Annotated in this window: 91 protein-coding genes, 3 tRNA genes and 1 pseudogene (2 of these 95 only partly in view); 46 read left to right on the plus strand and 49 right to left on the minus strand. The window is 42.1% G+C overall.

Annotation, left to right across the window (positions count from 1 at the left end):
* On the minus strand, positions 1-607 hold the start of the coding sequence (gene metG, locus KZA12_RS00970) for a methionine--tRNA ligase (RefSeq protein ID WP_218688907.1). Its footprint begins 1,496 nt before the window's first position; only the first 607 of its 2,103 coding nucleotides appear in the window; it begins with the start codon at positions 605-607; its stop codon lies off the left edge, out of view.
* A gap of 797 nt (positions 608-1,404) precedes the next feature.
* Between metG and KZA12_RS00975 the strand changes: the two genes are divergently transcribed.
* The 4 genes from KZA12_RS00975 to dcd all read left to right on the plus strand — a co-directional run bounded on the left by KZA12_RS00975 (position 1,405) and on the right by dcd (position 6,062).
* Positions 1,405-2,205, plus strand: coding sequence for a 3-hydroxybutyrate dehydrogenase (locus KZA12_RS00975; RefSeq protein WP_218688908.1), 801 nt, complete (start codon positions 1,405-1,407; stop codon positions 2,203-2,205).
* A 208-nt stretch (positions 2,206-2,413) separates the two neighbouring features.
* Positions 2,414-3,751, plus strand: a complete 1,338-nt coding sequence (gene mgtE / locus KZA12_RS00980) for a magnesium transporter (RefSeq protein WP_218688909.1) — start codon at positions 2,414-2,416, stop codon at positions 3,749-3,751.
* Between the two features lie 230 nt (positions 3,752-3,981).
* Positions 3,982-5,220 (plus strand): iron-sulfur cluster carrier protein ApbC, encoded by a 1,239-nt coding sequence (apbC, locus tag KZA12_RS00985; protein WP_218688910.1) that lies wholly within the window; start codon positions 3,982-3,984, stop codon positions 5,218-5,220.
* Between the two features lie 266 nt (positions 5,221-5,486).
* Positions 5,487-6,062 carry a dCTP deaminase gene (gene dcd, locus KZA12_RS00990; protein ID WP_216582847.1) on the plus strand — a complete coding sequence of 192 codons (576 nt, stop codon included), beginning with the start codon at positions 5,487-5,489 and terminating at the stop codon, positions 6,060-6,062.
* Positions 6,063-6,166: 104 nt separating this feature from the next.
* Here the strand turns inward: dcd and KZA12_RS00995 are convergent, their stop codons facing one another.
* From KZA12_RS00995 to KZA12_RS01020, 6 genes are all read right to left on the minus strand, one after another.
* Entirely contained in the window at positions 6,167-6,601 is a 435-nt protein-coding gene (locus KZA12_RS00995; protein ID WP_218688911.1) for a ClpXP protease specificity-enhancing factor, read from the minus strand.
* 59 nt (positions 6,602-6,660) lie between these two features.
* Entirely contained in the window at positions 6,661-7,275 is a 615-nt protein-coding gene (locus KZA12_RS01000; RefSeq protein ID WP_201622479.1) for a glutathione S-transferase N-terminal domain-containing protein, read from the minus strand.
* Between the two features lie 308 nt (positions 7,276-7,583).
* The gene (locus KZA12_RS01005) at positions 7,584-8,300 is read right to left on the minus strand and encodes a cytochrome c1 (RefSeq protein WP_201622480.1); all 717 of its coding nucleotides are present in this window, start codon (positions 8,298-8,300) and stop codon (positions 7,584-7,586) included.
* The gene (locus KZA12_RS01010) at positions 8,300-9,505 is read right to left on the minus strand and encodes a cytochrome bc complex cytochrome b subunit (RefSeq protein ID WP_201622526.1); all 1,206 of its coding nucleotides are present in this window, start codon (positions 9,503-9,505) and stop codon (positions 8,300-8,302) included. The genes KZA12_RS01005 and KZA12_RS01010 overlap by 1 nt, the downstream gene beginning before the upstream one ends.
* Before the next feature lie 22 nt (positions 9,506-9,527).
* Positions 9,528-10,112, minus strand: coding sequence for a ubiquinol-cytochrome c reductase iron-sulfur subunit (petA, locus tag KZA12_RS01015; protein ID WP_201622481.1), 585 nt, complete (start codon positions 10,110-10,112; stop codon positions 9,528-9,530).
* 606 nt (positions 10,113-10,718) lie between these two features.
* Positions 10,719-12,656, minus strand: a complete 1,938-nt coding sequence (locus tag KZA12_RS01020; RefSeq protein WP_201622482.1) for an ATP-binding cassette domain-containing protein — start codon at positions 12,654-12,656, stop codon at positions 10,719-10,721.
* A gap of 209 nt (positions 12,657-12,865) precedes the next feature.
* On the opposite strand from KZA12_RS01020, the gene KZA12_RS01025 reads away from it, so the two are divergent.
* The 3 genes from KZA12_RS01025 (at position 12,866) to KZA12_RS01035 (ending at position 16,326) form a co-directional block, all read left to right on the plus strand.
* Entirely contained in the window at positions 12,866-13,126 is a 261-nt protein-coding gene (locus KZA12_RS01025; protein ID WP_201622483.1) for a SlyX family protein, read from the plus strand.
* A 190-nt stretch (positions 13,127-13,316) separates the two neighbouring features.
* On the plus strand, positions 13,317-14,558 hold the full coding sequence (locus tag KZA12_RS01030; RefSeq protein ID WP_201622484.1) for an OmpP1/FadL family transporter: 1,242 nt from the start codon (positions 13,317-13,319) through the stop codon (positions 14,556-14,558).
* Positions 14,559-14,883: 325 nt separating this feature from the next.
* Complete coding sequence (locus KZA12_RS01035) at positions 14,884-16,326, plus strand: OmpP1/FadL family transporter (RefSeq protein ID WP_201622485.1); 1,443 nt, start codon at positions 14,884-14,886, stop codon at positions 16,324-16,326.
* 352 nt (positions 16,327-16,678) lie between these two features.
* On the opposite strand, the gene putP is transcribed toward KZA12_RS01035, so the two are convergent.
* Both putP and KZA12_RS01045 read right to left on the minus strand, forming a co-directional pair.
* Positions 16,679-18,190, minus strand: coding sequence for a sodium/proline symporter PutP (putP, locus tag KZA12_RS01040; protein WP_201622486.1), 1,512 nt, complete (start codon positions 18,188-18,190; stop codon positions 16,679-16,681).
* Positions 18,191-19,413: 1,223 nt separating this feature from the next.
* Positions 19,414-20,286: a LysR family transcriptional regulator gene (locus tag KZA12_RS01045; RefSeq protein ID WP_201622487.1), complete on the minus strand. Its 873-nt coding sequence runs from the start codon at positions 20,284-20,286 to the stop codon at positions 19,414-19,416.
* 364 nt (positions 20,287-20,650) lie between these two features.
* Here KZA12_RS01045 and leuC point away from each other — a divergent pair, with 364 nt between their 5' ends.
* From leuC to KZA12_RS01075, 6 genes are all read left to right on the plus strand, one after another.
* Complete coding sequence (leuC, locus tag KZA12_RS01050; protein WP_218688912.1) at positions 20,651-22,069, plus strand: 3-isopropylmalate dehydratase large subunit; 1,419 nt, start codon at positions 20,651-20,653, stop codon at positions 22,067-22,069.
* Positions 22,070-22,119: 50 nt separating this feature from the next.
* Positions 22,120-22,431, plus strand: a complete 312-nt coding sequence (locus tag KZA12_RS01055; protein WP_218688913.1) for a hypothetical protein — start codon at positions 22,120-22,122, stop codon at positions 22,429-22,431.
* A gap of 8 nt (positions 22,432-22,439) precedes the next feature.
* Positions 22,440-23,090: a 3-isopropylmalate dehydratase small subunit gene (gene leuD, locus KZA12_RS01060; protein WP_218688914.1), complete on the plus strand. Its 651-nt coding sequence runs from the start codon at positions 22,440-22,442 to the stop codon at positions 23,088-23,090.
* Between the two features lie 121 nt (positions 23,091-23,211).
* Complete coding sequence (locus KZA12_RS01065) at positions 23,212-23,967, plus strand: hypothetical protein (protein ID WP_218688915.1); 756 nt, start codon at positions 23,212-23,214, stop codon at positions 23,965-23,967.
* Positions 23,968-24,047: 80 nt separating this feature from the next.
* Complete coding sequence (gene leuB, locus KZA12_RS01070; RefSeq protein ID WP_201622492.1) at positions 24,048-25,151, plus strand: 3-isopropylmalate dehydrogenase; 1,104 nt, start codon at positions 24,048-24,050, stop codon at positions 25,149-25,151.
* Between the two features lie 300 nt (positions 25,152-25,451).
* Complete coding sequence (locus KZA12_RS01075; RefSeq protein ID WP_218688916.1) at positions 25,452-26,540, plus strand: L,D-transpeptidase family protein; 1,089 nt, start codon at positions 25,452-25,454, stop codon at positions 26,538-26,540.
* 343 nt (positions 26,541-26,883) lie between these two features.
* On the opposite strand, the gene infA is transcribed toward KZA12_RS01075, so the two are convergent.
* The 7 genes from infA to dinB form a co-directional block, all read right to left on the minus strand.
* On the minus strand, positions 26,884-27,108 hold the full coding sequence (gene infA, locus KZA12_RS01080; protein WP_007395612.1) for a translation initiation factor IF-1: 225 nt from the start codon (positions 27,106-27,108) through the stop codon (positions 26,884-26,886).
* A 131-nt stretch (positions 27,109-27,239) separates the two neighbouring features.
* Positions 27,240-28,094: a tRNA pseudouridine(38-40) synthase TruA gene (gene truA, locus KZA12_RS01085; RefSeq protein WP_201622494.1), complete on the minus strand. Its 855-nt coding sequence runs from the start codon at positions 28,092-28,094 to the stop codon at positions 27,240-27,242.
* A gap of 127 nt (positions 28,095-28,221) precedes the next feature.
* Positions 28,222-29,334, minus strand: coding sequence for an asparaginase (locus KZA12_RS01090; protein ID WP_218688917.1), 1,113 nt, complete (start codon positions 29,332-29,334; stop codon positions 28,222-28,224).
* Between the two features lie 183 nt (positions 29,335-29,517).
* Entirely contained in the window at positions 29,518-31,386 is a 1,869-nt protein-coding gene (locus KZA12_RS01095; protein ID WP_218688918.1) for a lipopolysaccharide assembly protein LapB, read from the minus strand.
* Positions 31,387-31,497: 111 nt separating this feature from the next.
* The gene (locus tag KZA12_RS01100) at positions 31,498-32,736 is read right to left on the minus strand and encodes a FimV family protein (protein ID WP_218688919.1); all 1,239 of its coding nucleotides are present in this window, start codon (positions 32,734-32,736) and stop codon (positions 31,498-31,500) included.
* Positions 32,737-33,036: 300 nt separating this feature from the next.
* The gene (gene queA, locus KZA12_RS01105; protein WP_218688920.1) at positions 33,037-34,233 is read right to left on the minus strand and encodes a tRNA preQ1(34) S-adenosylmethionine ribosyltransferase-isomerase QueA; all 1,197 of its coding nucleotides are present in this window, start codon (positions 34,231-34,233) and stop codon (positions 33,037-33,039) included.
* Between the two features lie 291 nt (positions 34,234-34,524).
* Positions 34,525-35,595, minus strand: a complete 1,071-nt coding sequence (gene dinB / locus KZA12_RS01110) for a DNA polymerase IV (RefSeq protein WP_256932790.1) — start codon at positions 35,593-35,595, stop codon at positions 34,525-34,527.
* A 133-nt stretch (positions 35,596-35,728) separates the two neighbouring features.
* Between dinB and KZA12_RS01115 the strand changes: the two genes are divergently transcribed.
* A complete protein-coding gene (locus KZA12_RS01115) occupies positions 35,729-35,941 on the plus strand; it encodes a hypothetical protein (protein ID WP_218688922.1) in 213 nt (70 codons plus the stop codon).
* A gap of 87 nt (positions 35,942-36,028) precedes the next feature.
* Here KZA12_RS01115 and KZA12_RS01120 read toward each other — a convergent pair whose 3' ends face one another.
* Positions 36,029-37,324: a M20 family metallopeptidase gene (locus KZA12_RS01120; RefSeq protein WP_201622501.1), complete on the minus strand. Its 1,296-nt coding sequence runs from the start codon at positions 37,322-37,324 to the stop codon at positions 36,029-36,031.
* Positions 37,325-37,542: 218 nt separating this feature from the next.
* Between KZA12_RS01120 and KZA12_RS01125 the strand changes: the two genes are divergently transcribed.
* Positions 37,543-37,965 carry a DUF1810 domain-containing protein gene (locus KZA12_RS01125; RefSeq protein WP_218688923.1) on the plus strand — a complete coding sequence of 141 codons (423 nt, stop codon included), beginning with the start codon at positions 37,543-37,545 and terminating at the stop codon, positions 37,963-37,965.
* Between the two features lie 351 nt (positions 37,966-38,316).
* On the opposite strand, the gene KZA12_RS01130 is transcribed toward KZA12_RS01125, so the two are convergent.
* The 9 genes from KZA12_RS01130 to KZA12_RS01170 form a co-directional block, all read right to left on the minus strand.
* On the minus strand, positions 38,317-38,970 hold the full coding sequence (locus KZA12_RS01130) for a cytochrome c (RefSeq protein ID WP_218689156.1): 654 nt from the start codon (positions 38,968-38,970) through the stop codon (positions 38,317-38,319).
* 157 nt (positions 38,971-39,127) lie between these two features.
* Entirely contained in the window at positions 39,128-40,729 is a 1,602-nt protein-coding gene (locus tag KZA12_RS01135; RefSeq protein ID WP_218688924.1) for a flavin monoamine oxidase family protein, read from the minus strand.
* 47 nt (positions 40,730-40,776) lie between these two features.
* Positions 40,777-42,174, minus strand: coding sequence for a cytochrome c (locus KZA12_RS01140; protein WP_218688925.1), 1,398 nt, complete (start codon positions 42,172-42,174; stop codon positions 40,777-40,779).
* Positions 42,175-42,230: 56 nt separating this feature from the next.
* The gene (locus KZA12_RS01145) at positions 42,231-42,821 is read right to left on the minus strand and encodes a YceI family protein (protein ID WP_218688926.1); all 591 of its coding nucleotides are present in this window, start codon (positions 42,819-42,821) and stop codon (positions 42,231-42,233) included.
* Positions 42,822-42,966: 145 nt separating this feature from the next.
* Positions 42,967-43,749 (minus strand): PAP2 family lipid A phosphatase, encoded by a 783-nt coding sequence (locus KZA12_RS01150; protein ID WP_218688927.1) that lies wholly within the window; start codon positions 43,747-43,749, stop codon positions 42,967-42,969.
* Positions 43,750-43,827: 78 nt separating this feature from the next.
* Positions 43,828-44,307 (minus strand): diacylglycerol kinase, encoded by a 480-nt coding sequence (locus KZA12_RS01155; protein WP_218688928.1) that lies wholly within the window; start codon positions 44,305-44,307, stop codon positions 43,828-43,830.
* A gap of 299 nt (positions 44,308-44,606) precedes the next feature.
* Positions 44,607-45,947: a HAMP domain-containing sensor histidine kinase gene (locus KZA12_RS01160; RefSeq protein WP_218688929.1), complete on the minus strand. Its 1,341-nt coding sequence runs from the start codon at positions 45,945-45,947 to the stop codon at positions 44,607-44,609.
* A gap of 121 nt (positions 45,948-46,068) precedes the next feature.
* Positions 46,069-46,755: a response regulator transcription factor gene (locus KZA12_RS01165; protein ID WP_218689157.1), complete on the minus strand. Its 687-nt coding sequence runs from the start codon at positions 46,753-46,755 to the stop codon at positions 46,069-46,071.
* Positions 46,756-46,937: 182 nt separating this feature from the next.
* A complete protein-coding gene (locus KZA12_RS01170) occupies positions 46,938-48,638 on the minus strand; it encodes a phosphoethanolamine transferase (protein ID WP_218688930.1) in 1,701 nt (566 codons plus the stop codon).
* 283 nt (positions 48,639-48,921) lie between these two features.
* Between KZA12_RS01170 and KZA12_RS01175 the strand changes: the two genes are divergently transcribed.
* Positions 48,922-49,407 (plus strand): hypothetical protein, encoded by a 486-nt coding sequence (locus KZA12_RS01175; protein ID WP_218688931.1) that lies wholly within the window; start codon positions 48,922-48,924, stop codon positions 49,405-49,407.
* Positions 49,408-49,847: 440 nt separating this feature from the next.
* Here the strand turns inward: KZA12_RS01175 and KZA12_RS14770 are convergent, their stop codons facing one another.
* Positions 49,848-49,934, minus strand: coding sequence for a hypothetical protein (locus KZA12_RS14770; RefSeq protein ID WP_256932792.1), 87 nt, complete (start codon positions 49,932-49,934; stop codon positions 49,848-49,850).
* Positions 49,935-49,966: 32 nt separating this feature from the next.
* Positions 49,967-50,083: pseudogene (locus KZA12_RS15040) on the minus strand (hypothetical protein); the annotation flags it as partial.
* Between the two features lie 127 nt (positions 50,084-50,210).
* On the opposite strand from KZA12_RS15040, the gene KZA12_RS01185 reads away from it, so the two are divergent.
* Positions 50,211-51,017, plus strand: coding sequence for a hypothetical protein (locus tag KZA12_RS01185; protein ID WP_373416558.1), 807 nt, complete (start codon positions 50,211-50,213; stop codon positions 51,015-51,017).
* Positions 51,018-51,375: 358 nt separating this feature from the next.
* Here KZA12_RS01185 and KZA12_RS01190 read toward each other — a convergent pair whose 3' ends face one another.
* The 3 genes from KZA12_RS01190 to KZA12_RS01200 all read right to left on the minus strand — a co-directional run bounded on the left by KZA12_RS01190 (position 51,376) and on the right by KZA12_RS01200 (position 52,107).
* On the minus strand, positions 51,376-51,654 hold the full coding sequence (locus KZA12_RS01190) for a peptidylprolyl isomerase (protein ID WP_201622512.1): 279 nt from the start codon (positions 51,652-51,654) through the stop codon (positions 51,376-51,378).
* A gap of 236 nt (positions 51,655-51,890) precedes the next feature.
* A tRNA-Asp gene (locus tag KZA12_RS01195) sits at positions 51,891-51,967 on the minus strand.
* Positions 51,968-52,031: 64 nt separating this feature from the next.
* Positions 52,032-52,107: transfer RNA gene (locus KZA12_RS01200), tRNA-Val, on the minus strand.
* Positions 52,108-52,760: 653 nt separating this feature from the next.
* Between KZA12_RS01200 and KZA12_RS01205 the strand changes: the two genes are divergently transcribed.
* From KZA12_RS01205 to KZA12_RS01230, 6 genes are all read left to right on the plus strand, one after another.
* Positions 52,761-54,323: a cardiolipin synthase gene (locus tag KZA12_RS01205; protein WP_218689159.1), complete on the plus strand. Its 1,563-nt coding sequence runs from the start codon at positions 52,761-52,763 to the stop codon at positions 54,321-54,323.
* Positions 54,324-54,556: 233 nt separating this feature from the next.
* Complete coding sequence (locus tag KZA12_RS01210) at positions 54,557-56,173, plus strand: 3-deoxy-D-manno-octulosonic acid transferase (protein WP_218688932.1); 1,617 nt, start codon at positions 54,557-54,559, stop codon at positions 56,171-56,173.
* A 111-nt stretch (positions 56,174-56,284) separates the two neighbouring features.
* Positions 56,285-57,061 carry a 16S rRNA (uracil(1498)-N(3))-methyltransferase gene (locus KZA12_RS01215; protein ID WP_218688933.1) on the plus strand — a complete coding sequence of 259 codons (777 nt, stop codon included), beginning with the start codon at positions 56,285-56,287 and terminating at the stop codon, positions 57,059-57,061.
* A gap of 273 nt (positions 57,062-57,334) precedes the next feature.
* Entirely contained in the window at positions 57,335-58,468 is a 1,134-nt protein-coding gene (locus KZA12_RS01220) for an extracellular solute-binding protein (RefSeq protein WP_201622358.1), read from the plus strand.
* Positions 58,469-58,556: 88 nt separating this feature from the next.
* Entirely contained in the window at positions 58,557-60,179 is a 1,623-nt protein-coding gene (locus KZA12_RS01225; protein WP_373416559.1) for an ABC transporter permease, read from the plus strand.
* Positions 60,180-60,471: 292 nt separating this feature from the next.
* Positions 60,472-61,629: an ABC transporter ATP-binding protein gene (locus KZA12_RS01230; protein ID WP_373416566.1), complete on the plus strand. Its 1,158-nt coding sequence runs from the start codon at positions 60,472-60,474 to the stop codon at positions 61,627-61,629.
* A gap of 103 nt (positions 61,630-61,732) precedes the next feature.
* On the opposite strand, the gene KZA12_RS01235 is transcribed toward KZA12_RS01230, so the two are convergent.
* On the minus strand, positions 61,733-62,608 hold the full coding sequence (locus KZA12_RS01235; RefSeq protein WP_218688935.1) for a methyltransferase domain-containing protein: 876 nt from the start codon (positions 62,606-62,608) through the stop codon (positions 61,733-61,735).
* Positions 62,609-62,678: 70 nt separating this feature from the next.
* On the minus strand, positions 62,679-62,954 hold the full coding sequence (locus KZA12_RS01240; RefSeq protein WP_218688936.1) for a hypothetical protein: 276 nt from the start codon (positions 62,952-62,954) through the stop codon (positions 62,679-62,681).
* A gap of 851 nt (positions 62,955-63,805) precedes the next feature.
* Here KZA12_RS01240 and gyrA point away from each other — a divergent pair.
* The 5 genes from gyrA to KZA12_RS01265 all read left to right on the plus strand — a co-directional run bounded on the left by gyrA (position 63,806) and on the right by KZA12_RS01265 (position 70,646).
* On the plus strand, positions 63,806-66,655 hold the full coding sequence (gene gyrA, locus KZA12_RS01245; RefSeq protein ID WP_218688937.1) for a DNA gyrase subunit A: 2,850 nt from the start codon (positions 63,806-63,808) through the stop codon (positions 66,653-66,655).
* Positions 66,656-66,872: 217 nt separating this feature from the next.
* Positions 66,873-67,943: an EamA family transporter RarD gene (gene rarD / locus KZA12_RS01250; protein WP_218688938.1), complete on the plus strand. Its 1,071-nt coding sequence runs from the start codon at positions 66,873-66,875 to the stop codon at positions 67,941-67,943.
* A 277-nt stretch (positions 67,944-68,220) separates the two neighbouring features.
* Positions 68,221-68,889: a glutathione S-transferase gene (locus KZA12_RS01255; RefSeq protein WP_218688939.1), complete on the plus strand. Its 669-nt coding sequence runs from the start codon at positions 68,221-68,223 to the stop codon at positions 68,887-68,889.
* Between the two features lie 190 nt (positions 68,890-69,079).
* Entirely contained in the window at positions 69,080-69,307 is a 228-nt protein-coding gene (locus KZA12_RS01260; RefSeq protein ID WP_201622387.1) for a hypothetical protein, read from the plus strand.
* 133 nt (positions 69,308-69,440) lie between these two features.
* Positions 69,441-70,646 carry a ribonuclease Z gene (locus tag KZA12_RS01265; RefSeq protein WP_218688940.1) on the plus strand — a complete coding sequence of 402 codons (1,206 nt, stop codon included), beginning with the start codon at positions 69,441-69,443 and terminating at the stop codon, positions 70,644-70,646.
* A 159-nt stretch (positions 70,647-70,805) separates the two neighbouring features.
* Here the strand turns inward: KZA12_RS01265 and KZA12_RS01270 are convergent, their stop codons facing one another.
* Positions 70,806-71,780 (minus strand): ATP-binding protein, encoded by a 975-nt coding sequence (locus KZA12_RS01270; protein WP_218688941.1) that lies wholly within the window; start codon positions 71,778-71,780, stop codon positions 70,806-70,808.
* Positions 71,781-71,983: 203 nt separating this feature from the next.
* On the opposite strand from KZA12_RS01270, the gene KZA12_RS01275 reads away from it, so the two are divergent.
* On the plus strand, positions 71,984-73,093 hold the full coding sequence (locus KZA12_RS01275) for a protein kinase (RefSeq protein ID WP_218688942.1): 1,110 nt from the start codon (positions 71,984-71,986) through the stop codon (positions 73,091-73,093).
* A gap of 7 nt (positions 73,094-73,100) precedes the next feature.
* Here KZA12_RS01275 and KZA12_RS01280 read toward each other — a convergent pair whose 3' ends face one another.
* From KZA12_RS01280 to KZA12_RS01295, 4 genes are all read right to left on the minus strand, one after another.
* Positions 73,101-73,628, minus strand: a complete 528-nt coding sequence (locus KZA12_RS01280; RefSeq protein ID WP_218688943.1) for a hypothetical protein — start codon at positions 73,626-73,628, stop codon at positions 73,101-73,103.
* 189 nt (positions 73,629-73,817) lie between these two features.
* A tRNA-Leu gene (locus tag KZA12_RS01285) sits at positions 73,818-73,902 on the minus strand.
* Between the two features lie 223 nt (positions 73,903-74,125).
* The gene (locus tag KZA12_RS01290; protein ID WP_218689161.1) at positions 74,126-75,973 is read right to left on the minus strand and encodes a sigma 54-interacting transcriptional regulator; all 1,848 of its coding nucleotides are present in this window, start codon (positions 75,971-75,973) and stop codon (positions 74,126-74,128) included.
* 183 nt (positions 75,974-76,156) lie between these two features.
* Entirely contained in the window at positions 76,157-77,554 is a 1,398-nt protein-coding gene (locus tag KZA12_RS01295; protein ID WP_218688944.1) for a nitrogen regulation protein NR(II), read from the minus strand.
* Between the two features lie 143 nt (positions 77,555-77,697).
* Here KZA12_RS01295 and rimO point away from each other — a divergent pair, with 143 nt between their 5' ends.
* The 13 genes from rimO to KZA12_RS01360 all read left to right on the plus strand — a co-directional run bounded on the left by rimO (position 77,698) and on the right by KZA12_RS01360 (position 93,033).
* A complete protein-coding gene (gene rimO / locus KZA12_RS01300) occupies positions 77,698-79,299 on the plus strand; it encodes a 30S ribosomal protein S12 methylthiotransferase RimO (protein ID WP_256932768.1) in 1,602 nt (533 codons plus the stop codon).
* A gap of 163 nt (positions 79,300-79,462) precedes the next feature.
* Positions 79,463-80,188, plus strand: coding sequence for a UMP kinase (gene pyrH / locus KZA12_RS01305; RefSeq protein WP_201622346.1), 726 nt, complete (start codon positions 79,463-79,465; stop codon positions 80,186-80,188).
* A 119-nt stretch (positions 80,189-80,307) separates the two neighbouring features.
* Positions 80,308-80,862, plus strand: a complete 555-nt coding sequence (gene frr / locus KZA12_RS01310; protein WP_201622345.1) for a ribosome recycling factor — start codon at positions 80,308-80,310, stop codon at positions 80,860-80,862.
* A 338-nt stretch (positions 80,863-81,200) separates the two neighbouring features.
* Positions 81,201-81,944 (plus strand): polyprenyl diphosphate synthase, encoded by a 744-nt coding sequence (gene uppS / locus KZA12_RS01315; RefSeq protein WP_218688945.1) that lies wholly within the window; start codon positions 81,201-81,203, stop codon positions 81,942-81,944.
* A 154-nt stretch (positions 81,945-82,098) separates the two neighbouring features.
* Positions 82,099-82,908 (plus strand): phosphatidate cytidylyltransferase, encoded by an 810-nt coding sequence (locus KZA12_RS01320; RefSeq protein WP_201622343.1) that lies wholly within the window; start codon positions 82,099-82,101, stop codon positions 82,906-82,908.
* Positions 82,909-82,971: 63 nt separating this feature from the next.
* Positions 82,972-84,174: a 1-deoxy-D-xylulose-5-phosphate reductoisomerase gene (gene ispC, locus KZA12_RS01325; protein WP_218688946.1), complete on the plus strand. Its 1,203-nt coding sequence runs from the start codon at positions 82,972-82,974 to the stop codon at positions 84,172-84,174.
* 45 nt (positions 84,175-84,219) lie between these two features.
* Positions 84,220-85,596 (plus strand): RIP metalloprotease RseP, encoded by a 1,377-nt coding sequence (gene rseP, locus KZA12_RS01330; protein ID WP_218688947.1) that lies wholly within the window; start codon positions 84,220-84,222, stop codon positions 85,594-85,596.
* A gap of 264 nt (positions 85,597-85,860) precedes the next feature.
* Positions 85,861-88,287 carry an outer membrane protein assembly factor BamA gene (gene bamA / locus KZA12_RS01335; protein ID WP_201622340.1) on the plus strand — a complete coding sequence of 809 codons (2,427 nt, stop codon included), beginning with the start codon at positions 85,861-85,863 and terminating at the stop codon, positions 88,285-88,287.
* A 167-nt stretch (positions 88,288-88,454) separates the two neighbouring features.
* The gene (lpxD, locus tag KZA12_RS01340) at positions 88,455-89,471 is read left to right on the plus strand and encodes a UDP-3-O-(3-hydroxymyristoyl)glucosamine N-acyltransferase (protein WP_218688948.1); all 1,017 of its coding nucleotides are present in this window, start codon (positions 88,455-88,457) and stop codon (positions 89,469-89,471) included.
* Between the two features lie 120 nt (positions 89,472-89,591).
* Positions 89,592-90,113, plus strand: coding sequence for a 3-hydroxyacyl-ACP dehydratase FabZ (gene fabZ / locus KZA12_RS01345; protein ID WP_218688949.1), 522 nt, complete (start codon positions 89,592-89,594; stop codon positions 90,111-90,113).
* A 201-nt stretch (positions 90,114-90,314) separates the two neighbouring features.
* On the plus strand, positions 90,315-91,091 hold the full coding sequence (gene lpxA, locus KZA12_RS01350) for an acyl-ACP--UDP-N-acetylglucosamine O-acyltransferase (RefSeq protein WP_218688950.1): 777 nt from the start codon (positions 90,315-90,317) through the stop codon (positions 91,089-91,091).
* 264 nt (positions 91,092-91,355) lie between these two features.
* Positions 91,356-92,873 (plus strand): sodium-dependent transporter, encoded by a 1,518-nt coding sequence (locus KZA12_RS01355; RefSeq protein WP_201622336.1) that lies wholly within the window; start codon positions 91,356-91,358, stop codon positions 92,871-92,873.
* A 28-nt stretch (positions 92,874-92,901) separates the two neighbouring features.
* The gene (locus KZA12_RS01360; protein ID WP_218688951.1) at positions 92,902-93,033 is read left to right on the plus strand and encodes a methionine/alanine import family NSS transporter small subunit; all 132 of its coding nucleotides are present in this window, start codon (positions 92,902-92,904) and stop codon (positions 93,031-93,033) included.
* 136 nt (positions 93,034-93,169) lie between these two features.
* Here KZA12_RS01360 and tgt read toward each other — a convergent pair whose 3' ends face one another.
* The gene (gene tgt, locus KZA12_RS01365) at positions 93,170-94,321 is read right to left on the minus strand and encodes a tRNA guanosine(34) transglycosylase Tgt (protein WP_201622334.1); all 1,152 of its coding nucleotides are present in this window, start codon (positions 94,319-94,321) and stop codon (positions 93,170-93,172) included.
* A gap of 280 nt (positions 94,322-94,601) precedes the next feature.
* On the opposite strand from tgt, the gene KZA12_RS01370 reads away from it, so the two are divergent.
* Positions 94,602-95,234 (plus strand): heme-binding protein, encoded by a 633-nt coding sequence (locus KZA12_RS01370; RefSeq protein WP_218688952.1) that lies wholly within the window; start codon positions 94,602-94,604, stop codon positions 95,232-95,234.
* A 200-nt stretch (positions 95,235-95,434) separates the two neighbouring features.
* On the opposite strand, the gene asd is transcribed toward KZA12_RS01370, so the two are convergent.
* Entirely contained in the window at positions 95,435-96,568 is a 1,134-nt protein-coding gene (asd, locus tag KZA12_RS01375; RefSeq protein ID WP_218688953.1) for an aspartate-semialdehyde dehydrogenase, read from the minus strand.
* Positions 96,569-96,875: 307 nt separating this feature from the next.
* On the opposite strand from asd, the gene KZA12_RS01380 reads away from it, so the two are divergent.
* On the plus strand, positions 96,876-97,997 hold the full coding sequence (locus KZA12_RS01380; RefSeq protein ID WP_218688954.1) for an endonuclease/exonuclease/phosphatase family protein: 1,122 nt from the start codon (positions 96,876-96,878) through the stop codon (positions 97,995-97,997).
* Positions 97,998-98,509: 512 nt separating this feature from the next.
* Here KZA12_RS01380 and KZA12_RS01385 read toward each other — a convergent pair.
* Complete coding sequence (locus tag KZA12_RS01385; protein ID WP_218688955.1) at positions 98,510-99,910, minus strand: peptidylprolyl isomerase; 1,401 nt, start codon at positions 99,908-99,910, stop codon at positions 98,510-98,512.
* Positions 99,911-100,158: 248 nt separating this feature from the next.
* On the minus strand, positions 100,159-103,215 hold the full coding sequence (locus KZA12_RS01390; RefSeq protein WP_218688956.1) for an LPS-assembly protein LptD: 3,057 nt from the start codon (positions 103,213-103,215) through the stop codon (positions 100,159-100,161).
* Positions 103,216-103,712: 497 nt separating this feature from the next.
* Here KZA12_RS01390 and KZA12_RS01395 point away from each other — a divergent pair, with 497 nt between their 5' ends.
* Both KZA12_RS01395 and murU read left to right on the plus strand, forming a co-directional pair.
* On the plus strand, positions 103,713-104,858 hold the full coding sequence (locus KZA12_RS01395) for an aminoglycoside phosphotransferase family protein (protein WP_218688957.1): 1,146 nt from the start codon (positions 103,713-103,715) through the stop codon (positions 104,856-104,858).
* Positions 104,859-104,881: 23 nt separating this feature from the next.
* Complete coding sequence (gene murU / locus KZA12_RS01400) at positions 104,882-105,610, plus strand: N-acetylmuramate alpha-1-phosphate uridylyltransferase MurU (RefSeq protein WP_218688958.1); 729 nt, start codon at positions 104,882-104,884, stop codon at positions 105,608-105,610.
* 126 nt (positions 105,611-105,736) lie between these two features.
* On the opposite strand, the gene KZA12_RS01405 is transcribed toward murU, so the two are convergent.
* The 7 genes from KZA12_RS01405 to KZA12_RS01435 all read right to left on the minus strand — a co-directional run.
* A complete protein-coding gene (locus KZA12_RS01405) occupies positions 105,737-105,853 on the minus strand; it encodes a DUF2474 domain-containing protein (protein ID WP_201622326.1) in 117 nt (38 codons plus the stop codon).
* A gap of 101 nt (positions 105,854-105,954) precedes the next feature.
* The gene (cydB, locus tag KZA12_RS01410; protein WP_201622325.1) at positions 105,955-106,971 is read right to left on the minus strand and encodes a cytochrome d ubiquinol oxidase subunit II; all 1,017 of its coding nucleotides are present in this window, start codon (positions 106,969-106,971) and stop codon (positions 105,955-105,957) included.
* Positions 106,971-108,479, minus strand: coding sequence for a cytochrome ubiquinol oxidase subunit I (locus KZA12_RS01415; RefSeq protein WP_201622324.1), 1,509 nt, complete (start codon positions 108,477-108,479; stop codon positions 106,971-106,973). Before KZA12_RS01415 ends, cydB begins: the two co-directional genes overlap by 1 nt.
* Before the next feature lie 446 nt (positions 108,480-108,925).
* Positions 108,926-111,418, minus strand: coding sequence for a triacylglycerol lipase (locus KZA12_RS01420; RefSeq protein ID WP_256932769.1), 2,493 nt, complete (start codon positions 111,416-111,418; stop codon positions 108,926-108,928).
* Positions 111,419-111,766: 348 nt separating this feature from the next.
* Entirely contained in the window at positions 111,767-112,735 is a 969-nt protein-coding gene (locus tag KZA12_RS01425) for a hypothetical protein (protein ID WP_227677152.1), read from the minus strand.
* A 433-nt stretch (positions 112,736-113,168) separates the two neighbouring features.
* On the minus strand, positions 113,169-113,813 hold the full coding sequence (coq7, locus tag KZA12_RS01430; RefSeq protein ID WP_218688959.1) for a 2-polyprenyl-3-methyl-6-methoxy-1,4-benzoquinone monooxygenase: 645 nt from the start codon (positions 113,811-113,813) through the stop codon (positions 113,169-113,171).
* A 203-nt stretch (positions 113,814-114,016) separates the two neighbouring features.
* A protein-coding gene (locus tag KZA12_RS01435) for an MFS transporter (protein WP_201622322.1) crosses the window boundary here: on the minus strand, positions 114,017-115,343 show its 3' portion. Its footprint extends 26 nt past the window's final position; the window shows 1,327 of its 1,353 coding nt (coding positions 27-1,353); its start codon lies off the right edge, out of view; its stop codon occupies positions 114,017-114,019.

The following is a 115,343-nucleotide window of genomic DNA, read 5'->3' on the forward strand; positions in this document are numbered from 1 at the left end:
GTGTCCAATCTCGTAAAAACTGATCAAATTCCGGCAAGTCAAAGAAATAATGCTTAGATATTTTTAATACTGGCGTAGCATTTGACAAGGTTGAGCGTGGGTCTTTTAGCTCCATAGCATCATAAGTGGTACCACAGACTTCGCAGTTATCGCCATACTGATCGGCAGCTGCGCATTCAGGGCAAGTCCCTTTGACAAAGCGATCGGCTAGAAATAGCTGCTTTTCAGGATCAAATAGTTGCTCAACATCACGAGTACTGATGTGACCGGCACTCTTTAGGCGACGATAAATCAGTTCTGAAAAATGTTGGTTCTCTTCTGAATGAGTGGAATAATAATTATCAAAGTCGATCAAAAATTTAGCAAAGTCAGCTTCATGCGAAGCTTTAACAGTAGCGATTTGCTCTTCTGGAGTAACATTATTATCTTGAGCTTTGAGCATGATAGCGGTGCCATGGGCATCATCGGCACAGACGTAAGTCACCTGATGGCCTTGCGCTTTCATGGCACGTGCCCAAATATCAGTTTGAATATATTCTACAAGATGGCCCAAATGAATATAGCCATTAGCATAGGGCAGGGCACTAGTTACTAAAATCTCACGCACAAAATCACCTTTATATTAATATAAGTACAGTAGTTATTGGCAGCGGTATAGCTTTAGACATAGTCACTAACCGCCGCTAAGTTATAAAATTTAAAAATGCTGTCTATGATACCGTAATTCAGTCAAATTTGTGCTAATGCTTAGTAATTATCTACTGTTAGAAGCCCTAAACAGCATTTAAATGATTACTGATAACTTTTTTTTATCATAGAGGTAACTTTTCCAAGGGATAATTATCGAAAATTAATCTGCATTAGGACGATAAATGGTATATATTAAATCACCGCTTAAATCCAGTCTATGGATGTTCACTGTTAATTTAGTTATTAAGACTGCTCTTATAGCGCTCTACTACAGAATATTTATAATACCAATCAACAGCCAATCATTTATTTTGATGCAAAAAATTGCTTCTTCGAATCATCCGCTGTTCCACAGTTACCGATTATTCTCAATCATCAAAGATATCCAACACTGTTGGCTATGGCATGCTACAACTAGTTACTTCTATAAATACTCAAGTATAAACATCGAAGGTAATTAGCAGTAGGCATAAGAATAACCCCCTATAGAACCCTGAGCAAAATCATAATTAAAAACTATCTGCACTATTCATAAGTAATAACAAGTACTGGTAAACACTATAAGACTCAAGCACACCTCGTAATTGATTTTCATTTCCTCAAATAATAGCAAATGGATTGCTACTATTTACTCTGCAGCACGTCATAAGAAACCTTTTTAAAGCGTTTCAACTACTACGTGTCAACGACAATCAACCATAATAAGGACAATATATGGCGACCCAAGTACAACAAGATTTGACTGGAAAAATAGCTTTAATCACTGGTGCAGCAGCTGGTATCGGACGTGATATCGCTGAGACATACGCCAGAGCTGGTGCTATCGTCGGCGTTGCTGATATTAATTTTGAAGGTGCCCAAGAAACCGTCGATATCATCACCAAAGCTGGTGGCAAAGCGTTAGCGATCGATATGGATGTTCGATCTGAAGATGCCGTTAACAGCGGTGTTAAGCAGCTGATTGATACCTTTGGCGGCATTGATATTCTAGTTTCTAACGCTGGTATTCAGCTTATCAACCCTATTAATAAGATGACCTTTGATAACTGGAAAAATCTGCTAGCTACCCATTTAGACGGTGGGTTCTTGACTACTAAAGCCGCTGTAGAACATATGTATAAAGATAATAAAGGCGGCACGATCATCTATATTGGTTCTATTCATGCTCATGATGCATCGCTATTTAAAGCCCCTTATATTACAGCCAAGCACGGACTGTTGGGCTTGTGCCGTGCAGTCGCCAAAGAAGGCGCACCACATAACGTCCGCTCGCATATGATCTCTCCAGGCTTTGTCAGAACCGCAATGGTTAATGAGCAAATCCCACTGCAAGCTGCCGAAAAAGGTATTAGCGAAGAGTCCGTAGTGAACGATATTCTATTAGCTAATACCCTTAATAAAGAATTTACTACTATTGAAGATGTCTCACAAACGGCACTTTTCTTAGCTGCCTTCCCAAGCAATGTCTTCACTGGTCAGTCTATCAACGCTAGTCATGGCTGGTGCATGAGATAGTTTTTTGCATTAAATTAGAAATCTAGAAGAGTATTTATATCACCACAAGGTCATTCAATGGCGTTGTGGTTTTTTATTAGCCCCCTGCAGCTTGCTAATAAAAAGTTAATGCATTAGCATCCTCTTTTCGATCAACTCAAGCCAATACTATTGGTTCTTTTTAGTGATTGCTTGCTGCGCAGATATAAAAGCGCACGGAGTAAAAATAATGAAAAATCAAAATCTGGCTTTAGCCTTAAGCAATGCTATCGAACAACAACAATTCGACAAAGCGATTAATCAAATTAAAGCGCTGCGCCCCATTGATATCGCTGACCTATTGGCGCTAATCAAACCCGTATTTGCCTGCCAGCTCTTAGAGCGCCTGCCTAATCGATCAAAAATATTCTCCTATCTAGAAACTGATATTCAAGTAGTACTTGCACAAACCTTTCCTCGAGACAGTTTAGCCAGAATAGTAGGTGAGATGCCTGCTGATGAACGTACTGACTTATATAAAAGTCTACAGCAAGATCAGCGTGATGCCCTATTGCCAGCATTAGCTCATGCAAAACGTGAAGATATTCGCCTACTATCCGCTTATGAGGAAGGAACTGCAGGCGCTTTGATGACCTCGGACTATGCAGCTTTAGGTATTGAGATGAACGTCGCTGAGGCACTCGATGATTTGCGACGAGAAGCTCCCGATGCAGAGACTATCTATCATGCTTATGTGATCGATGATCAGCGTAAGCTGCTAGGTGTAGTGTCATTAAGAGCCTTGATACTGGCTACTCCAGAGCGGTTAATCAGTGACATCATGATGAACTCTCCGGTGTTTTGTCACGTCAAAGACGATCAAGAAGATGTGGCAAAAATGGTAGCACGTTATGATCTAATTGCTTTGCCAGTTATTGATGATAGTGGGGCGTTAGTTGGGATAGTTACCCATGATGATGCTATGGATGTCGCCAGTGCAGAGGCTACCGACGATTTTCATAAGTCAGGTGGGGTATCGACTATGGTGGGGAGGTTAAAAGATGTCAGTATTACCCTGCTATATCGCAAGCGCGTCTTTTGGCTAGTGTTTTTAGTCTTCGGTAACTTATTATCTGGGTTTGGTATCTCGCACTTTGAAGAGGTGATTGCTGCCAACTTAGTACTGGTATTTTTCTTACCGCTACTAGTCGATAGTGGCGGTAATGCAGGCTCACAGTCCGCCACTTTGATGGTACGAGCGTTGGCGACTGGTGATGTGGTAATGCGTGATTGGTTCTCGCTACTAGGCCGAGAATCTGTGGTTGCCTTGTTGCTGGGCGCTAGTATGGCCGTTGCCATCTCTATCATCGGTTATTTTCGTGGTGACGCTATATTGTCTCTAGTACTGGCGCTAAGTATGATGTCAGTTGTGATGATTGGTTGCATGATTGGTATGAGCTTACCTTTTGTACTAAGTAAATTTGGCTTCGACCCGGCTACTGCTAGTGCCCCTTTAATTACTTCGGTATGTGATGTCTCAGGAGTTCTGATTTATCTATTTATCGCTTCAAAGTTCTTAGTGGTTTGATAGTGAGTCTCATGATTTAAGCTTTAGTACGCTGTAGATATGCATTAATTTTCCGCTGGTGATCAAGGGCTAGATGTAGCGCCTGTTTAACGCTGCTGTTAAGATATAAGCGTTCTGTAACCACAATGTCATATCTAATGGCGTTGTGGTTTTTTTATAGCTGTAATTCGGCTACACTGATAGCATCAAACACTCTATAACTCCATCGATCATAATCTGTAAAGGCCGCTATGTTTAACTTTATAAAAAAAATAACCCCAGAAAAACCTGAAACCGCTACGCAAAAAGCCGAGCGTGATAGTGCTGTTGACAAAGTGCTACTTGGTTATCACGTCAATAACGTCAGTATTGCGCAAATGGTGACTGGCATAGACCGTGTTGGTGATGAGCTCACTTTAGATTTGCGTCTGCCACAAGATAGCGATCCTGAGATTGTGCAGCAAGAGCTCGGCTCGCTACTACACCTACATGGCATTAAGACTATTCATATGAACGTGCGTCTGCCACCCCCTGTTAAAGGGGGCGGTTCTACTTTGCCAAAACCTAAGCCTATGCCGCAAACTACCGACGCTATGAGCAAGAGCGCTAGCACTTCTGATGCTCATAGTGCGGCGGCGACTCAAGCCAATGCAGAGCCGCCTATTACTAAGGCTGCACCTACCCAAGCATCGCTGGCGGCCCACCCCCGTATTCGTCATATTATTGTAGTAGCCTCCGGTAAAGGCGGTGTTGGTAAATCAACTACTACTGTGAATATTGCCTTAGCTCTACAACAGCTAGGTAATCGTGTTGGGGTACTTGATGCTGATATTTATGGTCCTAGCATGCCGACGATGCTCGGGGTCAAAGATGTCAAGCCAGAGCTGGAGAATGAGCAGTTTGTCCCTGTTAATGCACGTGGTTTGGCGATGTTGTCTATCGGTAGCTTACTCGATGGCGATAATACTCCAGTAGCTTGGCGTGGGCCAAAAGCAACGGGTGCCTTGATGCAGCTGTATAATCAAACCAATTGGCCACAGCTCGATTATTTAGTAATAGATATGCCACCAGGTACCGGCGATATACAATTGACTCTAGCTCAGCGTATCCCAGTGACTGGTGCGGTTATCGTCACTACACCGCAGCATATTGCCTTGCTCGATGCGCAAAAAGGTATCGAGATGTTTAACAAGACCAATATTCCAGTACTTGGGGTAGTAGAAAATATGGCGCTGCATACTTGTAGTAACTGTGGCAATACTGAAGCTATCTTTGGGGCTGGTGGTGGCGACTATCTTGCTGAGCATTACCAAGTACCGTTACTAGGACAGCTGCCTTTAGCTAGCGGTATTCGTGCGCAAGTAGATACCGGAAACCCTAGCGTCTCTGCTAATGATGAGTATGCACCGTACTATATAAGCATTGCCAAGAATATCGAGGCCAATATTAATAAATTTGCTAAGCCTGTCGATGACAAGCGCATTTTTTAAGGTTAATCAGCTCAAAGTCTAAGCGACTTTAAAGATAATGTAGCTAATGGCAGTAATGCTAATAGCAATTGCAATGCCAATATTAAACGCATAGAGTTTAGCGCTATGGTTTGTGTTAACAGTAGCGCTAATTTACAAAAGACTCTAGGCTGTATTTATATCCATTAACTGCCTAATTTATATCCACTAACTGCCTATAAATTTAGTCTGTAATTCCGTATAATCATCGCTATTAAATGTTCTAGTAAATAAGCTAAGGGTTAACAATGTCTATTAAGTCTGACCGCTGGATTCGTGAGCAAGCTGAAGCTCATAATATGATTGAGCCGTTTGAAGCCGGTCAAGTACGTTTTAATGATGCTGGTGAGCGCTTGATCAGCTACGGTACTTCAAGTTATGGCTATGATGTGCGCTGTGCTCCTGAGTTTAAGGTATTCACTAACGTACATTCCGTAGTCGTTGATCCAAAGAATTTCGATGAAAAAAGCTTTATCGATATCGTTGGTGACGAATGTATTATTCCGCCTAACTCATTTGCGCTGGCACGCACAGTTGAATATTTCCGTATTCCACGTGACGTATTGACCATTTGCTTAGGTAAGTCGACTTATGCACGTTGCGGCATTATCGTTAACGTCACACCTCTAGAGCCGGAGTGGGAAGGGCATGTGACTTTAGAGTTTAGTAATACCACCAACTTACCAGCGCGTATTTATGCTGGTGAAGGGGTAGCCCAAATGCTGTTCTTCCAAAGTGATGCTGATGATGTTTGCGAGACTAGCTATAAAGATCGTGGCGGTAAGTATCAAGGTCAACGTGGAGTGACTTTGCCTAGAACTTAATCGGTGATCGTAAGCGATCGGATAGGTTTTTCTTGATCTTAAAATATAAAAAAGCTAGGCATAATTAATATGCCTAGCTTTTTTTGTACCCCGCCGATCAGTCCTTATTTTAGAACTTTTAAACCGGCCTTGTTAGGGCGTTTAGGGGCGGCAAGTTTTGCATGGGTAGTAGCGGCAGGAACTTCTTCTGCTGGTTGATAGTTATCATACTCATTAGGGTCGAAGAACATACCTTGCGAGTTCTCTTTAGCATAGATGCCTAAGATAGCCTTCACTGGCACCCAGATTTCTTGTGATACACCACCGAAGCGCGCACTAAAATGCACATAGTCATTTTCCATACTCATGTTGCCAGTAGCACGGCTAGCTATATTTAATACAATACGACCATCTTGTACATGCCCAACAGGAATTTGCACGTTTTCAGCAGTAGCATCAACCATCAGATAAGGGGTGAGATCGTTGTCTTCTATCCACTGATAAATTGCACGTACCATATAAGGGCGAGTAGGAGTAATTGAAGTAGTAGCATCGCTCATTTTATAATTCCTCTACAAATAATACTTAAAAGTTGTGGTTAATGGTTTATTCAACTAATTCAACGTACGCTCTTTTTAAAGCTATCACGCTCAAACAAACGACTTTGATAGTCTAGCAATGGACGACTGATCGCCCTTGGCAGCTCGATATCCATCTCCCCTAAACGCCATAACAAAGGTGCTAATAATACATCACACCAGCCAAAATCATCAGCCATAAAATACGATTTATGGGCGAACAGTGGTGATAAAGTAATCAGAGAGTCTGTAAGCTGCTTTTTGGCTTGCTGCGCCTGAGCCTTATTAAAACTATCTGGATGCATTAACAGGCGCTTGCCCAATACCAACCAATCATGCTGGATACGCCAAGCCAATTGACGAAATTGCGCACGCTCTTGCGGCGTATCTGGCAACAGCTTATTTGCATGATAACGCTCTTCTAAATACTCAAAAATTACATTGATCTCATACAAAGCAATTTCACGCTGCTGCAATACTGGCAAAGTATGATAAGGGTTCAGTTCCGTTAAGTCTTCAGGACGCTCAGAATGCAGACGTGATAAGTAGTAAGCAAGTTTTTTTTCTTCAAGCAATAGGCGCACCACATGACTATCGTAGCCGTCATCAGCATATAAAATTAGCTGACTACTTGGAATGTCATTTGCATCGATCATAGCAGCCTAAAGGTAGTGGTTAAGGCTGCCATCGTAAACAAAGTTAGTGCTTTTATCAAGGTGGTAAGCGTAATCTATGCTTTTATCGTACCGCTATACATATAAGATTTAGCTACTATTTGACTAGTATTTATCCCTTTTACCCTGCTAGCTTTTATCATTATCACTAGTTATCAATCGTTTATTAAAAATAACATAAGAAATGCCATTAGAAAAGGTCATTAAAAAAAGGCACTACCGAAGTAGTGCCTTTTTTAAAACCAATGCTAAAAGCTAGCAGTATCTAATGCGGGTTTATACAGAAAATATTATTTGACGTCTTTCCAGAATTCTTTATTCAATAACCAAACTGGAATCAGTAATACTAACAAGAATAAAATTACGAAGAAACCGATTACTTGACGATCATGACGGACAGGTTCAGCCATCCAAGCCATATAGTTAACCAAATCACCAACTTCAGATTTAAATTCTTCATCACTTAGATCTTGTTGAAGATTATTCAACACGTGAGGCATGGCCACGTTTTTAAGAACTAAGTTGTTAGCACCCCAAGGACGGCTTGGATCTTCATAAAACGATAGTAAGTAGGTATAAACCCAATCATCACCGCGCAGTCTAGTCTCTAAAGACAAGTCTGGAGGAGGAGCACCAAACCAAGATGCTTGAACTTCAGGATCAATCTCAGCATTGATATGATCACCGATCTGATCCGTAGTCACCATCAAGTACTTTTCCACCAATTCAGGCGGAATCTCTAAATCTTTAGCGATACGAGAATGACGAACATACTTGGCTGAGTGACAGCCAGCACAGTAGTTCATAAACATCTTAGCACCGTTTTGTAGCGAGCCTTTATTGGTAAAATCAATAGGGGCTTTACTACAAGCTAGATGCTCAGTGTAACCTTCTGCATTGATAAAGTCGCCACATTCACCACCCTCTGCTGCTAGCGCAGTGCCAGCAGTAAAGCTCAATGCCACGCCTAAGCCTAAACCAGTTAGGTATTTGATTAAGGTGCTCATTAGTGACCTCCGGTGACACGTTCTGGTGGCTGTTTACACTTCTCTATGGCAGTGTAAAACGGCATCAATAAGAAGAACAGGAAATATAACACAGTGAATATTCGAGCCATTACTGTCGCTGTTGGCGTCGTTGGCGTCGCTCCTAAATATCCTAAAGCTACAAAACTGATAGCGAAGATAGTTAACGCAGCCTTCGATAAGATACCTTTGTAACGCATAGAGCGTACAGGTGATCTATCTAACCAAGGTATCAAGAACAGTACCGCAATCGCACCACCCATCGCTACAACACCACCAAGCTTATTAGGAACAGCTCGTAAAATGGCATAGAACGGGGTGTAATACCACACTGGTGCAATATGAGCTGGGGTCTTCAGTGAGTTTGCCGCTTCAAAGTTTGGTGGCTCAAGGAAGAAACCGCCGCCTTCTGGGAAGAAGAATATCACAGCAAAGAAGCAGATAAAGAACACTACAATACCAACCATGTCATGCACAGTGTAATACGGATGGAATTCAATACCATCTAAAGGTACACCGTTTTTGTCTTTTAGCTTTTTGATGTCGATACCATCTGGGTTATTTGAACCCACATGATGCAGAGCTACCAAATGCATAAACACTAAGCCGACTAACACTAATGGAATAGCCACTACGTGTAGGGCAAAGAAACGGTTAAGGGTGATACCTGAGATAATATAATCACCACGTACCCATTCGGCAAGACCATCACCAATCACTGGTAGTGCTGCAGGTAAGTTCAAGATAACCTGTGCGCCCCAGAATGACATGTTGCCCCAAGGGAGTAGATACCCGAAGAAACCTTCTGCCATCAATGCTAAGTAGATACCCATACCGATAAGCCAAATAAGCTCACGCGGTTTTTGGTATGAACCATAAAGTAGCGCTCTAAACATGTGCAAATATACTACTACGAAGAACGCTGAAGCGCCTGTCGAGTGCATATAACGAATTAGCCAGCCACCTTTTACGTCACGCATGATGTACTCAACCGAAGCGAATGCCCCTTCGGCACTTGGGTTATACATCATCGTAAGCCAGATACCAGTAACCAATTGGTTAACCAATACCACCATAGATAGCACACCAAAGAAATACCAAAAGTTAAAGTTCTTTGGTGCATAATACTTTGACATATGATATTCATAGGTTTCGGTCGCTGGAAAACGCGCGTCCACCCAGTGCATAAGTTTTTTGCCTATACTCATGTTAAGCCTCCCCAACCGTCAAGATGGTACCGTCCATACTATATTCTGGAATAGGTAAATTTAGCGGTGCTGGAACGCCACTATAAACACGACCCGCTAAGTCATATTTAGAGCCATGACAAGGACAGAAAAACCCACCATACCAATCATTACCACCTAAGTCAGTTGCACCAACATCAGGGCGGTAGTTTGGAGCACAGCCTAAATGTGTACACACGCCTTCAACCACCAATACTGATGGATCTAATGAACGTGTAGGATTGGCACAGTATTCAGGTTGCACTGATGCAAGAGAGTCAGGGTCAGAGAGTAATGGAATTACTGGCTTTAAGTTACCTAACATTTCTTCTGTGCGTTTGACTACAAAGATAGGTTTGCCACGATATTTCACGACGATCATTTGACCTTCTTCGACAGAACCAATATCTTGGGTAACTGCTGCTCCAGCAGCTTCTGCTTTGGCACTTGGATACCAAGAGCGCACAAAAGGGGTGGCAACAGCAGCTACCCCAGCGGCGCCAATTGCGGCAGTTGAGGCAATAAGAACTCTACGACGTTGTACATTAACGCCTTCGGCTTGGCTCATTAATACTTCCTCCAGGTGAATGAAATGGGATTATCCCACACTGGGTTTGTGTCTTAGAAATTTACAATGTCAGTTACCAGCCACTTTAGCGGTGCCTAATTTTGCTAATTGTTGCTATTCTAAGCTATTTTGGTCATAAAACAAATTATTGTGTTAAAAATAAAGCAGACCCGATAGGCTATACTTGACTGGTAAACATTATAAAAATGCCTGTAGCCATCTTGTCATCACTGTTTGAGACAAGATATATATTACCGAAGTTGGGGTATCGATTACCTTATAAATTATAAGGGTATTTAACAATAGGGAATGATACTGCAAATGAAGACAATGTTCACTAACTTTCAGTATATTTCGGTAAGGTAAATAGACAAAATAGAGCAAAAATCATCTCTTACCATCCACCTGTCATTGTGGTGATAAACTTATTTTTAAATGACAGCAATGGAAGATGTTTTCCAATCAACATATTTTCAAACTAAAAGTTTTCAATCAACAACCTTGTATTTACTTAAGGCTATTGATTGTCCACTCAGAGATGCAGTAGGCTACGCCGTATAGTGTAGCCTTAAAGCTACTATAGTTTAACCTTCAAGCTAATACAGCTTAGCCTTCAAGGGTATCCCAACGCTCAAGCTTGCCCATTATTTCTTCTTCAATAGCTAATAGGCGTTCGCTAGCCACAGTAGCCGCATCAAATTCTTTGATGAACCAAGAACCATCGGCTAGTTTCTGTTGCAGCTCAGCTTGTTCAGTTTCTAAAGCGGCAATTTGTTTTGGCAGAGCGTCAAGCTCACGCTGATCATTGAAGTTAAGCTTTTTTGTGCTTTTATTGGACTTAACAGCGGCTGGTGTAAGCTTAGCCGTGCTCTTAGTAGCAGCAGTGTTAGATTTAGCAGCTTGTGCCGCTTGGGCACGATTTTTTTGTACTAAGTATTCTTGATAGCCACCAACGTACTCTTGCACAACGCCTTTACCCTCTGCGTCTTCATCAAAGACCCAAGTGGAAGTGACTACGTTATCCATAAATGAGCGATCATGACTAATTAGCAATATAGTGCCGTTAAAGCTAGCTACAGACTCCTCTAAGAGTTCAAGCGTTGCCATATCCAAGTCGTTAGTTGGCTCATCGAGTACTAGAATATTAGCAGGCTTAAGAAGTTGCTTAGCTAGTAGTACACGGTTACGCTCACCACCTGACAGGGCTTTAACAGGAGTACGTGCGCGCTCTGGAGCAAATAGGAAGTCTTGTAGATAGCTCATAATATGAGTTTTGCGACCGCCAACTTCAACGAAGTCTGAGCCTTCTGAGACATTTTGCGCGACACTAGCTTCTAGGTCTAACTGATCACGCAGCTGATCAAAAAAGGCGATTTTGAGGTTAGTACCCAATTCAACATTACCAGTTTTGATAACTTCATCGTCAGACATATCGAGCAAGGCTTTGATCAAAGTAGTCTTACCGGCACCGTTTGGCCCAATAATACCTATTTTGTCGCCACGCATGATAGTAGTAGTGAAATTATCGACTAGCACATTACCATCATATTCAAGATGCAAGTTTTTGACTTTACAGACTAGCTTGCCACTTTTCTCGCCAGCATCCATAGTAATATTGACGTTACCGACTTGCTCGCGACGACCACCACGCTCTTCACGCAAGGCCTTTAGCTCACGAACACGGCCTTCATTACGGGTACGACGTGCCTTGATACCTTGACGAATCCAGACTTCTTCTTGGGCCAGTTTTTTATCAAAATTGGCATTATTCTTTTCTTCAGCTAGTAGTTGTAGCTCTTTGAGCTCTTGATAGCGAGCATAGCCACCTTCGCCTTGCGTTACATCATAGCTAGTCAATAATCCACGATCCAGCTCAACGATACGAGTGGCCAGTTTATTCACAAAAGCTCTATCATGGGTGACGAATAATAAGGTCAAACCCTGCCAGTCTAACAAGAAGCGTTCCAGCCACTCGATACTATCAACGTCTAAATGGTTGGTTGGCTCATCAAGTAATAGCACATCAGGCTTAGTGACCAAAGATCGGGCTAATAGTACTCGGCGCTTACGACCACCGGATAATGAGGACAAGTCATCATTAGGATCAAGCCCCATAGTAGTGATTAATCGGGTAGCTTCACGCTCTAAATCCCAGCCATGTACCGCATCGATATCATGCTGTAAAGTGGCCATGCGCTCACAGGCATCCATGTCGCCATCCGCACAAAGATTAGTCTGCTGGTTATAGCTGATCAGTAGATCGGCAGTGCGGCGACTGCCACCCATGACGATATCTAAGATGCGACCGCTAGTTTCAGGGACATCTTGCTCAAGCATAGCAACACGTACACTACTGCTAGTAATGACTTCGCCACTATCAGGCTGCAAAGTACCACTAATCAGTTTGAACAAAGTGGATTTACCTTCGCCATTGCGACCGATTAAACACACACGCTCACCGGCGTCAATGCTAAAATCTACGCCATCAAGAACGGGAGCTACGCCAAAGGCGAGATGAATATCTTTTAAATGTATCAGTGCCATAAAGTATCTTAAGCTTATATATAGTAAGTGGAATAGGTTTTAGTCTAATAAAACCCTTATTATTGTTACAATAAGGGCTGTGACTAAATTGCCAATATTATAACATGCCCCCATAGCAGTTTAGTGGCTATAAAAAACTTTATCCTAGTTACTGTAACAGCCTCTATTAACCTCCCTGTATTACTAACAAAACCATTATTGAGAAAATTATGACTACAGCATCATCGCGGCCAGCCAACCATGCTGACGTGCAAGCTGAACTTACAGAGCAAGTGATTGAGCTACAAATGACTATGGCTCATTTAGAGATGACGGTAGAGCGTCTAGATCAAGTCATTACTCACCAAGACAAAAATATTCGTGATCTGCAACGCCAGCTGCAACTGGTTTATAAACAAGTGGAAGGTCAAAGCGGCGAGGAGGGCATTGCGCCATTCGATATCATGGCTGACCGCCCGCCCCACTACTAATCGGTGTCCTAGTGGCAGGGTAAAGTTAGTATCATGATAACCGCCTTATGACTGCCTAGTCATAATAGGCAAATAGCGCACCTTGATGGTTGTCTTACTAAGCAAAAGACATTAATATCCTTCGCTTAAACTGCTGCCCTGCTATTAGCTAGCCTGAGTAGTGCAACAATAAGGATATTTGGAGATCATTATGCAAGCCACTTTTCAATTAAAAAAGCTTACTGTGGCTATCACAGCTTTTACTATCGCTAGCGTTGCTAGTGCTGCTGGCTTGGATCGTTCGGGTCAAGATATTACTGCATTTCTACAAGATGGCTTATACGCTGAGGCTAGCTATACTTATCTAGATGCTGACGTAACAGGTACTGATGCATCAGGCCACAGCATCGACGATATCGCTGAGTCTTATGACTTCTTCCGCTATGGAGTAAAGGCTGATATTAACGATACATTCAGTGTGGGTGTGTTGTATGACGAGCCTTTTGGGGCATCAGCTGACTATAGAGGCAATAATAATTTCGTCGATCAAAATCCTAACTCACCTAGAAATGGTGAAGGGACTAATGTCGAAGTGCGTACTGAAAGTATCACTGGTATCGTTGGCGCAAAACTTGGTGCTAATAAGAATTTTCAACTCTATGGTGGTCCAGTTGCTCAGCGCGTACAAGCTGACGTAAAATTACGCGGTTTAAGCTATGGCCCAGCTAATGGTTATACTACTCATGTCAGTGCTGACCAAGATTACGGCTGGCTAGCAGGGATTGCTTATAGTAAGCCTGAGATAGCGCTAAAAGCGGCGTTGACTTATCGCTCTGAGATTGAGCATAACTCGCAAGCATCTGAAAGCTATCCTTTGGCAACGATAATTGGTGGTTCTATACCGCCAGTAGCTGGTGGACCGTTTGCATTTCCAACAAACAGAAGCAGTGGTATTGAGATTACTACCCCTAAGTCAGTAAACTTTGATTTTCAAACGGGTATTAATCCGACTACTTTAGCCACTGCAAAGGTGCGCTGGGTACCTTGGAGCGACTTTGCCATTGTGCCGTCACTATACAATGAGGTGAGCACTGCTAATCCTGCCTATCGTCCTGATGGCTTGCCATTAGTGAGCTATGATAAAGATCAGTGGGTAGTAGAGCTTGGACTAGCTAAACGCCTTACACCAGCCCTAGCCGTAACTGGTAATATTGGCTGGGATAGTGGTGCTGGCGATCCAGTAACTTCATTAGGCCCTATCGAAGGTTACTATAGCGCAGGTCTTGGTGCTAAGTATAATGTCACTGAAAACTGGGCGATATCAGCCGGCGGTAAATACTTGTGGTTCGGAGATGCACAAGGACAAATACCTTCCAAAAATATCGTTGGTGACTTTGAAGACAATGAAGGTTATGCACTGGGTCTAAAACTTTCTTATCAGGCCGCACAGTAACCAATAGAAAGAACTAATGATTTAAGGTATAAATTTTTTATAAATAATTTTTTTATAATAAATTCAAAGAATTAAGTATAAATATAGCGATCCTAAAGGGGTCGCTTTTTTTATACTCTTTACAAATGTTTAGCTTCATTGTTAGTTTTCTAAAACATATGTCAATACTATTTGTACTATCCAGTCGTATTTGAGAAATAAAGTACTTTACTTGTTGTCTTAGCGTGAAAAAGGAACTACTATTCAATTTAGGACGCCGATCATATATTCAGTAATAACTTAATCGTGATAACGGCAAAACAATGCGGATGTTTGGAGAGATATAATGCGCCCTACTTTTCAGTTAAAAACCCTTGCGGTAGCAGTTGCTGCTTTTTCTATTGCTAGTGCCGCTAGCGCTGCCGGCTTAGATCGTTCAGGTCAAGACATCACTGCTTTTTTCCAAGATGGACTCTATGCTGAAACCGTCTATACTTATATTGATGCTGATGTCAGTGGTAAAGACAGTGCCAACGTTGTTCCTACTAGCAATACTTATGTCGAAGGTCGGGACACTGGTGATATTGCTGAATCATACGATTTCTTTCGCTATGGGGTAAAAGCGGATATTAATAATACTTTTAGTGTAGGTATTATTTATGATGAGCCGTTTGGTGCTGCTGCTGAATATAAGGAAAGCAACTTTGTAGCTCAAAGTGGCGATACCCGTGAAGCTACTATTACGCGTATTTCTGGAGGTCTTATTGGTCCAAGTTCACCACTTGGTGTCACTAGTTTTGCTCAAGCACAAGCTACAGTGAACGCTCTTCAACGTAAAATAGGACTAGGCGGCACTTTGACGCCGCAAGAGCAAGGTGCTTTAACAGCATTAGCTCCAGCAGTTGGCATTGTTAATGGAGAGTTCGGTACGGCAGGTCAAAATACCAATGTTGAAGTACGTAGCGAAAACTTAACCGCTATCCTTGGTGCTAAGTTTGGTGCTAATAAAGAATTCCAAATTTACGGTGGCCCAGTCGCTCAGCGTATTCAAGCGGAAGTAAAACTGCGTGGATTGGCTTATGGCCCGGCTACTGGCTATACTTCAAACAGTAATCCTAATATGGACTATGGTTATATCGCTGGGATGTCTTATAGCAAACCTGAAATTGCCTTAAAAGCAGCGTTAACTTATCGTTCTGAAATTGATCATGATTTAGATGTCTCTGAAACCTATCCTCTAGCAGGAACCTTAGCAGGTAATCCAGCTGCGGCTACTCAGAATAGTAATTATCGTATTACTACTCCTAAATCCGTTAACTTTGATTTTCAGACTGGCTTGAATCCAACCACTTTGGCTACGGCTAAAGTACGCTGGGTACCTTGGAGCGATTTTGCCATTACACCGCCATTATATAATGAGGTTAGTAAGCGCAACTACGGTCCTAATGGTTTAAACTTAGTTGATTATGATGATGATCAGTGGCAAGTAGAACTAGGGGTGGCCAAGCGTATAGCGCCAGCACTTGCCGTTAGTGGTACAGTAGGCTGGGATAGTGGTACTGGTGATGAGACTACTTCACTTGGTCCTATCGATGGCTATTACAGCCTTGGTCTTGGAGCTAAGTACAACCTTACCGAAAACTGGGCAGTATCAGCTGGTGGTAAATACTTATGGTTCGGTGATGCTAAAGGTAGATTACCATCAGGTAAAATCGTTGGTGACTTCCAAGATAATGATGGTTACATCTTAGGTGCTAAGCTGTCTTACCAAGCCAAGCAAGGTTTCTAAGCGCTAAACGCATAGTGAGACTATTGTAAGAGTTACTATAAGAAAGCGATCCTAAAGGGTCGCTTTTTTGTGGCTGTGATTTACGGCAGATAAAGTAACTAGCGGGTGAGATAGGTTGGAAGGCAGGAGATAACAGGACGCCTTATTTGGCATTCAAATAGCTGTTGGTTCAATAGTAAATGACTGACTTTATCGCTGAGGATAGTAGCAAAAGTGCTGGGCTAAAATGACTAACTTAGCAAGATTTGGTTAGCTAGAAAAACCAAATACTAGTATAAATAGCCAATAAAAAACCTCGCTACCGTAACGGCAACGAGGTTTGTAATTATGATTTATAGTCAATAAGCTAAGCTTATTTGTGTAGATTAAGTTCCATCTCTTTAAAGGTAGCAGCAACGGTAGGTTTTGGACCGCCTGTTGCAATACTCACCACAAAGATAGCTATAGTACTTAACACAAAGCCTGGAACGATAGCATATAACCAGCTATTGAGCGCCATACCATTCATCTGGAATGGACCATATATCCATAAAATAACCGTTAACGCCCCAACAACCATACCGGCAACTGCGCCATTACGGTTCATGCCACGCCATATAAGGCTAAAGATAACTAGAGGTCCAAAGGCAGCACCGAATCCTGCCCAAGCGTTAGATACTAAGGTTAGTACTGAGCTATCTGGGTTAGAAGCTAGCATAATTGACACGATAGCAACCACTATAACTGAGATACGTCCTACCATTACTTGGCGAGACTCTGAAGCCTCTCTATCCAAGAATAACTTATAGACATCTTTAGTTAGTGAGCTTGATACTACTAACAGCTGTGATGAGATGGTACTCATGATTGCCGCTAAAATAGCCGCTAACAAGAAGCCTGAGACTAATGGCGTGAACAAGAACTGAGTGAATACTAAGAAAATCGTCTCAGGATCATCCAACGTCATAGCCGTTTTTTGTACATAAGCACGACCAGCAAAACCAGTCATTAATGAACCAACTAAGCTAACAACCATCCAGCTCATACCAATGTTACGGGCAGTAGGAACGTCTTTGACCGAGCGAATCGCCATAAAACGGACGATAATGTGCGGTTGACCGAAATAACCTAGGCCCCATGCCATCAAGGAGATGATACCCAAGATCGCCATACCGTCAGGTAAGCCGTTGGTGAAGTTCAATAGGTTTGGATCGATGTTTTTAACAGCAGTAGTAGCCGCTGAGATACCACCAAGATCGGTAAAGGCCACAACAGGTACAATTATCATTGCAAATAGCATGATAACACCCTGCACAAAGTCAGTCATAGACACTGCTAAGAAACCACCGAACAAGGTATAAGCGACAACGACACCTGCGGTAACCCATAAGCCAGTAGCATAAGAAAGATTTAGCGAGCTTTCAAACAACTTACCACCACCAACTAAACTAGCGGCAGTGTAAACCGTAAAGAATAAAATAATAACTATCGCTGAGATAACGCGCAACATATGCGACTTATCTTCAAAGCGGTTGGCGAAGTAATCAGGTAAGGTAATAGCATTATTGGCAACCTCAGTATAAACCCGCAGACGAGGCGCCACAATAATATAGTTCAATAGAGCACCAAGAGTTAATCCTAGTGCAATCCAGATACTGACGACCCCGTCAGCATACATATAGCCAGGTAGGCCAAGTAATAACCAACCGGACATGTCTGATGCGCCGGCAGATAATGCTGTGACTGCTGGGCCTAAACTACGGCCACCAAGCATATAACCTTCTGTGTCATTGGATTGCTTAAAGTAAGCATAAACACCAATCCCAAGCATTACCAAAAAGTAGACGCCAAGCGATATCAGTACGCCACTTGAAACTCCGTTCATATAACTGTCCTTAGCCAACTGCTTGGCTGTAATGAGATATAACTATAAGACAGACAACTATAAATACACTATAAAAAGATAGTATTAAAAAGCAGAAAAAACCAGTAGTAAAAAATAGTTAATACCAGTAATACTTAATAATTGGTAAGCACTCCGATATTAAGTAAATATTTACTGAAATTTTTACATGATTGATAGTAGTTCAGAGGCTTGTTCAGACTTGCTATATGTTGCTAACAATCAGCTCATCTGCATAAAACCAATCATCTAAAACTGTTAGTTGGTCTATTATTCGGTCTTTTTAGCTCTATCTTAATAGTATTATTGTCGATCTTATAAGTGACTTATTATGAAGTGCAGCCCCTAATGGACTACTAACCTCATTAACCATTGTCATCTAATAATCTATAAATTCAATAGCTTGCGTTGATTTACTGGTTAAAAATAAAGTTGCTAAATATAGGGCTGTTAATTAATTAATCTAACAAACTGTTTATACAGGTTTTAAAACCAACCTGCAATAAAAGATTGCTAAAGATGTACAATCAGTACTAATCAATATTATAAATGTAATTTTTTGTGAAAATATATGAGGTAGCTAGGGTTGGATGTTTATCAGCAGACGCTAATTATAGAGCTAGTTAAGCCAAGTTAGGTTTCGGATAGGATTTGAATGGAAGATATCGAAGATGGATTGCTAGTATTATCGTTATTAGCAGTTATTGACATTTATCAATATGGTTTATCTAACTTTACTATATCTTAGTGAGTAATATCAGCTAGCCTCACAGACGAGCAAAGTACCGCTTTGCTCGTCGGCAAGCCAACAGCTATGCTTACTGTTGGCAAAGGGAGGGGGTGTTGCCAGTACTTACGTGTACTTACTAGTAGAACTATGCTTTTATTGAGACTAGTCTATAGAGCTTTATTTGGCTACTGTTTTACAATTAGCCTTTAAATAATAGCTGTTAATAATATAGCTATGAATAATGAGGGCTGTAGCCGACGGTTGAACAGGCCGTAGTATTGTAAAGTCTGTAAATGTCACTGCACTCTGATTGTAGTGAACAGTCGATCTATAAATATAGACTGTAGGTCTATCTGAGTCATAAAAGATCTATGTGAGTCATAAAAGATCTATGTGAGTCATAAAAGATCTATGTGAGTCATAAAACACAATCAACCCCCGTTACTTTGACAACTCAAACCGTTGCTCTGATCGGTTAATCAATAGGAGAGAGCAAGTCAAGTAAAGCAGTAACGCTGCTAGAAGGCGTTAGTTTTGGATTGATCACCACGCCTAAATAGCGTTGTAGCTCTATATTGTCTGCCATATTTATACGTTCTAAATCTTGGCTAATAAGGGTCTGTGGTAGTACTGACCAACCAAGGCCTACTGAGACCAACATGCGGATTGACTCAAGTGGATTGGTACTCATAGTGGCATAAGGTTTTAAGTTATGCTTGGCAAATTCTGCTAAAGTAATTTGACTAGTAAAAGTGTTGGCAGAAGGCAAAATAGCAGGATAACGCGCTAGCTGCTCTAAAGTAACGTTGGTTTTCTTAGCCAAGGGTGATAAGGTGCCCGTCATAAAGTACAGTGGATCTGACCATAAGGTATGATAGGTTAAGCGCTTATCGTAGACTGGTGGCAAAGTCATAAAGGCCAATGACAGATCGCCATCAAGCACGGCTTTATGAGCTTCTTCTGAATCGACAAAACGTACATCTAACTGTACGGCTGGATAGCTTTGAATAAAGTGCTTTAATACTGGTGCCAAGTGATGTAAGCCAATATGATGACTAGTACCGATGACTAACTTTCCCGATATAATATGTTTTGAATGCTGTAAGTTTATCTTAAAGTTTTCATAATCATCCAGCCACCGCTTAGCATGAGGCAGCATCTCGCTAGCAGCTTGAGTCGGTACAATGCCTCTTCCTACTGTATCAAACAGAGTGATTTTGAACTCATCTTCTAAATTTTTGATACGTTTGCTTACTGCAGGCTGAGTAATAAACAGCTTTTCTGCTGCGCCTGATATACTGCCTATCTGCATAACCGTGACAAATGTAATCAAATTAGTAGTATTCAAACTAGTATCCTTAGCTATAAAAGCGAATCATAAATAAAAGTTGTCTCACCCAATCAAAACTTCTTAGAAATAAAAGTTTGTGAATAGATAAAAATCATCAATTATTATTATAGAATTAGGCTGTTATAATCACAAGGTATCAAGACAATTATTGACACTATATATGATAAATATTTTCGATAACCCTTTTTAGTAAGTAATATTAGTAACTAATAATCGCTAACGACTTTGCGATACTCTTAATAACAACAGGCAGCTAACGCTGAAATAGTTACTTCCTACACGGTATCTATAGTGATTTGATAGACAAAGTACCCTATCAGTAGGAATAACTAGCCATTAGCCACCAAGAAAGGACAGTAATATGGCCGCTCAAACTTTATATGACAAACTTTGGCATGCTCATGAAGTCACTAAGCGTGACGATGGCTCCAGCCTAATCTACATTGATCGCCATCTATTGCATGAGGTGACTAGTCCGCAAGCCTTTGAAGGTTTGGAATTGGCCAATAGACTGCCTTGGCGTTTGTCTGCCAATATTGCTAGCCCTGATCATAACGTACCGACAGTCACCAAAGAGCGTTTACAAGGTGTAGCTGGGATCAAAGATAAAGTTTCCCGCTTACAAGTAGTCACTTTAGATGACAATTGCGCTAAGTTTAATATTGCTGAGTTCACTATTAATGATGCGCGGCAAGGTATCTTGCATGTCGTCGGCCCTGAACAAGGCTTAGTATTACCAGGTATGACTGTAGTCTGTGGTGACTCACATACGGCTACTCATGGAGCTTTGGGCTGTTTGGCTCATGGTATTGGTACCTCAGAAGTTGAGCATGTATTGGCCACTCAGTGTTTGATTGCCAAAAAAATGAAAAATATGCAGATACGGGTCAATGGTAAGCTTGGCACTGGAGTAACCTCAAAAGATGTAGTATTGGCTATTATTGCCCAAATTGGCACTGCAGGCGGTACAGGACACGCCATCGAATTTGCTGGAGAAGTATTCGAAGCGATGAGTATGGAAGGGCGGATGACCGTCTGTAACATGGCTATCGAAGCGGGTGCTCGTGTAGGCATGGTGGCAGTAGATGATATCACTATTGATTATGTCAAAGGCCGTCCTTACGCACCAACAACAGAGCAGTGGCAGCAAGCCGAAACTTATTGGCGCACGCTACACTCGGATGCTGATGCAGTATTCGATACTGTTATTGAAATCGATGGTAGCAAAATCGCACCGCAAGTCTCTTGGGGTACGTCTCCTGAGATGGTGGTTGATATTACTCAATCGATACCGACTGTTGATCAAGCTATTGATGAGTCGCAGCAGGAAGGGTGGTTACGCGCTTATACTTATATGGGTCTAGAAGGCGGCCAAAAAATCACCGATATTCAGCTTGATCGTATCTTTATTGGCTCTTGTACTAACTCACGTATCGAAGATTTACGTGATGCTGCAGCAGTTATTAAAGGGCGCAAGGTAGCTAGTACTATTAAAGAAGCTATCGTGGTTGCTGGTTCTGGACAAGTGAAACTGCAAGCTGAGGCGGAAGGCTTAGATACGCTATTCACTGAGGCAGGCTTCGAATGGCGCGAGCCAGGTTGTTCAATGTGCTTGGCTATGAACGCTGATAAGCTTGAGCCACAAGAGCATTGTGCTTCAACTTCTAACCGTAACTTTGAAGGCCGTCAAGGTAATGGAGGACGTACTCATTTAGTCAGTCCTGCGATGGCAGCAGCAGCAGCTTTAGCGGGTCACTTTGTCGATGTGCGTAATTACTGAGACTTTTTGACATCATAGTTAAGTTTGAAGTAACTAGAGATTCTGTTGGGATGGCCGATGACATTGATGCCCCTCATTGTGTTGAGCTCGGCCTAGAATCCACACTGCCTCTGCAAGCATTGATAACTATAATTTTAAATGACTATCAATTGCCTAGTGTTGCAAGTCCTATGATTTACTGGATATGCAAAATAAACCAGCGCCATGTGGCTACTATTATAGTTACTGATAATTTAGCTACAAGAATTCATTTTGAAGAGAGTAATGGGGTTGAATTCTCTTCAATGAATAAAGTTCATTTTAACTACACTTGGCTATTTTATAGCCACTACCATTACATTGATTTATTAAAAATAGAATAGGAATAATCATGCAAGCTTATAACACCCAAACGGGTATAGTCTGTCCGATGGATCGCTCAAACGTTGATACCGATCAAATTATTGCCAAACAGTTTTTAAAATCTATCAAGCGCACTGGCTTTGGGGTAAATCTATTTGACGACTGGCGTTATTTAGATGAAGGCTATCCCGGTCAAGACAATAGTAATCGTCCTATTAACCCAGACTTTATTCTGAATCAACCGCGTTATCAAGGCGCGAGTATTCTATTGGCACGTAAGAACTTTGGCTGTGGCTCTAGCCGTGAACATGCTCCTTGGGCACTATCGGAATATGGTTTTCGTACGGTGATTGCCCCAAGCTTCGCTGATATTTTTTATAATAATTGTTTTAAAAACGGCATGCTACCTATCGTTCTTGATGAGGCTATCGTTGATAGTCTTATGCAAGCTACTTTTGCTAACGAAGGCTATCAGTTAAGTGCTGATCTTGAGCGCCAAGTGGTTATTACGCCAACAGGTGAAGAATACCCATTTGAGATTGATGCTTTTCGTAAGCACTGTTTGTTGAATGGGCTTGATGATATCGGTCTAACTTTGCAACACAGTGATGCTATTAAAACTTATGAGCAACAGATGATGCAAAAAACGCCTTGGATATTTAACCAAGTGCATGCCTAAATCTAGTTCTGACTACTGCTACAAATAAAGGCAGACAGTTGTTACTATGGCGTTGAGTTATAGTAACAATATGGCTAGAATAATAGGTAATTTATTATTAACCTAGACAGTAGCTAACATTATGAAGGAAAGAATTTACACTTTATTCACTAAAACGGCAGTGGCAATCAGCTTGCTGTCTTTGTTAGCTATGTCAGGCTGCCAATCCTTACCAAGCTATCAGTCAGGTTATAAAAAGATAGAAAATGCTAAGCAAGCGCAAGTGTGGGCAGGAGAAATCATTCCTATGCTCAATGAGGTCAACATTGCTTGCGTAGGCACTTATCATTGTGAGATTACTCAAATTGATAATATATCTATAATATCGTCTGACACTCATAAGCCAGTTAATCCAGCACTGTTAGTCTCTATGGCAAGCACTAATGGCAAGCCTTATGCTAAGCTTAGTAAAGCTGAGCAAGCACAAGTGCAGGCTAAGGTATCACCATTGACTGATAATAAGTCAATAAAAATAATACCGCTAACCGCTTCTGCTATGCCCAACCTGACTAATTATTATGCTAGTGTTAAGCCGATCAAACGTGAAGTGCACATCAATTTTTATCCTGAGAATAATGTCGGTTATGTTGAACGCTTTGCCCTGATTGATGAGTTTAAAGAACAAGGCACTTATGTGTTACAAGCCTACCGTCAAAAGCTTGCTGAAAATAATGACAGTTTATTAGACAGTGCTTCACCTACACCACTATGTATTGATTTGTTGAAAGATAAAGTTTTAAAACGTCGTTTTTGCAAGCAGCCAGATGTAGAAAGCGAAGGCGAGTTTGTAGAATTAGCACTAGCAAATGAAGCTAACAAAAATAACAAACGCGACTAGCCTTATAATGGCACGGATAATTTACCTCATTATTGTCGAAGTTATCGATTATTAATGAGCAACCAGTAACAAGGAATAGTATGGCAACGATTTTAACCTTAGCAGGCGATGGTATTGGTCCTGAAATCATGACCCAAGCGCTTGATGTATTAACCGCAGTTAATAATAAATTCGATTTACAGTTAACGCTTGAGTCTGGATTGATTGGCGGCGTGGCAGTCGATGCTACTGGTGAGCCTTTGCCAGAAGAAACGCTGGCACGTGCGCGCGCTGCTGATGCTGTATTATTAGGCGCTGTTGGAGGGCCTAAGTGGGATGCTATAGAGCGTAGCAAGCGTCCTGAACGAGGTCTGCTAAAGATTCGTAGCGAGCTTGGTCTCTTCGCTAACTTGCGGGTGGCTAAACTCTATCCTCAGCTAGTGAATGCTTCGAGTATCAAACCTGAGATTATCCAAGGGCTTGATTTACTGATTGTACGTGAGCTAACTGGAGGCATCTATTTCGGTGAGCCACGCGGTATTCGCACTTTAGAAAATGGTGAGCAGCAAGGCTATAACACTATGGTCTACAGCACTAGTGAAATTCAGCGCATAGGTAAAGTAGCCTTCGAGCTGGCGAGAACTCGGGCAAAAGCTTCAGGGTTAGCACCAAAAGTGTGTTCAGTGGATAAAGCCAATGTGTTAGAAGTCACGGAGCTGTGGAAGCAGACTATGACAGCTATGCAGCAGAGCGACTATAGCGATGTGGCCTTGTCGCATATGTATGCTGATAATGCTTGTATGCAGCTGATCAAAAATCCAAAGCAGTTCGATGTGATGGTTACTGGCAATATGTTCGGCGACATCTTGTCTGATGAAGCGGCTATGTTGACTGGCTCTATCGGTATGCTGCCTTCTGCCAGTCTAGATAAAGACGGCAAAGGCATGTATGAGCCTTGTCATGGTTCAGCGCCAGATATCGCTGGGCAAGATAAAGCCAATCCATTAGCGACTATCTTGTCTGTGGCTATGATGCTGCGTTATACCTTTAAACAAGAGCAAGCCGCTCTAGCGATTGAGCAAGCGGTAAGTGATGTATTAGATGATGGTCTACGTACTATAGATATTTTGGATAAAAACGAAGCTGGCTTGATCCAAGTAGGATGTAAGCAGATGGGTCAAGCAGTACTAGCCAAACTGTTGTAAATTTATTATTGAGGTTGCTATCTTAGCCCTCTAGTTAATCATCATAAAACCTATAAGTAGCTCAGCTATTTATAGGTTTTTTTATGCTAGTTATTTTTTGCTGGCAAAACGGCCAGTATTAACATAGATACCTTAAGGGTAGGCGTCTATTAACACAATACTAGTGTATGCGCCCATAGGCTTATGGCATGATTGATAGTGTTATAAGTGTAAAAAAACAGCTGCTAAATAACCTAACGATAATAACTGAAATAAATAATTAAAAATCACCAATACCAGTAAAAAACTTGAGGAGATCACATGTATTCATTAACTAAAATTAGTAGTGCTATGGCAGCAATTGGTTTGTCTACTATGCTATTTATGAGTCCAGCTATAGCGGCACCTAACACTGATACTGACATTAGTCCCGTTACTAATGGGGTCAGTCAAAAATTAACAGGGGATAGCAAAACAGCAGTTTCGTTAAACAAGCTGCTACCTACTATCAACTATAATACTGAAAAATTGCCGAAGACGGCGCAAAAAGTAAACAGCGCTAAATGGACAAAAGGGGCAAAAATAGATCAAAGTTTAGGCACTAAACTACAAGCATTATTGAACTGGCATCAGCATGGCGTTGGGGCTGTGGATGGCTATTGGGGAAAAAATACTCGCAAAGCTATGCAAGCTTTTCAACAAGCTAATAACTTAAGCGTAACTGATACTTTGAATGAAGAAACTTGGCAGGCACTAACGGCGAGTGAACGTCTGACTAGTCAACCAGTCTTAGTTAATTATAAGTTAACTGAAGATGATATCAATATAAAAACCACTACGATTCCTGCTAGTGCAGAGGATAAGGCCAAACTCGATGGCATGTATTACGAGAGTGTGCTTGAGGGGCTGGCAGAAAAGTTCCATATGAATGAGAAGTATCTAAAGTCGCTCAATGCAAACGCTAGCTTTAGTGCTGGGGAGACTATCATTGTCTATAATCCTAGTAACCCTAATACTAAGCCCGTCAGTCGAGTAGTCGCTGACAAAACTACTCAGACCTTATATGCTTATGACAAAGCAGATAAATTGATTGCCAGTTATCCTACTACAGTGGGCAGTACTTCGACGCCTTCACCTACTGGTAGTCATACCGTAAAAGTCAAAGTCCATGAACCTAACTATACTTATACGGCTGAGGATGGCAAAAAGTCTATTATTCCACCAGGACCAAACAATCCTGTAGGTTCCGTTTGGATTGGGCTAAGTAAACCCTCTTATGGCATTCATGGCTCGCCAGATCCTGCTCGTATCAGCCGTCAGGCGTCAGCAGGTTGTATACGTCTGACTAACTGGGACGCTTTGGCACTATTAGGTACTATTGAGAATGGTGCTACAGTTGAGTTTAAATAAAATACTTCAAGTATAACTAAAGAAAAACTGCGCCACTAGATAGAATAATAGCCATAAAACGCCCATAAAAATACCGCTGATATTAGCGGTATTTTTATGGGCATTAGGATTAAATTCTAGCTTATTCTATTGCTTAAAAAGTGGCCTAAGCAATAAAATAAGCTTGTATATCTCTAGTAAAACTATGTTAAAGAACTTAAATAACAGTGTCTTAACTAACAATTTTTTAAGTTACTACAGTGAGCGGGTATTTATTATTAGTATCCTATAGTCCATCCAGCTATAAATCAATGATTGCTGGCTGTATTAGCTGGATAAAGCGCCCACTAAGTTAAACTAGCTATTAGGTTTTACCACGATAAGTGATACGACCTTTTGACAAGTCATAAGGGGTCATTTCGACCTTGACCTTATCACCAGTCAAAATACGAATATAATGCTTACGCATTTTACCTGAGATGTGAGCAATGATCTCATGTCCGTTCTCTAAACGAACTTTGAACAGAGTGTTAGGAAGGGTGTCAATGACTTCGCCTTCAAATTCAATAATGTCGTCTTTTTTGGCCATAATTCTATATCAATCAATGAAAAATAAGCCCATATTATACGTAAGTTAGCGCCTTAACGCAACCAGACATATGATTTTTGCTTGACACTGTGTAAGTGATATGTATATCTGTTTTTCAATATTTAAGCTCATTAATCAGGTAGATTGAGCCAAATAGGGGTTAAAGGCGCAGCGGGCAATTGCTGCTGGAAGTGTTCAGGGTAATAAGCATTGATAAAGTATAGCCCGTCACCTGAGGCAGTAGGAGGAGCAATAGTACGATCCTCTGCTGCTAGGATCTGCTTAAAGCTGGCTGGTGATAAATCATGGCGTCCTATCGCATACAAAGTACCCATCAAGTTGCGTACCATATGATGCAAAAATCCATCAGCTTGAATATCAAAGACTATAAATTGACCATGCTGAAAAAGTTTAGCATGACTGACATTACGTACCGGTTGATTAGATTGACAAGCTGCTGCACGAAAGCTAGTAAAATTATGAGTACCTACTATATCTGCCGCCGCCAGTTGCATTGCTGCCAGATCTAAGGGCTCATAAACATGAGTGACTTGATGATTAAGGATAGCTGGACGCTGAGGCTGGTTCAGGGTGATATAACGGTAGCGTCGAGCCATAGCACTAAAACGTGCATGAAAATCTTCAGGCATCGGCTGCACCCATCTTAATGCAATGTCACCAGGGAGTAAGCTGTTGACCCCACGTAGCCAGTTATGAGGCAGTCGATAAGCATGAGTGACAAAGTGGGCGATCATATTACTCGCATGAACGCTAGCATCAGTGCGCCCAGCCGCGACTACTTCAACAGTCTCATTAGCCACAGTGCTGATGGCGGTCTCTAGTGCTTGCTGAACACCTAATACTTCCCTCTGTCTTTGCCAGCCATGATAGTGGGTACCCAAAAACTCAACAGCAATCGCTAAGGTATAAGTGGCAGGTTCGGTATTACTGTTTTTGAGCGCTGGGGCAAACTTTGGTTCTATCATAAGAGTTGTAGGTACAGTTCTATTAGTGATTGGTTAGCAATATTGAGGTCAATTCGCTACTGTTTTGATTGAGGTTTTTACTAGTGTTTCGCTACTCTTTGACTAGCTAATCTTTAAGCAATAGAAATTAGCGTTTTTTTATAGCAGTGCTAGTCTGATTGACATCGTAAGTCCAGCGTTGGCGTCGTCGTGCTGGACTATCATAGCGGAGCAGTAACCATAATAAACGCGCATAAATAGCAGCAATAGTTAAGCGCCCACCAGCAATCACTTGATAGTCATACTGCCAGCTGCCAGCCGCATAACTGTCGCTAACCCCACCGAATGGACATTGGCTAGCACAAATGACCATATGACCTTGCTCATAAGCGGCTTGTAGAGCGCTGGCAAGTGCGGGTGAATAAGGGACATTACCAGCCCCAAAGCCTAATAAAATAATACCACAAGGCAGCTCACTCAATAACGCTTGTAGTTGATTGGCCAGCACTGAAGTATCGTTAGGTAAGCAATATAGTGCATGAATGCGCGCCTGTTGAGCACGACCTTCGATATCGACCTTGAGCAACTGCTGATCATCGAGCCAGTGTTGACGTCGGGTATCTGCCAGCCATTTGATATAGCTGTTAGCAGGATAGGCCGCTCGCGTGTGACCCGTAAATGCCATAAAATCTTGGCTGTGAATCTTTTGTACCGTTTGTGCTGGCCATGATTCACCACCGAAGCTTATTTTCACCCCTGATTCGCCAGCACTAGCCAGTCTTAATGACTCTGTTAGATTGTCCCAAGCATCACCGTTCTCATCGACTTGATAACTGTTTAACACTTCGCTATTAAGTAAGGGTCGCATGCTACCGGTAACTACGATACAGATATCCGAGCCTGCAAAAGCTTCCGCTAAAAAAGCTCCTAAATAGCTTAAAGTGTCAGTACCAGTAATTAAGATAAAACGGCGTGATCCTTGGGCATAAGCGGCTAATAATAGCTGATAAAAGTGCACAAAGTCATTGGGTGTCAGCTGACTACTATCCTTGATTAAGCTGTTGTCTAACCAAGAGATAGTAGGCAAAAAATTCACTTGCTCGGGGGCCGCCAATAAGGATTGGAGAACAGGCAAAAACTCATCAGCTGCTAGTGGTGCTAACGGGCGACCATAACTACCAAAAGTACCACCAGCATAAATCAGCTGTACTGGTTTAGTATTAGCTTCGATGACAGTAACGGATGGAGCGGATAGGGACATAAGAGTATCGCTATAAATAATGGATAGAAGTAATAAAGATGATAAAGATGATATAGGGAAAACGCTAGTATAAAATGCTAAATAGCAGCGGCTGACCAAAAAATTGCTAGGTCAGCCGCTGCTATTTTTAGCTAGAGATTGTTTCAAACAATATAACGAGGATTAAAAAAACAAACTAGCCGTTTAAGTGATCTGAGCTAATAAAGCTTGCGCTTGTTGCTGCTGCTCGCTACTACCTTGATCGACTACTTCAGTAAGCAAGCGTTTAGCACTATCATTCTCTCCTAGCTGTAAATACTGATATGCCAAATCTAAAATGACTTGATAGCTGTCTAACGACTTCACAAAGTTAAAATCTGCTGAAAATGGTGAGTCAAACTCAACAGGGGTCTGCTCGCTACTATCGGTTGCTATCTCTACTGACGATAGCTCTGTGGCTGCACGAGTAGAGATAGTAACTGGTTCAGCACTACTGGCAACTCTGTTAACGAAATCATCAGTAAGCAGCCAATCCTCTTCTACAGATGACTTATCAGCAACATCAGTTACGGTGGACTCAGAAGCGGGGGTACTGCTTGAAGAGTCTGTAAGGTCAGCTATAGCCATATCATCAGCATCAGCATCATCTGAATATGCAAAATCAAATAAATTATCGTTAGTTGGACTGTCAGCTGTATTTGCTACATCAGCAGCAGTTAACTCAATATCAAAGTCAGTATCAGTATCAGTATCAGTATCAGTATCAATATCAAAGCCATCAGTAGCATTATCTACAAACGCAGCAGCATCAATACCAACCGCACTATCCTCTAAACTAAATACAAAGTCTTGTCTGTGTGCTTGTGCAGCAGCAAGCTCATTAGCACTAAGACTATCTATAGTGCTGTCTATCTTAGGCTCAATACTAAGATCTGCTAAATCCATAACAAAATCATCATTATCATTATTGCTATTGCTATCATCAAAGCTACCATCAAAACGGTCTTCAAGACCTTCGTTAACCTCTTTCTCAAAGCTTTGATTAAAACTGAGCTGGTCAACTGCGCTATTAGCCCTAATAGTGTCAGCTAGTAAGCTATCAGCGCTTAAGGTTTGCTGAGTAGACTGATCATCAATTAAAGGCTCAGAGCATTCTGCTGTCAACGCACTAGTATCAGGGTCAGCTACATCGTCAGACATATCATCAGAACCGTTATCAAAACTAAGGCTAAAGTCATCGTCGATATTGCTGGCGCTATTAGTAGCAGTTAGGTTAATAGCATCAGCAGAGACTATTGAGGCAATAGGGGGCTTAGCGCTATTGCCAGTAAAAGGGGTATCAGTGAAAGGGGTAGCGGTTAGATCAGCAGCTTCTAAATCAGCCAATAACAGATCAAAGCTGGCGCATTCTTGCCCATATTGCTTAGGATCAACAGCTATACTAGCAGGCTGAGCATCAGTTACTGAGGGTAAGGAATGCAAATCTAATAAACAGTCATCTTGCTCAAAGGTACTAGCAGTATCTGAGGTAGCAATAAGCGGCTTGAATTGGCTATGAGATGCAGCAGCGCTAGTATCATCAGTAACTAAACTCATAGTTAACAAAGCATCACTTTCTTCTAAGTTCGGTTGCTGTCTCGCCATTAAGTCTTGCAGTTGCTGCGCTTGTTCAATAATTGTCTGATCATTATCGGTCTGGATAGTATTATAAATTCGATAGAATTCATCACGTTGGTTGGTGACTACATAGATATCTAATAACTTCAATAATAACGGACCGTCATTAGGTTTTTTGCCTAAGCCACGCTGTAGGGCCTCAATAGCTTTATCATAACGTTGCTGATCGATAAAACGCTGAGCAATAGTGACGCTATCAAACTTAGTTGCCTCGCCAGAACAGTTATCGAGATTGTTTTTGCTAACCGTAGAACGATATACCGTTGAATTAGATCGGGAGGACTCAGGTTTTTTATTCATCATTAAAGGTTGTTGAGCGCTATTTCTGCGTTTGACTAACAGCACTAACAACAAGACGATAGCCAATCCTGCAACGATATATAGCATGTTATCCATGGATACTCCCAAGCTTACGAGCGCTTTTTATAGCAGAAAATACTGAGTAGCTAGGCAATTATTGATTACTTAACTTTTTAAGATCAGCTTTAACCTCAGCTGGTTTTGTAATTATAGCTTTTGCCTATAGCCACTAAGAGTATGGTTAGCCGCTTGTACCTCTTGGTCTTGAGCCACTTTGCTTTGCTTCGATTGCTTGAGTGTCGCTAAGATGTCGGTACTGACAGTACTGACAGCTGCACTCTGAGCTTTAGACTCAGTACTATCAGACTCAGTATCATTACCAGCTGTCGACTTCGTAACCGTGAGCTTAGTAGGGATTGCTATAGCTTTTTCTGTAGCCGCCGCCTGTTCAGCTTTATTGATAGGGTCATCTGTTAAAGGTTCAATGCGATAGTGTGCTCTGTGTGCGGCGATAGCTACTGGCAGGATTTTTTGCGATGGGCGAGTTTGGTAATTGGGAAGCTGCAATTGTGCATCGGCTCTTAGACGATTGGCATCTTGCGCTATAAAAGCATCAGGGTTTTGATGTTGGATTTTCTTCATCACTGCTTGTACGTCGATATTGTTTTGCACAGCGATCTTTTTAGCGATGCTCCATAAGCTATCATTACGTTGCACATCATAGCTTATAGTAATTGTTTGGTTATCAGGCGCTATATCTTTTGGCACAGCCGTAGCGGAACCGTTACTGACATTGGCAGTACTAGCGCTAGGTATTTTAGTGCTGGGCATAGCTATGGCCAGTATTTGCGCATTAGCCATCGCAGAGCTAGCTACTGAGGGGCTGGACGAAGCGAATAAAGGCGGCGGTGCTCCCCGTTTGACAGCTAAGGTTTGCGCTGTATGATCACTAACTACAGATAGATTATTCTTTTGTGCTGTGGCTGTGGCTTGGTTAGGTTGCCTAATCGCTACGCTTTTATGCAATGGCATCAGTAAGGTCTTAGGTATGATATTGCGTTGGCCTTTCTCATTGATAGACAACACTACATCAGCAAAAGGCTTAGAGACAGGCTGCGTGGTGCTAATCACCATGGTACCCGCATCAGCAGAAGTGGTGACAAAGTGTACAGACATGGAGTCCGTTGGGATGAGCCCCAGTTGTTGATAAACCACGGGATTTGCCAAACTAGCAGAAAAGTCTTCAGTGTGAATATCAGTAACTGAAATAATAGCTACTAGAGGTTGATATTGCTCAGAGGTGACTACGATCTTGCCTAGAGTCGCCGCTTGCGCTGTAGCTAACGATAGCGTAGCGCTAATGGAGTAGAGCAACCCGGTCGCTAGCGTTTTATGTACAGCCGTTAAATGGATATTGGTTAAGCGCTGAGGTAAATGCCAAGACATGCTTAACCCTTTTATAATAAGTGATAATGACTTTAAGTACGGAATATAAGTAATGACTATAAGTAATTATCAATAGTAAGCTATTATCATTACTATGACAACAAAAGCTGACTTTTATCTGGTTAAAACCTAGTGTAGCTAATTTGCATAATTTATATAAAGCAACTATATTTATATATAGCAACTAGGGATTAAGCTTATTATTCAAAGGGTGCAATACTTTTTTACTAATTTTTGTTGCCCTGTTTATGGTTTTATTTGCTTATGATTGGCTAATAATATTTATTTAGTAACTAATATTTACCGTTTTTTGTCCAGTAACATGGCATCACCATAACTAAAGAAGCGATACTGATGCTCGATAGCATGTTGGTAGGCTTGTTCTATAGCGGCTTTGCCAGAAAAAGCGGCGACTAACATTAGCAAAGTCGATTTAGGTAAATGGAAGTTAGTCAGCAAGCGATCAATCACCCCAAAACGGAAGCCTGGATAAATAAATATATCAGTATCTCCTGACCAGCTAGCTAGCGCCTCGCCATTCTGTGTAGTCTGCTGATAAGCGCTTTCGAGAACCCGAGCTACCGTAGTTCCAATGGCGATAACTTGCTTGCCATTAGCATGAGTTTGATTGATCAGCGCTGCGGTATCTTGCGGCAGATAGGCATACTCGCTATGCATAGTATGGTTGAGCAGATTGTCAGTTTTGACCGGCGCAAAAGTACCAGCCCCGACATGTAGGGTGACAAAAGCAGTATTAATGCCTTTGTCGCTGAGCATAGATAGTACTTTTTCATCAAAATGTAAACTGGCAGTAGGAGCGGCGACGCTAGCAAGCTTGGCTGGGTCATGAAACACAGTCTGATAACGAGTATTGTCAGTTTCGTCAGCATGGCGCTCAAAGTACGGCGGTATCGGTAGCTCTCCGTAGCTTTCTAAGTCTGGCAAAATAGGCGCGGCAAAAGCCAAGATAAATAGGTTCTCTTGACGTCCGAGCATAATGCATTGCATCTGATCATCAGCTAAAGATAAGCTCTGACCTAGTTTTGGCGCTTTGCTGGCTTTGACATGGCAAAGTGCGACATACTGCGGTGTTTCTAACGGTTTATCTGCATCAGCGATAGTGCTTTCTAACAGCTTTTCAATAGCAGCGCTATCCAATAAACGCTCGATCAACACTTCTACCTTACCGCCAGTATCTTTACTACCGAACAGCCTTGCTTTCATCACTTTGGTATCATTAAATACTATTAAGTCGCCAGCATTCAATAGTGAGGCCAGCTCAGTAAATAGATGGTCTTCTATCTGTATGCTAGCGTCAGTAGTGGCTGGCAAGTACAGCAACTTAGAAGCTGAGCGCTGGGCTAGGGGGTAGCGGGCGATTAAGCTATCCGGCAGCTCATAATCATAATCAGCCACACTTAAGTAGTCTAGAGGAGCTGAATCAGGATTGTTAGCACAGGTTTTGGGATCAGAAGTTACAGAGTTAGAAGCAGTCATAAGAGTCAGTAAGTAGAGGAGTATTTTGGCGTAATTGTAGCAGAAAGCACCAGCAAAGGGAGTAGATTACGCAGGCTATTTATCTAACTATATCTGCCTTTACTTGTCGGCATTGGCTGGCTGATTTTAACGGTTTTAATCAGTGCTTAATCTACAACCAGTTGCAGTGTTGCAGTGTTGCAGTAGGCATGATCTTCCTATGACCAGAATGCTACTATTAAAATAGCCTGAGTAAAATAGCCTAAGTAGAATTATACAAGCTATAAATTAGTCAGTTGCAATAGCAAGGCGCTATTCGAATAAATCCAATTGCGCTAAGGTCTGCGTCGCTGGAGCTAACGATGAATAAGTAACCCCTACTAAGCGAATAGGCAAGTCACGTGGGATATCAGCAAACAGTTTGTTGAGCCAGTAGTGAGCAGACTCAGCACTATCAAACGCTGTTGATAAAGTATGCGAGCGGGTTATTTGACTGAAGTCAGCATATTTAATCTTAAGGGTGATAGTGTAGGCAATGAGCTGTTTATTATGCATTTGGGTATAAGCATCAGCGTTTTGCTCATAAATCTGTACTAGCAGCGCTTCATCAAGGCTTAGATTATCTTGAAAGGTAGTCTCAGAACCAACTGATTTGTGCTGACGTTCAGCCTTAACTGGACGCTCGTCGCGACCATGAGCGATATCATGATAAAACTGGCCACGCTTGCCAAATTCATTAACCAACACTACCGCTGACGCACGGCGCAGATCGGCTCCGGTACTGATATTCATCGCATGTAAACGCTTAGCGGTAGCTTTACCAATACCATGGAAGCGCTCGATTGGTAGCGAACTAATAAAGGCATCAGCATCGCTAGGGGTAATGATTGCCGTGCCATTAGGCTTATTAATATCAGAAGCGATCTTAGCTAGCATCTTATTAAAAGATACCCCAGCCGAGGCGGTGAGCCCAGTATGCTCTAGTATCTGCGCTCGTAACCAATTGGCCATTAGAGTCGCTGAGCCGTGATGGACTTGTAGCCCAGTGACATCGATATAAGCTTCATCCAAAGATAGAGGCTCTACTAACGGGGTAAGGCTATGCATAATCGCTCGGATATCAGCACTAACTGCACGATAAACTTCAAAGCGTGGACGCACAAATAGTACTTCAGGACAGCGCTTACGTGCCTCATAACAAGACATCGCTGAGCGTACGCCAAATTTACGCACTTCATAACTAGCGGCTGCAACTACACCACGTCCTTTAGGATCGCCGCCTACTACTAATGGCTTACCACGCAGCTCAGGAAAATCGCGTTGTTCGACGCTAGCGTAAAAAGCATCCATATCAAGATGGATAATCTTACGCTGAATTGGCATTACTAAGTTTGTATTAACCAAGTCTTGGTTAACTGGATGGGCATCAAAGGTCATAATTACTATTTTAACGGATATAGGACCGTCTTTTAATAGGAGATTTATTATGTAGCCTGCTATTGAGTCATATATTTGTATGGCTTTTGATTTTACTCTGGTTATTGATGATCGGCTTTTTATAGCAACGGATTATGGCTTGAGCTTACCGCCCAATCGGTCAGAGGCAGTAGATGAGGGTGTTAGCTCTGGGGCTACTTTAGAAGACGGTACAGTTGTACCGACCCTTTCAGTCTCTACAATAAACAACCAACAGCAAAATATAAAAAAGCCAGACACCATAAGTATCTGACTTTTTATAATTATTTAGCTGATCCTAACACTCGTCTTCCTAAGATAAGGTTAGTTCAGACTAAAGTTTTAACTCAGCGGTTAAGGGTTACTTTTTCATTGCCAGATAGTCTACTGCTAATTGGCTAAGAGCTTTAGTACCCACCTTAAATGAGGATTCATCGGCATAAAAGTAAGGAGAGTGGTTAGTAGGTGCTTTGCTAGCATCTTGTCCCACTGGCGTTCCCCCTAAGAACACAAACAAACCAGGGACTTCGTTGGCATAAAATGAGAAATCTTCAGAACCTGTTAATTTAGAGACTTCAATGACGTTATTTTTACCGGCTACGTTTTGTAAGGTAGGTAACATTTTAGTCGTTAACTCTGGATTGTTGATAGTGACTGGATAACCCTCGATGATTTTAACGTCTGCTTCTGCACCTGAAGATTTTGCTATATAAGTCGCGGTGGTTTTAATTTTTTCAAATATCTGTTGGCGATTATCCATATCAAAATTACGAATAGTGCCTATCATGTCAACTTTATCAGGAATGATATTATCGCGTACGCCGCCTTGTATTTTACCGAACGAGACAATAGCAGGCTCTTTAGTGATATCAATTTGACGGCTGACGATATGGTTCATGCCAGTCACAATTTGCGCTGCTGCGGCAATAGGATCAACCCCGCCCCAAGGTGCTGAGCCATGAGTTTGCTTACCATTCACTGTGATCTCAAAAGTGTCTACACTAGCCATGATAGGACCACTGCGATAACCAATTTGACCGCTGTTTAGGCTCGACATAATATGCAGTCCAAAGGCAACGTCTGGCTGATATTTTTTGAATATGCCTTGTTTTAACATGAGCTCAGCGCCGCCTTGTTCTCCTTCTGGAGCACCTTCTTCAGCTGGCTGAAACACAAACATAATGTTGCCATGCAACTCGTTTTTTACCCCTGCTAGTACTTCAGCGGCCCCCATTAGCATAGCCACGTGAGTATCATGTCCGCAGGCATGCATCACGCCTACCTCTGATCCTTGATAGATAGCCGTTTTGGTTGATTTAAAAGACACATCTGTTTTTTCGGTAACAGGTAGTGCATCCATATCGGCCCGAAGCATTACGGTAGGTCCTGGTTTTGACCCTTTTAAGATACCTACAACCCCAGTGTAGGCTATGCCGGTTTCAACTTCCATCCCCAGGGATTTCAGGTGTTTGGCAACAATGGCCGCAGTACGAGTTTCTCTATTACTGAGTTCGGGATTTGAATGTAAATCACGACGCCATTCAATGACTTTTTTTTCTACTTTTTTGGCCTCTTTATCGACATTGATAGTAGCGTTAGCACTAAACGTGCTGCAGGCAACACAGCCGATAGCTAATGATAATAAAGCTCTTTTCATATTTATTCCTTCCTTGGTTGGCGCTCGAGTTAAAAGCTTAGTATTATTTACTCTATAGTGAGGTTAACAGACTTAGTAAGGAGGTTATAGCGTATCGATCACGCTATGCTAGCCTTAATTAGCAGCAATGAAGCCTCGGCTATAATGTTAACAATTTGATCGTCATATGTATTGAAATAATTTAAATATTTGCAGTGAAATATATATAGGATTACTTTATGAATAACACTCTATTTGATGACTTTGTGCAAGCACAAGATAGTGTTTACCCACAAGTAATAGCAGAACTAACCCAAGGTCGCAAACGTTCGCATTGGATGTGGTTTGTTTTTCCGCAGCTTTTAGGATTAGGTCATAGTGCCATGGCTAGACGTTTTGCTTTAGACAGCCTAGCGCAAGCACAAGCCTACTTGCAGCATGAAGTACTTAGTGGGCGATTACTGCAGTGTGCTGAGCTGTTATTAACGCATTCTGATAAAAGCGCTTTAGAAATTTTTGGTAGCTCTGATAACTTGAAGTTGCATTCTTCATTAACGCTATTTGCTTTAGCCGCTAGTAAAGGCTCGGTTTTTGAGCAGTTGTTGCAGCAGTTCTTTGCTGGGTCATATGATAAAAGAACCCTAGCCTTGTTAGGACGATAATAAAGCGCTATAACCAAATGTAGCTATTTTTTAATTACAGCATGTTGACCCCTCACAAGTAGACACTGCTGATAGCTAAAATTACTTTAGTCTAAGTAAAAATCGGATGCAAATGCCTGGGCTAGCTTTTATAACGGATAGAGTGATATTAGCATCAATCTAACAGGCCAATAGGCCAACAGATAAAAATAAGAACAGGACTTTTTTGCCGCTACTTTATGACAACTATTCCCTTATAAGACTCGTCTAGAGAGTTTTAACTGACTACTGTTATAAAATCAGCGCCTAACAATAGTCTCTGCTAAAAAGGTGTCAGTGTTGTGGTCGAAGGTTCAATATGCTCTATTACTATTATTCACTCGGATCAGCGCCCGGCGGGAACTCATGACGTAGCTGGGCGACATCAGCAGCAGTGACAGTATCAGTAAAGCCATTTAGATCGCTATGCACATACTGAGTAACCGCTGCTATTTGCTGATCATTCATCATGCTGTGAAAGGAGGGCATACCACGTAGGCCATTAATGACTACACTGATAATATAGTATTTTGATAGCATTTTGCTGTTGTTAGCTAGCGGTGGGTAGTAGCCCGCCCCTTGTGCCCCTTTGCCATCAGCCATGTGACAGCCTGCACAAGAATCATTATAGAGCTTTTTACCATCCGTACTAAAAAACCCAGTTTTGCCCTGTAAGCTGCCTTCGAATTTGATTAACCAAGGTTGCAAGTCAACATCTTCTGCCATTGTTGATAGCGAGCTGACATCGACAATATTGCCCCTTGGCTCTCTGAGCTCTTCTTTAGAGCTATAGACTGCGCCCCAGGCTCCATTATTGCGACTGGCTTGATTATCAAACCTCACTTGCGCAGCTTGTAGATCGGCTAGGGTAGCAGTGCTAGCAGCGGCTTGGTCTTTGCTATAGCGACTACAGCCCGATAAGGTGGTGACACCTAACCCTACTATTATTATAGATGTAGCAAGCAAGTTTGGTTTTATCATCTCTATCTCCCCTTCTAAGGCCTCTATTATTGCGTCAATATGGCTTTTTAGCTCAATATCTTTTTATCTCAACAGCTTTGCAGTTTAATTGTTTTTAAATCAACGGTTTTTAACGTTACTGCTATTAAGCTGTCAGTTTTTAGCTAAAGGCTACTACTGACTACTAGCCAATACTTTTTGCGCGTTGATGCAAACGGGTGGCAGCATCCATACCAGATAGTATCGCCCCTTCCTGCCAAGCCGGAATATGCGAGCAATGCTCGCCTGCCAAAACGATACGATGATCGATAGCACACAAAGTATTGTAATACTGATCACGACTTGACTCACTCCAAATACCATAACAGCCGAGTACCCATGGGATACGATGCCAAGCTACTGAAGTACCAGAGCGGAACTCTTTGGGATATTGTGGATGAATGTATTTGCCATATTGCAGTGCTGCGTCGATGCGCTGTTTAGGATTGAGAGTATTAAATTTATAAGACGCCTCACCAAATCCATAAGCACCTAGTAGCACTCCTGAGCCAGTAGTAAACATATCTTGTGAAGGATAAGATATCTGGGTAATGGGCATATCGGTATAGCTGATACCACCATAAATCCACTCGTCCTCTTCCCAAAATCGACGTTTAAATTCTAAGCCTACTTTATAGGAGGTGTCATAAGGCACGGCTGCCATAGCTTGTTTCATCGGTGCTGAAACATTGATGTCTATTTGGGTTAACACTGACAATGGAATGGTACAAATACACCAATCGGCACGTACGTTTTTTGACAGTCCATCAAGATTATTGCTATCGACATAATCGACGCTGACACCGCTATCATCCTGCTCGATTTTGGTGACTTTTGCATTGAACTCGATCATATCACCACATTCACGAGTGAAAGCATCACCGATTTTCCCCATACCACCGACTGGCTGAAACATCGCTGGTTGATGGACTTGGACGGTATAATTATTATAAATATCGGACCACATTCCTGAATTCAGTAACTTGTCTCTAGGTATGGGTGTCGATGGCTGAGCATCTGGCATCAGACCACCACCCGGATAGACACTATAGCCACGGTGCTTGCTAGTTTCGTGGCTCTTGACATAACGGTAATTATTATCCAGAACCCCCCAACCTTTTAGACCTTCTAACAGCTTTTCTTTATCCTCTTTATTGACAGCATTATCAAGGCTACCGACATTCACCGCTTTAGATAGTAGCTCTGAGACATAACCACGGATATCGCTTTGTACTTCGCCCAGACGCTGCGGTGCGCCATTGAAATGATTGGTACGGTGTAAGTAGGCACGATCGTTAGTTTGAATAAACGGCTGTAGTGCAACGCCAAACTTTTTGCAATAGTGAAATACTGCGTAATGGTGAACGGGTAGGCGCCAAGGTCCGCCATTGAAGTAGTTGCCCTTTTTAAAGTCGCAACTAACCTCGCTACCGCCTAACTCAGTATATTTATCACCGCTATTGAGCGTCCAACTGCGGCCACCACCACGATTTTGGAACTCAAGCACAGTTACTTTATAGCCCGCTTTACGTAGCTCATAAGCAGCGGTAAGGCCAGCCAAACCAGCGCCAAGTATGACGATACTAGCACCAGCAGGCGCGCCTTTTAGCTCGATCTGGGTTTTAAAACTAGACTCAGCAGCAAACCCTAGCGTAGTCATCGCCTGATACATAGCGGTTGCCCCAGCCGTTTTACCGATCATCGCTAGCAATTGCCGCCGTGTGGGCGCTTGAAATAGGTGGTTCATTGTTTATCCTTGTTATAGAGCATTCGTCCATGACTGCAAATACTGACTTATTTCATTACTTTTTTTACCTCATCAGCAGTAACCTTACTGCTTTGCAGACCACCTATGTTCACTCGCACGTAATTGGTGATATCAGCAATCTGCGCATGAGTTAATTCTTTAGCGAAGCCGGGCATTTTTGGAGCGGTATTTAGCGCCCCTTTAGCGCCATAAGCGATGACGTTAATCAAAGCATCAGGTTTGGCTCGGCGAAGGCTACTAAGACCGACGATAGAAGCGTAACGGGCGTCGGGTTGGGCGTAGCCATCGACGCCATGACAACTGGCACAAGCGGCAAGATATAGTGACTTGGGCGAGCTGCTATCAGTAGGACTATCAGTAGCACTATTAGCGGTATTAATTTTTGCTTTAGTGTTGGCTAAAGTTTGAGCCAAATAGTCTTGTTGTTGTATTAAGTCATAACCAATAGAGCGGCTTATGGGACTTGGCAAACGTGCGAAGTTCACAGGTAGCAAGTCGTCGTCGGTTTGGATAGCAGGAACGACTTTTAGGTAAGCGGCCATCGCAGCCAAATCTTCATCGGTTAGATAACGAGTGCTATGGGCCACTGCTTCGGCCATTGGTCCACCCGCATAAGCGCGTTTATCCAACATGCCAGTACGGAGATAAGTGACGATATCTTGCTCGCTCCAGCGCCCGATGCCACTGTCGTTATCAGGAGTAATATTGGGTGCGTACCACTTACCTAATGGCGCACCAGATAGGTATTTTTTCTTATTTAAACCTTGAGTAAGATTGCGCGGCGTATGACAAGTACCACAGTGCTCAGCATTATTAACGAGATATTCTCCATGTTGCTGGGTTGCGGTCAGCCCTGAGCGATTGTCAGTAGAGGGCACGTTGATCAGATTCCATGCCAGCATCAAAGTGCGGATATTTAGCGGAAACGGTAGATGAGTGGTTTTTTCAGGGGCGGCTTCTACGGGCGGTACGGTTTGGAAATAAGCGAATAGCGCCTTGATATCTTCGTCGTTCATACCATGATAGGACGGATAGGGCATAGCTGGATAAAGCTGATGGTTAGGCGCACGGCCTTTTTGTAGCGCTTTTTTTAGATCTGCTTCAGTATAGTTGCCGATGCCATAGAGCTTAGAAGGGCTAATATTGGTTGAATAAATATTGCCAATAGGCGTTTCGATCGCTACGCCGCCACTATAGTCTTCGCGATGACAAGCCATGCAATCAGCAGTGCGCGCTACATAAGCACCACGATTTGCCAAATCGCTATTAGCTGGACTGACACTAGGTAGGCTAATAGCTGGGCTAGTATTGAGCAAACTCGTATTATAAAGGCTGGAGCTAACAGAGCTTGCGCTATCAGCCAGCGCAGCACTGGATACTATACTAAGTAGCATTGCTGACAAGAGTGCAGAAAGTGCAGTCATAATATCCTTATAAAACTGGCTAGTACTACGATGTTGATGTGGTTACTGTCATAAAGCTATTGCCTGATGGCTTTGACTTGAATGTTTAAAGTGAGGTCTTTAGTAATACCAAATAAAGTGTATTTCTTAATATTCCATTTGGTGCGGTCAATAGTGGCGGTAAAACCACCCGCACAGACATCCTTGTTAATGGTAGTGCTCAAAGCACAGTTGAACTTAGTGGCTTTTAGACTGATAGGATGAGTCTCACCATGCAAGGTAAGGTTGCCATCAATTTGGGTAACCTGTGTACCTAGTTTATTATCGTTAAAGTGCCAGTGGGTTGAGGTAAAAGTAGCAGAGGGAAAGCGTTGCGTATCAAAAAAATCTGCACTAGTGAGCTTTAGATTAAAAGCTTTATTACCAGTATCTAAAGACTTTATAGGAATAATAAGGGCGACACTGCCGGTTCTTAATAGTGCATCGTATTGCAGCTGACCCTTAACGTTATAAAAGCCGCCAGTAGTGACAGAAGTTTTGAGATTATCAATAGCGAAGCGTACGTTAGTTTGATTAGAGTCAATGACATAGTTGGCAGCATGACTATTGCTAAAACTAGTTAGCATCACTACCAGCATCGCTAATCGCTTACCCAATAGTCCTACCATAGCTATATTCCATTATTAATTTTTTATACACTAAGTACTTTATTGCTGAAGGTAGGCTTTATTATTTATTGAGGATAAAAATCGTTCTTATAACCATTTTATATACTATTTTTCAAGGGTTTAGTAGCTGTATTTTATAATATTTTTATCGTTTTGCTTGTGACTTTGTAAGCTGGCTATTAGTCATGTTAACCAACTGGTTAAAGCTGGTTTTAAAAAATCCAACAGCTAATGCACAAGTTAAAGTCCATGACAGCAGCATCGATACTAAGGTATGACTAAAAAAGTGATCACCAATGCTCATTTTATATAAGCCCATACTCCAGCCTAAAATAGTGACGGTGATAAGAATTCTGCTTCGATAGCGCTGCAAGCTAGGTAAGTATGCCAAGCCATATAAGGCAAATCCGGCGCTGGCATGAGCGGCTGGAAAGCACTTTGCTGGCGTTTTAGCGAGGATGTTTTGCCAAATATTTAGATAAGCTAAGTCGCCATTGAATAGAGTTAGATTGTTGGGACAGCTGACATGAGTGACGCCTTTGAGAGTGCCAATAATGCTAGGGACTAAGATGATGACAAGCAGTAAATAACTGATTTCACGGCGGGGTAACCACGTAAATATTTTGCTAGGCAATGATCTAGCATTATTAGGATCAGCATAAGCAGAAGGACGTCGGTTTCGCCAATAACTATAGAGTAAGCTTAGGAGTAAGTAGACCCCGAACAGTATGAGTGACGCTTTAGGAAAGTCGTAGAAGATAAATCGATAAGGCTGTTGGCCTTTTGCCAGCAACCAGTGTCCATTAGAATAAAAAAGCTGACTGATATTAATATCTAATTGGCTGTGTTCTAAGGTTAAAGTTGCGATTATAGTTAAGCCCAATAGTTTGAGCCAAAGCCAGTCAGTTGAATTAACTTTTAAGGTCATTGATATCTCGTATTACAGTCATTTAGTTGCGCCAGCTTTCGACAGTCTTTGATCCTTTGCGATATGCTTAACTATTGCTCAATAGAGTAGGCTTGATAAGGCCAGCATCCATAAGACAAACATTAGTAGCAAGGCTAGAAATTGCGCAGCAGAGCCGACATCCTTGGCTATCTTGGCCAATGGATGTTGCTCTGTCGAAGTATGGTCAACGCAGGCTTCAATACCTGTATTGAATAGCTCAACGATCAAAGATAAAAAACAGCTTATTAACAGCAGCATTTTTGTAGGGATAGCCAAAGGCAGGAATATAAGGGCAATAAACAATAGTACGTTGAGCCAAAGCACTTGCCTAAAAGCCGCCTCAAATTTATAAGCCGCTTGCAAGCCGTCAATAGAATAGCCCGCAGCTTTAATAATACGAGAGACACCAGTTTTACCTTTAGCCTGACTAGCAAAGCTGTCGGCTGCGAGTAACGGCATAGCGGTTGCTGAAGCTAGCGGGTCGCAGTTGATCTGTTGGACATTGACAGGGGTAGATATAGGATTATCTTTGCTCATATTAAGGGCTTCACTATCATTAATAATCAGTGGAGCTGAGTATAAGACAGTGAATATTAAGAAAGCGTTAAGACCTTGGGATGCTCGTCTACAACCAGCAATTAGGGCGGAATTCACAGGGGTAGAGTCAAGCTAGCGATATCAGTGACTGGGAGTGCTAGTCACTGAGCAAGCAGATTTGACAGCCAGTTTGAAAAGCAATCAGTTTGAAAAGCAGTCATTTTTTAAGAGCAGGAGTTTTGGTAAAGCAGTTGTTTTTCTGAAACCACCAGCGTTGTAAAAGAGTTAATTGATAGCGGTTATTTATAATAAATAATAAAGGTACTGCCGCCAGTTTTATGGTCTTGATGGCTTAGCTGCCAGCCCATATGAGTCATGATACGTTGCACGATACTCAGTCCCAAACCGGTACCTTCTACGTTGCTACTAGTATGCTCCTCGACCAGCGAGCCTTCAGCAGGTTGCTTACTATTATGATCTAAGCGTTTAAATCTTTTGTATAGCAGCGGCATCATACTCTCAGGAATACCTAGACCAGTATCAGTCACAGTGATTTTTTTATTATCGATAGTCACTATAACTTCCCCCTCATCCGTGTATTGAAAGGCATTTTTTATTAGATTGCCTAAAGCCATTTTTAGCAGCTCAGGCCGTACTTCGGCTATGTAGTCTTGGTCTGTAACTACTGTACAAGTCACAGCTTTATACTTGAGTAAATATTGTAGGCGGGTCACTTCGCTATTGGCGATGCTATTAATAGAAGTTGGTGGCGCATCTAGTTGTTCAGGATTACGAGACAACAATAATAAGGCACTGATAATCTCAGAGGTTTCTTTGGCAGTATTACTGATACGATTGGTAAATTCACTCAAATAGCTATCTTCAGCCAACTGCGATGCCAGCACTTCTGAGGCGCCTAAGATAATCGTTAATGGTGTGCGTAGCTCGTGGCTGACATCGCCGGTGAATAGCTGCTCACGTTTTAAATACTCGGCCAGCTTATTATTCTGCTCATCAATTGCCCTTGCCAATACACCAACTTCTGAGGGTAGGTGAGTCAATTCCGTTAAGTTTTGATGTTCAGTTTCTACTGCCCGCTTCAGATCTAATAGTGGCTTAGTAATTTGCTTAGCAGATAAATGCGAGAATATCACCGCAATAAGCAAACTCAAAATAACGGCAACTCTCAACGCATCGGCAAATATATCTTCTAAGTGCTCAAAAATTGCCAAAACAGGATAGTTTTCCATCACCATTTCTTTGTCTTCTAAATAAGTCAAAATATAAGCATGTTGGTTTTGTCGATAGGTAAAAAAATGTAGGTTAGTCTCGGAGGCACGCTCTTGATTATCGACGGTTACTTTTATCTCTTGCACAGTGTCGGTCGCTAAATTTCGTAACGATTCTGGCGCAGCGAGGTATTGATAGATTGTGATGCCTGGGTCGGCTTTATAAATGCTCTGTTCGCCATGCTGCTCTTGACTGAGCTGCAACTGTTGCAAGAGACGCGCTTTTACTAGCTCCTGCTCCATTCGAGTCTCAGCATACAAGAAAATACTGATAAAAGTCGCACACAGAAAAACCGTAAACACTAAGTAGGATAGTCGAAATTTATTAGTAATAGAGTCTAAGTTAAACATAGCAGTGACTTATTTAAAGGCTAAAAGTTAAAAGCTCAAAACACTATAGAGGGTTTAAAGCAGCTAGCGAGACGCTACCGGAAGTAGCTGCCGATAGCTGATAGCTGCTACTTATGGAGGTCTAAGAATGATCAGGATCAATGATCTGATAGCCAATACCAGCTATGGTTACTATCACTGGTACGGTAAACGGCTTATCGACTTGCGCGCGTACACTGTGTAAATGGGTACGCAAAGCATCACTATTCGGCGTGTCTTCTCCCCATACCTTCTCTTCAAGCTCGGCCTTGCTGACCACTCGCGGCGCAGCACTCATTAGTGTATGCATAATCTTAAACCCTGTTGGGGTTAGTTTTAGCAATTGACCTTCGCGTTTAAGACTGTGTTCAGCAGCATTAAGAGACAGCTTGCCTACTTCTATACTATGACCAAAATGCTCGTCTTGATGGCGACGTATTAAGGCTTTGATACGGGCTTCCAATTCAACCAGCGAGAAAGGTTTGACTAGATAATCATCAGCTCCACTATCGAACCCTGCCACTTTATCTAAGATAGTATCGCGCGCGGTCAGCATTAATACTGGGGTCTTGTTATGGTGCTCTTCTCTGAGCTTTTTGCACAGTTTAGTACCATCCATACCAGGCAGCATCACGTCCAGCAAGATGACGTCATAACGATTATTTGCGGCTAGCGCCAATCCGCTCAGTCCGTTATGAGCATTGTCGAGCTCAAAACCTTTTGGCTCAAAAAAAGCATAGATATTTGCCACGATATCGGGATTATCTTCAATGATAAGTATTTTATGCATCAGCGTGTTATCCATGAGCTTTCTATTAATAAGTGTTAACAAGTATCAGTAACTATCAGTAACTCTCAATAACTAGCCATTAGTATTAATAATGGCTATCTATCAACGACTAGGATGCGATTAATAACTAGTCTCTAGCAGTACGTCGACTCGACAAAGCTTAACCAAAACAAAACTAGCAGTTAATTAATAGAGTTAAAAAAGGTTGGCTGCGAATCAACTTCTTTAGTAGTAATCCCAAAAAAGTTAAGCAAAGTTGGAGTAATAAAATCATGTGATACTGGCTGGCTAGTCATATTAGCTAAGCGGCTAGCATCGATACTATTGTTTTTAGGAGACCAGACAATCACGGGTACTTTCTTTTGTGCCTCTGGTGCAATATTGTAGGGCATGCCATGTAAATAGATATTATTCTCCCCCAAACTCTCCCCATGATCACTAATATATACCATCACTACTTGATAGTCTTGCTGATAAGGCTTTAGAGTATCAATAATAGAATTTAAGAAATAATCAGTATAACGAATAGCATTGTCGTAACCGTTAATAACGGACTGATCATCACATTTAGACAGCTCGTTAGTCATACATACAGGTTTATAGTATTCAAACTGTTTGGGATAACGTTGGTAATAAGAAGGCCCATGATTGCCCATTTGATGCAGCAGAATAAGGGTATCTTGAGGTTTAGCTGCTGATTTAACTAGTTTGTCGAAACCATCGAGCATACCGATATCACGACACTCAATATCACAATTAGGGTTTTTTTCAGCGGTTTTGTAGTCCTCAAAAGTAACTCGATCTGCTACCCCTTTGGAGCTGGAGTTATTGTCACGCCAAATTACATTGACGCCTTGCTTACTAAGCGTGTCTAAGACGTTTTCGTTATAATCAGCAGTATCAGGGTCGTAGTCTTCACGATTAGCATAGCTAAACATACAAGGCACTGAATAAGCAGTGGAAGTGCCGCAAGAAGCTGCGTCTTTAAAGCTATAAATGTCTGGCTGGCTGGCAAGTAAGGGCATAGTATCGCGCTGATAGCCATTGAGACCAACGTGATCAGCACGAACCGTTTCACCGACCACGAACACCATCAATTTAGGTTTGGCTGCACCACCGACCGCTGTACTACGTTTGGCATCAGTAGCATGCAGTATCATCGTGTCAGGGCGGCGTAACTCATCGACATAGTCGATACCTAATTTGATCACTGAATAAACAGGGGTGATCGGATTAGTATAACTACGTACTAATTTATGCTGACGAAAAAAGGTGGCGTATTGATCACCAAAAGGCAGCAGGCACACCGCAATTAGAGCAATAGCTGCTATCAAAGTTGCCGTCTTCTGTAGTATTGCTTGACCGATAACGTGACGCTTTAGTCGAACCTTGCTAATAATAAAAGCTGGCAATATACCTAGTAACAACAGCCTGATAACAAAGCTCGGTGCCATCAATCCCATAGCTTCTGCTTGATCGGTCTGCAAGCTGTTGGTCAACATATCAGGACCAAATACTGTCCCATAGTTATCAGTAAAATAACCACATACTGCTGCAGTTAACACCATGAATATGAGCACTATTTTTGCCGTAGGACGATAGCATAGTAGCTGAAACAGCAACCACATTAACCCAAACAATAGACCAGTAAGAGAAACTATAAAACCAATGTTTTCAGCAAACGGATAAATAGCCAATACGTGCTCAAAGAAACCAATATTGGCGCTAGCTACTAAATACAAGGTGACTGCTATAATCAGGTAGGCCAAATGGATTTGACGCTTATAGAGTCGGCTTTTAATACTAGCTACAGTAGCCGTTTTACTAAGGTTTGTAGCATTATCTTGTGGCATACTTGGATTATTTATAGGTTGTTTTGACATTCAGAGACTTCTCAATAGAATAGGAGAGGGTTTCATTTGCTAAGGTAACAAGTACCTTGTTAAGAAGATGTTAAGTAGGTCAGGAAGTATCCTCATTACAATAAAATATCGTTTAATAGCGTTAAAATGTTCATATTCTAAGGTCAGATTATTTGGATTAGCAAAGTTTATCTTACTTCTATCCTCGTCATGCTATTGAAGGCCAGTTGTACATTGAAGAAGTGGTTGGCAAATAATTCTAACTCATATTTGATAGTTTCAAAACCAATAGGGAGCTGCTCCAATGTCTATTAAGAAATGGCTTATTATTTTGCCTATGATGTTAGGGCCTATTAGTGCAATGGCTATGGTCGGTGAAGTTGCTGGCGATACCACTTGCAGCACAGTATCGTTAATCAATAAAAAATTACTCAAACAAACCTCTTGTAGCTTTGCGGGTGCTGTAGGTGCCAGCCTAGTTTATTCGGTTCAGCAGCTTGATTTTCTAACCGATTCTCATGAAGATTTCTCCACTGTTAATAACGCCACTTTTAGATTTGGTGATAATGGAGAGATGTTTGATCTTGAAGAAACCATAACTCTTAATGATAAGCCAGCAGAAGTAATAAAGCTGGACTCACGTACTCTAAAGCGCCTAAAACAAGCTGAAATGGATAGAATTTATAAAAGAAAAAATCCTGATTTTTCTAACGTTTTACATTGCTTTAAACCTATCAAAAACAGCACGGCTTTTTGTGTTCCTTATGGCCTAATCTATGGTATGTCATAGTAACTTAGCTGTTAATAGTTTGTTTGTCCGTCTAAATTATTCTGTTTTACGAGTTAATAGGTGGCTCTATTCTGACCTTGAGTGCTCATTAAGCAAAGATTTTTGTACAAGTCTCTATAGCTGTTGCAAAGATAAGCCGTTTATTCAACCATAATACATTTATCAGAGCACCCCATACTTCAATTTTGCTAACTGCTAACCGTTATACTTCGTATGCTGTTAGGCTAATTCTATAGTATCCAAAATATTTAATCATACTTATAATACTTTTAATGCAAAGTTAAGGTCATTTGTACAGAGTTTTACTATTATTAGAAGCCCAGAGGCCCTTTCATTTTATTTATCCTTCATTTAAAACCTTACTTTTGTGAAAGCTATCTGCTATAAAAAAACCCAAGCAACTAGTGCTTAGGTTTTGACCAGCCTAAACTTGTTAGTGCTTATTTAGTACTAATAACGTCCCAAGTTCCAAATTTGCCGTCACCTTTTTTGTCGCCAGGTTTAGTATCGTTAGCATAGAAGTACAAAGAGCATAGAAGTACAAAGGCTTACCATTTATCGCCCACTGGTATTTGCCATCTTCACGTTGGATAGTAGAGAACTGACCTTTAGTGCTTGAAGCTTGTGCAGCTACAGTAGAGGTGCTAGCGGTAAAGAAACGGCCATAGGTAAAAATTAAAGTATTATTTGTAAACTGCTAGTGCACCTTAACGACTTCTTAATTTATGAAGGATTATTCTAACAGTTAGAGCATACCTGATTCTGGGGTGCTGACTGTCAATGATCGCTATTAAGGAGGTTTTGTGAACACTCAATCTTTAGTTTCATCTCATACGCCTGTCCCCATTGGCTCTTGTGCCCATAGTATGTGGAATAAAGTACCGCAGATTACCTTTATATTTTGGCTGATCAAGATGATGTCGACGACAGTTGGGGAGACCGCGGCTGATTGTCTAAATTTTAACTATAAGCTTGGCTTGCCCCTTACTTCATTGATCATGGCTGTGATGTTCCTTATAGCGCTGAGAGTCCAACTCAGAGCCGCTCGCTATATTCCTTGGAAGTACTGGCTTACTGTAGTGTTTGTTAGCATTTTAGGCACTTTAATCACCGATAACATGACAGATAATATGGGCATCCCATTAGCGGTTTCTACGATTGGATTTAGTATTATATTAGCTACGGTATTCGCACTTTGGTACGCCCGTGAAAGGACCTTATCGATTCATCATATCGATAGTCTAGCGCGTGAATGGTACTATTGGGTGGCTATATTGGCGACCTTTGCTTTAGGAACGGCAGCGGGAGACTGGTTTGCTGAAGGGTTGCAACTGGGTTATCAGACTTCTACCCTAATTTTTGCTGCGGCCATTGCCCTAATAGCTATTGCCTTTTACGCCTTAAAACTCAATAGCGTCTTATGCTTTTGGTTAGCTTATATCTTAACTCGGCCTTTAGGCGCCGCTTTGGGAGATTGGTTGTCTCAACCTGTCAAAAATGGTGGCTTAGGATTGGGTGTAACTAGCATCAGCTTGCTATTTTTAGCGATGATCATAGTGTTAGTCGGGCTAGAGAGCTACAGAGCACATCACAGTCAGCTTGAGCGCTAGTAGCCTTGGCGACTAAATTTTTAGTATTGATGCTTTTGTAAGCCGCAATATACGACTGATAGTAAAGTAGTGCTAAATACTAAAACACGCTTAAAGTTTAGCCAAAACTGCCATCAGTCACTAGAGAAGCACTAGCAATAACCTTATAAATAGCAGGGTTGAGACAAAATCAAACCTGCATAAAAAAAACCTCAAGTAAATGAATACTTGAGGCAAAGTTTTCTTAAAGTCAAAAGGCTAGACCACTAAATTCTGCAAATTAGCTTTAAGGTCTATAAAAGTCTATAAAGCTTTAATAAACCTATAAGGTTCTGATAATAAAGCTAACAAAGGGTCTATTCAATGAGGGCTTTAACCATTAGGTTCTGTAAAGCACTTTAACCACGTGCCAGCCAAATTTGGTTTTTACTAAATGCGGGGTGAAAAGTTTGCCGCTGAAGCAGACCTTATCAAATGGCTGTACCATTTGGCCTTGTTTAAACTCACCTAAGCTGCCGCCTTTTTTAGCGGAGGGGCAGGTTGAGTGTTTTTTAGCCAACACATCAAACTGGGCGCCTTTTTTAAGCTTGGCAATAATGTCGTCAGCCAGTTCTTTGTCTTTGACTAAAATATGTAATGCGCTAGCCATACGAGCCATGATGTAAACCTTTTATAAAATATCGATTATCAGGTCATTATATCACTACTTACTTTAGTTGCTAAACTCAGTTGGGTACTGTGGTAGTGAAAGCTCAGCTTTTATAACGTTTAAGGTTAGTAGTGCAAAGCAATACCGTGCTTACCCTAAATTGCAAACACAAAAAAACCTCAAACAATCTAATGCTTGAGGTTGAAACTTTGCTTAAACTTAAAAAGTTAACTAAGTTTTAAATATGGCGCAGCGGACGGGACTCGAACCCGCGACCCCCGGCGTGACAGGCCGGTATTCTAACCAACTGAACTACCGCTGCTAAGGTCGTTTTAGTTTATTTAACCACTCAGTGTACTACTTAAGAGTAACACTATACTAAATAGTGGTGGGTGATGACGGATTCGAACCGCCGACATTCTGCGTGTAAGGCAGACGCTCTACCAACTGAGCTAATCACCCTGAGAACCGTTAAAAAATTGCATCGCAATTTTAGGTTCGCAAGGAAAATCCTTTAAATTGGATTTTCAAAAGTCTAATACCTAAAATAAGGTATAACTTCTACTGCAAGAGAAAATCCTTTAAATAGGATTTTCTAGAATTTCCAAAACATTACTGCTTTTTCCACTCTATTCGAAATCCTGTAATAAGGATCTCTTAGAAGTTTTAACAGCTAAAGTTGTCACCCTCTAACCTCTCAAAACCTCCAACAGCTAATAACTAATTAAAGCCCCTTGCTGTGGGTGTGTATTATATAGAAATACATTGCCCTGTCAAACAGTATTTCATCTAATTTTGAAGATATTTATTTTAATCCCTTAAGCTGTTGTAAATTAAGCTATTAATTCGCCCTTAGACTTGGCTATTGTACCTGCCACCAAAGCTACTATACTATAAGCGTTTAAACTATAAGTGTTTAAATTATGAGTGTTTAAACTATCGGTATTTAAAGTCCCCCCATATTTCTACTAATTAAAGTAGGACTCTCAATTTACTTTAATGGCTATTGCAAGCTCACGGAGACTGACATAAATCCTATCGTTACCCAGCAACAGCTTGACCCTTGGTCTTGGATCGACTTCGCCGGGCTAGGTCTAATATTGCATATCATTGTCATGGTGGTCATGACCCTACGTATTGTCTCAGTACAACGCAATATTGGGGTGGCAATCGCTTGGATTGCCATGCTATACACTTTACCGGCGGTAGGCTTACTCTCTTATTTACTGCTTGGGGAGCCGATGATTGGTCGCCGCTATCGTCAGCGTATGCAGCAAGCGCAAATAATGACTAATAATATGGCAGCACGTGAACGTTTGGTACTCGATCAGGGCCAAAGTCTCTTGCCAGATAATTACCGTGGTGTTAGTCGTATTGGCACACGCTGGACTGGGTTTGGGGTATATCCCGATCATCAAATGCAACTGCTAACTTCTCCGAAAACGATTTTTGAGCGCATAATTGCTGATATTAATGAGGCTAAGCGCAGTATTCTGATAGAGTTTTATATTATCTATCCTAAAGGTCAAGTTCTCGATGTGTTAAAAGCTATAGAGGCGGCGGCGCAGCGCGGGGTAGAGTGTCATATCTTAGTAGACAGCGTTGGTAGCTTTAGCTTTTTTAATAGCTCTGAGCATAAAGCGCTAGAGCGAGCAGGGGTGTTAGTCCATCAATCATTACCAGTGGGGCTATTCAAAACTTTATTTAAGCGCTCTGATTTGCGCAATCACCGCAAAATAGTAGTTATCGATGAGAATATTGGCTATACCGGTAGTTTTAATCTGATTGATCCTAAGTTTTTTAAACAAGATAAGAACGTTGGGCAGTGGATTGATGTGATGATTCGTATTGTCAGTCATCAGCCGATTAGTATTGCAACAGCGATGGCCAAAGTGGTGATTACCGATATTGGTGCAGAGAATAAAGATAATTTGGCCGCCCTGCATCACCGGATGAATACTTATACTCGTAAGCTTTATGTGCTACCGCCGACCATTAATGATATTGACAGACGTAGTCAAGTGACCAAGCAGCCCAATGACCAGCTTGACTATCATGCAGATATTCTGGGCTTGCAACCGTTAAAAGGCACGACTTCTATTGCGATTGCGCAGATGCCAGTAGTCAAAAACGTCACCGCACAACTAATTCCTTCGGCTCCGCAAGTGACTGCTCATGTGATTTATAGCACTTTAGTGACTATTATTCACCGTGCCAATAAACGCATTCAAATCACTACCCCTTATTTCGTGCCTGATGAAGCTTTATCGGGTGCACTAATAACAGCAGCTAAGCGCGGTTTAGAGGTCATCATCATTATCCCTGAAAAGGTGGATTCATTTTTAGTACAGCACGCTTCGCAATCTTATTATCAAGAGCTGTTAGAGGCAGGGGTAAAGATTGCTTTGTTTAAAGGCGGTTTACTGCATGCAAAAATGGTAGTAATAGATGATGATTACTGCTTATTTGGCACTGTCAATATTGATATGCGTAGTTTTTACTTAAACATGGAAGTCAGTTTGGCTATTTATAGTGCAGAAATGGTGGCGCAGATAGCCGATTGTCAATATTCTTATTTACAGAACTGTCGGCTTTTGAGCTTAGAGGAATGGGAGCAACGTCAGGGTTATCAGCGCTTATTCGATAATCTAGTGCGGCTATTTAGTCCGTTATTGTAGCGCTGGATATTTTAGGGTAAGGTAACCCTACCTAGCATTGGCCTTTTATGCTGGTCGAGTATTGGCTAAGCAATGGCAATATATACCGCAGTGCTTATAAGTACTTCTACGATTATTTCTATAATTATTGCTCTGTGACTTTTTTATCTATAATGGTTTACTTATAACTATTTTTCTTCGATTGTTGTCTATGATGATCTTACTGACTTTCTCTTATTAATTTAGGCTTGTACATGCCATCTTCTGATATACCACCTGTAAAACTAGCAGCTGATGCTAAGCGATTCGGCGTTACAGCTCAGTCAGCACCTTTGACCAGTGACTCATCCAAGCAATTGTCTTTGAGCAAGCGTAGTCCCAGCCAACCACCTTGGTATTATCGAATGGCTATCGGTGTATTAAAGCCTTTATATCGCCTGCAAGTATGGAAACGCTCGCATCAGCGTGACAACTATCAGCAAGAGGTTGCCCAGCGTTTTGGTAAGCACTATCCATCACGTCCGCAAGCTAGTGCTAGTCAGCGCCTTATCTGGTGTCATGCGGTATCTTTGGGCGAAACCAACACGGTTGCGCCGCTATTAGATGCGCTACTGGCAAAAGGCTATAAAATTTGGCTGACTAACACTACCCAAACTGGCTTTGCTCGTGGTGCCAGTCTTTTTGCTGATGAAATAGCGCAAGGGACTTTAGCTCATAGTTACGTGCCGGTGGACAGCCCGGCGGTGATAGAAACTTTCTTAGCGCATGTGCAGCCAGCAGCAGCGCTATTTGTAGAGACCGAGCTGTGGGCAAATATTTTAACTAAGCTCTCTGAGCATACTATTCCTAGTATCTTAGTTAATGGTCGACTGTCTGCGGCTTCCTTTCAGCGTTATCAGAAGATTGGTGCGGTTAGTGCCAGTATGATGCGCAACCTAACTTTAATTATCGCGCAAGATGAAGAGTCAGCCCAGCGCTTTCATAAGCTAGGTGCTGATAGCTCGCAAATTCGCGTTACTGGCTCGCTTAAGTGGCTGATTAACACCCCAAAGCTTGTCAGCAGTACTGAGCAACATTCGCTACCGGCATCATTAAACCCTCAGCCAAAAGCAAAGCTAACTAATGGGCTAACTGATGAGCTCCAAGCTTTGTTAGCTAAGAAAGAGCGTCCGATTTGGCTAGCAGCTAGTACTCATAGCGGTGAGGAGAGAGCTGCTATCGCCTTGCATAAGCAACTGCTATCTGATCCTGCTATGACCCATAGCTTATTGATAATTGTACCTAGACACCCAGAGCGCTTTGATGAAGTGGCTACTATTATAAAAAAATCAGAGCTACAGATGGCGCGGCGCAGTGCTGATGAGACTATTACAGCGCAGACGCAAGTCTATCTAGCTGATAGCATGGGGGAGCTGATGCAATGGTATGCACTAGCCGATGTGGCTTTAGTGGGTGGCTCATTGGTCGATATTGGTGGGCACAACCCAGTAGAGCCTGCCAGTGTAGCCACCCCTGTGCTGATTGGCCAATATACGCAGTCTTGTCAAAGCGTTGTTGATCAGCTGGCGAGCGTCGGGGCGCTGTACCAACCCAATAACGGTTTTTATAAAAAAGTGTCTAATAGTGAAGAACCAGTCATTCATAACCAGCCCTCGCCAGATCATCCCGCAGCTAGCTTACAAAGCACTGAGGATACCGATCTTATGGTGCTTATTTATAAGCAATTACAGTTTTGGCTTAGTCACCCACAGTCAGCTAAGCTGGCGGGCGCTGCAGGAGAGCAGTTAACCGCTGACCAGCAGTCAATACTGAGCCAACAGTTGACTATGATCGAACAGGTGGTTGAGCAGTTTGCTGTGAATTTATCTTAGTTGAGCCTGAGCGATAGTCTTAGCCTATGCCACTATAACTCCTGTACGGCTTTATTTTTTTCAACACAGACTGCTCTAAATAGAGCTTCTTCTAACCAGATATGATTGACTATGAACTGTATTTTATTACCAGCCGCTAACTTTTCTCATCCTTATGCTTATATCAATACGGCGTCCCAAATAGAGCATGTCAATAAGGTATTAGGCGCGCAAGTAGGCGATACGCTCAAAATTGGTGAGCTAGGCGCTAATCTTGGCACAGCGATTATCGATAGTATAACAGCGGATAAAATTCAGCTCAGTGCCGTAGTATTAGACATTGCACCTCCTGCCAAGCTTGATGTCACAGTTATTTTGGCGTTGCCACGACCTAAAGTATTACGCCGTTTAATCATGGACATGACCGCCCTTGGCGTAGGTCATATCATACTTATCAATAGTTACCGTACGCAAAAAAGCTACTGGCAAAGTCCCATGCTTGCTAGGTTGGATGAGTTTGTATTAGAAGGTTTACAGCAAGGGGTTGACACTATAGCGCCAACTATTAATATAAAAAAACGCTTTAAGCCTTTTGTAGAGGATGAGTTAGCCAGTTTAATAACGGCTGGCGCTATCGTCGCCCACCCTTATACCGAGCTGAGTTTAGCGGCCTATTTGCAACAGCAACAAGCCGCCTGTTTTGCAGCTTCAATACCCTTAGTGTCTGCCAATACAGTAAATAAAGCGTTGCCAACAGTGGTTTGTATTGGCGCTGAAGGGGGCTGGATTGACTACGAGATTGAGCTATTAGCGAAGCAAGGTTGCCAAGCTGTCAGTATTGGTCCACGAATATTACGAACGGAAGCAGCGGTTAACGTCATCATGGGGCAGTGGTTATTGCACTGTTAATCTTACAATATTGAGCGTAGTGTTATTAACATATTCTAAGAATATAAAAATAAAATAGCCTCAATAACAGCATTTTTAGCAGTAGATAAATAGTCCATATTAAGGGTGTTTTTTGGGTCAAATAAATGTATTGATAATTAATCTCATTTGTATTAGTATATTATTTTTGCTTTTTGACACTTTCTCATTAGCAAACTTTGGCTTCGATAGTTAACAGCAAATCAGCTATCGTAGTAATCATTTATTATTTTTTGCCCCACTTTGGAGACATCTATGTCGTTGAATACGCTCGTTGCACCCTTATCTTTTGCACGTCCTGTCAAAGCGACTTTATCGGTTGCCATATTCAGCTTAATGTTAGGGTTAGTTGGTTGTCAAAAAGCTGAAACTCCTGAGCAAACTGAAAGTACAAAAGCTGACGAGACTGCGGTTGTAGATACGGCTACTGAGGGCACAGCGACAGCAGGTAATGGCGAAGTAGTGACTATCTATTCGTCACGCAACGAGCAGCTAATCAAACCATTGTTAGATAAATATACTGAAGAGAGTGGGGTAAAGATTGAGCTAGTCACTGATAAAACTGGCCCATTGATGGCACGTTTGCAAGCTGAAGGCAAGAATACTCCAGCCGATATGCTATTGACGGTAGATGCTGGTAACTTATGGCAAGCGGCAGAACAAGGGCTATTACAGCCAGTAACGTCAAGTGTTTTGGAGACTAATGTCCCAGCCAAATATCGTGATCCAAAAGGGCTGTGGACTGGGTTGTCATTGCGCGCTCGTACTATCTTTTATGACCCAAGCAAAGTAGAGGCATCACAGCTATCAACGTATGCTGACTTGGCTGATCCGAAATGGAAAGGCAAGCTGTGTTTACGTACTTCAAACTCGGTCTATAACCAGTCACTAGTGGCGAGTATGATAGAGAATCTAGGTGAAGAAAAAACTGAACAAGTCATTCGTGGCTGGGTAGCTAACTTAGCTACTGATGTGTTTAGTGATGATACTAGTATGCTTGAGGCGGTTGCTGCTGGTCAATGTGAAGTGGCCGTTGCCAACAGTTATTACTACGGTCGTCTATTTGATGAAAAGCCTGATTTCCCAGTACAAATATTTTGGGCTAACCAAGATACTTCAGGTACTCATGTCAATATCTCTGGAGCTGGAGTCATTGCTAACTCTGATAATCCAAGTGGCGCGCTAAAGCTTATGGAATGGTTGTCTTCAGATGCGGCACAAGGTATCTATGCTAGCTCTGATAAAGAATTCCCAGTAAAAGAAGGTGTTGATAAATCAGAGCTGCTTAAGTCATGGGGTGAGTTCAAGCAAGATAGTATTAATGTACAAAAATTCGGCTCACTACAGACTAAAGCTATTCAAATGATGGATAAAGCCGGTTATAAATAATAAGTTTTTTAGGTATGAGATGGCATTAATTATATGATGATAGTTTATAATAACTGTCCCAAAAACACCTGCCAATCGAGATAATATTGTGAGTGACGATCAAGCAGTCAGCCAAGATCATACCTTAAGCCGCCGTATACTATCGAAATCAGTCTTAGGACTGATTTCGTTGTTTATGCTAGTGCCGATTATTGTTGTTTTATTTTCTTGGACACAGCCAGTTTCTGATATCTGGATACATATGCGTGAGTATGTGTTGCCACAAGTGCTAAAGAATACTGCCATTTTGTTAATGATGGTGACGGTAATCTCTGGTGGTCTTGGTACTGCGCTGGCTTGGGTTACAAGCATGTACCGCTTCCCTGGACAGCGGTTTTTTGCTTGGGCTTTGATGATGCCGTTAGCGATACCTGCTTATGTTCTTGCTTTCGTAACTATCGGTATTGTTGACTTTAGCGGGCCGTTACAGACTGGGTTGCGCGACTTAGGAATCACTACCGCTATTCCGTCGGTACGTAATATTTGGGGTGCAGGTTTAGTACTATCACTAGCTTTTTATCCTTACGTATATCTGCTGGCACGGCAAGCCTTTTTGTCGCAAGGCAGGCGAGCGATTGAAGCTGGACAGATGCTAGGATTAAGTCGCAGTCGGATATTTTTCCGTTTGGCTCTACCGCAAGCGCTGCCTTGGATTATTGGTGGGTTACTACTCGCTACTATGGAAACCTTAGCAGACTTTGGTGCGGTATCAGTATTTAATGTTGATACTTTTACTACTGCTATTTACAAAGCATGGTTTGGTTTTTTTAGTCTGACTACGGCTGCTCAATTAGCCGCTTTATTGATCGGCGTGATATTTATTGTAGTATTGTTTGAACAATACTGGCAGGCTCGACGTGGTAAATCACTCACTCAAGGCAATAATCGCCGCTTTGAGACTAGCAAAAGTGCTAAATTAGGGATGAGCTTGCTTTGTACTTGTGTGTTCTCACTTGCTTTTTTGATTCCATTTTTGCAGTTGGTCTATTGGACAGCGATAAATTTTCGGCAAGATTTTGATGCCCGTTATATCGATTTTGTGACTAATAGCTTACTTATTGCTAGTATGACTACCTTGTTTATAGCGGTGTTAGCTATTATTATTGCTTGGACAAAACGCCAGTATCCAGATCAGGGCACTAAGCTGATGACCACTTTAGCTACTTTGGGTTATGTGGTGCCGGGCACTGTATTGGCAGTTGGGGTATTTATTCCGATAGCTTGGTTAGATAATCAGCTGATTGCGCTTGGTATCACCTCAGAGCAAGTGATATCGGGCAGCGTCATTGTCATGCTCCTAGCGCTATCGACGCGCTTTATGACCGTTAGTTTTCAGCCAGTAGATCGGCAGTTACAACGTTTAACTGTTAATACGGAGGCTGCTGCTGAATTACTGAGTGACAGTCCACTGCAACGTTGGCGTCATGTCGTGTTGCCGGTGCTCAGTCCTGGGGTGCTTACCGCCTTACTAATGGGTTTTGTAGAAGTAATGAAAGAGATGCCCATCACTTTGATGACCCGTCGACAAGGCTGGGATACGTTGGCAGTACGAGTGTTTGAGATGACTAGTGAGGGTATGTGGGGACGAGCGGCATTACCCAGTTTATTGATCGTTATGGTTGGTATTATTCCGGTGTGGATACTGCTACGCCAGAGCGATAAAAACAGTTAAAGTTATTTCTTCGCAGTTGTTTTATTACTATTATTTATTGCCCCTTATTCAGTTATTGCTTACTGTCTGCCACCAATTAAGCTATTAACCAGATTAGCCCAGCAAATGTATTGCTCTATTTACCAACAGCCTATGGGTAACGTTTATGTATACTGACTCAATTAATGATTCGATAGACCAACCTGCATCCAGCAAGCCTGCTGTTAAGAGGCGATTTAATACTAGACAGCAGCCCTTGATATCTGCGCAACAAGGTAAGCAGTATCATGAGGCTAAACAGGCTTATAATGATATGGATATGGCTAAGATACAGGCGGTGGACAGTCCTTATCTTGAAGTGCAGGATTTAGTAGTAGGTTATGAGAAGGTTATTGTAGTTAATGGTCTGTCGTTAACACTGCAACAAGGTGAGATTGGTTGTTTCTTGGGCTATAGTGGTTGTGGTAAAACGACCGCTTTACGAGCAATAGCAGGATTAGAGCAGTCGCGTCAAGGCAAGGTAAGCCTGAATAATCAGCGTCTAACCGACCAGAGTGAACGTAGCTCATGTGCAGTGGCCCCAGCTAATCGCGGCATGGGTATGGTTTTTCAGGATTATGCATTATTCGGCCATTTAAGCGTTGCTAAAAATATTGGTTTTGGTTTGAGTAAATGGTCCGCCAATGACAAAAAAGCTAGAATTCTAGAAATGTTAGAACTGGTTGAGCTCACTGAACACGCAGATAAGCGACCTGCAGAACTATCTGGTGGTCAGCAGCAGCGGGTAGCTTTAGCTCGGGCATTAGCACCAAAACCTAAACTATTATTACTCGATGAGCCTTTTTCAAACTTGGATGTCGTACTGCGTGAATCCTTAGCTATGAGTGTACGTGATATTCTAAAACGCACTAATACTACGGCGATCCTAGTGACTCATGATCAAAACGAGGCTTTTGCTTTGGCTGATAAAGTGGGCGTTATGAACGAAGGAAAATTGGTTCAATGGGCCACGCCAAGTGAGCTTTATCATGAGCCAGTTAGTCCTTTTGTCGCTGAGTTCGTAGGCGAAGGAGCGATGATCGATGGCATCATAAAAGAAGGTCATGTCGAGACTGTGTTAGGGGATATCTATCGACCTATGGAGGTCTATAATGCCTCAGGACAATCGCAGTATTGCGAGTACGATTATCCTAATGGCACCCCGATTAAAGTACTAGTGCGTCCAGATGATATTATCCATGATGATGACAGTGAGCAGACAGCGCTAGTAGTAGGGCGAGTGTTTCGTGGAGCCAACTATCTGTATCGTTTGCAATTAGACGATGGGCAGATAGTATTGTCTTTAGTCGCTAGTCATCATAATCATGCGGTAGGCACGCGCATAGGTATTCTGCCGATGCTTGAACATATAGTAGTGTTTAATGAAAAAAATATTAATGCTACTACTTGGTCAGACTACAGTCTGTCATGATGTTTTTTAACCGCTCTTGCACTACTGCTAAAATAGCCTCAAGCTTAGTATAGTACCAAGTTTAAGTCCATATTGAGCCAACAGTAAAGCCAGCATTACTTAATTAACGAGTGGCCAAAATATGTAAATAGCGCCCTAGGCGTTTGTAAGGCTCTTGACTGGAGTAGCGCAGCTCCATGCGAATAACTGCTTCAGGATCATTATGACCTCCACGCTTAAGCGGTGCATAATCATGAAATACTCTTAAACCGCTCTCTGCTACGATCTGATAGTGATGACTCTGTAACCATTGTTCTACTTGCGGCTTGGCTACTGGATAATTGGGAGTCAGGCTTTTTTTGTTATCAGCTTGATAGGCATCCGCACTAAGCAAGCTATCTAGTAAGTTAAAATTGCCCATAATCAGATTGCGATATTCAAAACTAGCAGGATTATAAAAGCATAAAGACAGCGCGCCTTCAGGGCTGAGGTGGCTATCAAAAAAGTCCATAATAGCTACTGGTTCTGCCAACCATTCGAGCAGCGCATGACAGAGTATTAGATCAAATTTTTCTACTGATTGATCTAGGCTTTCGCCACTTAGCTTTGCGGTCAGCTCTTGATAAGGACAAACGTACCAGCTCACCTCGCCAAAATCATCCTTATCAGCATGAGCCATCTTTAGCTGCTCAAAGTTAGCTTTGGCTTTAATTAGCATGTTGGCTGAGATGTCATTGATAACTACACTATGACCTGTAGCGGCGAGCTCTGTAGCTATTTGCGCCAGTCCTGCACCTACATCTAAAATACGTAAAGGTCTACCGAGATTGTGGCTTAGCTTATCGACGTAAGCAAAAATATCACGGCGCAACACCGCCAGTCGAATTTCGCCTTTGAGGCCACCATAAACCTTTTTTTCAAAATGATCAGCGACATCATCAAAGCTACGATCAACTCTTTTATCTACTACTGCTAGCGTCTGCTGTTTAGGATTAGTCATGAGTTTTTATTTCTATATTGTCATTTTAGGTAGGGCATTATGGCGCTGCTGATACAAGCTATTAGGCAAGTTAACGCCGTCTTTTAAGTACCCATCTGAATATTATTTTCGATAAAACGATAATCACAAACACTACTATGAAAAACACCCAAATGCCTGAGCCTTGTAAGTTGGCTTGATAGACTTTTGCCAGATAGGCAGACAAGCCGATAGCTACTAATAAGGAGCCCCAACGAATCAGCGGTAAGCTGCGATTGTTATGAGTGGGAAAGGTCAAGGCATAGTCGCTTGAGAAACTATGTAGCACCATGGCCAAGACCCAAACAATAGCTAAAACGATATCCATAATAAGTGATTGTCCGTATAAAGGTGAGTATATAGAGCAGTGAAATATTGGCAGATAATGAGGCAAAAGCTAGAGCTTTCAAAGCACTATAATAATTAATAGAGCTGACCTAACTCCTCTAACTTAACCAGCCTAAAGGTTTAGTTCTAGTCTGATAGTGGCTAGCGATAAGGCAACAGCAACCAAAATAGCTTTTGCTCATGACTTTTGCCAATCAATTGTACCTCAGTCTTGCGTAACATCTTACGGTATAAATCGTAAACTACAACCAACAAATAGTTTTAAATATAACAGCGGCTATATCTAGTAGGGACTCAGTTTATATAGGCGCTATTAGTTAGTTACTGAACAACATTAGCTTAGTTATTATTGATAATGACCAAGCAGCTACTCTAGGCATATTGACCCTAATTGCTTTAAAGCCATTATTTTTGACAGATTAGCCTACAAAAGCATTAAAAAAAGCCAAGCTAAAAAATCAAGTCATAGGCTTAATTTAAACCACTGATAGGGCGTGAAAATGACGCAAATTAATCAACGCTTATGACTAAGTTTAATAGTAGGTAAAGCCCCTAAATAGGCAAGTTTGTGCTAAAATAGCTTCTTTGATTTAATATTATTTTTAACAAAAACAGCATCTCCATTGTTATCTTGTTTTGCACTTCTATCAGTGCTTTTTTATGGTCTATCTAGTGATGATAGCTACACATTAATGTTGCTATAGTTGCTTGTGATCGTAAACGTTATTATTAATCGTTTTTGTTGTCGTTAACTACAATTATCGATAATTATTAATAATAAAAGGCCAATTGCGCAAACTTTGAATAATGGGGATGAATGAAGGAGTGTATATGAGCGACTCGATCAGTCCTATTGCCATCGTAGATGAGTTAAAGCAGTCCTATTTGGACTATGCGATGAGCGTGATCGTCTCGCGCGCGCTACCTGATGTGCGCGATGGGTTCAAGCCTGTACATCGTCGAGTAATGTATGCGATGCATGTGCTGTCTAATGATTATAATAAAGCTTATAAGAAGTCGGCAAGGGTAGTTGGCGACGTCATCGGTAAGTACCATCCGCATGGCGATAGTGCGGTTTATGACGCTATTGTACGTATGGCACAGGACTTTAGCTTGCGCTATCCGATGGTCGATGGTCAAGGTAACTTTGGCTCGATTGATGATGATCCACCAGCTGCTATGCGTTATACCGAAGTGCGCATGACTAAGCTCACCCATCAGATGCTAGCTGACTTAGATAAAGATACGGTCGATTGGGAAGATAACTACGATGGTTCTGAGCGTATGCCAAGCGTACTGCCTGCACGAGTGCCTAACTTATTAGTCAATGGTGCGACAGGTATTGCTGTTGGTATGGCGACTAATATGGCGCCGCATAACTTGACTGAAGTGATCAATGCTTGCTTAGCTTATGCCCACAATCCGCAAATATCAGGTGAAGAGCTGATGACCCACATTTCGGGTCCTGACTTTCCTACTGGCGGTATTATCTACGGTCGGGGTGGTATTCAAGATGCTTATCGCACTGGTAAAGGCCGTTTACACGTACGGGGTCGCTATCATATCGAGCCTATGACCGATACTGGTGTTAACCGAGATCGTGAGCGCATTGTGTTCACTGAAGTACCTTATCAAGCCAATAAAGCTAAGCTGATTGAGCGTATCGCTGAGCTTGTACGTGACAAAAAGATCGAAGGTATTAGTGAGATACGTGATGAGTCTGATAAAGACGGTATGCGTATCGCTATTGACTTGCGTCGTGGCGAAACAGCAGAAGTTATTGTCAATAATTTGTTTCTGCAAACCCCGCTTGAGTCTAGCTTCAGTATCAATATGGTGGCACTAGATAATGGCCAGCCTAAGCTATTGACCTTGCGTCAGCTGATCGCTGCTTTTGTTCGTCATCGTCAAGAAGTGGTCACTCGTCGTACTATTTATGAGCTAAACAAAGCGCGCGTCCGTGGTCATTTGCTTGAAGGTTTGACGGTCGCTCTTGCCAATATTGATGAGATTATTGACGCTATCAAAGCTTCTGCTAGTCGCGGTGAAGCTCGTCAGAGCTTACTGAACAACACTTGGGGTTCAGGTAGCGTCGTGGCGATGCTAAAAGCTGCTGGTAGTCAGTCAGTACGTCCTGATTATATTGAAGGTGAAGATCCTAAAGCACCGTTTGGTTTGATTGTGCATGAAGACGCGTCCAAGCAGAGCTATCGCTTGTCACTCGATCAGGTCAATGCGATTTTAGAGATGCAATTGCATCGTCTGACAGGTCTTGAACAAGACAAGCTAACCGAAGAATATCAAGATTTATTACGTGAGATCGCCAATCTTGAGTCTATTCTTGGTGACTTTGATAAGCTGATGACTATTATCTCTAATGAGATGATTGAGATTCGTGACAACTTCGGTGATGAACGTCGTACCGACATTGTTGATTCACGCACTGATTTTAGTCGTGAAGATTTAATTCCTGAACAAACCGTAGTGATGACTGTTTCGCGTACTGGCTATGCCAAAACGCAGCCAATTGATGACTATGTAGCCCAAAAACGTGGTGGTAAAGGCAAGTCTGCAACAGCGATGAAAGAAGATGATGTTATTGATCACTTAGTCGTTACCTCTACTCATGCAACCGTGCTTTGCTTTACTGATACTGGTCGAGTCTTTAGTTTACGTGGTTTTGAAGTACCGATTGCCAGCCGTGGTGCCCGTGGTCGCCCGCTAGTGAACCTTATAGGTTTGGTTGGTGATGAATCTGTCACTACTATACTACCTATTCCAAAAATAGTAGAAGAGCTATCCAGTAAAGAGCAAGTGGCACTATTAGATAGTGATATTGATAGCAATGATGACTCATTAGAAGATAGTAATGCAGCGGAGCCACCTTATGTGTTCTTTGCTACCGCTAATGGTACTGTTAAGCGTGTAGAGCTAAAGCAGTTTGCAAACATTCGCTCTAATGGCTTGATTGCTGTTGGTTTAGAGGAAGGTGATAAGTTAGTTAGTGCCCGTATTACTAATGGTAACCAAGAGGTTATGCTGTTTGCCTCTAGTGGTAAAGCCATTCGTTTTGATGAGAATGACGCTCGCGCTATGGGTCGTACTGCAAAAGGAGTACGTGGCATGCGTCTGGCTGATGATGAATTTATCAGATCATTAGTGGTTATCGAAGATGATGTACGCGAAATCTTAATCGCTTGTGAAAAAGGTTATGGTAAGCGTACCTTTATCGAAGAGTTCAACACTCAGCATCGTGGTGGTGGTGGGGTGATTGCTATCAAAACTAGTGAGCGTAATGGTGCGCTAGTTCGGGCCACTAAAGTTGATCCTGAAGATGATATTATTCTAATCTCAGATAAAGGTACGCTAGTGCGCACGCCAGTTGAGCATGTGGCCAGTTCTGGTCGTAATACTCAAGGTGTCACCCTAATTCGTCTGTCAAAAGATGAAAAGCTAGTAGCGATGGCACGAGTTGAGCATGAAGAAGGTGATAATGAGCTGATCGATGCTATGCGCGAAGACGGTACCTTTGAGGTAGAAGGTAAAGAGCAAATAGATATAGATGCAGCTACTGCTGGTAATGTCGATGACTCTGATATAACTGAGACTATCGACATTGCCAATGACTATTCTTTAGATGACAGTACTTCAGATGATGATAGTGTCGATAATGACGAGTAACTATTAGAGCGGCTAGCTTATCCAGTTATAAGCTAGCCGTTGAGTGAAATTAGTATTAGTAGGATCCATCAATGGGTTTTTTACTAAGATGATTTTACTACTAAGGCTATTACATAGTAGTAAAAAGCCTCCGACGTAAAAGTTGGGGGCTTTTGTTTTTTATATAAATTGCTATTAATTTTTTATGGTTTTATAAGTTATTTTAGAGGTCGTTATTATGTTGACTAGCAATCAAACGGTGCAAGGTACCTTAGCCTCAGTATCATCGAGCTTTTTGTTTTCGATAATGTTCGTGTTTGGACTGTTTATGCAGCCTTTATCTGGGACCCAAGTGGCATCATGGCGGGTACTAATAATGTTGGCCAGCATAATGTTATTGGTAAGCCTCACTAAGCAGTGGCAGCACGTTTTTGATTATATAAAAACTATAAAAACACCGAAAGAATGGCTATTGTTTATATTACCAACGCCAATTTTAGGTGGCCAAATTTGGCTGTTTATGTGGGGACCAGTGAACGGTTTTGGTCTCGATGTGACTTTGGGTTATTTCTTATTACCGCTAGTAATGATAGTGGTTGGACGATTTTTTTATCATGAGTCTATGAGCGTATTGCAGTGGGTAGCCGCTCTATGTGCAGCGTTAGGTATCGGCTATGATATATTCCAGTACGGAACGGTATCTTGGGTGACTTTGTTTGTGTGTTTGGGCTACCCGCCTTATTATCTTATGCGTCGCAAACTGGCAGTGCCGCCAATCACAGGACTACTGTCTGATTTGACATTATTATCGCCAATAGTGCTAGTGATGCTTTATGCAAGTGGTGGTATCAGTTTGGCCGCACAAACTAGTAAGCTATGGTATTTGTTACCGCTGCTGGGTGTGGTAAGTGCTGTGGCAATGTCATTAACGATGGTTGCTAGTCGTAAACTACCAGTCTCACTATTTGGTGCTCTAAGCTATATAGAACCTATGCTGTTATTCGTATTTTCGATCACTATCTTGAATCAAAGTCTCGATGAAGGAGGATCTTTATGGATGTATAGTATGATCACTCTAGCGTTATTGATCATGATTATAGACAGCGTCATAGGCTATATCACTAATAAGCGTGAAGATCGTTTGCATGGGTATAATGAGCCACAAATTAACAGCTTTCCACCCCATCGTCGTCTAAAGAATCGGCGTATTAAAGGCGTGTTAGTAGCTCACCGCTTTCGCAAAATTCGTCGTTATCAGCACAAAATAAATAAAATGAACCGCAGAATTGAACAGTTACATTCTAAATAACCTACTATTCATTTAAGAATAGTATAGCTACTTATACAGCAACCAAAACGGCGGTTGGTATAGCTGAAACTATTAAATAAAGCTCAACCAGAATATAAGCCGCTCAACCTTGACTAAGCAGATATTGTTTTTCGTAACTGTGAGCCTGTTAGATAGTTCAAAACAGCTAATAATTGCGGTATGATCGATAATATTTGTACTGACAATTTCTGCAATCATAAGTGGCCTATCTGAATAAATAGCTGTCATTTATGACTACTCATTAATAGGATAATTTATGCTACATTTGCATCATTTAGAAAACGCACGCTCGTTTCGCATCTTATGGCTACTAGAAGAGCTAAATGCGGATTATAAGCTGACGACTTATAAGCGTAATAAGTCACACTTAGCACCAGATAGCCTAAAAAAAATCCATCCTCTAGGCCATGCGCCTATATTAGAAGTCGATGAGCGCCCTTTAGTGGAGTCAGGTTTTATTATCGAATACCTACTGAAACATTATGATAAACAGCAGGAATTTAAGCCCGTAGATAGCGATGAGACAGCTTGGGAAGATTATACCTTTTGGTTGCATTTTTCTGAGGCCTCAGTAATGCCATTATTGGTTATGCGCTTAGTATTTACAAAAGTAGTGCAAAGATCACCGATGTTGATTAAGCCGATCACTAAAGGGATTCGCAAGCAAGTTGAAAACAGCATGATTAGTAGCAGTTTGGAGACTATGCTAAATATGATGGAGCAACAGCTGCAAGACAATCATTGGTTCGCTGGCCCTGCTTTTAGCGCCGCTGATATTCAGATGCATATTGCCGTAACAGGGGCTAATGCAGGACCAGGCTTGGATAAAGTAAAATATGTTAATTTACTTAATTGGCTCAAACGCTGTGAAGAGCGCCCAGCCTTCAAACGTGCAGTAGAGAAGGGTGGTCGGGTCAAGTTCTAATAGGGCTTGGGTTAGGGTGTTTTAAGCTTATTATTTAACTTTACCTTTTAAGCTTGAAAGTTTAACACAGCCTACTTATCACGCAGCAGCCGTTTGGCAAAGCATAATCTTTACTACTATATATACGAATTTATTATCATCACTAATGACCAGCCATTACTGATGAACCGCTTCTTGATAAGGCAATAGGATGAAAGACCCCGACAACAGACCGTCAAAACTAACCGATGAACCAGCTGCTAATGTTAAAGATAACTCCATGAGGGCTTGGTCACAAAAACTACTAGTAGCGTTGCTTTGTGCGGCTAGCTTTTATGGGGGATGGAAGTCTCATGAGTCAAACATGGCCAACGAATGTTTTGCTAGTGGTGGTCAGATCATCGAAGGTGGAAAAACTGTATTATGTCAGTTGCCCTAGCTATGATGGTTTCAAAGCGTAGCTTGTTACCTATAAAGCTGTTAAACCCAATATTGTTAAACCTAGCATTATTAAACCCAGCATTGCTAAACTTGGAATTTTTAAGGACAGTATTGTTTAATAGAGGTGAGCTATGTTACAACTGACCTTTTTGGGGACTTCTGCAGGAGTCCCTACTAAGCAGCGCAACGTCACTGCGCTAGCTGTTGAATGCTTGAACCCTCATCTAGCAGGTACCAAAGATAATAATCAACGCCATAACCTAGATAGTGGCTCCAATAGTGATGTAAGCAGTCACTCAAACAGTAACTATCAAAATAAAAAGTCACGGCCTTGGGTATTAATTGACTGTGGCGAAGGCACGCAGCAGCAACTATTACACACCAAACTGTCATTACATCAGCTTAGCGCCATCTGTATTACCCACGTCCATGGCGACCATTGCTATGGATTGCCTGGTCTGCTGGCCAGTGCCGCCATGTCAGGACGGACTACAGCGCTTACCCTTATTGCTCCTCAAGCGATTGCCGACTTGCTCGATGCCGTGAAGCTAACTACTGAATTATATTTGCCTTTCGCTATTAATTTTATAGCGGTTGAGGAGTTATTGTCTGCTCAAAACAGCTCAGCGGCAGCCGTAGTGACTCTGAATCTGGACAAGCAGCAGCAACTAAAAATCGATGTTGTGAAGCTATCGCATCGGGTGCCTTCTCATGCTTTTGGTATCACTCAGACTATTAGCCATCGGCGCTTAGATACTGACAAATTGGCAGCGCAAGGGATTGCAGCTAGCGCGCTATGGGGCAAACTGCAACAAGGTGAAGATGTTTGTACGGCAGAAGGGCAAACATTACTGTCAGCAGATTACGTCCATAATGAAGAGCTACGCACTCGGATAGTTGTCGCAGGTGATAATGACACAGCGACTTGTCTAACATCAGCAGTGCAAGATACCGATTTATTGGTTCATGAAGCTACTTATACCGCTGAGATGCTCGCCAAGATTCAAGCTAAAGCGCAAGCTAAGCATCCTGATTTCGATCCCATGCACAGTAGCGCGCAGCAGATAGGTCAATTCGCTCAACAGGTTGGCCTTAATAATCTCATCTTGACTCATTTTAGCGCCCGTTATCAAAGCTATGATAAGCCAGCTAGTGATAAAGATAATATGGGACATATTCGTCTTGATGCCCAAAGCAGCTATCATGGTAACTTATGGTTGGCAGCAGATTTTGCCCAATATAGAGTCAGTGGTAAATCGTTAGGATTAGCTAGCCAAAGTGACAGCCGAGTTGAATATATTGGCTCTGCGCTTGCTAGTGAGGGGCGTAAATACTAGCTTTGAAGGCAGTCTAGCACGCCCTAGTAATAGGATTATGATCAGCAACTATTACCTGCAGCGCAGCTTAAACTTTTCAAAACTAAACAGCTCTTTATGCTATTAGTAAGCACACCCTTATAGGCATAAGCTTACTAAAGCGAGGCAAGTTAATGCATCTCAAGATTCACTATCAGTAGCAGCCAGTTGCCTCTTACCGCTCCAATAGCGGCTGAATTGATAAGCTACTCGTCCCGAACGGCCGCCACGCTCTGACGCCCAACGTAATGCATCGGCTCTGACTTTATCAGCAAGCGCACCCTCATCATCTATAGCTTGTTCAAGCACTGAGTTGGCAGTGCCGCTAGCCAAACTATCTGCAAGCGGCTTACTCTGTAAAGTCAGATAATGTTGCACGATCTGCAAGTAAGTGGTTTGATCCATCGGATAAAATGACAACCACAAACCAAAACGATCCGATAACGATACGGTCTCATCTATAGTCTCGTAAGGGTTGACTTCATCGGTCTGCCCATTATAGATATTAATATTGTCTTTCATTAATTGTGGTAACAGATGGCGACGATTACTAGTGGCATAAACCAGCAATTTGTCCTGCTCAGAGTCGAGCGCACCATCTAGTACACTTTTTAGCGTACGATAACTCTCATCTTGCCCATTAAAGGCTAAGTCATCACAATAGACTACGTAGCGGCAGTTGCAGTCAGCAGATAGCTGATTAATAGCCGCGCGAATCTTGTCCAATACTAGTAAATCATCACGAGCGATCTCAATAACTCGTAGACCTTCCTTATGATAGGTTTGCAGTAAAGCCCGAATCAAGGAGGACTTGCCAGCACCGCGCGTACCAGTCATCAACACATGATTGGCTGGATAGCCTTTTAAGAATTGGCGAGTGTTTTGGATCAGTTTTGATTTTTGCGTGTCAATACCATGCAAATCATCTAAGTTCAAAAATAGATTGACCACTAACGGCTCTAAATGACCCGTAGCGCCCCCAACCCAACGATAAGCCAGTTGGGCAGGATCTATCTCGATAGTAGGAGTGACTTGCTGCTGCAAATATTGACTTAATAAATCGAGTAAAGGCGCGGGTAGGGCATAACCACTAGAAGACTCAAGGGACTGGGACATAATGACTCTATTGTTAATAAATGAAGGTTTTTTTACAAGCTGGCTGGCGAATGTATCAAGGTTGAATCGCTGTAATAATATACCCCACTCAACGGCATATGAGCTAAGGTAGTCTATAATTGTAAAGCAACTATTTGCACAGAATATAAGTTAAGATCACAAGCTATGGCAAAACTTATGATAGTTGATAGTAAGGTTATAACATGAAAAATAGTGCCAGTAATTGCTCGCAAATACAAGCTTTGCAGCGGCAGTCTAAGCAGCTATTGCCAGAAATTACCGCTATATTTTTACAGTTGGATTACAGTCAGATAGTTCATCAGCGTATTAGTCAGCAGAGTAGTAGTCAAGATGAATTTTGCCAAACTGCTACTAATCAACAAGCCATCACTCAAACAGTACTTTACCAAGGATTGACTCGCGCTCGCTATCCATCGTTTGGGGCCGTAATGATTAAATGGCAACTGACTATAGCTGATAGCAGTAACAGTTATCAGGCAGCTGATCTAAATCATGAAGCTCACGTGCTACAAGCTTTACAGATCTCGCAACAATCGCCAACAGCCACTCTAGCTATAGCACCGCCTACATTAGCTTATACAACCTCGCCTATAAACCTACTCCAGCAACCCTATCAGCTTAGCCATTTAGTGCTGCCTTTTTATCCATTAGGTAGCTTAGCGCAGCAGCTAAAGAGTAAGCAACACTCATCGTTAACCGCTGTGCAAAAACAGCACTTTATTAAGCAAGCGGCTTGTATTATAGCGGCTTTGCATAAACAAGGTTGGCTACATAATGATCTTAAGCCAAGTAATGTTTTGCTTAGTGAGCCAGTGCTAAAAAACAGTTTTTTATCAAGTAATACTACTGCTATTAATACGGCTAGTGAGATTAATGATACTAATGCCAATAGGAAGATAGCTAGTTTGCTATTAACGGATTTTGCTTTAGCTGAGCGTATTGATAAGGGAGTGAGTAAAGACGTTAAGATAAATACTGCTGGTACGCCAGCTTATCTTGCCCCTGAACGTTGGCAAGGACACGCGGCTACTGAGCAAAGCGATGTTTATGCCTTTGGGATTATGATGTATGAGATATTGATTGGTGAACGGCCATTTAATATTACAGTGGGAAGTAGGGATCCGCTAAAAGAGTGGGCGATTGAACATTGCCAACAGTCCATCCCTGTATTGCCAGTTAAATATCAGCAGTACCAGGTTATTATTAATAAAGCGCTAGCTAAACAGATTAAAAATCGTTATCAGGATATGCAAAGTGTTGTAGTAGCTTTGCAGTTATTCACAGATATCTAGGGCCGTATTATTGATAGTCTTGATAAAGGGCTTCAACAGTCTTGTCATTCACAATGCTCTCACACTGAGCAAAGTTAGTATCAAAGACTTTCTTTTTCTCATTAACTTCATCTATAGGCGTTTTTTTGGAATTAGAGTAATAACTCTTAGCACTGACAACATAACGACTCAAGGTATTTAAAGCTTCATCACAAACCTCAAACGGGGCAATAGTAGGTACACGGTTAATATCTATATTGTCCATCACTCTATAAGTATTATTGATAGCAAGCCCTAATAGCTTAATGTCCTTAGTAGCAATGGCACTTTGGGTATCGGCTTTTAGAACGGTTAATTCTTTTAACAGAATATCTGCATCATGATGAAAACCTGCAAATTTCTCTAAGCTCATCATAATCTTGGTATTGGAATCCGCAGCAGTCACAGTAGCATTGGCATTGGTCGATTCAGCCGGCTTATATAAGACGTTGATACCCACAAACCAAGCTACCGCTACTACTAGCAAGCCTATAGCTACCCATAATCCTTTACTCATTGTTTTAATCCAATCACTTTATACACTAATAGATGGCAGAATTTGCGGTCGCAAGTGCTGCTCTATGACAGTTTACACTACCTATAACTAGGAATCGCTACTGGATTTATCACTTAAATCGCAGACACAAAAAAACCTGCTAAAAAGCAGGTTGATTTTTAATCTGGTCTAAGATGTACTATCCGAAAATGGTGGGGCTGGAGAGACTCGAACTCTCACACCTTGCGGCGCTAGAACCTAAATCTAGTGCGTCTACCAATTCCGCCACAGCCCCATTTCGTTACTCTATCATTATTAACGTTCAAATTCAAACGACATACAGATAGTTAACTGATTCGGTAGTGCGTCTCAGTGGTTGGCTATTATATAGAGTTTGAATAGTTTGGCAAGCCCTTTTTGCAGTTAATTTTGATGTTTTTATCGATATATTAATTTTTTAGTACTAAGCCATTGATATAAATGTATATTTTATATAATTTATTATGATAAATATTTATTTAACTATCGGTTTTGCTAGCTGCTGTTGTCTCTACTGTCGAGTCCTCTAATAATGCTAGTTTACGGGTCAGAGTATTGCGCCCCCAACCTAATAGAGTAGCAGCAAGGTTCTTTTTACCCTCACTATGGGTGAGGGCGGCACTCAATAGGATGCGCTCAAACTCAGGGTTTGCTAGCTGTAGAATATCAGTAGTTCCCTCTTGTAAGGACTGCTTTGCCCAGACTGCTAGCGCTTGTTGCCAGCTCATATTTAGGGTAGCAGAAGTAGAAGCGTGAGGGACAGTTGCAGGCGTACTAGTCGTTCCTGTTAATACCGATGAATCAGGATTGATATTTAGTGAGCTGGACTGTGGAATCCTATCTATCTGAATATGCTGCTGCTGGTTGAATTGAGCTGGCTGTAGCGGAGGGTTATCGACTATCGCTAACAGCTCTGGGGGCAAATCTTCAGCTAGCACTTTATCACCAGTAGTCATTACTGTTAGCCAAAGACAGACGTTCTCTAACTGGCGAACATTGCCACGCCAGTCAAAGTTTTGCACAATATGCATGGCGTCAGGGTACAACTGCTTAGCTGTGGTGTTCATCTGCTCACTAGCCCGCTGCATAAAATGGCTGGCGAGCGCAGGGATATCTTCACGCCTAGATCGTAACGGTGGCAGTGGTAGGCGAATGACATTGAGGCGATAAAACAAATCTTCTCGAAATTTACCTTGTTGCACTAGATACTCTAAGTTTTGATGGGTGGCAGCAATGATACGTACATCGACTTTTACGGGCTGTTGACCGCCAACTCGATAAAACTCGCCATTGGCCAATACTCGCAATAAGCGCGTCTGAGTACTAAAAGGCATATCACCAATTTCATCTAAAAATAGCGTACCACCATCGGCTTGCTCAAAGCGTCCTTGGCGCTGGGTTGTGGCGCCGGTAAAAGCGCCTTTTTCGTGACCGAATAACTCAGACTCAATCAAGTCATGAGGAATAGCGGCCATATTGAGCGCAATAAAGGGCTGCTGCGCTCGTGGGGAATGCTGATGCAATGCGCTAGCTACCAACTCTTTACCAGTACCGGACTCGCCAGTAATAAGCACGGTAATAGGAGAGTGGGCTAGGCGGCCTATAGCACGGAATACGGTTTGCATCGCTTGCGACTGACCGATAATTCCACTGGGATTATCCTTACTGCTATGGTCTTCTATTACCGCTTTATCTTTTATAATCGGTTTTACAGCTGGTTTTATACTGATACTACTTTCCCTATTGCCAGTGCCAGTAATGCTCGCGGTGTTATTAATATTGTCAACACCGGCCTTAGTATCGTCACTAGCCTTACTATTAAAATTTTTGCTAACACTGTCATTAATATTGTCACTAATTTGCTGATCTTTTTTATCTGTCTTATTGGCAGTGGTTTGCTGGTTCTTCTGCTCACTAGGCTGATAATCAATAGCTTTATAGATAGTGGCAACGGCGTCATCTAAATCAAAAGGCTTAGGTAAATAGTCAAAAGCACCCGTCTGATAACTATCAATGGCTGAAGTGATATCTGAGTGGGCGGTCATGATAACTATAGGCAGTTTAGGGAAATTACTGTGCACCCAATCGCTGAATGATAAGCCATCCATCATCGGCATACGAATATCCGTCAAGATAACATCCGGTAGAATGGCGTGGCTCTCATGCTGCTGCAACACATCGTTGAGTCGTATCCACGCCGCTTGCGCTTGAGTAAAGCTGATCACCTCGAGATTGGCATCGCTAAAAGTATCAGCGAGCACCAAACGCAGCGCAGCATCGTCATCAATAAGCCATAACGTTGCAATTTTATCGGAGCTAGCGCTCATTTGGCTAATATTGTCAGCACTATTGGTTTTATAATCGTCATCAGAACTGCTATTAGCAGAGTTATTCACAGTATTGTCTATATCAGTATCATAACGCTTAGTCATATATAAGCCTTTAAAGATAATTGAGCCAAATGCTTACTTAGCCTGTTACTCGAATCGGTGCGGTTTTCCCACCCAACTTCAGCTAGTAATAGGTTGAGTAAAAGGCAAGTATAAGATGAAGCTAGTCTCGCTACTATCGGGCATCTGTTGGGAGATAACATCTATCATACCATGATGTCGGCTAACAATATCTTGGACAATCGCTAACCCTAAGCCTGTCCCAGCTGCACGACTAGTCACCATCGGAAAAAATATCTGACCAATAAGCGCGGAGTCTATGCCGCTGCCGTTATCAGTAATAGTGACTTGCAACACTTGCTTGTGTTGCTGGCTACCGATGGTATGTTGAAAAGCAATGCGTGTCTGAATAGCTAGCTTTGCTTGATAAGTAGTTGGCTGGCTAGTTGGCTTGGGTAAATTATCTACTGAGCTATTATTAATCGTTGCTGCACTAGAGTGAATAGTATTAGCACTATTCACTAGCACTTGCTGATGCTCTAGCATCGACTCACAAGCGTTGTTTATTAAGTTTAAAAATACTTGAATCAACTGATCTTTATCCGCTACTAAATCTGGTATAGATAAATCATAATCGCGCTGTAGTTTGACGGTTGGATACTGACTCAATACTAAAGTTAACACGTGTTCAAGGGTTTGATGAATATTTAGCGCTTGCCAATTGGGCAGTTGATTAGAGCCAAGAAGTTGGCTGATGAGTTGAGTCAAGCGGTCAGTTTCTGAGATGATAATATCAGTATAAATCAGTAACTTTTGGTTTATAGTTTTGATATTTGGCTCAGTATCATTGGCTGCTATAGCAGTAACTAAACTATCCACCGAGGACAAATCGTTCACTTTAGCAAACTGACGTTGTAGTAGCTGCGCCGCCCCGCGAATACCAGCCAAAGGGTTTTTGACCTCATGGGCTACTGAGCGCAGCATATGTCGGGCCACAGCATATTGCTGCTGTTGTCGTTGCTCCTTTGAGATACGGCTGTGTCGATCCTTACTCCACATCTCAATGATAAAGTAAGTCTGCAGCTCATAGCTGACCGGCGTCACGCTATAGTCTACTAGCAGTATAGCGCCACTATGACTGCTGCTATTACCCTCTAGTAATTGCGGGCTGATGCGATGATCATGATCGATAAAGGGCTGCTGATATTGGTGGGCATGAGCGAAACGCTCAGTTAATGAATAGGTTTTATGAGTAGCGGTTTCGCCTGATTGTGGCTTATCTATTGACTGTTTTATTACATCTAAGTCGGTGCCATCATTTGTTTCTGCAGGAGCTAGCAAGGTCAAGATAGAATGATTCAGTAGCCGTCCACGACTAATAGCCAGCAGTTGCTCAGTCTGAGTATTGAGCCATTTGATATCTAGAGATTCATCGACCCACAAAACTGCAGTAAATAAATGCTGTGATATAAAGGCTAAGTCGGGAGTAGTTTCAGCTGTAATAGGACGAATGCTCATGACTAAAGCCTAAATAAAGGGAGTAATAGAATAATAACGCTATTATTTAACCATAAATCAACAGCATAGCACGGCAAAACTGGTGATTATCACAAAAAAAACGTACAATGCGCACAGCCAATTTATCTCTTGCAAGGTCAGCTATGTCCAAAATTTCTACACTATCTACTGATGTGAAAGCGTCACTATCGACTTTATCATCAGCAGCTACAGAGTCTGTAGCGTTAGCGCAACTTAATGACAGCGTAACGGTATTCAATCCGGCACAAAGTCAGACGTCGCTCACAGAGCCTGTCAGCACTCATAAAGCCACTCACCATAAAGCCAATCATAATCAAAACCGTAGTATCAGTCAAAGTGGCGAGGCGAGTAGTGCTAATGCTGCAACAGCTAGTGCACCGACCACTACACCAAAAATTGGCTTTGTCTCTTTAGGCTGCCCTAAAGCTTTAGTAGATAGCGAACGTATTATCACTGAGCTGAGCCGCGATGGCTATCAAGTAGCTAGTGATTACGAAGGCGCTGACTTAGTAGTAGTCAATACTTGTGGCTTTATCGAGTCAGCCGTACAAGAATCGCTGGACGCTATCGGTGAAGCTATTAGCAAAAACGGTAAAGTCATTGTTACTGGTTGCTTAGGTAAAGAGGCGGACAAGATTAGAAAAATGCATCCTGCGGTATTGGCAGTGACTGGTGCCCATGCTTATGATGAAGTAATTAGGGCAGTAGCGCTGCATGTACCTAAGCCGAAGCGCGAATTAACCGATGAATATAATCCCAAGATAGACTTAATCAATGAAGCGGGTATTAAATTAACCCCTAGTCATTATGCTTATCTAAAGATTTCAGAAGGCTGTAATCATCGCTGTACTTTTTGTATCATTCCAAGCTTACGTGGCGATTTAGTCTCACGGCCGATTGATAGCGTAATGAATGAAGCTATGGCACTAAAAAATGCTGGGGTAAAAGAGCTGCTAATCATCTCGCAAGATACCTCTGCTTATGGTCTGGATCTGAAATATAAGACTAGTTTTTGGAACGGAATGCCGCTGAAGTCCAAATTTTATGACTTGTGCCAAGCGTTGAATCAGCTAGGCATCTGGGTGCGTCTGCATTATGTTTATCCGTATCCTCATGTCGATAAAGTTGTCGAGCTAATGGGTGAAGGCAAGTTATTGCCTTACTTAGATATTCCGTTTCAGCATGCCAGCCCTCGCATCTTAAAGGCGATGAAACGCCCAGCGCATAGCGAAAATACTTTAGCTCGTATTCAAGCTTGGCGGGCTATTTGTCCCGATATCGTCATTCGCTCAACCTTTGTAGTTGGTTTTCCTGGTGAGACTGAAGAAGACTTCCAATGTCTGCTTGACTGGTTAGTTGAAGCTCGCCTTGATCGCGTTGGTGCTTTTACTTATTCAGAAGTCGAAGGCGCTGTTGCTAATGACTTGCCTAATCCAGTACCTGAAGCGGTTAAGCAGGAACGTTACGAGCGCTTTATGGCGCTACAGCAGGATATCTCTGTCCAAAAGCTGCAAGAGAAAATTGGCAGGACTTTAACCGTGTTAGTCGATGAAATCGATAGCGAAGAGAACATCGCTATTTGCCGTAGTTATGCCGATGCGCCTGAAATTGATGGCCACGTCTATGTCGATAACATTACTGCTAACGTGCAAGTCGGTCAGTTATTAACGGTGACTATCGATGATGCTAGCGAGTACGACTTATTTGCCAGTTATAAAGCCTAGGCATTGCTAGTATTTGCTGGCAATAATGGGCTAAAGGAAAATTGCCCAATAGTCGGTAGTTTTTGCTACAATTAGCGCAATTTGTTTGCTGTATCTAAGTGTTTATTATTATAATATTTACATTTAACCCTAATATTGGTGTTCAACTATAAAAGGTACCCTCATGTCTGACAAGAACCCTCGTTACTCGCGCATTTTGCTTAAACTCTCAGGCGAAGCCTTAGCAGGTGGCAAAGAGATGGGCATTGATAGTGAAGTGCTCGATAATATGAGTTTATCCATCGCCCATTTGCGTGGTCTTGGAGTACAAGTAGGGATCGTAGTTGGCGGTGGTAACTTATATCGTGGCGCACAATTACAAAAAGAAGGCCTAGTTGGCCGAGTAACTGGCGACCAAATGGGTATGTTAGCGACCGTGATGAATGGTTTAGCTATGCGTGATGCGCTTGAGCGTCGTAATATTAAAACCCGCCTGATGTCAGCGTTGCCTATTGGTGAAGTTACCGAAAGCTACAGCAGCCGTAATGCTATTCGCTATCTCAAAAACGGCGAAGTTTGTATTTTCGTTGCTGGTACTGGCAACCCTTTCTTTACTACCGATACGGCAGCTTGCCTACGTGGTATTGAGATTGAAGCGGGTTTGATTCTAAAAGCCACTAAAGTTGATGGGGTCTATGATAAAGACCCAAGCTTGCATAGTGATGCGGTTAAATATGACGGTTTAACTTTTGATGAAGTGCTAGAGCAAAAGCTTGGGGTAATGGATTTGACGGCTATCGCTTTATGTCGTGAGCATAATGTACCCTTGCAAGTCTTCGATATGACTAAACCGAACGCTTTGCTAAATGTAGTTATGGGCGAAAATGAAGGCACAAGAGTCTATCACTAAGTGAATAGCCACATAGCCACGAAGCGGTTAATTAATAAGCTACTATTTTATAAACCATTATTCAAAATAAAAACCAATAACATAGCATATTATCGTTAGCGATAAATAAGGACAACGACATGATTAAAGAGATTAAGCAAGAAGGCGAAGCGCGCATGCAAAAAACCTTAGAGGCGCTAGAAAGCACCTTTAGTAAGGTCCGTACTGGACGTGCGCATCCAGGTATGTTATCAGGTATTATGGTCAGCTATTATGGTGCTGCTACGCCTTTGAACCAAGTGGCTAGCGTCAACGTTGAAGATTCACGCACGCTATTAGTACAGCCGTTCGATCGCACTATGATACAAGCAGTAGATAAGGCCATTCGTGAAGCCGATTTAGGTTTGAACCCGATGACTGCCGATGTTATCCGAGTTCCTATGCCATCATTGACCGAAGAAACCCGTCGTGACATGCAAAAATTAGCACGCGGTGAGGCTGAAAACAGCCGAGTTTCTATCCGTAATGTACGCCGTGATATGATGAATGACATCAAAGAATTGGCAAAAGAAAAAGAAATATCAGAAGATGACGAGCACCGTGCTAGTGATGAAATCCAAAAAATTACTGACAAATATATCGAAACTATCGATAGCCGTCTAAGTAAAAAAGAAATTGATTTGATGGCAGTGTAAACAACGCTGTAAAAGCGCTACATCAATAGTTAAATAAGGACTGGTCTCTTGCAAGTTGTATTTGTTAAGTTGCCAGTTTTTTAATGGTTGGCGTTTAAGCGGTAAAAACAATCCGCTATCATTATCTGGTTTGTTAACTGTATTACTAGCCATAGCAGAGACTGCTAAACAAGCTATCAAGCCAAAAATTGCACCTTATGAAATAACATAATATTAATGCACTTACAAATCGTTAATCATTGAATTTACCTTACATACTTACTAAGCTGAATATGCTGATATGTAGTAAAAAGTAACTTTTATCTCATGAATTTCATTACTATTAAAATGGTTCTAAAATGTTGAAAGAAACCGATATCGACCTCAAGCCTAAACACATCGCTATTATCATGGATGGCAATAATCGTTACGGCAAACAACATGCCCTAGCGAAGGGCGAAGGTCATAGCAAAGGTAAAGATGCACTAGACCCTATCGTTGAGTATTGCCGCGAAGTAGGCATTGAGGTATTGACGGTATTTGCTTTTTCTAGTGAGAATTGGCAGCGCCCACCTGCTGAAGTGGCTTTATTGATGCAGTTATTAAAGCTGACTATCGATGAGCAAATGCCTCGTATGCAAAAGCATCATATTAAACTACGTTTTATTGGTGATCGTAGTCTATTGAGTGACGAGTTGCGCACACAAATGGCGGATGCTGAAGCTCAGACGGCTCATTATGAGGCGATGACCTTAGTGATCGCTATCAGCTATGGTGGTCAATGGGATATCGCTCATGCAGCCCAGCAGCTAGCTGAGCAAGTGCAGGCCGGACAACTGCGTATCGAAGATATAAATAAAGAAAAGCTGGGCGAATATGTCCAATTAGCAGATGCGCCTGCGGTAGATATGTTGATTCGTACGGGCGGAGAGTACCGACTGTCGAACTTCTTGTTATGGCAGTCCGCTTATGCTGAACTGTTCTTTACTCAGACATTGTGGCCGAATTTTGCTGCAGAGGAGTTGGCGACGATGATCAAAGAGTTTGCTCAGCGTCAGCGTCGATTTGGCAAGACTAGCGAGCAAATACAGACCTCATCATGATTGCTAAGCCAATCAATGTAACTGAACCTGTCAAATTAGCTGTTATAATGCAGCTTTAATGGCCATTCTTTCACTGACTGTTGGCTATTAAGAGCTATTTTTTCATTCATAGATGTTTTTATTCAAGACTATAAAACTATAAGGTTCGCTCACTATGTGGCAACGGATTAAAACAGCAGTCGTGCTTATTGTCATTGTTGGTATTGCTTTATTTGCCAGCCAAACGCCTGTTCTGTTCGCTCCATTACTGGCCATCGGAGTGACGATTGCCGCTCATGAGTGGACTAAGCTAATGCCGAAATGGCGGCAGCCAATAGTGTTTGTATTGATAGTGCTAGTAGTAACTTTGGCTTCATTGATGCTCAAATTTACTTGGGTAGCTTGGTGGCTAGCGTCTCTAGTTATCTGGATGATGGCTCTATCGTGGGTCACTAAATTTCCTACTCATACAAAATGGTATGGCCAGCGCCTAGCCCTGATGGGTGTGGTTATCTTAACTGCCTCAATTACGGCAATGTTTTACTTATGGCAAGCGTCACCTTGGTGGCTTATGTACGTGTTCTTGATGGTTTGGTGCGCCGACAGCGGGGCTTATTTTGTTGGCCGTAAGCTTGGTCGCATTAAGATGGCACCGAATGTCTCGCCTAATAAGAGCATGGAAGGACTTGCTGGCGGTTTAGTAACAGGCTTAGTAGTAGTCGTTGCTATCAGCGTTTTCAAACTACAGTTAACCGGTATGGCGCTAGTAGCCTTTATTGGCTTATCAGCGCTGACAATATTGTCTTCGGTATTGGGCGATTTGTTTGAGTCGATGCTCAAGCGCCGTGCTAATGTAAAAGATTCAGGAACTATCTTGCCAGGTCATGGTGGTATCCTTGACCGTATTGACTCATTACTGTCTGCTACACCTGTATTTGCATTAGGATTTTGGGGCTTACAACAGCTAGGATTATTAGTTGTCTAAGTTGCAGATGTAACTGATTTCAGCTACTTTTATTAATTGACGATATCATAGGCACTACTAGTTATGACCCAACGCATCGCGGTACTAGGCGCAACTGGCTCAATAGGCGACAGCACTTTAGCGATATTGGCTGAACATCTACAAGACTATGAAGTCTATGCTTTATCAGGCCATCAGCGCTTGGATAAGCTCCTGAAGTTATGTCAGCAGTTTAAGCCTAAGCGGGTAGCAGTGCCGACTGAAGCAGTGGACGATTTTGCTAAACGTCTTAAACAGGCTGGATTGACTGCCGAGGTAGTCGGTGGCACGCAAGGTTTGATTGATGTTGCCACTGACAGCCAAGTCGATACGGTCGTTGCTGCTATCGTTGGTGCCGCAGGATTGCCTTCTACATTAGCGGCAGCTCGCGCGGGCAAGCGTATTCTGCTCGCTAACAAAGAAGCGTTGGTAATGGCCGGACAAGTGATGATAAAAGCAGTCAAGACTCATCACGCCACTTTATTACCGATAGACTCTGAGCACAATGCTATCTTTCAGTGTTTACCTGCCACTATTCAGCAAGATAACACCCAAATTCATGACGATAGCCACGGAGTACGTAAGCTGTGGTTGACCGCTTCTGGTGGACCATTTTTACAGCAGTCGTTTGCGCAGATGCAGCAAGCAGGGGTAGCCGAGGCAGTTAAGCATCCAAACTGGTCAATGGGTCAAAAGATATCTGTTGATTCAGCAACGATGATGAATAAAGGACTGGAGCTAATAGAAGCTTGTCATTTATTCGATCTACCAGAGAGCAAGATAAATGTGGTTATTCATCCACAAAGTATCATTCACTCAATGGTAGAATATAGCGATGGTAGCTTTTTAGCACAGCTAGGTAGTCCGGACATGAAGACGCCTATTGCCCATGCGCTCAGCTATCCGCAACGTATCGCTAGCGGCTCGCAGCCCTTAGATCTATATACGCTAAGCGGTCTAGAATTTATCAAGCCCGACTTGCAGAAATTTGCTTGTTTGCGTTTGGCTCGTCAAGCTATGCAAGCGGGTACTCAAGCGACTATTATTCTAAATGCGGCAAACGAGATTGCAGTAGAGGCTTTTTTGCAAGGTAAAGTGCGTTTAACCGATATCGCTAGCATTAACGAGCAAGCTTTGAGTGAAGTAAAAGCGTCAAAGCTAAGCGCTGATGCGGATATCGATGACATTTTAGCGATAGATAGCTTGGCTAGGCACTATACTGAAAGCTTAGTTAGGCAAATGCTTTAGAGCTTCTTTCTTGTTACCCTTAAGTCCTTTAATTGAGAGCGGCTCATGACATTTTTGTTAACGCTATTAGCGGCAATTTTTGTGCTAGGCCCTCTGATTGCATTGCATGAGTGGGGTCATTACATAGTGGCTCGACTTTGCGGTGTCAAGGTGCTGACCTATTCTATCGGCTTTGGTCCTAAGCTGGCGGGCTGGACTAGTAAACGCAGTGGTATCGACTATCGTATTTCTGCATTGCCTTTAGGTGGCTATGTAAAAATGCTTGATGAGCGCGAAGGTGCAGTGGCAAAAGAAGATCTGCATTTAGCCTTTAATAGGCAACATCCTCTAAAGAAAATAGCCATAGTCGCCGCTGGCCCGATCATGAACTTTATTATTGCTATTGGCCTATTTTGGGTGTTATTTATGACCCCATCAGAGCAGCTAGCCACTACTATTGGCCAAGTACTGCCCAATACGCCAGCAGCGAGTGCGCAGCTGCCAGCAGGAGACAAGATTGTCGCCATTGATGGTCATAAAGTACAGACTTGGGAAGGTATTAATTATCGGCTGGCTGGACGTATGGGCGAGACGGATAACGTCAGTGTCACCTTACAATCAGCTACTGATGCTACTAAACCAGCTACTACTTATCAAGCGCCTGTAAAGCGATTTATGCAAGGCAATGACCAAGGTAAGGATGCATTAAGCAGCTTTGGTATGTTACCTTGGCAGCCTAATATTGCGCCGATCGTAGGGGAGTTGAGTGTTGATGGCGCTGCTAGTCTACAAGGTATGAAAGTAGGTGATAAAATCACAGCGATCAATGGCACCCCTGTAACGGATTGGATTAGCGTTACTCGCATTATTCGCGATAGCCCTGAGGTATTATTGAGCTTTAGCGTATTGCGTAATGATAAGCCAGTAGAGCTAAAAATTATGCCGCAAGGCAAAAAAGACAATTTAGGTAATGATTTTGGTCAGATTGGGGCGATGGTTGCCCAGTCTGAAATCGTTGTCCCTGATGAGTTTAAAACGACTATAGTTTATGGTCCTGGTGAAGCACTAGTTAAATCATTCCAAAAGACTGAGCAGCTAGCCGTAATGACTATCGACTCTATGGGCAAAATGCTCTCAGGAATGATTGGTCTCGATAATTTATCTGGTCCGATTACTATTGCCAAAGTAGCCAAGCAAAGCTTTGATATCAGTTGGGAGATGGTATTATCTACGGCAGCTTTGATCAGTCTTAGTTTGGCAGTACTCAATCTATTACCTATTCCGGTGTTAGATGGTGGGCATATTGTCTATTATGTTATCGAGCTGATCCGTGGTAAGCCGTTGTCAGAGAGTTTCCAGATTGCTGGTTTTAATATCGGTCTACTCTTACTGTTAGGTTTCATGGTGTTAGCAATTGGTAATGATATTAGTCGGCTTTTTTGATCATTGTTAGTGATGAGAACTGGTCAAAATGCGCCACATTAACGTCTGTAGTAGGTATAATGTTGCGCTGATGAGTGCCATAGACTTTGCAAGATCTGTCCCTAAAACTGTACTAATAATAATTTTTAGTTTATTTTATCCTGCGTTTTATATACAGTGTCTTGAGTCCTACTTCGATAAGTTGTTGATTTTTTACTTATCGAGTCTGACGAAATACACTTTTTAACTTAACTTTAGCAAGTTTTTTATTGACGGATAGTGTTTATGCGTACGCCTTTATTTATGAGTGCGGCTGGGTTGCCGTTAGTGGTAGCAATGATGAGTGTATCGGCACAAGCTGCAGATTTTGTAGCGACCGATATTGGTTTTACAGGCTTACAGCGTCTGACCCCTGATAGCCTCTATCCTGTGTTGCCTATTTCAGTGGGTGATACCGTCACTGATAGCAGTCTTGCGGCTAGTATTAAAGCTCTGTATGCTACTGAAAACTTTGCCAATATTCAAAGCCGTGTTGAAGGTAATCGGCTACGTTTTGAAGTAGTTGAGCGTCCAGTCATCGCTGAAGTAAACTTTGAGGGTAACAAGCTTATCCCTAAAGAAGGCCTGACCCAAGGTTTAGATAACGCTGGTCTGTCTGTAGGCGATGTGCTGAAACAAGCCACGCTACAAGGGGTTGCTAATGAGTTACAGCAGCAATATATCAGCCAAGGCTATTACAATAGTAATATCGAGGTTGATCAAACAGTACTTGATGGTAACCGTGTCAAGTTAGATATACGCTTTATTGAAGGTAAGCCCTCAAAAGTAGTTGATATCAATATTATTGGTAATAGCCACTTTAGTGACAAACAGATAAGAGATGCGTTTGCGCTAAAAGAGTCTTCATGGACGCGCGCATTATCTAAATCTGATCGCTATGCGCAAGAAAAGCTGGCGGCCAGTTTAGAGAATTTGACTGCGCTATATCAGAATGATGGTTATGTACGCTTTTCAGTAGACAACGCTGTGTTAAACATCAGTGAAGATAAGAGTAGTGTATTCATTGAAATCAGCTTAACAGAGGGCGCGCAATACCAGTTCGGTGACATCAGTTTCTTAGGTAAGCCAACATTCGATACGGCAGAACTCAAAGATCTAGTAACTTTTGCCCCTAAAGATAAATACTCACAAGCTCAGCTAGACGCGACAACTTCAGCATTAAAAAGCCGCTATGGTAACGAAGGCTTTTACTTAGCCCAAATCCGTCCTGTGCCACGCATTAATGATGAAACTAAGGTCGTCGATGTCGATTACTATATTGATCCGGCACGACCAATCTATGTGCGCCGTATCAACTTTAATGGCAATCTACGTACTAAAGATGAAGTATTGCGCCGTGAAATGCGTCAGTTAGAAGGGGCTTTAGCTTCTAATGAAAAGATCCAGCTGTCACGTACTCGCTTGTTACGCACCGGCTTCTTTAAAGACGTTAAAGCTGATGTTAAACCAGTACCTAATCAGCCTGATCAAATCGATATTAACTACACTGTTGTTGAGCAGCCCTCTGGTAGCTCAACGATCGCTGCTGGTTACTCGCAAAGTGGTGGTGTGACTTTCCAGTTAGATTTGACTCAAAATAACTTTATGGGTACTGGTAACCGAGTAAAAGCCGCTTTATCACGTTCAGAAACTCGTGATTCTTATAGCTTAGGGTATACCGACCCTTACTTTACTGAAAATGGTGTCTCGCAAGGTATTAGTGCTTATTATCGCGAAACCAAATTCGATGATCGAAACGTAAGCAACTATGTGACTGATTCGTACGGTGGTACGCTGAACTACAGCTATCCAGTTGATGAGACTAAAAGGGTTAGTGCCGGTCTTAACATCGATAATACCACGGTACGTGGCGGCCGCAACCTTGGGGTAGTCAACGTCGATCGTATCCTTGAAAGTGGTGGCACAGTTGACGCTGTTAGAGATGATGCCGGTGAACTTATCGATGGCGTTTCTACCTTTAAGAATGACTATACCACCTATAATTTATTATTAGGATGGGACTATAGCACTCTAGATCGTCCGGTATTCCCAACCAAAGGTATGAGCCATACGGTAGACGGTACTATCGGTCTTGGTGATTCTAGCTTCCAAAAGCTCATTTATCGCGGCAACATCTATTATCCTATCTATAAAGACTGGGTAGCGCGTGGCTATACTAAGCTTGGCTATGGTAACAATTTACCATTTTATGAAAACTTCTATGCTGGTGGTTATGGCTCAGTGCGTGGTTATGAGTCTTCAAGTTTAGGCCCTAGATCTAAAGCCTATAGTGATGCAATCAGTGGTCGTGATCGTCTTAGAGATGAAGAAGTGGGCGGTAATGCATTAGCTAGCTTCGGGGCTGAGCTGATTTTGCCATTACCGTTTAAGGCTGATTGGGCTGATCAAGTGCGTCCAGTACTGTTTGCCGAGGGTGGACAAGTCTTTGACACTTCAGATAGAGAAAACCGTACCTTTATCGATCCTGTTAAGGGTACTGATACGGGTGTGCCATTGCTGCAACAAGACAATAAGATGCGCTTTAGTGCGGGTGCTGGTGTCACTTGGTACACGCCGATTGGCCCAGTCTCAATCAGCTATGCAGTGCCATTTGGTGACAAAGAAGGCGATCAGACAGAAAAAGTTCAGTTCCAAATCGGTAGTACGTTCTAAGACAGTTGTTAGTACTAGTAATACATAGAACAGCCCGCTAGCTTTAGAACATAGACGTAATAGAGGTTAGATAATATTTCTAGATCTAACCTCGAAATTCGATAGGCGGTAAGTTGACTACTCAACTTAGCGCCTACTTTCTTATACTAATAATACTAACGTTGACTATGATAACGATTGAACAACTTATCAGCCATATTGAGCAGCGCCAGCCCGTATTAAATAAGGCTGCCCTGAGTATTGAGCAATTACAGGTGCAACTGACCAGTATTGGCAGCCTAACTGACGCTAAAAGCACGCAATTAAGCTTTTTAGCAGATCCGCATTACATCTCCCGTCTAGGCGGTAGCCAAGCAGGAGCCGTGCTTATCACTGAGCCATTTAGCGCTCAAGTACCTACCAGCTCTGTGGGCTTAGTAGTAGCTACGCCTTACTTAGCTTACGCTAGTGCCAGTCAGCTATTCGCCCCCAACATACCCGCTAAAGCTATTCATCCTACTGCGGTGATCGCTGATAGTGCGATTATTGCTGCTGGGGTCAGCATTGGCGCCTTTTGTGTTATCGGTGAACAAGTGCAGATCGGCACAGGCAGTTGTCTAGATGCGCATGTAGTGATAGAAGATCGCAGTAGCATCGGTGACTATGCAGTGATCAAACCCCAAGTAGTAGTAGCGCATGACTGTATCATTGGTAGTCATGTGCGTCTACATGCTGGGGTAGTTATTGGCAGTGAAGGTTTCGGCTTTGCTCCTACTAGCGATCGTAGCAGCAGTGGTTGGGAGCGGATTGCGCAGCTTGGTCGAGTTATTATTGGCGATCATGTCCGTATCGGCAGCAACAGCTGTGTGGATCGTGGTGCCATTGATGACACTATCATAGGCAACCACGTCATTATCGACAACTTAGTACAAATTGCGCATAACGTGCATATTGGTGACGGAACGGCTATAGCCGCTAATACAGGTATTGCTGGTAGCACTATCATCGGTAAGCGCTGCATTATAGGCGGAGCAGTCGGCATCAATGGTCATGTTAAGATTACTGATGATGTGACGTTATCAGGTATGACCATGGTAACTAAGTCTATTCAGACCGCTGGCTCCTATTCTTCTGGAACAGCAGCTATGCCTACTGCCAAATGGCGACGTGCTGCGGTACGCTTTCGTCAACTTGGGGACAGCTAACGTTGCTCATTAATGCAGCATTATTATTAACTTTTATAAAATATCAATACGTTTGATTATAAATAAATTCTTATTACCTACTTTTATTAACAGCCCGCAACAATCGCAAGGAAGCAAGGCATGAACGCCATCGACATCGATATCGAGACTATTACAGAAGAAGATATAAAGTTATTAGCTGAGCAAGGCTTAACCTTACCGCTAAATTATCATACCCTTAAGCATTATTTGCCCCATCGTTATCCGTTTATGCTCGTCGATAGAATCACTGCCTGTAAACCTGGCGAGTGCATTACTGGTATCAAAAACGTGACTATTAATGAAGAGTATTTTAATGGCCATTTCCCTGATGAGCCGATCATGCCAGGTGTATTGATGGTAGAGTCCATGGCACAAGTATCAGGCGTGTTAGGCTTTATCAGTGCAGGGTTAACCGCTGAAGATGGCTATCTGTATTTGTTTGCAGGAGTAGATAAAGTCCGTTTTAAGCGCCGAGTTATTCCTGGTGATCAGCTGATTATTCGCGCTAAAACGATCATGCAAAAACAAGGTATTTATAAGTTCGACTGCACAGTACATGTAGGTACTGAACTAGCTGCCAGTGCGCAAGTAATGATTGCTCGCCAACAACAGCCTGCTTAATCTTATCTTTAGTAATGGCTGTTATTATTAATTGCTCTATTTATTAATGGCCATCAGGGTTAGTTAGCTTTAATTTTATGGTCCATTCTCAAGTTGCGAGTTAATAAAGTGACTGTAGGATGCCTGTAAATAATTACCAAACCAGTTTATAATGCGAATTTGCATTACTTTTTCGTATGAAAGAATACAAAGGCCTACATTATGAGTCAGATTCATCCTACCGCACTCATCTCACCATCAGCTACTATTGATGAAACCGCTGTTATTGGACCCTATTGTGTCATTGGTGATGAGGTGACTATCGGCGCTCATACTGTATTGCATCGACATGTAGTGGTTACTAAACTTACCCGTATCGGTCAACACAATCAAATCTATCAGTTCGCCAGTATTGGCGAGGATTCACAAGATCTAAAGTATGTTGGTGAGCGCACTTGGCTTGAGATTGGCGATCATAATACTATTCGTGAAGCTTGCAGTTTGCATCGTGGCACAGTGCAAGATAATGGCTTGACTAAAATTGGCAATCATAATTTGCTGATGGTCAATACCCATATTGCTCATGATTGTATGATTGGTGATAATAATATTTTTGCAAATAATGTTGGTCTCGCTGGGCACGTGATTATTGGCAACCACACTATAGTAGGAGGCAACTCAGGTATCCATCAGTTTTGCCGAGTCGACGATTACAGCTTGATTGGCGGTGCCAGTTTAATTTTAAAAGACGTAGCGGCCTTCACTATGGTATCGGGTAATCCTGCCAGCACTCATGGACTCAATGTTGAGGGCATGCGTCGCAAAGGCTGGACACAAGAAACTATAAACATTTTGCGCCAAGCTTATGTCACTATCTTTAGATCAGGATTAACCACTGCCCAAGCACTAGAAAAATTGCATGAGCAATTACCGCAAGAGCCTAAAATCCAGCTGCTAATCGATTCATTAGCAAATAGTAAACGTGGGGTAGTTCGCTAACTAATCCTCGCTCATTATTAGCAGGTATTAATGCTGCTCATACTTTAATTTACTATAGCCATAACTTATTGTTATGGCTTTTTGTATTTATGATTGCTTGACTTTTGGTGTCGATTAGCAGAAACTCTGAAATTATGTGAAGTAAGGTTGTAGCAACTTATTTTAACCAACAGCTAACTTATGATTTCTTTGATTATTTTGCGCCATTCAATGCAATAGTCAAAAATGATCAAAGAGATTATTAGTAGATTTTAGGAGTCTTGTATGGCACAACAAAGGGAAAACTGGTCCGGTAGAACTGGATTCATTATAGCCGCTATTGGTTCAGCGGTAGGCTTAGGTAACATATGGCGATTTCCTTATGTGGCCTATGATAATGGCGGTGGGGCATTCATGGTGCCTTATCTCATTGCTTTATTAACCGCAGGTATTCCACTATTATTCTTGGACTATGCCATTGGGCATAAGTATCGTGCCGCTGCCCCTCGAGCTTATAAAAAGATGGTACCTTCTGCCCAGTTTGTGGGCTGGTGGCAGACACTAGTGTCTTTCGTCATTGCCATTTATTACGCCGCAGTTATCGTTTGGGCCGGCAGTTATATGTTTTTCTCGTTTGGTCAGAAGTGGGGTGAAGATACTACCACTTTCTTTGTCAGCGACTTTGTACACCACACTGGTGACTTAACTTCAGTGTTCGTACCACAGATGTTCGTTGGTTTGCTCATCGTTTGGGCAGTATCTATGTTAATTATGTTTGGCGGTATTCGTAAAGGGGTTGAACTGGCTAATAAAATTTGCCTACCTTTATTGCTTATATTGTTTGGCATTATGGTATTCAAAGCCGTCAACTTACCGGGTGCAGTTATCGGTTTAAACGCTTTCTTCGAGCCAAACTGGGTCAAAATGCAAGATCCTAACGTCTGGTTAGCGGCTTATGGTCATGTATTTTTCTCACTATCAGTAGGCTTCGGTATTATGGTCACCTATGCCTCCTACCTACAGAAGAATACTAACTTAACAGGCGCAGGCCTAGTGGTTGGTTTTGCCAACTCTTCTTTTGAGCTTATCGCTGGTATTGGTATCTTTGCTGCTATCGGTTTTATGGCCCAATCAACTGGTCAAGATGTATCAGAGGTTGCTAGTGGTGGTGTTGGACTGGCGTTCTTTGTCTTCCCTAAAATAATTTCTACTATGGGCGCAAGCGGTGATATCGTGGGTTTCCTATTCTTCGGCTCTTTAGTAGTTGCTGGGATCAGTTCGCTAATCAGTATTCTTGAAGTGCCTATTTCTGCTTTTCAAGATAAGTTTGATTGGCCACGCAAAAAAGCAGTTGCAGTGATAGGCGGAGTTTGTGCGATTATCTCTATCGCTGCTTTCTCTACTGGCAGCTCTTTGGTACTAGTAGATGTGATCGATCACTTTGCTAATAATATCGGTATCGTGGCTGGTGGTTTGATGTCAATTATTTGGTTGACTTGGTTTAATCGCCGTAAAATCCCAGGCATACTTGCTCATATCAATCGTGTTTCTAGTATCAAATTAGGTGGTGCTTGGATATTTATGCTAACAGTCATTACTCCAACAGTGCTAACTATTGCTTTAGGTTTAAAAATTGTCGATCTCGTTAAAACCCCTTATGAAGGCTACTCTACAACCATCCTATTATTATTTGGTTGGGGCATCGTAGTATTCTTCGGCTTAGGAGCATTTGTACTTAGTAGTATGAAAGGGGTATATGATGAAGAAGATGACAAGGCTCGTTTACTTGATGACGCACCTTAATAAAATGATATTTTAATAGGAAATTATTATGAGTACTTCAGCAATTATTTTTATGATTATCTCCATGGTGCTTATATGGGGCGGCTTACTTTTCTCTATCGTTCACCTAAAGAACCATCCTGATATTCCAATGAATCAACTGCCAGACGATCAGATTTAGTATGAGCGTCAAGCTCAAAAGCGCAAGGTTTTAGAGCATTAAAGTCTTTAACCTTAGCACTATGACTTTAATAAAAATGCCAGTCAGCTTTCACTGTCTGGCATTTTTGTTTTAGCAGATAAACCTTAACAACGATTTAGCGCAAATTTAATTCAGGTACACTCTGACCACGCTTAGCGTAAAACTCGCTAACGAATTGATCAAAGGTATCTTGTTCAATAGCTTCTCTTATACCAGCCATTAAGCGCTGATAATAACGCAAGTTATGAATAGTCGCCAATTGCGCGCCTAGCATCTCTTTACACTTATTAAGATGATATAAGTAAGCACGGCTAAAGTTTTGGCAAGTATAGCAATCGCATTCAGGATCTAATGCACCTTCATCTTCTCTATATTGGCTATTACGAATACGCACTACACCGACATTGTCTGCGTTACCAGTGACAAAGTAATGGCCATTACGTGCATTACGAGTAGGCATTACGCAGTCGAACATATCAACGCCACGACGCACCCCTTCAACGAGATCCTCAGGCTTACCCACACCCATCAAGTAGCGCGGTTTATCGGCTGGCATGTCATCAGGAAGGTAATCAAGCACATCTATCATTTCTTCTTTGGGTTCCCCAACTGACAGACCACCAATGGCGTAACCATCAAAGCCAATCTCAAGCAAACCCTCAAGCGACTGCTGACGCAAATCAGCATACATACTGCCTTGGATAATACCGAATAGGGCATTAGTGCTGCCTAATTTATTATGCTCGTCAACACAACGTTGTCCCCAGCGCAGCGATAGCTCCAATGACTTTTTGGCTTCGTCATGAGTAGCCGGATAGGGTGTACACTCATCGAACTGCATAACGATATCAGAATTAAGACTGTATTGAATTTGCATTGATTTTTCTGGTGACAGGAACACTTTAGCGCCATCGATAGGCGATTTAAAGTTGACACCTTCTTCAGTAATCTTGCGCATGGCTCCTAAGCTAAATACTTGGAAGCCGCCTGAATCGGTCAATATTGGCTTATCCCAATGCATAAATTTATGCAAACCACCGAATTTGTCGATGATATCTGTACCTGGACGCAGCCATAAGTGAAAAGTATTACCTAAGATGATATCAGCGCCTATGGCCTCGATATCGCGAGGCAGCATACCTTTGACCGTACCATAAGTACCGACTGGCATAAAAGCAGGGGTTTGTACCTCTCCGTGATTAAGGTGAACCGTACCACGACGGGCACGAGTCTCACCGCTAGCGGTTTTGTGTAAAGTAAATTGCATATAGTAGTCACTGTTTAAACAATAAAAATAGCGCTAATTATAGCATTGCTGACTGTTTATTGGGACGTTGATGCTTTATAAGCGGGTAATAATGTACTAAGCGCCGAATGTAATAAGCGACGAATGTACTAAGCCCATAGAATAAGCGGCTAATAGTTAGCTTAAGTCATAACGAAAAAATACAGACAGTAAGGTTAGGTTGTTGCTATGGTGATAGGCTATTAAAATAGCAGTTTTTATCTAAAAGTTAAGCACTGCTAGTTTAGTGGGGAGATAGATTATGCAAGCTACTACTTATCTGCTGCTAGGCAGTTTATTAATGTTACCAGGAGTGGCTATGGCGACCGAAGAACCTAATTTTACTATATTAAACCAAACTGAAGATTTTGAGCTGCGTCGCTACGATGCACAAATCGTCGCCCAAACGTGGGTGACGGGCGACCAAAATCAGGCAGGTAATAAAGGTTTTAGGATATTAGCTGATTATATCTTTGGTAATAATACTGCACCTAATGGCGAGAGTAGTAAGATCAGCATGACCACGCCGGTTAAGATGCAGCCACAAACTGGCACATCAGCAAAGATTGCCATGACTGCACCTGTTACGGTGCAAGAGAATGATGGTAAGTGGCGAGTAAGGTTTGTGATGCCAAGCAAATACACTATGCAGACTCTGCCAAAACCTAACAATCGGGCAGTCAGTATTATCGAAGTGCCAGCGAAGACTTACGGGGTTATCAAGTTTTCAGGACTGACTGGTAATAAAAAAGTCGCTGCTAAGACAGCAGAATTAGAGGCTTGGATGCAGGGCTTAAATATAATAGGTACTGCCGAAATGGCGCGCTACAATCCACCTTGGACTCTACCGTTTATGCGTCGTAATGAGATTATGATTGAGTACCAAGCAAAATAGCAATTTTTATTCACAAGAGGGCTTGTTAATAATGAAGGTTTTTTATTAGCTAAGCCGTTCGATAAGTGAGACATTATCGCTATGAGTAAAGTGTTGTCGGGTATAACTTAAGCTTAAATGCATCAATCTAACCTAATAAAAAAGACAGCCTAAGCTGTCTTTTTTGATTTTATCGATAACTGAGTTTTTTATAGCAGATATTAGCTTTTTTGTTCACGGATAATGTTTAGCATGCGACGTAACGGTTCTGCTGCGCCCCATAACAGCTGATCACCGACAGTAAAGGCACCTAAGTATTCAGGACCCATATTGAGCTTACGCAGACGGCCAACAGCTACAGTGAGTGTCCCAGTGACCGCAACCGGCGTTAGACGCTGCATACTGGCTTGCTTGTCATCTTCGACCACATCTAGCCACTCATTACCACTATTTTTTAGTGCTGCTTCAATCTCTGATAAAGGAATATCTTTTTTAAGCTTAATGGTCAGCCCTTGTGAATGACAACGCATCGCACCGATACGCACGCACATGCCATCGATAGGGATAGCGTTATCACTGTCATTACCAAGGATTTTGTTGGTCTCAACACCGCCTTTCCATTCTTCTTTAGATTGCTTATTGTCTAATTGCACATCGATATAAGGAATCAAGCTACCCGCGAGTGGCACGCCAAAATACTGCTGCGGAAAATCAGCTGAGCGCTGGGTGGCGGCTATTTTTTTATCAATCTCAAGGATAGCGCTTGAAGGATCTGCTAGCTCATCGGCAACCGCATCACGTAATACGCCCATACCTTCGATCAGCTCACGCATATTATTAGCACCAGAGCCACTAGCAGCCTGATAAGTCATTGCGCTGACCCATTCAACCCAGCCTTTATTAAACAGCTCACCAATGGCCATCAGCATCAACGATACGGTACAGTTACCACCGATGAAGTCTTTTTTACCAGCAGTTAGAGCGCTATCGATCACTTTGCGATTGACCGGATCAAGAATGATGATACTGTCATCTTCCATACGTAGAGTACTAGCAGCATCAATCCAGTAGCCATTCCAGCCACTATCACGTAAAGGCTGATGTACTTTTTGCGTATAGTCACCCCCTTGACAGGTGATAATCACCTCACAAGCGGCTAGTGCCTCAATATCATGAGCATCTTTAAGTTGGCTAGTTTCAATACCATCGAAGCTTGGTGCATCGCCACCAGCGTTGCTGGTTGAGAAGAACACTGGGCTAATACCAGAAAAGTCATTCTCATCGCGCATACGCTGTATTAGCACTGACCCGACCATACCACGCCAGCCTACCAAACCTACTGTTAAGTTGCTCATCGATTGTAATCCTTTTTTACAGTTATTTATTGCTATGTCAACCAATAACAATGCCGTGAATAGCTATAAAAAGCAAGGCGTTTACCACTATTTTAACGATTTATTGACTACTATTCGCTATAGATATTATAACTTTGGGTTATTATTAGCCGCTAATGCTTTACAAGTGCTCCCATATAAGTTGTAGAGTATTTATTTAATAGCTATACAATCCAGTCCAAACATAGTGCACAATAGGCGTTAAAAATATTATGGTTATTTAAAACATGGTATTCATTATTCACTTGATAGTCGGTTAAACAACTTTATGGATTTATCTGCCCTATATTATGGTATCCAGCTGCTCGCAGGACTGATTATTTTTGTGACGGTTTGGGGCTGGCTACCATTAGACAATTGGTGGGTGCGCGGCGTTGAGTTTCCGCGTATCCAAATTATGGTGCTGGGGTTCTCAGCTTGGCTAGGTCTATTATTATTTTGGGCACAATGGTCGCTGTGGCAATGGCTACTATTTATAGCGCTAACTACTAGTGTCGCCTTTCAGATCAGAATGATACTGCCCTACACAAGGCTATGGAAAAAGGAAGTGCAGAGCGCTAACAATAGCTCTGAAGCTAAAGTAAACCAGCTCAAAATCATGGTCTCAAATGTGCTGACTCCCAATAAGAATAAGCAAAAGCTAGTCGATTTAGTCAACCAAAAACAGCCTGATATCTTGATTACTCTTGAGACTGATGGCGAATGGCAACAGGCAATGAGCGTGATTGAATCTGATTACCCTTATACAGTCAAAGTGCCATTAGATAATTTATATGGTATGCACTTATATTCTAAGTTGGAGTTGATAGATCCTGAAGTGAAGTACCTGATGATTGATGATATTCCTTCGATTCACACTCAGTTACGTCTACCGAGTGGTCGAGTCATTTGGCTATATTGTCTACACCCTATGCCGCCGAGTCCAACTGAAGCGGACAAATCTACTACTCGTGATGCTGAACTGCTGATGGTTGGTCAACATATCAAGAAAAATAAACAAACCGCCATCTTAGCGGGTGACTTAAATGATGTGGCTTGGTCAAAGACTACTCGTCGTTTCCAACGTATCTCAGGGCTATTAGACCCCCGTATCGGTCGACATTTCATTAACACTTTCCATGTAAAATATCCGTTTTTACGATGGGCTTTGGATCATATTTTTCATAGTGCCTGTTTTACTGTGGTTGATATAAAACGCCTGCCTTCTATCGGCTCAGATCACTTTCCAGTATTGACTACCTTACAGTACCAGCCTGAAGAAACCGCTAAGCAAGAAGAGAACGCCCCAACTCCCGAAGCTGAAGATATTAGAGAAACTGAAAATAAGATTAAGGCTGGCAAGGAAGAGGGACGTAAGGTTTCTAAAGAGCATGCAGAAGAAGCTAAATAAAAAACCAATCATCACCTTAAGACAGTGATAGTAATTAATAAATAACGATTTTGATTAAGATGACTGGTGTTTTATTTTATCGCCTAAGCCGTATTAAAAACTCATTCAAATATTGTAAGCAAATGCTTACATCGATTGGGGCTTTTAGCGTCTAGGCGAATCCTTAGCTTTGCATTACAATACCCTCATCGACACAAGGATAAGTAAGGATGCGGTGTTGAGACGCTGGTAGCATGACTATAGAGTAGTCTATTTTGTTACAAACTAGCGTGTATGACTTAGGATGAGTCAGCAAGGATAAAATAATAACAATCTGCTAAATAAACTAAAACCCGAACCTATTGCCCAAGGTTTGGGTTTTTTCTTGTCAGTAAATTAATGAGATCAAATAGCTTCAAAGTGATAACGGTTAGCATAAAAAAAGAGCCTATATAGTAATATAGGCCCTAATGGTTAACTCTCAGCAGTGTCTAGTTGTGAATCTTCAACACCGCTTAGCTATTATCTAGCTATCACTCAAGCACTTGAATATAAGCACCGGCTCGTAGCTCTTGCAACCAATCTTCTTGGGCTTGTGGCGCTAAACGCTGGTATAGAGCTTGACGAGCCATATTACGGCGATACTCGCTACTAGCATCATACTGACGCTTGTCTGCCACTTTTAAGATATGCCAGCCAAACTGAGTCTTAAAGGGCGCAGAATAATCGTTAACGCTAGTGTTCTTCATTACCGCTTCAAACGGACCGATCATATCTTGTTCGCTAACCCATTCTAGATCACCACCGCGTCCTGCTGAGCCGGGATCGTCAGAATAAGTAGCCGCTAGTGCTGAAAAGTCAGCCCCTTGGCGCAGCTGATTATAAAGGTCATTAATTTTTTGTTCAGCAAGAGCATCAGTTTGTAAGTCATCGACTTTAACTAAGATATGACTAGTACGCCACTGAGGCACAATCATGCTATCGCTGTCTTTTTTATTAGCCAGCTTTATGATATCGATGCCTTCAGGGGTTACAAGCGGTGCACTAACTTCACCTACGGCAAGCTTAGTGATTTCACTAGATAATTCAGTAGGTAGCGCCGCTGCTTTATGAAAGCCCATATCACCACCTTGTAGTGGTATAGCATAGCTACCTTGAACAGCAGCAACAGCAGCATCTACGTCTACATTTGGTGCTTGTAAGCGCTTACGCAATGCTTCTGCTACTGCTAAAGCTTCAGCACGTTGTGCTGGTGATAAGCGGCTATAATCATCGATATAGGGCACACGCACGTGGATAGTTTGATATTCGCTTTGATTGAGACGTTTGGCTTCAGGTGAGGCCAAGAATGAATCAATATCTTGTTCACTAATGCGCACACGATTGCTGACTTGGCGTTGCTGTAAGGTTTGAATAGCAGCGTCCTCAATCAGCTTACTACGTAGACTAGCGTAGCCACCAGCTTGCTGGGAATCCATACGTTGTTGTAGAGCACTAAGACTATCGAGGCCTTCGGCTTCAGCGATTTTTGCTAGGCGCTGATTAATAGCTGCCTCATCAGGCTTAATACCAACACGGTTAATTAATGACAGCTGTAACTCGCGCAGAATTAAGGAATTTAATACTTCAGACTGGAGCTGAGCAGAATTGGGTAACGGCTGACCGGCATTTTTTGCACGCAATTGAGTCTGAATGACCGCGTTGATTAAATCGCTCTTTAAGATAGCATTGTCATTAACTAGCGCAATAATACCGTCGGTACTGTTACTAGCAGTCAGACGATTGCTAGTACTTTGACTAGCGCTAGTACTACTACTGGTCGCAGCAGCTTGGTTTTTGACGGTTGCTGCTTGAGCATTAAGACTCAAAGCAAGTCCAGCGCTCATTACTAATAACACCGCACTACTGGTCTGACGTAAACAAAAAATTCTCATAATGCTCCTGATCACTATCATCTTATAAGATGGGAGTTGTGTGACTGTATCTATAAAGGCTTAATTAACTATCAGTGCTTAGCTAGCTATTAAAAATATTTAGTATAACTTAATACAACAAAGGCATTGAGTCGCTAAAGGTTGGCAACCCTCATAACATTAGTGCTTTTTATAGACCATTTAGCTAGTCAATGAGACTTTAGCTATTTTATAAGCCTATAGCTATTGAACTATCCTTTAATGGCTTATTAATCTTTCCAAGCGGTTTGTACCGGCTCAAAGCCTAACACTTTGTCAGAGAGCAGACGCGTCAGGCGACTATTACCACTACCCAAACCATTCAATCTAATTTCAGCCATTACTGCTTGCGTAGGTTCATCTCTGACATTCAAATCATTATAATAACGACGGCCATAAACGGCAAAACCAAAGCAGCAATCTTCGTAATCCACCCCAACTAAAGCATCTAGTATTTTATCGCGGCGATGGTCATATTGACCTTGTGCTATCACCCGCCAATTGTTATTTACAGGGAAGATAGCAGAAGCGGTAACAGCTGATAACGGCAACTGATTAGTGTTTTCATCACTTTGACGCTTGACATAACCGATGTTGAATAGACTGTTATTAGAAGGCTGATAGCGTAGTTCAGTAGTGATAAAGTTTAGATTATAACTGTTGTCGAGCGCTCCGCTCAAATCAACCCAGACATTGTTGTAAGGTTGTAAACTACTATTCCAGACCATTCCTGATGATGAAGTATTAAACAGCTGGTTATCCCCATCGAGGGTAACACGACCATCATCGATGTAAAACTGCTCTGCAATGCTACCATCAAAACGTGTCACACCCGTTGCATCGATGTAACGATAATTAACTCCAGGGGTGATAGCATGCAAATCTTGCAAGCGATCATGGCCTAAGAACCAGCTATCAGAAAACAGTTGGTCATAGTTAACTGAGGCAATACGGGTGTTAAAGTTAGGGATATCGTTCTGATCTTCAAACGGCGAATAAGTATATTTCAAGCGAGGACTTACTAGCTGGTAGCCGCCCATAGTGTTATCAAAAGCACCGAATGGCGAGCCTGCGCGATATAAATATAGCCCTGCATCAATACTGGCTTGAGGTACAAATACTGACTGACTGCCATTCTCTTGATCCAGCGAGTTATCGGCTAAGCTGTCTTGATCGTAGGAGGTATATAAATGCTGCAAACTAACTTTAGGTTTGATATAGCCCCAAGATTTTTCTATCGGATAAGCGGCGCTAAGTTTGTTATAGACACGCAATCCGCTTTTTTCCGCCTCTGAGCCATCATTGATAGATTTTTTAAAGTAGGCGGAGTCGTGAACCCCAGTAATGTCGAAACTCTTCGCCCAAGGCAAACGGTAATCTAGAGTCAACTGTGGCAAGCGTGAGTAGGGCTTATCTTTGTCTTGTAGCGCCTGACCATTATCATTAAAGGCATCTAGAGTCTGGAAGGTTTCAACCTTAAGCTCACCATTCACATAGTCATTATAATAGTTGAGTCGTGCCCGTGTAGGTAGATTGACTGTATTGTCTGACAGTCCTAAAGTATCGAAGTCGTTCAGGTAATCTGAATCTGAGACGTAGCTGTATTTAGCATCACCGCTTAAGCGTGGAATGCTAGAGGAGGACCAGTAATGATCATAAAAAAAGCTACTGCGATCCTCGCCGTCATAGTTTTTATCATTGGGTAAGTAAGAACCGCTGAATACCCCTTCACCATAGCCTTCAGTCAGGTAGCGAAATTCACCTGAGAGCATAGGATTACGGTTGGTATAAATATGAGTATTAATAGTGGCATCATAATTAGGAGCTAAATTGAGATAATAAGGAACATCAATCTCAAGACCGTTCTCACTACCGATACTAGCGCTAGGGAGCAAGAAGCCACTACTACGACGAGCATCAATAGGGAAGTTAAAATAAGGCAGATAAAATACTGGAATATCAGCTATGCGGAAGGTGGTGTCATAAGCCTTACCACGTCCAGTATCAGTATCTAAATCAATGCTCTTAGCTTCCAGCTGCCACTTACGATCAGTAGGCGGACAAGTACTGAACATTACATTGTCCAGCTCATATTGGCTATCGTTAGGACGATTAAGACGCTCAGCATAACCGTGCGCTTGTAGAGGTACACTAGCAAATGCAACCCCGTAAGCTGTCGATTGTCCCGATTCTGTATTATAAGCTAAGCTATCGGCTACCCCAATCAGGCCACCATCAGAAGCTTTTTCGGTAAGCGTAGGTTGGCTATTGCGGTTAGCAAAGATATTTCGCCCACTATTGCTGCCAACACTGTTCTTACTATTACTACTACTATTGTTGCTGGTCGCTTTATTGGTGAACAACACTTTGCCTTGAGCGGCAGCTACACCGGTAGTTAAGTCTAGTACTACTTTTTCGGCCTCAATATGCTGCATCCCTTGGTCAATGATGACATTCCCTGAAAGCTCAGCATAATCAACATTGTCATAATAGCCGTAATCGGCTTCTGCAAATAGCGCAGACTTACCATCAGGAGCCGTATTGGAGTTGGCATTCGGCGCAAAGTTATCTTGATTATTGTTTAAATTACCATTAGCTTCGTTAACTGCGCGTTGGTAGTTTGGGTTGTTAGTAGGGTAGACCCATTGGCCTTCGCAACGTTGCGCACTATCTACCGAGTTGGGAAGTAGCTTTAGGTCAGAACCTAATGGGCGTAACGTTTCGCTATTTGACTGGGTATTAGTAGTAGGCTTATTTAAGCCTTTATCGAACTTCGAATCTGGAGTTAATTCATAGAACTCTGCTAAACGCACTAGGCTCTCTTGCACGCTTTCATCTTTTACATTGAGACGGCTGCTAGTGGTAGTCGACGATTTACTTGCAGCAGTAGTCAGTGCTTTAGGGGTAGAAGAGCGCTTCGCTTGCTCAGCTATATCGTTAGTATTAACATTAGCTTCGCTAGTATCCTCTGTAATAGCCGTCACTGCTATATTGTTTTCAGCGCTCAATTCTTCAGCAGCGTTTAGCTCTTCAGTAGCAAGCGCCACAGTATTAGCATTGCTTTGATTATAGGATTGATCAAAGTAGCTGTTATCCGTGTAGGAACGGTTAGCATTAGAGTCTTTTTGCAAGTTAGTACTGGCAATAGTAGGACTATCCGCCACTAAAGCTGCCGCTATTTGCGGATTTGCAGCTGCTAACTCAGCTGCGCTTACGCTCAACCCAGTCAAACTTAAGGCGCCAAATAAAATCAGACGAATGCTTTGGTAAAGCGGAGAATATAACAAGGGCACACCTATGATTACAAAGTCTAATGGATGACGACTTACTTTTACTGTTTATTAGCCGCAAGTACTGTTTATTAACCACAAATTTAACAAGCTTTAACGGTTATTTGCGCTTCAACAACGGCTATATGCTATCTATACTGTTCACAATAGCAAACAGTGTTAGTCTATATTGATATAGTCCTCTATTTGAGGATTATATAGTTAATGAGCCAATATTGAATCAAATAATTAACCGGCAGCTATTTAATGATTAGCCAATATATGATTGTTGACGACTTATGATAGTCAAAAAAAATCAAATCAGCTACACTATTCATCAATTTTTATAACTGAAATTTTATACTTGATATTATTAGCAAGCATTACTGACTAAGCTTTTAATTTTTGACCTTTATTGTCAAGGCCAAATTAAACCATTAACTATTTGTAGATAGTTTGCCATTTTAGCAAGTATTTGCCTGATTTATCACTATATTTAACCGGCGATGTTCTTTATGACTAATATACCCCTTAGTATTGATACTACCCCTAGTGCAGCGGCGCTTTCCTCTAATAAAAGTGCGGACTGTACAGACGATAATCGCTTACAGCAGTTACAGCTTTGGCTACAACAAGTATTTGGCAGCCAACCTTTTACTTTAGTCAGCTTGCCTGGGGATGCCAGCGCTCGTCAATACCATCGTCTACAATTACTCGATGCAGGTGAGCAACCGCCAGAGCATTATATGGTTATGGATTCGGCTGATGAGCAAGACGCCATGCAGCAGTTCATTGCCGTCGCTAAGCTGATGAGTCCAGCGGTAAATGTACCCAAGCTTATTGCTCAAGACTTAGCGCAAGGTTTTTTAGTATTACAAGATTTTGGCTCGATAGAGTTTGCCCATCTTCTGACGGATGCTAGGGCTGAGCAAATCGATGAATACTATCAGTTGGCTATGCAAACCTTAATACAGTTGCAACAGGTGCCTGTAGAGGTCGCTAAAAATCAATATCAATTGCCAGATTATGATACCGCACTGCTAGATCGTGAAATGGACTTGTTCAGTGACTGGTTTATACCTTATATTGGGCTTACGCTGGATAAAGCGCTGTGGGATACTTTAAAGCTGGCTTTGATCGAAGATATTTTGGCACAGCCGCAAGTGATCGTTCATCGTGATTACCACAGTCGCAATCTAATGCAAGATCAGGCAGATCCTGCTAAGTTAGGTATTATTGATTTTCAAGATGCAGTAGTAGGTGCTTATAGCTATGACTTAGTGTCACTAGTGCGCGACGCTTATGTTGAATGGCCAGAGACTCAAATAACGCAATGGATCCACGACTTTTGGCAGCGCCAGCAGCAAGCGCAATTAGTCACTGCGCCTAGTGCTAAACAGTTTGAAAACGATGTGAATGTTATGGGGGTTCAGCGCCATCTAAAAGTGCTGGGGATTTTTATTCGTCTATATGAGCGTGATGGTAAGAGCCGTTACTTAGCTGATATCCCAAAAGTGATGACTGATTTAATATTTGAGCTTGAATGGCTGGGTGCTCATGGTACAGATGACATCAAACGCGCGGTATTGCCATTTAATACTTGGTTAGTAGACAGCGTTCTGCCCGCTTATCAAAGTAGGTTTGCTCAGCAATATATCTAATTTTACAAAAATAAGGAGCGCTTATGTCGGTCATAAAGCAAGCAATGATTTTGGCAGCGGGTAAAGGTACACGCTTACGGCCACTGACTCTCGATACCCCAAAACCTTTAGTTGAGGTAGGGGGGCAGCCGCTAATAGTTTGGCATATCAAAGCATTGCAAGCGGCAGGTATTACCGATATCACTATTAATGCTTCTTGGCTTGCTGATAAGCTAATGGCCACGCTAGGCGATGGCGCGCAGTATGGCGTTAAGCTGCAGTGGTCAGTCGAGGAAGATGAACCACTTGAAACTGCTGGTGGCATATTTCAGGCCCTACAGACGGGAAAACTGCAAAATGCGCCCTTTGTCTTAGTTAATTCTGATATATGGACAACCTATGATTTTTCGCAGTTGGTCGACTATACTTTAGGCCCTGATCAACAGGCTCATCTACTATTGATTGATAATCCTGAGCATAATGATAATGGTGATTTCGCTATCAATAATGGTTTAGCCAGCGAGCACGCTGTGGCGGGTGCTGATAAATATACTTTTTCTGGCATCAGTGTACTATCACCAAGGCTGCTCGATGGCCTAGTGACTGGTCAAGCTGCAGCGCTGGGACCTTTGTTACGCAAGGCTATGATCAAGTTTCAAGTCACAGCTGAAGTTATTGTTGATAACTGGATAGATGTCGGTACAGCGGCCCGTCTAGAGCAGATAAATACTTTCATTGACACTAAAGGAGCAGGCGCTCATCGGGGTGCTTGATTGAATTTAGAGGTTAGCTTAGATCTAATATAGTTCGGTGTTAAAAACGATAAACAAAAATGCAGCGCTGATGAGATCATTAGCGCTGCATTTTTATGTTAACCCAGTTAGTTATTAGCTTAACTACTAGACACCCATTGCCAATTTGATCAACTGCGCAATAGTAAAGATAGTCAAAAACCCAGCTAAATATAAACCAACGAACCACGCCCATTGCGATTGTTTTTTACTTAGATTTTTCATTATAACCTCTTCATAATGACTCATAGCCGTGTTACTGACTAACAGCTATGTTATCAACAACCCCTGTTAGTCCTGTCAGTTAGTACTCTTAGCACTAACTATTAATACATAGGCTCGTGATTAGATTTACCTTTAAAGGTATAGTAAGCAAAAGCGGTATAACTCAAGATAATCGGTAGCATAATGCCAGCACCAATTAACATAAAGGATAACGAAGTATCGGCAGCGGCTGCCTCATAAATAGTCATCTGATAAGGGACAATATAAGGGAATATTGCAAAACAAACCCCAATGTAGCCCATTAAGAACAGGGCCACTGTCAATAAGAATGGACGATATTCACGCTCACTACTGAGGTCTTTACGCATAAAGTAAAACAGTAGCACCACGATAATTGGCATCGGTGCAAGATATAGTATTCCTGGGAAGCTAAACCAGCCTTCGAGTGCCTTGATATCGGAGAAATACATGAATATAGTCACTACGATCATCGCTAATATGAGTGCCATTAGCAGCCATCCAGAGACTTTTCTTGCCCATACTTGTAGCTTATGCTCAGTTTTTATGATCAACCAAGTAGAGCCAAGTAGAGCATAACCGATAATCACTGCAATACCACACATGATAGCGAAAGGGGTTAGCCAGTCGAATGGACCACCGCTATACAAGCGATTACTAGCCTTAAGACCTTGTACTAAAGCCCCTAACATCACGCCTTGGAAAAAAGCGGCACTGATTGAGCCAATAAAGAATACGGTGTCCCATACGTAGCGGCCAGTAGAAGATTTGAAACGAAATTCAAAAGCTACTCCGCGTAGAATCAGACCGAACAGCATAAAAGTAACCGGCAAATAGAGTCCAGTCATAATGATACCGTAGGCTACTGGGAAGGCGGCAAACAAGCCACCACCTCCTAATACCAACCAAGTCTCATTACCGTCCCAAAAAGGCGCAATGGAGTTCATCATTCGGCTACGGTTTTTATCCGAGCCTGCGAATGGGAACAAAATACCACAGCCTAAATCGAAACCGTCTAGCAAGACGTAGATGAATACTGCTAAGGCAATTAAGCCACCCCAAATCAGAGGTAAATCTAAAACATCGCCAAAATTAAACATTAGCGTAAACCCCCTTCATCTTTATCACTAGCCGGTGTGTCTAGATCTACGTCATCATTTTTTCTAGTATGTTCAGCAGCATTACTATCACCGCTCAGCGTACGTCCTTGACCTTCAGTCACTGAATGCTCATAAAAGTTATCATCAGCAGGATCTTCATAGGGTTTAGGTCCATGGGCGATCAAGCGTAAGATATAGAAGCTACCAGCGCCAAATACTAGGATATAGAGCACAATAAAACCAATTAGCGTGGTCGCTACTTGTTGAGCTGCCAATGGTGACATACTCTCAGCTGTACGAATCACACCGTACACAGTCCAAGGCTGACGACCAGTTTCTGTAACGAACCAGCCAGCTAGTAAGGCTATGAAACCTAGCGGGGTCATCATCATCCACGCGCGATGGAACCATTTGCTTTCTGGATTAAACTGTTGTTTTCTAAAGAATTTATAAGCACTAAATAAGCCTACTAGTAACATTAAGCTCCCAATACCTACCATGACTCGGAATGACCAAAATACAATAGGGACGAAGGGCCGGTCTTCTGGCGCCCAATTTTTGAGACCTTTGACTTCACCATCTAATGAATGGGTCAAGATTAGACCAGAGACATAAGGGATTTTGACTTCAAAATGGTTCTTTTCTGCTTTTTGATCAGGGATAGCGAACAGCACTAATGGCGCACCACGTTCGTTCTCCCATAAGCCTTCCATCGCCGCTACTTTAGCTGGCTGGTGCTCAAGGGTGTTAAGACCATGCATATCCCCTAATACTATCTGTAGAGGAGCTACGAATATAGCCATAACCATTGCCATGCCTAACATCACGCGACCATGTTTACGATGTTCTGTATGACGTTTAGACTGTAGATAATAAGCACCAATACCACCGATAACAAAAGCAGTAGTCAAAAATGCAGCAGTCATCATGTGGGCATAGCGATATGGAAACGAGGGATTAAAAATAATCTCAAGCCAGTTGGTAGGATATAGCAGGCCATCAGCACCGACCATAAAGCCTTGGGGAGTCTGCATAAAGCTGTTAGCAGCCAAAATCCAGAATCCTGAAATTAGGGTTCCGATAGCCACAATAGCGGTTGAGGCAAAGTGCATACGTTTGCTGACTCGTCCCCAACCAAACAGCATAATACCCAAGAAGGAAGCTTCTAAGAAGAAGGCCGTTAGGACTTCATAGGCCAATAGAGGCCCTAAGACGTTACCGGCTTTATCAGAGAATACCGCCCAGTTGGTACCGAACTGGTAAGACATTACTACCCCAGAGACTACCCCCATGCCAAAAACCACTGCAAATATCTTTACCCAATGCTTATAAACTTCGGCATAGATAGGCTCGCCGGTTCTAAGCCAGCGAAATTCAAGCACTGTCAAAAAGCTAGCAAGCCCGATAGAAAAAGCAGGAAAGACAATATGGAAGGAGATAACAAAGGCAAATTGGATACGCGCAAGTACCAGCGCATCCATTTGATCGATCATAAATGTTGCGAACATAAACGGTTACCCTTATCTGTTAGCTGACTGGCGCTAGCTTCCATGATACGCTTAAGTAACGGTCCGTAATCACCTAATAAATAAGGCGGTAAATATTACGGGCAATAGCCAATTATTATTAATCATAAATGTTATTTAGCTAAAGATTGCTTATGGGCGGTTTAGCTGAATTAAATAATTTATATCCATATAAACTACCAACACTTAGCATTTAAATCTAAATTCTAATAAGATTTAACATCAGAATATTATGCGCTTACCGCAAGCATCAAGCAAGCTAGCCTTTCTCCCTCAGTGCGTACCTCGCAGTCATAAATTAGCTATTGAACAATGACTAGGCTTTCTTAAGATATATTAAAGAGTGCTTAAGTTACAGGCCATTAAGCAGCACTGCAACAGCAACCAAGTTAGCTTTTTGGGGCACAATAGGCCCTTTATGGTTATGTTTAGTTTTGTAGCTGCTGATGTAATATTCGCCGTAAAATTAAAATAGTTTGCGGATTCGATTGAATGCTATGACCACCATTGATGATAGTTTCAGAAGCGGCACCATCAAGATGGGCGCTAGTATAAGGGACAATACCATCTGATAAGCGTTCAGTGAGGGCTTGGCTGATCTCTTCATTGACGGTGACAGCAGAGACGAGCGCGGCACTAGGGATAACGCTATTTTCTGTGCTGACTGACTGTGCTGAGTTGTCATCTTTGGCAGGGTCTTTGTCTGGCAGCGGTTTTGATAAGTCGATTTTGGCACCATTAGGCTGCATTTGTGCCAGTCCTTGGGTTATATCGGCATCATTATTAGCGATGATTGAGTGATAGGTAATACGCTTATTGATAGCGATATCGCTAGTCAACTCAATAAATGAAGACTTGTTACTAAGCTGACTGGCGCCATTTTGTAAGTACAAAGCACCAAAAGGATTCTGTGCCAAGTCGCCTTTAAAGGCAATAGTGGCTAAGTTGTCGGTGACAGTTTTTACCAAACCTACAGGAAGATAGACTATGCGGCGAAGCGCACGAGTAAACCACCGATCAGCATAATCAGTTCCACGAAAGGGCGCTGATAAGAATACGGTGGTATCGACTTGTGGCAAGGTCTTAAGCTTAAGACGTGAACTCAGCTCCGGATCTCCTAAAGCTTGTTGGAGCTTAGTATTGATCATTATCTCGTCACTGTTGAGTAATAGCTTGTCATCCGCACTTTTTAGCGTTTGAAGACCGTCAGCTAAATTGTCATCAGAGACCATCATTCGTGCAATTAGGGCACCCATACTATGGCTGACGATGACGCTATTGCTACTGGCGCGGTTGTGGCCACTGGGATCTGTTTGCTTATAAGTAGCTTCTAATAGTTGCTGAATTTGGTAGCGGTTTTCTAGGATAGGCAAATTAGTGGGATAAAATATTTGCCACACTTGATAGTTCTCACGCAATTTTTTGTCATTAAAAATATCGTTAGTCAAATTAACCCATGTCGCTGGGCTGGAGGCCAGTCCATGAATCATGATGAGCACGCGTTTATCGGGATCGTAAGGCTCAAGCATAAATAACTTAGGCAGACTGGCTTGTTGTTGACGGGTCAGTAGGTTTAGATAGCCCACACTGTCCAATTGGTTCTCCGATAACCACAGCCCGTAGCCTGCCGAAAAGTTAGCAGCTAGCGGATAATCATCTCCTAGTATCTGCACACTCTCACTACGATAAGGATTGTATAAATGCACATTAAGATTTTCGCTACTCAAAACATCGAGAATACTGTTGCCTACGGGGTGGATCAGGCCAGTTAAAAGCAGGTGACCAGTAGGATAGATACGGGTTGTAGGCTCAGTATCATCGACAGGCCCATCAGGTATAGATTTAAATAATTTGCCAGATAACGAGGAAGCTAATAGCTGACGCACTGTAGTGGTATAGCGATCATCCAGTGATGCCACAAAGCTCACCCCTAAGCCTGGACGCTTACTAATAGAGTTCAGTCCCGTTAACTGTAGCTCGTAAGTAGACATCAAATCCACTAAAGCTGAGGTATCTTTATCGGCATTTTTTAAATAATTACTCTCGTTAGGCAGATAGACATTGAGCTTATAGTTGTCTACGGCTATCTGCATCACATTGATCTGATCAGTAGGCTTACCCGGTAGTACGCTGCGGTTGGCTATCGCTGCTTTATGACTCTCATCGACAGAATCGATAGCAGAGAGATATTTTATTTTATTACCAGCACTAATGTTACTGGCAGTATTGGTTGACTTATATAACTGGGTGATTACTTCGCTACTGGCAGCATTGTAGATATCTTGAGTTTGAATATCAGTATCATTAGGGATTCGATGCTGCTGTAGGCGCTGATTGCTATCGATATCTGCGCCAACGAAGTCGTGCTCTAAGCTGTCATAAAATAAATAGCTATAGCTCGACTTGATGGCATTGAATAAGTTGGTTTGATAACTGAGTATACAACTATCTTCGCCTAGCTTTTGAGCTTGCATCTGCTCAGCATTCAAAGGTGCATTAGCGTAGTAAGGGTCAAGTGGCGGACGTGTTGTAGCATCAGTACAAGCAGTAGAGGTCGCTAGTTGCCGTGCTTTAGCATAATAAAGCTCGGCGAAGATAGCTAGTGTTGAGCGGTAGTTCTCATTAAGCATGCTATCGCCTAACTGATCCAAACACAGATCGAATTTCTGTAAGCACGCTTGCTGATTTAGGCCAGCTGATAGCAGTGCTGAACTGGTACTAGTACTGAACTTATTGCTGGTAGCTATATTGCCACGCTGAGCGGTGATGATTTTTGCTGAAGTTTGTTTATTCACCGATACGGTACTACAAGCCGTTAATAGCACTAAGCTCATCGTAAATAATAAGATTATAGGGCTACGCAATAGGGTTGTTGGATAGTTATAGTCTTTTATAGCGGCGAAAAAGCGGACAGGAATCATGGATAGGCTCAGTAAATAACAGTTACTCATAAATTTTAAGCAGCAAAAGGCTATTGATATAGCAGAGTAAGTGTAGCGTAACTTTTAACGTTACACTATAAGATGTTGCATATTAGACTACAGAGTCAATAAGCGCTTAATGAAGCGGGGCTGACTATCTTGAGGGATAAAATGACTTAGCTATAAGTACAAAAAAGCACCTTAGTTGTATGATTGACTGGTCATCAATAACAAACTAAGGTGCTGTTTAGCAAAATCGTTATAGAGATATTAATAATCATAGTAGCTACTGTAGTAGCTATATAAATAGCAAGGCTATTTTGATTATTTACCGCTATAAGCTAAGCCTTACATATTAGGCTTAACGCTGACGTTAGGAGCTGGCAAATCCCAAATATAGAATTTACCATCTTCAACCAATTTTATTTGTTGCGAAAGAATGCTGTTGCTAGGATCTTGGCGTTGAAGGCGACGCAAACGATCTAATGCTTCGCTACGGCGATCGCTCAATAAATCAGACTGAGCTAGACTTTGCTCGGCTTCAGTATAACCAAGAGTTACGGCGCGATCTAAGTATTTTTGTCCTTCTTTAAAGCCACCACCTTCAGCTAGCATCATACCGTATAGGAAGTTAGCCTCGCCACTGTCGGTTTTACTTTTGATAGCACGATCGATATAAGCGCCACCACGTACAGTATATTCGCTACCCAAATCTAAGTTACGACCCATGCCATTCAGTTTAGCAGCACGTAGCAACACGTCATACGAAGCATTAGGCGCTTTAGCATAAGGCTCTATCCATTCAGCTAATACCTTGATTTTTTCGCGGGCATTGTAACGCTGAGTACGGTTAGGGAAGTTAGGTGGGTAATGGCGGGCGTTAGGTGAGACCTCAGCGATAAAATCATCGAGTAAGCTGACATCAAGCTTATCATTACCACGGGTGTCTTGATCAATTAATATAGTTTTTATAAAGCTAACGTCAGAGACACGAGCTTGTGGCGTTGGAATATTAGTCAGTTGACCGCGACCGATATCGACACCAGTAGCCGTAATTGGGCTTGGCTGGTAAGTACGGACCGTAGGTTCAGGTATCGCGGCAGTAACTTGCTGCGGTGTTAACTGCGCAGTACTAACAGTAGCACTGGGCTGAGTAGTACGACGAACCACACGCTGACTCGAGTCAGTCGCACTCGGAACGGTTAGGTTAGACGGTGCCTGAGGTGTATCGGCAATAGCAGGAGCGGCGAACATGAAACTACAAGCGGCTGCTAAAGCAGTCAGGGTGGCAAATCTATGGCTGGCTGAATGACTCATATAGGAAACTACCTTTATTTTGATGATTGTGAATAACTACATAAAGAACTACTAATAACAATTTAGTAACTAAATTTAGGGTTAGCGCTATGCATAGCAGTTGTTTATAACACTTAGCTTGTTTATGACACTTAGCTGTCAAGATTAAAATTGACTTAAAGCCCCTAAAAAATAATGACTATTGCCAATAATATTACAAATTATCGTTACCCTAACAAATCAGCATAAACTTGCTCAATAGTAGGTTTGTTATTGATATCTTACTGTAGCGTACTAAATATTTATAAAACTGAATTTTTATAGATCTTATTATACATACATTAGCAAAACTGATGACCCAAAGGGGCAGAACTGTAGCGCCGATGTCAACACTGCAATATTATAACTATTGACCGCTTCAAATCAGTAAAAATTATAGTCATCAGCATAGCTACTAGAAATGATAAGAGGCTTTTTTCATACAGTCAGCTAGTAATCGCATAGTATAACGAACAGGAGGCGATAAAGCGGCTCCTCCACTTTGTAGCGCAAGCTCACGATGATGCAACTCCTCAATATCCATCTGTGCCAATATCTCTCTTGAGCGCTTATCTTGCGGCGGCAATCGACCAATATGATCTTGTAAATGTTCGCTAACTTGTGCTTCAGTTTCAGCAACAAAACCTAAGCTAAATTCATTAGAAATAGCCCCAGCAACCGCACCAAGTCCAAACGACATCCCATACCATAGCGGGGTGAAGATGCTTGGATGACTGCCAAGCTCATGAAGACGCGTCTCACACCAAACCAAATGATCGATTTCTTCTTCAGCTGAGTGCTGCATAGCTTGTTTAACGCCGCTGTTCTTGGCGGCAAAGCCCTGACCATGGTATAGCCCTTGAGCGCATACTTCACCCGTGTGATTGATACGCATCAAGCCGGCAACGTGACGAGACTCAGTGATACTCAATTCAGGAATACTATCATCGCTGACCGGCAGCGGGCGAGTACTAGGATTTGAATGGGGAACAACGGCTCGCAGTGCCTTGTCAACGCCAAGCAACAATCGATCAACTTTGGATAAGGAACGCAAGGTCATGGCCAACTCCTAATGAGGGTGTCTGTTATTATTAAAAGGCAATTAAAAGATAATTAAAAAGGTATCAAAAAACTACTACTCTGTTATTAGTCGCCACTATAACAAATAATAGGGATGGTCGGCAGAGCAAAGATACCATTTATTATTAACTGATAATAATAAATTCAAATGTGCTCACGCCTTACCCCTTTATGCATCACTAGCTATGCATCACTAGCATTGAGGGTGTCAGAATCATCGTGAGTTTGCATAACCGCATTCTGAATATGTTTCGTCAGTTTTAAGTATAAAAATATCCCAAAAGCGATGTTTAATAATCCAGTAATTAAGAACAGCTGCGGTAGGCTCATAGCGAATGCATTCAAGACGGCGATCGCAAATATAGCTGAGGTCACCATAAAGATAGCATTAAAGATGTTATTAGCCCCAATGATACGCGCCCTATGACTTTTGGGTGCATAGGCCTGCATAGAAGCATATAAAGGTACGATATATAAGCCACCACTAAAGCCCAAAAAGAATAAATCTACGAACACTCGCCAGCTGCCATTGATAGCCAGTAAACTAGTGATGCCTAATAAAGCCTCACTGTTAGTAGTATCTATAGTTAACGCTGACAGTGAAAAATATAAATCAATAGCGAAGACACTCAAACCGGCAATGCCGAAAGGCAGCAAGCGCAAGCTAACTTGATTCTTGGTTAAGCTTTTGCATAATAAAGAGCCTATTGATACCCCAACTGAGAACAGCGTTAGCAAAAATATAACTACTGACTCGTCACCGTGTAGGATAACTTTGCTGACTTCTGGGGTTTGAGTCAAAAACGTCGCCCCATAAAACCAAAACCAGCTATTACCTAAGATTATGAAGAACAAAAACGGTAAAGAGTATAAGTAACGTACTATCGATACACTAGTAGTAAAAATATTCCAGTTTACTTTAAGCTCAGGTTGCATGGCTGGGGTAGCGGGAATAAAGCGCGCCGCCATATAGCCTAATACAGCTACTATTATAACCGTAGCACTAATCCAGTATAGTGACTGCGGCAGCTGGGTTAATACCCCAGCGATAATCATACCTAGCAATATAGCCAGTGAAGTACCCATCTGGAACAGACCGTTGGCGCCTACTAGCTCATCTTCTTTCATAGCCTGAGGCAAATAAGCGTACTTGATAGGGCCAAAAAAAGTCGAGTGAGTACCCATTAAAAACAGCGCTACAAATAATAAAGCATACCATTCAAATACAAAGCCTACGGCCGCTATCGCCATAATAATTAGCTCTAGTAGCTTTACAAGGCGAGTCAGCTTTGACTTCTCAAACTTATCAGCCAATTGACCTGCTACTGCCGAAAACAAAAAGTAAGGTAGAATAAATAGCATAGCTGCCAAATTATTCAAAATACTAACCTCTACACCCAACTGGCTAGCCGCGCTATAGGTCAGCACTAATATCAACGCTTGCTTAAAAATATTATCGTTAAAGGCTCCCAAAAACTGGGTAAAAAACATAGAACTAAAGCGCTTACGC

This window comes from Psychrobacter sp. BF1 (assembly GCF_019279065.1).
Classification (GTDB): Bacteria; Pseudomonadota; Gammaproteobacteria; order Pseudomonadales; family Moraxellaceae; genus Psychrobacter; species Psychrobacter urativorans.

What these genes read in the sequence shown, in the direction of transcription:
- KZA12_RS01280 (WP_218688943.1), bottom strand. Translation starts at nt 73,628, where the DNA reads ATGAGTAAAGGATTATGGGTAGCTATAGGCTTGCTAGTAGTAGCGGTA.
- KZA12_RS01355 (WP_201622336.1), top strand. Translation starts at nt 91,356, where the DNA reads ATGGCACAACAAAGGGAAAACTGGTCCGGTAGAACTGGATTCATTATA.
- KZA12_RS01215 (WP_218688933.1), top strand. Translation starts at nt 56,285, where the DNA reads ATGAACTGTATTTTATTACCAGCCGCTAACTTTTCTCATCCTTATGCT.
- asd (WP_218688953.1), bottom strand. Translation starts at nt 96,568, where the DNA reads ATGAGCAACTTAACAGTAGGTTTGGTAGGCTGGCGTGGTATGGTCGGG.
- KZA12_RS01005 (WP_201622480.1), bottom strand. Translation starts at nt 8,300, where the DNA reads ATGAGCACCTTAATCAAATACCTAACTGGTTTAGGCTTAGGCGTGGCA.
- KZA12_RS01095 (WP_218688918.1), bottom strand. Translation starts at nt 31,386, where the DNA reads ATGGATAACATGCTATATATCGTTGCAGGATTGGCTATCGTCTTGTTG.
- dinB (WP_256932790.1), bottom strand. Translation starts at nt 35,595, where the DNA reads ATGCCAATTCAGCGTAAGATTATCCATCTTGATATGGATGCTTTTTAC.
- KZA12_RS01425 (WP_227677152.1), bottom strand. Translation starts at nt 112,735, where the DNA reads ATGAGTCATTCAGCCAGCCATAGATTTGCCACCCTGACTGCTTTAGCA.
- KZA12_RS01230 (WP_373416566.1), top strand. Translation starts at nt 60,472, where the DNA reads ATGGATATGGCTAAGATACAGGCGGTGGACAGTCCTTATCTTGAAGTG.
- KZA12_RS01140 (WP_218688925.1), bottom strand. Translation starts at nt 42,174, where the DNA reads ATGACTGCACTTTCTGCACTCTTGTCAGCAATGCTACTTAGTATAGTA.
- cydB (WP_201622325.1), bottom strand. Translation starts at nt 106,971, where the DNA reads ATGTTTAATTTTGGCGATGTTTTAGATTTACCTCTGATTTGGGGTGGC.
- KZA12_RS01295 (WP_218688944.1), bottom strand. Translation starts at nt 77,554, where the DNA reads ATGAGCATTCGTCCTATTACAGCTGAAACTACTCCCGACTTAGCCTTT.
- KZA12_RS01420 (WP_256932769.1), bottom strand. Translation starts at nt 111,418, where the DNA reads ATGATTCCTGTCCGCTTTTTCGCCGCTATAAAAGACTATAACTATCCA.
- KZA12_RS01210 (WP_218688932.1), top strand. Translation starts at nt 54,557, where the DNA reads ATGCCATCTTCTGATATACCACCTGTAAAACTAGCAGCTGATGCTAAG.
- KZA12_RS01275 (WP_218688942.1), top strand. Translation starts at nt 71,984, where the DNA reads ATGAAAAATAGTGCCAGTAATTGCTCGCAAATACAAGCTTTGCAGCGG.
- KZA12_RS01260 (WP_201622387.1), top strand. Translation starts at nt 69,080, where the DNA reads ATGAAAGACCCCGACAACAGACCGTCAAAACTAACCGATGAACCAGCT.
- KZA12_RS01170 (WP_218688930.1), bottom strand. Translation starts at nt 48,638, where the DNA reads ATGTCAAAACAACCTATAAATAATCCAAGTATGCCACAAGATAATGCT.
- leuD (WP_218688914.1), top strand. Translation starts at nt 22,440, where the DNA reads ATGCAAGCTTATAACACCCAAACGGGTATAGTCTGTCCGATGGATCGC.
- petA (WP_201622481.1), bottom strand. Translation starts at nt 10,112, where the DNA reads ATGAGCCAAGCCGAAGGCGTTAATGTACAACGTCGTAGAGTTCTTATT.
- mgtE (WP_218688909.1), top strand. Translation starts at nt 2,414, where the DNA reads ATGAAAAATCAAAATCTGGCTTTAGCCTTAAGCAATGCTATCGAACAA.
- KZA12_RS01255 (WP_218688939.1), top strand. Translation starts at nt 68,221, where the DNA reads ATGCTACATTTGCATCATTTAGAAAACGCACGCTCGTTTCGCATCTTA.
- KZA12_RS01240 (WP_218688936.1), bottom strand. Translation starts at nt 62,954, where the DNA reads ATGGATATCGTTTTAGCTATTGTTTGGGTCTTGGCCATGGTGCTACAT.
- fabZ (WP_218688949.1), top strand. Translation starts at nt 89,592, where the DNA reads ATGAACGCCATCGACATCGATATCGAGACTATTACAGAAGAAGATATA.
- frr (WP_201622345.1), top strand. Translation starts at nt 80,308, where the DNA reads ATGATTAAAGAGATTAAGCAAGAAGGCGAAGCGCGCATGCAAAAAACC.
- leuB (WP_201622492.1), top strand. Translation starts at nt 24,048, where the DNA reads ATGGCAACGATTTTAACCTTAGCAGGCGATGGTATTGGTCCTGAAATC.
- KZA12_RS01385 (WP_218688955.1), bottom strand. Translation starts at nt 99,910, where the DNA reads ATGAGAATTTTTTGTTTACGTCAGACCAGTAGTGCGGTGTTATTAGTA.
- KZA12_RS01020 (WP_201622482.1), bottom strand. Translation starts at nt 12,656, where the DNA reads ATGGCACTGATACATTTAAAAGATATTCATCTCGCCTTTGGCGTAGCT.
- infA (WP_007395612.1), bottom strand. Translation starts at nt 27,108, where the DNA reads ATGGCCAAAAAAGACGACATTATTGAATTTGAAGGCGAAGTCATTGAC.
- KZA12_RS01010 (WP_201622526.1), bottom strand. Translation starts at nt 9,505, where the DNA reads ATGCACTGGGTGGACGCGCGTTTTCCAGCGACCGAAACCTATGAATAT.
- putP (WP_201622486.1), bottom strand. Translation starts at nt 18,190, where the DNA reads ATGAACGGAGTTTCAAGTGGCGTACTGATATCGCTTGGCGTCTACTTT.
- KZA12_RS01075 (WP_218688916.1), top strand. Translation starts at nt 25,452, where the DNA reads ATGTATTCATTAACTAAAATTAGTAGTGCTATGGCAGCAATTGGTTTG.
- KZA12_RS01415 (WP_201622324.1), bottom strand. Translation starts at nt 108,479, where the DNA reads ATGTTCGCAACATTTATGATCGATCAAATGGATGCGCTGGTACTTGCG.
- murU (WP_218688958.1), top strand. Translation starts at nt 104,882, where the DNA reads ATGTCGGTCATAAAGCAAGCAATGATTTTGGCAGCGGGTAAAGGTACA.
- KZA12_RS01115 (WP_218688922.1), top strand. Translation starts at nt 35,729, where the DNA reads ATGGCTTTTGATTTTACTCTGGTTATTGATGATCGGCTTTTTATAGCA.
- queA (WP_218688920.1), bottom strand. Translation starts at nt 34,233, where the DNA reads ATGACTGCTTCTAACTCTGTAACTTCTGATCCCAAAACCTGTGCTAAC.
- KZA12_RS01165 (WP_218689157.1), bottom strand. Translation starts at nt 46,755, where the DNA reads ATGCATAAAATACTTATCATTGAAGATAATCCCGATATCGTGGCAAAT.
- KZA12_RS01220 (WP_201622358.1), top strand. Translation starts at nt 57,335, where the DNA reads ATGTCGTTGAATACGCTCGTTGCACCCTTATCTTTTGCACGTCCTGTC.
- KZA12_RS01270 (WP_218688941.1), bottom strand. Translation starts at nt 71,780, where the DNA reads ATGTCCCAGTCCCTTGAGTCTTCTAGTGGTTATGCCCTACCCGCGCCT.
- pyrH (WP_201622346.1), top strand. Translation starts at nt 79,463, where the DNA reads ATGTCTGACAAGAACCCTCGTTACTCGCGCATTTTGCTTAAACTCTCA.
- lpxD (WP_218688948.1), top strand. Translation starts at nt 88,455, where the DNA reads ATGATAACGATTGAACAACTTATCAGCCATATTGAGCAGCGCCAGCCC.
- KZA12_RS01175 (WP_218688931.1), top strand. Translation starts at nt 48,922, where the DNA reads ATGTCTATTAAGAAATGGCTTATTATTTTGCCTATGATGTTAGGGCCT.
- KZA12_RS01360 (WP_218688951.1), top strand. Translation starts at nt 92,902, where the DNA reads ATGAGTACTTCAGCAATTATTTTTATGATTATCTCCATGGTGCTTATA.
- KZA12_RS01405 (WP_201622326.1), bottom strand. Translation starts at nt 105,853, where the DNA reads ATGAAAAATCTAAGTAAAAAACAATCGCAATGGGCGTGGTTCGTTGGT.
- truA (WP_201622494.1), bottom strand. Translation starts at nt 28,094, where the DNA reads ATGATAGAACCAAAGTTTGCCCCAGCGCTCAAAAACAGTAATACCGAA.
- KZA12_RS01025 (WP_201622483.1), top strand. Translation starts at nt 12,866, where the DNA reads ATGACTACAGCATCATCGCGGCCAGCCAACCATGCTGACGTGCAAGCT.
- gyrA (WP_218688937.1), top strand. Translation starts at nt 63,806, where the DNA reads ATGAGCGACTCGATCAGTCCTATTGCCATCGTAGATGAGTTAAAGCAG.
- KZA12_RS01190 (WP_201622512.1), bottom strand. Translation starts at nt 51,654, where the DNA reads ATGGCTCGTATGGCTAGCGCATTACATATTTTAGTCAAAGACAAAGAA.
- rseP (WP_218688947.1), top strand. Translation starts at nt 84,220, where the DNA reads ATGACATTTTTGTTAACGCTATTAGCGGCAATTTTTGTGCTAGGCCCT.
- KZA12_RS01395 (WP_218688957.1), top strand. Translation starts at nt 103,713, where the DNA reads ATGACTAATATACCCCTTAGTATTGATACTACCCCTAGTGCAGCGGCG.
- KZA12_RS01030 (WP_201622484.1), top strand. Translation starts at nt 13,317, where the DNA reads ATGCAAGCCACTTTTCAATTAAAAAAGCTTACTGTGGCTATCACAGCT.
- apbC (WP_218688910.1), top strand. Translation starts at nt 3,982, where the DNA reads ATGTTTAACTTTATAAAAAAAATAACCCCAGAAAAACCTGAAACCGCT.
- KZA12_RS01090 (WP_218688917.1), bottom strand. Translation starts at nt 29,334, where the DNA reads ATGTCCCTATCCGCTCCATCCGTTACTGTCATCGAAGCTAATACTAAA.
- KZA12_RS01100 (WP_218688919.1), bottom strand. Translation starts at nt 32,736, where the DNA reads ATGTCTTGGCATTTACCTCAGCGCTTAACCAATATCCATTTAACGGCT.
- ispC (WP_218688946.1), top strand. Translation starts at nt 82,972, where the DNA reads ATGACCCAACGCATCGCGGTACTAGGCGCAACTGGCTCAATAGGCGAC.
- KZA12_RS01120 (WP_201622501.1), bottom strand. Translation starts at nt 37,324, where the DNA reads ATGAAAAGAGCTTTATTATCATTAGCTATCGGCTGTGTTGCCTGCAGC.
- rarD (WP_218688938.1), top strand. Translation starts at nt 66,873, where the DNA reads ATGTTGACTAGCAATCAAACGGTGCAAGGTACCTTAGCCTCAGTATCA.
- KZA12_RS01035 (WP_201622485.1), top strand. Translation starts at nt 14,884, where the DNA reads ATGCGCCCTACTTTTCAGTTAAAAACCCTTGCGGTAGCAGTTGCTGCT.
- coq7 (WP_218688959.1), bottom strand. Translation starts at nt 113,813, where the DNA reads ATGACCTTGCGTTCCTTATCCAAAGTTGATCGATTGTTGCTTGGCGTT.
- KZA12_RS01065 (WP_218688915.1), top strand. Translation starts at nt 23,212, where the DNA reads ATGAAGGAAAGAATTTACACTTTATTCACTAAAACGGCAGTGGCAATC.
- bamA (WP_201622340.1), top strand. Translation starts at nt 85,861, where the DNA reads ATGCGTACGCCTTTATTTATGAGTGCGGCTGGGTTGCCGTTAGTGGTA.
- KZA12_RS01265 (WP_218688940.1), top strand. Translation starts at nt 69,441, where the DNA reads ATGTTACAACTGACCTTTTTGGGGACTTCTGCAGGAGTCCCTACTAAG.
- KZA12_RS01155 (WP_218688928.1), bottom strand. Translation starts at nt 44,307, where the DNA reads ATGAGCAAAGATAATCCTATATCTACCCCTGTCAATGTCCAACAGATC.
- KZA12_RS01235 (WP_218688935.1), bottom strand. Translation starts at nt 62,608, where the DNA reads ATGACTAATCCTAAACAGCAGACGCTAGCAGTAGTAGATAAAAGAGTT.
- KZA12_RS01320 (WP_201622343.1), top strand. Translation starts at nt 82,099, where the DNA reads ATGTGGCAACGGATTAAAACAGCAGTCGTGCTTATTGTCATTGTTGGT.
- rimO (WP_256932768.1), top strand. Translation starts at nt 77,698, where the DNA reads ATGTCCAAAATTTCTACACTATCTACTGATGTGAAAGCGTCACTATCG.
- KZA12_RS01205 (WP_218689159.1), top strand. Translation starts at nt 52,761, where the DNA reads ATGGTGGTCATGACCCTACGTATTGTCTCAGTACAACGCAATATTGGG.
- KZA12_RS01125 (WP_218688923.1), top strand. Translation starts at nt 37,543, where the DNA reads ATGAATAACACTCTATTTGATGACTTTGTGCAAGCACAAGATAGTGTT.
- KZA12_RS01290 (WP_218689161.1), bottom strand. Translation starts at nt 75,973, where the DNA reads ATGAGCGCTAGCTCCGATAAAATTGCAACGTTATGGCTTATTGATGAC.
- KZA12_RS01135 (WP_218688924.1), bottom strand. Translation starts at nt 40,729, where the DNA reads ATGAACCACCTATTTCAAGCGCCCACACGGCGGCAATTGCTAGCGATG.
- KZA12_RS01055 (WP_218688913.1), top strand. Translation starts at nt 22,120, where the DNA reads ATGGCCGATGACATTGATGCCCCTCATTGTGTTGAGCTCGGCCTAGAA.
- KZA12_RS01370 (WP_218688952.1), top strand. Translation starts at nt 94,602, where the DNA reads ATGCAAGCTACTACTTATCTGCTGCTAGGCAGTTTATTAATGTTACCA.
- KZA12_RS01380 (WP_218688954.1), top strand. Translation starts at nt 96,876, where the DNA reads ATGGATTTATCTGCCCTATATTATGGTATCCAGCTGCTCGCAGGACTG.
- dcd (WP_216582847.1), top strand. Translation starts at nt 5,487, where the DNA reads ATGTCTATTAAGTCTGACCGCTGGATTCGTGAGCAAGCTGAAGCTCAT.
- tgt (WP_201622334.1), bottom strand. Translation starts at nt 94,321, where the DNA reads ATGCAATTTACTTTACACAAAACCGCTAGCGGTGAGACTCGTGCCCGT.
- KZA12_RS01145 (WP_218688926.1), bottom strand. Translation starts at nt 42,821, where the DNA reads ATGGTAGGACTATTGGGTAAGCGATTAGCGATGCTGGTAGTGATGCTA.
- KZA12_RS01150 (WP_218688927.1), bottom strand. Translation starts at nt 43,749, where the DNA reads ATGACCTTAAAAGTTAATTCAACTGACTGGCTTTGGCTCAAACTATTG.
- KZA12_RS00975 (WP_218688908.1), top strand. Translation starts at nt 1,405, where the DNA reads ATGGCGACCCAAGTACAACAAGATTTGACTGGAAAAATAGCTTTAATC.
- lpxA (WP_218688950.1), top strand. Translation starts at nt 90,315, where the DNA reads ATGAGTCAGATTCATCCTACCGCACTCATCTCACCATCAGCTACTATT.
- uppS (WP_218688945.1), top strand. Translation starts at nt 81,201, where the DNA reads ATGTTGAAAGAAACCGATATCGACCTCAAGCCTAAACACATCGCTATT.
- KZA12_RS01000 (WP_201622479.1), bottom strand. Translation starts at nt 7,275, where the DNA reads ATGATCGATGCAAATGACATTCCAAGTAGTCAGCTAATTTTATATGCT.
- KZA12_RS00995 (WP_218688911.1), bottom strand. Translation starts at nt 6,601, where the DNA reads ATGAGCGATGCTACTACTTCAATTACTCCTACTCGCCCTTATATGGTA.
- KZA12_RS01160 (WP_218688929.1), bottom strand. Translation starts at nt 45,947, where the DNA reads ATGTTTAACTTAGACTCTATTACTAATAAATTTCGACTATCCTACTTA.
- leuC (WP_218688912.1), top strand. Translation starts at nt 20,651, where the DNA reads ATGGCCGCTCAAACTTTATATGACAAACTTTGGCATGCTCATGAAGTC.